This is a genomic window from Rhodococcus sp. Z13_19A (assembly GCF_058133575.1).
In genome coordinates this window covers 338,837-452,092 of sequence record NZ_JBYUNN010000003.1, presented here as the reverse complement: position 1 = coordinate 452,092, position 113,256 = coordinate 338,837, and the positions used below count along the sequence as shown (strand labels likewise).

Genomic DNA, 113,256 nt, shown 5'->3' with positions numbered 1-113,256 from the left:
GTACCGCGTTTTCTCGTGAACCTGCAGGTCAGCACCCGGAGGGGGGGAGTCGCCAGCCGCGGGCCGTGCTCTGGGACATGGACGGCACCCTGCTGGACTCCGAGCGGCTGTGGGACGTGGCCCTGCACGAGCTGGCCCGCGACCTGGGCGGCGAGCTCAGCCCCACCGCCCGCCGGGCCATGATCGGCTCCAGCACGGCGATGGCCATCGAGCTGATGTTCACCGACCTGGGCCTGCCGCTGGAGCAGCCGGCGATGGACGACGCCGCCACCTGGATGCTCACCCGCACCGGCGAGCTGTTCGCCGAGGCGCTGACGTGGCGCCCCGGCGCGGAGGAGACCTTGCACCTGGTGCAGCAGGCGGGAGTGCCGATGGCGCTGGTCACCAACACCGCCCGGATGCTGGCGGACAAGGCGCTGGCCACCATGGGCCCGGAGCGCTTCACCGTCACCGTCTGCGGCGACGAGGTGGCCCACGGCAAGCCCGCCCCGGACCCGTACCTGCGCGCCGCCGAGCTGCTCGGTCTGGAGCCGGGGGAGTGCCTGGTGGTGGAGGACTCGCCCACCGGCACGGCCGCAGCCGAGGCCGCGGGCTGCCCCGTGCTGGTGGTGCCTTGCGAGATCGAGGTGTCCGAGGGTCCCGGCCGGGTGCTGCGGGAGTCGCTGGAGGGCGTGACGTGGGCCGACCTCTGCGCGGCGTGGTCGGCGGGTGTCAGCCCGGTCGAGGCCTCGTGGGAGAATCGGCGCTCGTGAAGACCTTCGACACGCTGTTCGCCGAGCTCTCCGAGCGCGCAGCCACCCGCCCCGCCGGCTCCGGCACCGTTGCGGCCCTCGACGCCGGGGTGCATGCGCAGGGCAAGAAGGTGCTCGAGGAGGCCGGCGAGGTGTGGATCGCCGCCGAGCACGAGAGTGACGAGGCGCTGGCCGAGGAGATCTCTCAGCTCCTCTACTGGGCGCAGGTGCTGATGATCGGCCGCGGGCTCACCCTGGAGGACGTCTACCGCCATCTGTGACGGCCGGTCCGCCACCACGGCGGCCGCCGTCCCTCGGCCTGTTCGTCCCCCACCGCGTAAGGAACCACCCATGCTTCGTGTTGCCGTCCCCAACAAGGGCTCGCTGTCCGAGTCCGCCGCCGAGATGCTCAGCGAGGCCGGCTACCGGCGCCGCACCGACTCCCGCGACCTCACCGTGCTCGACCCCGCCAACCAGGTGGAGTTCTTCTTCCTGCGGCCCAAGGACATCGCCATCTACGTGGCCTCGGGTGAGCTCGACCTGGGCATCACCGGCCGCGACCTGGCGCTGGACTCTGGTGCCGCCGTGCAGGAGCGGGTGGCCCTGGGCTTCGGCCGCTCCAGCTTCCGCTACGCCGCACCGGCGGGCCGGGAGTGGAAGCCGGAGGACCTGGCCGGGCTGCGCATCGCCACCTCCTACCCGACGCTGGTGCACAACGACCTGGCTGCGCGCGGGCTGGAGGCCACCGTCATCCGCCTGGACGGGGCGGTGGAGATCTCCATCCAGCTGGGCGTGGCTGACGCCATCGCCGACGTGGTGGGCTCGGGCCGCACGCTGCGCCAGCACGACCTGGTGGCCTTCGGGGACGTGCTGTGCGCCTCGGAGGCGGTGCTCATCGAGCAGGCCGGCGCCCCCGCCGGGGACCGGGCCCGCGACCAGCTGGCCGCCCGCATCCAGGGTGTGGTGTTCGCCCAGCAGTACGTGATGCTCGACTACGACTGCCCGCGGGCGGTGCTCAACGAGGCGCTGCAGATCACGCCCGGCCTGGAGTCACCCACGCTGTCGCCGATGGCCGACGAGGACTGGATGGCAGTGCGGGCGATGGTGGCGCGCACCCAGTCGAACTCCGTGATGGACGAGCTGTCCGCGCTGGGTGTCAAGGCGATCCTGGCCTCGGACATTCGCTCCTGCCGCATGTGAGCCAGCTGGGCGCCCGCCGCTGAGCTAGCGCGGGCGGACCAGCAGGATCTGCTCGGAGCGGCCCACCGGTCCGGCCTCGTCGTGCAGGGTGGCGGCGCACAGCCCCACGCCGTCCGGGCCGATGCTGGTGGTGGCGGAGACGCCGGTCCACTCGCCGACCGGCTGCCGGTACAGGTGCACGGTGAGGTCGGTGTTGAGGAAGGTCCACTTGCGCACGTCCAGCGGCGCGGCCATGCCGTTGGCGGAGTCGACCACTGCGAACAGCGACTCCAGCGGGTCGAGCTTCTCCCCGGCCACCAGCTGCACCCGTGGCCGTCCCCAGCCCGACCCCGGACCCGCCTCGGACAGAAAGCCGCTGATCCACGACCACTCCACGGAGTCGAGGTAGCCGGGCACCCAGTAGGCGGGGGCCTGGTGCGCGCTGCCCTCGCCGGCCGGGGCGAGCGGTTCCTCGTGGCTGACCGCGACCGCGGTGGTGTCGGTGGTGGCCATCCGCCAGGCGCTGGCGCGCACCACGGTGCGCTCGTCGCCGGCGTCGTCGGTGGTGGTGAGCTCAGCAGCGAGCAGCTCGACCTGCCGGCCGGGGCGCACCACCGAGGCGCGCACGGTGAGGTCCGCACGGGGCACCGGGCCCAGCACCTCGACGGTCACGCGGGTGAGCCGGGTGCCTGGCCGGGGTGCGCACCGCTGCAGGGCCCGCACCAGCAGCGCCGACGGTGGGCTCAGGTGCTGCATCTGCGCCGACCAGGGACCCACCGTGTGCTCGGTGGAGGCGAAGCGCTCCGCGCCGTCGGCGGCCCTGGGCAGCGGCAGGTAGTAGGCGGGGCTGGCCGACGCGCTCAGGCTCATCCCACGTGCTCCAGGAGGTTGGTTTCACCCGACGCCGGATCGCTCGGCCAGCCCGGGTAGGGCGGCGGGGTACCGCCGAAGGCGGGGCAGCGGGACTTGTGGTCGCACCAGTCGCACAGCTTGCTGGGGTTGGGCCGGAAGTCACCGGTGGCACCCGCCTGCAGGATGGCCTGCCAGATGGCGGACAGCGTGCGCTCGAACCGGCGCAGCTCGTCCTCGTCGGGGCGGTACTGCAGCACCTGGCCGTCGGCGAGGTACATCAGCTTGAGCTGGGAGGGGACCACGCCGCGCAGCCGCCACAGCGCCACGGCGTAGAACTTCATCTGGAACATGGCCCGGCCCTCGCCGATCTCGCGCGGGGCGGCACCGGTCTTGTAGTCCACCACCCGCACCTGGCCGTCCGGCGCCACGTCGATCCGGTCCACGAACCCGCGCAGCAGCACCCCGTCGTCCAGCTCGATCTCCACCCGCAGCTCGCAGGACTCGGGCTCGAACCGAGTGGGGTCCTCCATGGTGAAGTACCGGGTGACCAGGGCCTGGGCGGCCTCGAGGAACTCCGGCAGCTCGTCCGCCCCGAACATCTGCGCCAGCTCGGGTGACTCCGCCACGGTACGCTCCCACGCGGGGGCCACCAGGGTGCGCGCGTTGTCCAGGTGCCGCTGGTCGGCGGGCAGGCTGTAGAGCTGCTCCAGCGCGGCGTGCACCACGGTGCCCCGCACCTGTGCGGTGCTGGCCGTCTCCGGGAGGCGGTCGACCGCGCGGAAGCGGTACAGCAGCGGGCACTGCTTGAAGTCACCCGCCCGGGACGGGGACAGCGCGGGCCGGCGCCGCTCCCGCACCGGGGCCGCCTGCCCGGCCGCGGCGTCCACTGCGGCCTCCTCCACTGCGGCCTCCTCCACGGCGACCTGGTGCACTGCCGGCGGCCCGGCCTCGCCGTGCTCCGTCCCTGCCTGGGTGGCCGTGGGCACGGTCTCCCCGACGGCGGCCGACGGGGGCACTGACCCGGTCAAATTGCTCATGCTGGCACCCTAGGCGCTGGCCCCGACAACTTCGGGCCACCCTCACTCGAGCCAGCAACCAGCAACACGCAACCAGCAGGGAGTCCTACACGATGGCGCACAGCGGGCCGTTCCGCGTCGGCGACCGAGTCCAGCTCACCGACAGCAAGGGACGCCACTACACCATCGTCCTGGCCGAGGGTGGTGAGTACCACACCCACCGCGGTGCCGTGGCCCACGACGACCTCATCGGCACCCCCGAGGGCGGCGTGGTCAAGTCGGTGGCCGGCACCGCCTACCTGGCGTTGCGGCCGCTGCTCACCGACTACGTGCTGTCGATGCCGCGCGGCGCCCAGGTGATCTATCCCAAGGACGCCTCGCAGATCATCACCGAGGGAGACATGTTCCCCGGTGCGCGGGTGCTGGAGGCCGGGGCCGGCTCCGGCGCGCTCACCTGCTCGCTGCTGCGCGCGGTCGGCCCGGAGGGCAAGGTGATCTCCTACGAGGTGCGCGACGACCACGCCGTGCACGCGGTGCGCAACGTGGAGACCTTCTTCGGCGAGCGCCCAGCCAACTGGGACCTCACCGTGGCCGACGTCAACGAGTTCGACGGCGAGGTCGACCGGGTGGTGCTGGACATGCTCTCCCCGGAGCAGGTGCTGCCCAAGGTCAAGGACGTGCTGGTGCCGGGCGGGGTGCTGGTGGTCTACGTCGCCACCGTCACCCAGCTGTCCCGGGTCGTGGAGGCACTGCGGGAGCAGGAGTGCTGGACCGAGCCGTACTCCTGGGAGACCCTGGTACGCGGCTGGCACGTGGTGGGACTGGCCGTGCGCCCGGAGCACCGCATGCAGGGCCACACCGCCTTCCTGGTGCGGGCCCGGCGCCTGGCGGAGGGCACCGTGACGCCACGCCCACAGCGCCGCCCCAGCAAGGGCTAGCGCGGCAGGTGCTCGCCACTTCCGCGTGGACCGCTCAGTAGCTGTAGTCGCACGCGCGCCAGGCGCCGTTGACCAGCTGCACCTGGAAGGTGACCTGGGTGGCGGGCGGGCCGGTGCCCATCGTGTAGGCCCACACGTCCATGGTTCCGCTGGCGCCGTCGGAGCTGACCCGGATGTTGTCCACCCGCTCGAGCACCGTGGGGTCGGGCTCGGTGGGCTGCAGGCTCAGCTCCTCGGCCAGGGGACCACAGGTCAGCCGGGTGAGGCTGGCCTGGTCGGCATCACCGATCGCCGTCACCAGGGCCGCGCCGAGGGCACTGATCTGCGCGGTCTGCGAGGGGCTCGGCGACAGGCCCGGTGCAGCGGCACCGGGGGGGATGGTGAGGGCCGTGCCCGGCGGCACCGCGGTGGTGGTCGGCGGGACGGTTCTTGGCGGACCGGTTCTCGACGGGCCGGTGCTGAAGGTCGGCGGCCGGGACGGTGGTGTCGACGGGGCGGTGCTCGGTGGGACGCTCCGGCGGGTGGTGGTGGGCAGTGGGGGAAGCACCGTCACCCCGGTCACCCCGGTCACCGTGGGCGAGGGCGTGGCACTGCTGGTGTCGTCAGTCTGGGTGCCCAGGGCGAACACCGCCACCAGAGCGCCCAGCACCGCCACGACCACCACCACGAGGGTGAACGGTGACGGCGTGCGGTGCCCTGGCGGAGGCTGGGGAGGTCCCTGGCCGGGTCCGCCAGGACCGCCACCGTAGGAGCCCGGGCCGTACGAGGGCGGTCCGTACCCGGTGTCGTCGAGGGGCAGGTACCAGGTGGGGGCGTACCCCGGTGGCTGACCGCCCGGCCCGGCTCCCGGCGTGCCGGGCTCGGGCGTGCGGTAGTCCGGTGGCGGGTAGTCCGGCGCCCCGTAGACGGGTGTGCCGTAGAGGGGTGTGCTGTAGTCCGGTGGCGGGTAGCCCATCGGCGGCTGGTCCGGACTCGGGTGAGTGGCGGTGGGATCGTCATCGCCCGCTGGCGGCTGGTCGGCGAAGGGCCAGTACGGCGTGTCGTGACGCGGCTCCTGCCCGTGGCGGCCGTCCGGGTCGTCGTCGTGCGAACCCGTCATCCGCGAACCCTCTCGTCGCCGACCGTCCTCTCCGACCTCGGACGGTACGCCGCCACCGCGCCCCTCGCGTGGGGTTTCCAGCCGGTGCTCAGCGGGTCTTGCGCTCGCACGCCTGCCAGGTGTCGCCGCTCTTGGTGAGCACGAACTTCTCCGGCTTGGCCGGCGGGCCCATGGACACCCGGTAGGCCCAGACCGTCACCGCGGCGCTCGTGCGGTCGGTGGTCAGCCCGACGTCGGAGACCCGGACGAAGGTCGTCGGGGTGGCCGGTTGGTCGACCTGCCGGTTGTGCTGCTCGGCCAGGGAACCACACAGCAGGGTGCGCATCGCGGCGAGGTCACCGTCACTGATCGCCCGCACGAACGCGGTGCTGAAGCGAGTGATCTGGTCCAGCTCGGCGGGGGTGGGCGCCTCGGTGAGCGCCGCCTCCGGCACCGTGGGGGTGGCTGCGGCCGACGACGTCGGAGTCGTGGCACGGGTGGTCGTCGTGCTGGGAGCCGTCGTGGGCGCCCGGGAGGTGCTGCTCGCGGCGGTGGAGGCGGTGGAGGTGGGCACGGTGGTGGTGGCCTGGGGCTCCGCCACGGCGGTGCCGTCCACGGTGCACGCCACCAGGCTCGTCCCGGCCGCCGCCAGGCACGCCGCGAGAGCCGCAGCGTGCCAGGACCTTCGCGCCACGTGGGCCCCCTTCGCGTGTCCCGCCGCTGACCAGGGTGGACAGTACCGCGTGGTGGCCATCACTCGACCCCTGTCGACGCATCCTTGTAGCGTAGAAGTTCCCTACGCGAGGAGACGCCGGTGAGCACATCAGATCGGCCGGACACTACCGACGAGCAAGCGGGAGCACCCGAGGCCTCTGCTCGAAAGATCGATTCCCTGACCCAGCGCAACGCCAAGCTGCTCGAGATCCTCAAGGACGCCCGCCAACAGCTGCTGGTGCTGCAGGAGGAGGTGGACCGACTCGCGCAGCCCCCCAGTGGATACGGCGTCTTCCTCGACGCCAACGACGACGACACGGTGGACGTGTTCACCTCGGGCCGGCGGATGCGGCTCGTGGTCTCCCCGGCACTGAGCATCAGCGACCTCAGCCGGGGCCAGACGGTGCGGCTGAACGAGGCCCTCACGGTGGTGCAGAGCACCGGCTTCGAGCGGGTCGGCGAGGTGTCGGCCCTGCGGGAGCTGCTCGACGGCGGCCAGCGTGCCCTGGTGGTGGGCCACGCCGACGAGGAGCGCGTGGTCTGGCTGGCCGACCCCCTGATCGCCGACCCGGACGACCCGGACCCGCTGGTCCTGCGTCCCGGTGACTCCCTGCTGGTGGACACCAAGGCCGGCTACGCCTACGAGCGGGTGCCCAAGGCCGAGGTCGAGGACCTGGTGCTGGAGGAGGTGCCCGACGTCGACTACTCCGACATCGGTGGTCTGGGCCGGCAGATCGACCAGATCCGGGACGCGGTGGAGCTGCCCTTCCTGCACGCCGAGCTGTTCAAGGAGTACGCGCTGCGCCCGCCCAAGGGGGTGCTGCTCTACGGCCCGCCCGGCTGCGGCAAGACCCTCATCGCCAAGGCGGTGGCCAACTCGTTGGCCAAGAAGATCGCCGAGGCGCGGGGCGACAACCCCCGCGAGGCCAAGTCGTTCTTCCTCAACATCAAGGGCCCCGAGCTGCTCAACAAGTTCGTCGGCGAGACCGAGCGGCACATCCGGGTGATCTTCCAGCGCGCCAGGGAGAAGGCCTCCGAGGGCACGCCGGTGATCGTGTTCTTCGACGAGATGGACTCCATCTTCCGCACCCGCGGGTCGGGGGTCTCCTCGGACGTGGAGACCACCATCGTCCCGCAGCTGCTCAGCGAGATCGACGGCGTGGAGGGCCTGGAGAACGTCATCGTCATCGGCGCCTCCAACCGCGAGGACATGATCGACCCGGCCATCCTGCGGCCCGGCCGCCTGGACGTGAAGATCAAGATCGAGCGGCCCGACGCGGAGTCGGCGGAGGACATCTTCTCCAAGTACCTCACCCCGGACCTGCCGATCAACGAGGAGGACCTCGCCGAGTTCGACGGCGACCGCCAGGCCTGCATCACCGGCATGATCCAGCGGGTGGTGGAGCGGATGTACAGCGAGACCGACGACAACCGGTTCCTCGAGGTCACCTACGCCAACGGCGACAAGGAGGTCCTGTACTTCAAGGACTTCAACTCCGGCGCGATGATCCAGAACATCGTCGACCGCTCCAAGAAGTACGCCATCAAGGAGGTGCTGGAGACCGGGGCCACCGGATTGCGGGTGCAGCACCTGCTCGACTCGATCGTGGACGAGTTCGCGGAGAACGAGGACCTGCCCAACACGACAAATCCCGACGACTGGGCGAGGATCTCGGGCAAGAAGGGCGAGCGCATCGTCTACATCCGCACGCTGGTCACCGGCAAGTCCGCCGGAGCCAGCCGGGCGATCGACACCGAGTCGAACACCGGGCAGTACCTCTAGGTCCCGGGGCGACTCCAGGCACCAGGGGGCCGCATGGGCGAGCAGGGCACACGAGCGACACCGACCAGGAACGAGGTCGGGGCCACCGCTCAGCTGCTCGCCCATGCGGTCGACGTGCTCAGCCGACCGGTGCAGGGCACGCACCGCACGATCGCCAACACCGTCTTCGCCGCGGTCGGTCCGTTCGGGCTGCCCGCGTGGCTGGTGCACAACAGCATCGCCGCCCTGACCTACGCCGGGGTGCGCGCCGGTGCGCGGGCCACGGCCGGGATCGTGACCGCGGTCAGCGACCAGCTGCCCGCGGAGCGGGTGTCCCACGTCGTCACCGGCACGGCGGCTGGCTCCGTGCTGGTGGGCGCGGTCAACGGCCTGCTGGGTGACCAGCTGTTGGCCGACGGCAACCACCTGGCCGTGGAGCTGGGTCCGCACCACCAGCGCAAGGTCGTGGGGCTGGACACCGCGCTGCTCACCGCCTCCTACACCACCGCCACCGGTCACCTCGCGGTGTTCGTGCACGGGCTGGGGGAGACCGAGCAGGCGTGGTGGTACCGGCACCAGGGCCGCGGCAGCCACGGTGAGCACCTGGCCGAGCTCGGCGTCACCCCGGTGGTGATGCGGTACAACACCGGCCGCTCGATCGCCGAGAACGGCGCGCGCCTGGCCGGGCTGCTCGGCGAGCTGCTGCAGGCGTGGCCGGTGCCGGTGGAGCGCATCGACCTGGTCGGGCACTCCATGGGCGGGCTGGTGCTGCGCGAGGCGTGCCACCACGACGAGGCGCAGACGTGGCTGGAGCGGGTGCGCACGGTCTGCTACCTGGGCACCCCGCACGAGGGAGCTCCGCTGGCCGACGGCGCACACCGGCTGGCGCGGGCGCTGAGCTGGTGGTGGGGCAGCCGCAGCTGGGGCGAGCTGATCGACGTGCGCAGCGTCGGCATCGACGACCTGCGTCGCGCCAACCGGCTGCCGCTGGTGCCGGGCGTGCGCCACGTGGGTGTCACCGCGACGCTGGCGGCGGACCCGCAGACCTGGTGGGCTGCGGCCGTGGGTGACGGGCTGGTGCCGCTGCACAGCGCCCGCGGTCCGCTGGACGAGCTGCACGTGCTGCCCAGCACCGGCCACCTGGCACTGCTCACCGCACCGGAGGTCGCCGAGGTGCTGGCCGAGCTGGTGGTGTGGGACTCCGACCCCGACGAGGTGGACCGACACACCAAGGCCGAGCAGGTCTGAGGCGCGCGAACGGACGGTCGGCAGCGGGTGTCCGAGCCGGTCACGTCCACTTGGTAGCGTCACAGACGCTTTCGCGGTGGTGGGTGCGTCTGCAAGTACCACCAACCACGAACGTCGCTGCGCGCGGTGCGGCCGTAGATTGTGCGCATGCGAAGAATCATGGGCACCGAGGTGGAGTACGGCATCTCCTCGCCGGGCAACCCCACGGCCAACCCGATCCTGACCTCCACCCAGGCAGTGCTGGCCTACGCCGCCGCCGCGGCGGTGCCGCGCACCAAGCGCACCCGCTGGGACTACGAGGTGGAGTCGCCGCTGCGCGACGCCCGCGGCTTCGACCTCACCCGTCCTGGCCAGCCCACGCCGGTGATCGACGTGGACGAGGTCGGCGCGGCCAACATGATCCTCACCAACGGCGCCCGCCTCTACGTCGACCACGCCCACCCGGAGTTCGCCGCCCCCGAGGTGACCGACCCGCTGGACGGGGTCATCTGGGACAAGGCCGGCGAGCGGGTGATGGAGCGCGCGGCGCTGCACGCCGGCAGCGTTCCCGGCGCCCCCAAGCTGCAGCTGTACAAGAACAACATCGACGGCAAGGGCGCCTCCTACGGCACCCACGAGAACTACCTGATGGCCCGCTCCACCCCGTTCGACGCCATCGTGGTGGGCCTGACCCCGTTCTTCGCCTCCCGCCAGGTGATCGTCGGCTCCGGTCGGGTGGGCATCGGCCAGGCCGGCGAGAAGGACGGCTTCCAGCTGTCCCAGCGCGCCGACTACATGGAGGTCGAGGTCGGGCTGGAGACCACCCTCAAGCGCGGCATCATCAACACCCGTGACGAGCCGCACGCCGACGCGGACAAGTACCGCCGGCTGCACGTGATCATCGGCGACGCCAACCTCGCCGAGACCGCCACCTACCTCAAGCTGGGCACCACCGCGCTGGTGCTCGACCTCATCGAGCACGGCGCCGACCTCTCCGACCTGCAGCTGGCGCACCCCGTGCAGGCGGTGCACCAGATCAGCCACGACCCCACGCTCAAGCAGCGGGTGGAGCTGGCCGACGGCCGACGCCTCACCGGGCTGCAGCTGCAGCGGATCTACCACGAGCGCGTGTCGCAGATGGTGGCGCTGGACCGCGAGCGCGACGAGCGCACCGAGGACGTGCTGGCCACCTGGGCGCGGGTGCTGGACATGCTCGAGCGCGACCCGATGGAGTGCGCGTCGCTGCTGGACTGGCCGGCCAAGCTGCGCCTGCTGCAGGGCTTCCGCGACCGCGAGGGCCTGGGCTGGGGCGCCTCCCGCCTGCACCTGGTGGACCTGCAGTACTCCGACGTGCGCCTGGACAAGGGGCTGTACAACCGGCTGGTGGCCCGGGGCTCGATGAAGCGCCTGACCACCGAGGAGCAGGTGCTGGCCGCGGTCACCAACCCGCCCACCGAGACCCGCGCCTACTTCCGCGGCGAGTGCCTGCGCCGCTTCGGCGCCGACATCACCGCCGCGAGCTGGGACTCGGTGATCTTCGACGTCGGCCGCAAGTCGCTGGTCCGCATCCCCACGCTCGAGCCGCTGCGGGGGAGCAAGGCGCACGTGGGGGCGCTGCTGGACTCGGTCGACTCGGCCGTGGAGCTGGTGGACGCGCTCACCAACGGCTGACCGGCCGCGGTCACCTCGCGTCCTGGGCAGGGGCGCGTGGGTAGTGTTTCGATAGGGACGTGCACGCGCTGGTCCCCCAGCAACGGCACCAGAGAACGAGGGAGTCGAACATGGCCCAGGAGCAGACCAAGCGCAGTGGTGGTGGCGACGACGAGGGTGCCGAGGAGCTCGGTGGCGCCGGCCAGGAGCGTCGCGAGCAGCAGAGCTCGGACACCGACGACATCCTGGACGAGATCGACGACGTGCTGGAGGAGAACGCGGAGGAGTTCGTCCGCGCCTACGTGCAGAAGGGTGGGGAATGAGAGAAGGGGCCAGTCCGGACACCTCGTCGTTCACGGACTACCTGCGCCGCACCGCCCCGGAGCTGCTCCCGGGCAACCGGCACCCCACCAGCACCCTCACCGAGAACATGGCACCGCACGGCACCACGATCGTCGCCCTCACCTTCGGTGGGGGCGTGCTGATCGCGGGTGACCGGCGCGCCACCATGGGCAACCTCATCGCCCAGCGCGACATCGAGAAGGTCTTCGTCACCGACGAGCACTCCGCGGTGGGCATCGCCGGCACGGCCGGCGTGGCCATCGAGCTGGTGCGGCTGTTCGCCGTGGAGCTGGAGCACTACGAGAAGATCGAGGGCATGCCGCTGTCGCTGGACGGCAAGGCCAACCGGCTGGCCTCGATGGTCCGCTCCAACCTGGGCGCGGCCATGCAGGGACTGGCCGTGGTGCCGCTGTTCGTCGGCTACGACGTGGACGCGACCGACTCGGTGCACGCCGGCCGGATCATCACCTACGACGTCACCGGCGGGCGCTACGAGGAGCACTCCGGCTTCCACAGCGTCGGGTCGGGCTCGCTGTTCGCGCGCTCGGCGCTGAAGAAGCGCTACGTGGCCGACAGCGACGAGGCCACCGCGGTGCGGGCCGCCGTGGAGGCGCTCTACGACGCCGCTGACGACGACACCGCCACCGGTGGGCCGGACCTGGTCCGCGGGCTGTACCCGTCGGTGGTCACCATCACCGCCGAGCACGGTGCGGTGCGGCTGCCCGAGCCCCAGGTGGCCGAGGTCGCCGAGGCCGTGGTGGCCGAGCGGCACCTCAACCCCGGCGGCTGAGCACCTCCCACCCGTCCCGACCCGAGCCGAGCACAGGAGCCCCGCCGTGACCATGCCGTACTACGCCTCCGCCGAGCAGATCATGCGCGATCGCTCGGAGCTGGCGCGCAAGGGAATCGGCCGAGGTCGCAGCGTCGTGGTGCTCACCTGCGCCGACGGCGTGCTGTTCGTGGCGGAGAACCCCTCGGCCACCCTGCACAAGGTCAGCGAGATCTACGACCGCATCGGCTTCGCCGCGGTGGGCAAGTACAACGAGTTCGAGAACCTGCGCCGCGCCGGCATCCAGCACGCCGACCTGCGTGGGTACTCCTACGACCGCCGCGACGTCACCGGGCAGTCGCTGGCCAACGCCTACGCCCAGACGCTGGGCACCATCTTCACCGAGCAGCCCAAGCCCTACGAGGTCGAGATCTGCGTGGCCGAGGTGGGCCGGCCGGAGGCGTCGGAGCCGGTGGCGCAGCTCTACCGGATCACCTACGACGGCTCCATCGCCGACGAGTCGCGGTTCATCGTGATGGGCGGCAGCACCGAGCCGCTGTCGGCCTACCTCAAGGAGCACTACCAGCCGGGGCTGCAGCTCAAGGCGGCGCTGGAGCTGGCCGTGGCCGCGCTGCAGCAGCACACCAACGGCGGCGCCCGCTCGGTGCCGGTGGACTCGCTGGAGGTCGCCGTCCTGGAGCAGGCGCGCCCACGCCGGGCGTTCCGCCGGCTGGCCGCCGCACAGCTGGCCACCCTGCTGCCGGCCCAGGCCGCCACCAGCCCCGAGCCTGCGCCGCCGGCGGGCGAGGGCACCACCAGCGCCGGGACGGACGAGACCCCGGAGCCGGGCCCCGGTCCAGTTGCCTGACAAGTCTCTTCGTCGCTGACCAGGTGATGCTGCTCGTCGTTCAGCGCCGCAGCCTCCGGGCTGAGTAGGGTCGACAAGGTGCAGCGACGAATCATGGGTATCGAGACCGAGTTCGGCGTCACGTGCACCTTCAAGGGCCAGCGCAGGCTGAGTCCGGACGAGGTTGCCCGCTACCTGTTCCGACGGGTGGTCTCCTGGGGTCGCAGCTCCAACGTCTTCCTCCGCAACGGCGCGCGGCTCTACCTCGACGTCGGTTCGCACCCCGAGTACGCCACGGCCGAGTGCGACGACCTGGTGCAGCTGGTCAGCCACGACAAGGCGGGCGAGCGGATCCTCGAGGAGCTGCTGACCGACGCCGAGCAGCGCCTGGCCGACGAGGGCATCGGTGGCGACATCTTCCTGTTCAAGAACAACACCGACTCGGCCGGCAACTCCTACGGCTGCCACGAGAACTACCTGATCGGCCGCCAGGGTGAGTTCTCCCGGCTGTCGGAGGTGCTCCTGCCGTTCCTGGTCACCCGCCAGCTGATCGCCGGCGCGGGCAAGGTGCTGCACACCCCGCGGGGCTCGCGCTTCTGCCTCAGCCAGCGCGCCGAGCACATCTGGGAGGGCGTCTCCTCCGCCACCACCCGCTCGCGGCCCATCATCAACACCCGCGACGAGCCGCACGCCGACGCCGAGAAGTACCGCCGGCTGCACGTCATCGTGGGTGACTCGAACATGGCCGAGACCACCACCATGCTCAAGGTGGGTTCCGCCGCCCTGGTGCTGGAGATGATCGAGGAGGGGGTGGTCTTCCGCGACTTCGCGCTGGACAACCCCATCCGCGCCATCCGGGAGATCAGCCACGACCTCACCGGCCGGCGCCCCGTGCGCCTGGCCGGGGGCAAGGGGGCCAGCGCCCTGGACATCCAGCGGGAGTACCACTCCAAGGCGGTCGACTACCTCACCCGCCGCGAGCCCGACCCGAGCATGGACCGCGTGGTGGAGCTGTGGGGGCGCACCCTGGACGCCGTGGAGTCCGACGACATGTCCAAGGTGGACACCGAGATCGACTGGGCCATCAAGCAGAAGCTGTTCCAGCGCTACCAGGACAAGCACGACATGGACCTGTCCAGCCCGCGGATCGCCCAGCTGGACCTCGCCTACCACGACATCCGGCGCGGCCGCGGCATCTTCGACCTGCTGCAGCGCAAGGGCCTGGTCGCTCGGGTCACCGACGACACCGCGATCAAGACCGCCGAGCAGACCCCGCCGCAGACCACCCGGGCCAAGCTGCGCGGTGAGTTCATCGCCGCCGCGCAGGACGCCGAGCGCGACTTCACCGTCGACTGGGTGCACCTCAAGCTCAACGACCAGGCGCAGCGCACCATCCTGTGCAAGGACCCGTTCCGCTCGGTCGACGAGCGGGTGGACCGCCTCATCGCCTCCATGTAGGCGCCGCGGGGCAGCTGCTCAGCGCAGCGCGCTGCCGGAGAGCACCAGCAGCACCACGTCCACCAGCGCCACCCACACCACCGCGCGGAAGAGCCCGAGCGAGGTGAGCAGGCCGACGCCCACGGCCACCACCGCGGTGACCAGCGCCGCGGCGCCCACTACCCACGGCAGGTTCTGCGGGCCCAGCACCAGCAGCACCGACGCGGCCAGCAGCAGCACCACGGTGGCCGTGACCGACCCGCGGGCGCCCAGCACGTGCGGCAGCCCACGCACCCCGGTGGCTGCGTCCGCTGCCAGGTCGGGCAGCACGTTGGCGAAGTGCGCCCCGCTGCCCAGCAGCGCGCCTGCCGCCACCAGCCACCACGGCACCGTGGCCACGGGGGCGACGACGAACGCCGGCAGCGCCCCGAAGGCCACCGCGTAGGGCAGCACCGACAGCACCGTGGACTTCACGCCCAGGTCGTAGACCCAGCCCCCACCGACCACCAGCAGGTGCAGGCCCAGCGTCACCCCGACCGCGCTCTGCCCGTTCCAGCCCGCGGCCACCGCCAGCGGCACGCTCACCGCCGCCGCGACCACCGCGGCGGCGCCGACGGTCCGCGTGCTCAGCTCACCCCGGGCCACCGGCTTGTCGGTGCGGCCCGCGGCCCGGTCCCGGGCGGCGTCCACCGCGTCGTTGAGCCACCCGATGGAGAGCTGGCCGGTGAGCACCGCGCCCAGCACCCACAGGCTCGCCGCACCCCGCCCGGCCACCACCGCGAGCAGCCCGGCCACCGCGGTGACGGCCACGGTGGGCTCGGGGTGGCAGGAGGCCAGCAGCGCACGTGTGCGAGAACCCTTGTGCTGCAGCACCTGCACCACGCCCCCGACCGCGCTTTCGCCACTGTTCGCTGCCAGCAACCTAGGGTATGCGTGTGTCCTCCGCCCGCAGTGAACGTCTGGTCAACCTGGTGCTCTGCCTGTTGTCCACGCGGCAGTACCTCAGTGCCGAGCGCATCCGCTCCACCGTGGCCGGGTACAGCGACGCCCCCAGCGACGAGGCGTTCTTCCGGATGTTCGAGCGGGACAAGTCCGAGCTGCGCGAGCTGGGCGTGCCGGTGGAGACCGGCCGCAACTCAGGGTTGGACCCCAACGAGGGCTACCGCATCGCCCGGCGCGACTACGAGCTGCCCGAGATCGAGCTGGCGCCGGACGAGGCCGCGGCGCTGGCGCTGGCCGCCCGGCTCTGGGACTCCCCGCAGATGGCCACCTCTGCGCACAACGCGGTGCTGAAGCTGCGCGCGGCCGGGGTGGAGGTGGACACCGACGCCGCGCCCGGTGTGCAGCCCCGCGTGCACGCCAGCGACCCCGCCTTCGGCCCGCTGGTGGCCGCGGTGGACGCCGGCCGGGTGGTGACCTTCCTGCACCGCCGCGGCCCGGCGTCGGAGCCCACGGCGCGCACCGTCGAGCCGTGGGGGGTGGTGTCCTACCGCGGCCGCTGGTACCTGGTCGGCCACGACCGGGCCCGGCAGGACGTGCGCTGCTTCCGGGTCTCGCGCATCGCCGACGCCAAGGCGGTCGGTCCGGCCGGCGCGGTCACCGTCCCCGACGGCGCCGACCTGCTCGCGCTGGTCGCCGCCTCCGCCGGCCCGGCCCCGCAGGCCGCGGTCGAGGCGACCCTGCTGCTCGCCCCGGACCGTGCCGTGGGGCTGCGCCGGGGCGCCGAGGTGGTGCAGCAGACCCGCGACGGGGACGTGGTGCGGGTGCAGCTGTCCGACCTCGACGTCGCCGCGCGGTCCATCGCCGGCTACGGCGCCGACGCGGTGGTGCTCGCCCCGCCCGAGCTGCGCGAGCGCGTGCTGCTGCTGCTCGCCGGAGCCCTGGCGTGAGCGGGCTGACCGACCGGCTGCCCCGGCTGCTGTCGCTGGTGCCGTACCTGCAGGCGCACCCCGGCGTGCGGGTGGAGGAGGCCGCCGCCGAGCTGGGGGTCAGTGCCACCCAGCTGCGCAAGGACCTGCAGCTGTTGTGGATGTGCGGGCTGCCCGGCTACGGCCCCGGCGAGCTGATCGACCTGTCCTTCGAGGGCGACACCGTGAGCGTGATCTTCGACGCCGGGCTGCAGCGGCCGCTGCGGCTGTCCCGGGCCGAGGCGGGCGCCCTGGCTGTGGCGCTGCGCGCGCTGGGCGACGTCGGCGGGCTGGTGGAGCGCGACGTGGTGGAGCGGGCGCTGGCCAAGGTGGAGGCCGCGGCCGGCGGCGGCAGCGGTCCCAGCGCGGTGACCGTGGGGGTCAGCGAGAGCGCGCAGGACTCGGCCACCGCCGAGACCACGGCGACGCTGAAGAACGCCCTGGCCGAGCGCCACCCGCTGCGCATCCGGTACTACACCGCGTCCCGCGACGACGTCACCGACCGGGTGGTGGAGCCGCGCCAGCTGCTGGTGGTGGACGGGCGCAGCTACCTGGAGGCGTGGTGCCGGCGGGTGGAGGACGAGCGGATGTTCCGGGTGGACCGGATTGACGACGTCACGGTGCTGCCCGAGGTGCTGCCGGCGACCACCGGTGAGCGCCAGGCCCACGAGCTCTTCGAGCTGGGCGACGACCTGCCCGAGGCGGTGCTGGAGCTGGCCCCGCAGCACGCCTGGGTGGCCGAGTACTACCCCGTGCAGGACCTCACCCAGCTGGGCGAGGGGCGGCTGCGCATCACCCTGCGCTACACCGACCTGGAGTGGGTCACCCGGCTGGTGCTGGGCCTCGGTGCGGGGGTGCGGGTGCTCGCCCCGGCCGCGCTGGAGCAGCACCGCACGGAGCGGGCCCAGGCGGCGCTGGCCGCCTACGCCCGCCACGAGGCGACCGAACCCGCCGGGTGAGCCCGCGGCGTGTCACCTGCCGGTCAGCGTCGGGTCACGCGATGGACACCTCGGCCGCGTACCCTCAACACAGGCCCAACACCGGAGGTATCTCATGGGATCTCTCAGTCCCGTTCACTGGCTGATCGTGCTCATCGTGCTGGTCGTGCTCTTCGGCGCCAAGCGGCTGCCGGACGCGTCCCGCTCGCTGGGCCGCTCGCTGCGCATCTTCAAGAGCGAGATCAAGGACCTGGGCTCCGACGGCGACAAGCCAGCTCCCACCCAGGCGGCGGCCCCGGCCCCGCAGGCGCTGCCCACCGCGCCCCCGGTGATCCCGCCCGTGCCGCAGGCCGGCACCGCGGCGCAACAGGTTCCGGTCCAGCAGGTTCCGGTCCAGCCTGCCCCGCAGGTCCAGGCCCAGCAGGCGCAGGCGCAGCAGGTCCAGGCCCAGCAGCTGCCGACCGAGCACTCTGAGAAGGCCAGCTGAGCCGAGGGTGTCCGCTCCGTCGGGGTGGCGCAAGATTCGACGGCGCCGCCCACCGAACCCTGACGGCTCGATGTCCCTCGTCGAGCACCTGTACGAGCTGCGCAGCCGGGTCACCAAGGCCGGCATCGCGGTCGTCATCACCACCATCCTGGGGTTTCTCTGGTACTCCCACGGCGTGCTGGGCACCCAGAGCCTCGGCGACCTGCTGAAGGGTCCCTACTGCTCCCTCCCGTCGACGTCGCGCGCGCAGATCGGTCCGGACGACAGCTGTCGGCTGCTGGCCACCGCGCCGTTCGACCAGTTCATGCTTCGCCTCAAGGTGGCGCTCACCGCCGGTGTGGTGCTGGCCTGCCCGGTGTGGCTGTGGCAGGTGTGGCGGTTCATCACCCCAGGTCTGCACCAGGGGGAGCGGCGCTTTGCCATCCCGTTCGTCGCCTCCGGTGCCACGCTGTTCGTCGGCGGCGCCGTGCTGGCCTACGTCGTCGTCGCGGAGGCGTTGTCGTTCCTGCTGTCGGTGGGCACCGAGGTGCAGATCACCGCGCTCAACGGCGACCAGTACTTCAGCTTCATCATCAACCTGATCATCATCTTCGGGATCAGCTTCGAGCTGCCGCTGCTGGTGGTGATGCTCAACCTGGTGGGCGTGCTCACCTACGCGCGGCTCAAGGAGTGGCGCCGCGGCTTCATCTTCGGGCTGTTCGTCTTCGCCGCCATCGCCACCCCCGGCCAGGACCCGTTCAGCATGCTCGCGCTGGCGTTCTCCCTGGTGATCCTGTTCGAGGCCGCGGTGCAGGTGGCCCGGCTGCACGACCGCCGCAAGGCCCGCAAGCGCGTCGACCAGGGCTGGGACTCCTGGAGCGACGACGAGGCCTCACCCATCCCGGAGCCCGAGCCGGTGCCACCGACCAGCGGGGTGGGGTCGACCAGCGGGGTGGGGTCGACCAGCGGGGTGGGCTCGCGCAGCTACGACGACGCCACCTGATCAGGTGCTTCGTGCGGCGGGTGTGACGGGCACGGCCACTGGGCCGAGGGCTGGGCTGCTGTGGCAGCCTGGAGCCCGTGGCCGACACGCAATCACCGGCGGACGCTTACGCGGCTGCACGACAGCGCAACCAGCACCCGCGGCTGGCTGAGTTCTCCGCTGGAATCGCGTTCGAGCTCGACCCGTTCCAGGTCACGGCCTGCGAGGCGCTGGAGGACGGGCACGGCGTGCTGGTGTGCGCGCCGACCGGCGCGGGCAAGACCATCGTCGGCGAGTTCGCCGTGCACCTGGCGCTGGCCGCCGGCACCAAGTGCTTCTACACCACGCCCATCAAGGCGCTGAGCAACCAGAAGTACGCCGACCTGGTGGAGCGCCACGGCAAGCGCAACGTCGGCCTGCTCACCGGGGACACCTCCATCAACTCCGGTGCGCCCGTGGTGGTGATGACCACCGAGGTGCTGCGCAACATGCTCTACGCCGACTCGGAGTCGGTGCGCGACCTGTCCTACGTGGTGATGGACGAGGTCCACTACCTGGCCGACCGCTTCCGCGGCGCGGTGTGGGAGGAGGTCATCCTGCACCTGCCGCCGGAGATCGCGGTGGTGGGCCTGTCGGCCACGGTGAGCAACTCCGAGGAGTTCGGCGAGTGGATCTCCACCGTGCGCGGGGACACCACGGTGGTGGTGGACGAGCACCGCCCGGTCCCGCTGTGGCAGCACGTCATGGTGGGCCGCCAGCTGTTCGACCTGTTCAACGAGCGCGACAACACGGGGGACCGCAAGCTCGTGGTCAACCCCGACCTGGTGCACCACGTCCAGCAGCGCGAGCGGCGCGAGGACGCGTTCCAGCCCCGGCACCAGCGCGGCCGTCAGGCCCAGCGCGCTCGCCAGTCCCAGCGCGGTGGGTACCGCCAGCTCACCTACCGTCCGCTGCCCCGCCCGGAGGTGATCGCCAAGCTCGACTCCGAGGGGCTGCTGCCGGCCATCACCTTCATCTTCAGCCGGGCCGGCTGCGACGCCGCCGTCACCCAGTGCGTGCGCTCCGGGATGCGCCTGACCACCGAGGCGCAGGCAACGGAGATCGCCGAGATCATCAGCCGGCACGCCGCCGAGCTGCCCGAGGCCGACCTGGCGGTGCTGGGATTCTGGGAGTGGCGCGAGGCTCTCATGCGCGGCTTCGCCGCTCACCACGCCGGGATGCTGCCCGCGTTCAAGCAAGCCGTGGAGGAGCTGTTCGTCCGCGGACTGGTCCGGGCGGTGTTCGCCACGGAGACCCTGGCGCTGGGCATCAACATGCCCGCACGCACCGTGGTGCTGGAGCGCCTGGTCAAGTACAACGGGGAGTCGCACGCCGACCTGACGCCGGGGGAGTACACCCAGCTCACCGGCCGCGCCGGCCGCCGTGGCATCGACATCGAGGGCCACGCCGTGGTGCTGTGGCAGCCCGGGGTGCAGCCGACCCAGGTCGCCGGTCTCGCCTCCAACCGCACCTTCCGGCTGCGCAGCTCCTTCCGTCCCTCCTACAACATGACGGTGAACCTGGTGGCCGCGATGGGCCCGGACTCCGCCCGCACGCTGCTGGAGCGCTCCTTCGCCCAGTTCCAGGCCGACCGGTCGGTGGTCGGCCTGTCCCGCACCATCGACCGCAACACCGAGGCGATGGCGGGCTACCGGGAGCAGATGGAGTGCCACCTGGGCGACTTCGCCTCCTACGCGGAGCTGCGGGCCAAGATCACCGACCGCGAGCGCAGGCTGGCCAAGCAGGGCAGCGCGGCCCGGCGCCACGAGGCGGAGGAAGCCCTGCAGGCGCTGCGCCGCGGCGACGTCATCGCCGTGCCGGGCGGGCGTCGTGCCGGGCTCGCGGTGGTGCTCGACACCGGGCCCGACGACGCCGACCCCCGCCCGCTGGTGCTCACCGAGGACCGCTGGGCCGGACGACTGTCGGCCGCGGACTTCCCCACCCCTGCCGAGGTGCTGGGACGGCTGACGCTGCCCCGGCGGGTGGAGCACCAGGTGCCCCGCGTGCGCCGCGACCTGGCCTCCACCCTGCGGGCCAGCGGGATCACCGCCCCCGGCCGGGTGGGCAAGCGCCGAACGTCCGCCGCCGACGACGCCGAGCTGGCCGCGCTGCGCCGGGCGCTGCGGGCCCACCCCTGTCACGGCTGCGAGGACCGGGAGAACCACGCGCGGTGGAGCGAGCGGTACGCCCGCCTCGCCGCCGAGACCGAGAAGCTGCGCCAGCAGGTGGCGGCCACCACTCACTCCCTGGCCCGCTCCTTCGACCGCATCCGGGCGCTGCTGGCCGAGCGTGGCTACCTGGAGGGCACCGGGCCCGACCAGGAGGTCAGCAAGGACGGGCGCCGGCTGGAGCGCATCTACAGCGAGTCCGACCTGCTGGTGGCGGAGTGCCTGCGCCGCGGCGTGTGGGAGTCGCTGAACCCGGCCGAGCTGGCCGCGGTGGTGTCGGCGGTGGTCTTCGAGTCCCGACGGGAGACCGAGTCGGTGCCCCGAGTGCCGGCCGGGTCCGTCAGCACCGCGCTGGCCGACACGACGTACCTCTGGGACGCGCTCACCACCGACGAGCGGCGCCACAAGCTCGCCCCCACCCGCGAGCCCGACCTCGGCTTCGCGTGGCCGGTGTACCGCTGGGCCCGCGGGGAGTCGCTGACGAACGTGCTGGCCGCGGCAGGGGAGAACGGCCAGCTGCTGTCGGCCGGTGACTTCGTGCGGTGGTGCCGCCAGGTGGTGGACCTGCTCGACCAGGTGCGGGTGGCCTCGGCGGGCACCCCGATGGGCGCGGTGGCCAGGGACGCCGTCGCCGCGGTCCGCCGCGGAGTGGTCGCGCTCGGCACCTCTTGATCCGGGGAAGCGCCAAAACTGGCATGCTGTCGGAACATTCGTACTGACACACCCCGACCTGGAGGCGTTTCGATGAGTAGCCCACATGGCCCCAACGACCCTCCGCAGCCGCCGTGGGGCGGGCCGCAGCAGCCGTACCAGGGCAGCTACGGCCAGCCGGACGGCAGCCAGCAGCAGGGTTGGGGTGGCGCTCCGCCGCGTCCGGGTGGTCCCCAGCCCGGCGGTCCCCCGCAGGGTCCGCCGCCGCAGGGTCCGCCGCCGCAGGCGCCCTACCGCGGTCAGCCGCAGCCGCCCTACGGCCCGCCGGGCCAGCCCCAGGGGCAGCCGGGCTTCCCCGGTCAGCAGCCGTACGGTGCGCCGGCCCAGCCGCCGGCCCCGCCCCATGGTCCGCCGCCCTACGGCCCGCCCACCGGCCAGCTCGGTGGTGCACCCTTCGTCACCCCGCCGCCGGCCACCACCAAGTCGCGCACGCCGCTGTACGCCGGTGCCGGGCTGGCCGTGGTCGCGCTCGCCGTGCTGGCGGTGCTGGCCTTCGTTGCGCCCGGCTTCGCCGTCACCAAGACCCTGAGCCCCACGGCCGTGCAGGACGGGGTGCAGAAGGTGCTCACCGACACCTACAAGACCGGCGAGGTCACCGGGGTGTCCTGCCCCGACGGGCAAGAGGTCAAGAGCGGCAACACCTTCACCTGCAAGGCGACGGTGGACGGCAAGGAGTCCGACATCAAGGTGAGCATCACTGACGATGACGGCACGTACCAAGTGGGCAGGCCCTGATCACGGCGCTCGCCGTGCTGATTGGATGACGGGGTGAGCACCCCCAACGACAACCCTGTCCCCACCGTGCGCGTCCTGCCGGAGACCCTGCACCGCGCGGCCGCGGAGGTGTTCGGCGGCGCGTACCTCATCGGGCCGGTCACCGACCAGATGTGGGAGCGGTCGCTGCCCATGTACCGGGCCAGCCTGGTGCAGGGCATCGTCGAGGACGACGGCGTGGTCGGTGGCGTCGCGCGCTCCTGGGAGGTGGAGCTGGACGTGCCCGGGGGGCGGGTGCCCGCCGCCGCGGTCAGCAGCGTGGGGGTGCGCGCCGACCGTCGTCGTCGCGGCTACCTGCGGGCGCTGATGCAGGCGCAGCTGCAGACCACCCGCGACAACGGTGCGCTGGTGGCGGTGCTGCGGGCCACCGAGGCCTCCATCTACTCGCGGTTCGGCTACGGCGTGGCCTCCACCTACGCCACCCTGAAGGTGACCCGACGCCGCGCGGTGCTGCGCCCGGGCGCCGCCGCCGAGCGCCGCCTGAAGATGATCACCCCCGAGGCCGCCGTGCGCGAGCTCCCCGCGGTCTACGAGCGCATCCGCACCGCCAGGCCGGGCACCGTGTCCCGGCCCAGCTGGTGGTGGGCGGGGATGGTCGATCGGCACCTGCACAAGGACCGCCCGGTGTGGGTGCTGTGCACCGTGGACGACGACGACCAGGTGGACGGCTTCCTCCTGTACACGGTCAACAACCGGGACGGCTGGGACGACCCGCAGCAGGCCGTGGTGGAGGTGCTCGACCTCCGCGCGGTGGACGAGCGCGTGGAGCTCGCGCTGTGGCAGGCCGCCTTCGGCATCGACCTCTCCGAGCACCTGCTGGCCCACGGCCGTCCGCTCGACCCGGTGCTCGACCTGGCCCTGGTGGACCCCCGTGCCGCGGTCACCACCGACGTCGAGGACGAGACCTGGCTGCGGCTGCTGGACGTGCCCGCGGCGCTGGCCGCGCGCAGCTACGGCGCTGGTGAGCCGGTGGTGATCGGGGTGGACGACCAGCTGATGCCGGACAACTCCGGCCGCTACCGGGTCAGCACCGACGGGGTGCAGCGCACCGACGCCGAGGCCGAGCTGCACTGCGAGGTAGGTGAGCTGGCCGCGGTGTACCTGGGCGGCACCTCCTTCACACAGCTGGCCGCGGCCGGGCGCGTGCGGGGCAGCAGCGAGGTCCTCGCCAGGGCCGACGCCCTCTTCGGCACGCCTCGGCTGCCCTGGAGCGGCACCTACTACTGAGTCCCTCGCGGCGGTGGCGCTCACCGGCGGCCGGCGGGCGCGGCCGCCTAGAGTGGTCCACCGCTGACGTCCGGTGCGGCGGGAACCAGTGAGGAGAACCGGTGACGCACGTCCTCGTCTACCTGCTGGTTGCGGTGGCCGTGATCGTCCTGGCCGAGGTGGTCGCCGACCGGTCCGGGCTGCCGGTGGCGGCGCTGCTCACGGTGAGCGGCCTGATCTACGCCGCACTGCCCGGGCCCAACCTCGAGCTCGATCCCGAGGTGGTCCTCACCTTCCTGCTCCCGCCGCTGCTCTACAGCGCGGCGCTGAACTCCTCGCTGTCGGCCATCCGCACCAACCTGCGGGCGGTGATCAGCCTCTCCGTGGTGCTGGTGCTGGTCACCGCGCTGCTCGTCGGGGTGGGTGTGAGCCTGGTGGTCCCCGGGCTGGGGCTGGCTGCCGCGGTGGCCCTGGGCGCCGCGGTCGCCCCACCTGACCCGGTGGCGGCGCTGTCCATCGGGCGCAAGGCCGGGCTGCCGCCGCGGTTGATCACGCTCATCGAGGGTGAGGGTCTGCTCAACGACGCCACCGCGCTGACCACCTTCGCGGTGGCGGTCACCGCCGCCACCACCGGCGGGTTCTCCTACGGCAGCGCGACGGTGGACTTCCTGGCTGCCGCGGCCGGCGGGGTCTTCGTCGGCGTGTCGGTGGCCCTGCTGGTGCGACTGCTGCGCCGCTACGTCAGCGACCCGCTGATGCTCAACGCGATCTCGCTGGCCACTCCGTTCCTGGCCTACCTGCTCGGGGAGGAGGTGCACGTCTCCGGGGTGCTGGCCGTGGTCATCGCCGGCCTGGTGGTCGGCCACGACACGCCGCGGCTGGTGTCCGGGGCGAGCCGGCTGCAGACCAGCGCGGTGTGGCGGCTGGTGGACTTCCTGCTGGAGGGGGCGGTCTTCCTGCTCATCGGCATGCAGCTGCCGCTGATCGTCCGCGACCTCAACCAGTACCCGGTGTCCACCATCGTCGGGGCGTCGGTGGTGACCGTGGCGCTGGTGCTGCTGATCCGGCCCGCCTGGCTGGTGCTCACCCAGTGGCTGCCCCGACGGCTGCGCACCCGCCTCGGGGGCAGCGGTAGCGGCGGCGAGCAGCGCCTCGGGGGCCGCGAGGTGCTGGTGCTCAGCTGGGCGGGCACCCGCGGCGTGATCACCCTGGCCGCGATCTTCTCCCTGCCGCTGCTCACCCAGGCGGGTGAGCCGTTCCCCGACCGCAGCCTGCTGCTGTTCTGCGCGTACCTGGTGGTGCTGGTGACGCTGGTCGGCCAGGGCGTCACCTTCGCCCCGCTGGTGCGGCTGACGGGGCTCCGGGCCGACGTCACCGGCGCGGCGCTGCTGCGCAACGAAGCGCGGGCCGCGGCTGCCCAGGCGGGCCTGGTCCGGCTGAACCAGCTGGACGCCGACGACCAGGTTCCCGCCGACATCATGGAGGGGTCCCGGGCGAACCTGCGGCGACGACTGGCGCGCTACCGCAAGCGGGTGGACCTGCTGGAGTCAGCCGAGGACGGTGAGCTGCCCATCTCCCCGGCCTACGAGGCGGGCCTGCGCGCCCGGCGGGCGGTGATCGACGCCCAGCGGGCCGAGATCCTGCGCTGGCGCGACGCCGGCCGGCTCTCCGACCTCGACCTGCGGGCGCTGCAGCGCGAGCTCGACCACGAGGAGGACATCCTCCCGCACCGGGACCGCTAGGCCAGGCCCTCGCCGGGCGGCGCTCCGCCCTAGCGCTGCAGCGCGGCCATCGCCTTGACCAGCCGTGCCACGCTGCTCTCCACGCCCCACTGCTCGGCCAGGGCGCTCAGCTCCTCCGGCCGCGCCGGGGTGTTGGGCAGCTCGTCGTCCTTGGACAGCTCGACTTCGGCGTCGCGCACCACCTGCACCACCGGCAGCGCGGCGTCCAGGTAGTCGGCGGCGGCGGTGATCCGCGACCGCGAGGCCCGGGCCATGCCGGAGCCCTCGTCGGCGGCCGCCGCGCGCAGGGCGTCCATGGACTTGTAGGTGAGCAGCAGCTGGGAGGCGGTCTTGGCGCCGATGCCCGCCACGCCGGGCAGCCCGTCGGAGGCGTCCCCGCGCAGCGTGGCCATCTCCGCGTAGGCGGCGCCGGCCCGCTCCACGGGCACGCCGTAGCGCTCGGCGACGTCCTCCGGTCCGACCACCTCGGCCTTGGCCAGCCCCCGGCCCACGTAGATCACGCGCACCGGCACGGGGTCGTCAGAGACCACCTGCAGCAGGTCGCGGTCACCGCTGACCACCACCACCGCGTCCCTGCTCTCCCGGGCGGCCAGGGTGCCCAGCACGTCGTCGGCCTCCAGGCCCTGCGCGCCGGCGGTGGCGATGCCCGCGGCCGAGAGCAGGTCCATGATCACCGGCACCTGGTGGGCCAGCTGGTCGGGCACCTCCTCGGCGTCCAGCTGGCCGGGTGGACGCTCCTCGGCCACCCGGTGGGCCTTGTAGGAGGGCACCGCCGCCACCCGGAACGCCGGGCGCCAGTCCAGGTCCAGGCACACCGCCAGCCGGTCGGGCTGGGTGCGGGTGATGAGGGTGGCCACCATGTCGGTGAACCCGCGCACCGCGTTCACCGGGCGCCCGTCCGGGGAGGTGAGCGACTCCGGCACGCCGTGGAAGGCCCGGAACCACAGGCTGGCGCCGTCGAGCAGCATGAGGGTGCGCGTCATGGGAGTCGATCCTGCCAGGACGGCGGCGGGTGCTGGGCGGCTACCGTGCAGGCATGAGTGCCGAACGCCTGCCCGCCTCCGTCTACGCCGACCGCCTGGAGCGCGCCGCGGTGGCCGCGGAGGCCGCCGGAGTGGACGCCCTGCTGATCACCCCCGGCCCGGACCTGCAGTACCTGCTGGGCTCGCGGGCCAGCTCCTTCGAGCGGCTGACCTGCCTGGTGGTGCCGGTGCAGGGCGAGCCCGCGGTGGTGGTGCCGCGGCTGGAGCTGGCGGCGCTGCGGCCCTCGGCGGCGGGCGAGCTGGGCCTGGCCGTGCACGACTGGGTGGACGGCGTGGACCCGTACGTGCTGGTCGCCGGGCTGCTGCCCACCCCGGCGCGGGCGGCCGTCAGCGACGCCATGCCTGCCCTGCACGCCCTGCCGCTGGCCGCCGCGTGCGGGGCGCCGCAGGTGCTGGCCACCCCGGTGCTGCGCGGCCTGCGGATGCGCAAGGACGCCGCCGAGCTGGACGCGCTGCGCCGCGCCGGCGCCGCCATCGACCGGGTGCACGCCCGGATGGGCGAGTGGCTCAAGCCCGGGCGCACCGAGGCGGACGTGGCCGCCGACATCGAGGCCGCGATCGTCGCCGAGGGGCACACCGGGGCGGAGTTCATCATCGTCGGCTCCGGCCCGCACGGCGCGGACCCGCACCACGAGGTGTCCGACCGGGTGCTGCAGCCCGGCGACGTGGTGGTGGTGGACATCGGCGGGCCGGTGGACCCGGGCTACTTCTCCGACTGCACCCGTACCTACAGCCTGGGTGAGCCCAGCGCGGAGGTGGCCGCGCAGTACGCGGTGCTGCAGCGGGCCCAGCAGGCCGGCCTGGACGCGGTGCGCCCGGGGGTGCGGGCGGAGGAGGTGGACGCCGCCTGCCGGGACGTGCTGGCGCAGGCGGGGCTGGCCGAGGCGTTCGTGCACCGCACCGGCCACGGCATCGGGCTCTCGGTGCACGAGGAGCCCTACATCGTGGGCGGCAACGACGTCGAGCTGGCCGAGGGGATGGCCTTCAGCGTGGAGCCGGGCATCTACTTCCCGGGCGCGTGGGGCGCACGGATCGAGGACATCGTGCTGGTGACCGCCGACGGTGGCGAGCCGGTGAACGTCCGCCCGCACGAGCTGGCCGTGCTGCCGGGCTGACCTACTCCGGGTGCAGCAGGCTGGCCGAGCCGAGCACCCGGTCCACGGCGATCTGGATGACCACCCGCTCCGGGTTGGGCCGGGGCTGGCGGTACCGCTGCGCGTAGCGGCGCTCACCCTCGGCCACCTCCTCGGCATCGGCGTGCACCGAGGTCACGCCCTCCAGGGTGATCCAGCGGGCCCAGTCGACCTGGCACAGCGAGCCGCGCCCACCCCGGGCGGCGTTGCGCGCCTTGAGCGAGCCGCCCCTGGTGATGATCCGGGCGATCGAGCGCTCGGCGTCCCAGGTGAACCCCACGGGCACCACGTGCGGGGTCCCGTCGGCGCGCAGCGTGGTCAGCGAGGCGAGGTGTCGCTCGGCCAGGAACTCGTGGGCCGCGGCGGGCAGCGCGGCGGGGGAGGTGGAGGGCACGACCTGACGGTAGCGGGGCGCGGGTCTGCCAGACTTCTCGGCGTGAGCGACGGAGCGGTTCTGGTCCTGGGTGGGCGCAGCGAGATCGGCGTGGCGGTGGCACACCGGCTGGTGGCCCAGGGTGCCCGCACCGTGGTGCTGGCCGCCCGGCGCGCCGACGACCTGGTGGCCGAGCGGGAGGCGCTGCTGGCCGCTGGCGCCACCACGGTGGAGTGCCTGGACTTCGACGCCGACGACCTGAGCAGCCACCAGCCGCTGCTGGCCGACGTCGCCGCCCGCCACCACCTGGACGTGGTGCTGGTCAGCTTCGGCCTCCTGGGTGACCAGGCCCGCGCGGAGACCGACCCGGCGCACGCCGTGGCGGTGGTGCACACCGACTACGTCGCCCAGGTGCACGTGCTCACCGTGCTGGCCACGCTGCTGCGCGCCCAGGGCGACGGGCAGCTGGTGGTGTTCTCCTCCGTGGCCGGGGTGCGGGTGCGCCGCGCCAACTACGTCTACGGCTCGGCCAAGGCGGGGCTGGACGGCTTCGCCAGCGGGCTGGCCGACTCCCTCGTCGGCTCCGGCGTGCACCTGCTGCTGGTGCGGCCGGGGTTCGTGGTGGGCCGGATGACCGAGGGCATGAGCCCTGCACCGTTGTCCAGCACTCCCGACCAGGTGGCCGACGCGGTGGTGGCCGGCCTGCGCCGGCGCAAGGACGTGGTGTGGGTGCCCGGCGTGCTGCGGGTGGCGTTCACCGCGATGAGCCTGCTGCCGCGTCCACTGTGGCGGCGGCTGCCGCGCTGATCCCAGGGGCGTTCGCGTTGACGAACCAGCCCCCGCTGCAACACACTCCGGCGGTGCCCCACCGGTGCGGCACCCCGTCGACAGGAGCGCGCTGATGTCCGAGGTCCACACCGTTCGCGGTCCGGTCGACAGCAGCAGCCTGGGCCGAGTGCTGATGCACGAGCACGTGTTCGTCCTCGACGCCGAGATGCAGCAGAACTACCCCGACTACCTCGACCGGTGGGACGAGGGCGAGCGGGTCGCCGACGCCGTGCACAAGCTGACCGAGCTCAAGGCCCGCGGCATCGACACGATCGTCGACCCCACCGTGATCGGGCTCGGGCGCTACCTGCCGCGGATCGCCGCGGTCAACGAGCAGGTGGACATCAACATCGTGGCCGCCACCGGCATCTACACCTACAACGACCTGCCGTTCCAGTTCCACTACAACGGCCCCGGCCTGCTGGTGGACACCCCGGAGCCGATGGTGGAGCTCTTTCTGCGCGACCTCCGCGAGGGCATCGCGGGCACGGCGATCCGGGCCGCCTTCCTCAAGTGCGCCATCGAGGCTCCCGGCCTCACCGCGGGCGTGGAGCGGGTGATGCGGGCGGTGGGCCAGGCCCACCAGGAGACCGGGGCACCGATCACCGTGCACACCAACCCGCACACCCAGTCCGGGCTGGTGGTGCAGAAGGTGCTGGGATCGGAGGGGGTGGACCTGAGCAAGGTGGTCCTCGGCCACTGCGGCGACACCACCGACCTGGACCACCTGTGCGCGCTGGCCGACGCCGGCTCGCTGCTGGGGATGGACCGCTTCGGCCTGGACGTGCTGCTGCCCTTCGAGGAGCGCGTGGGCACCGTGGTGGAGCTGGCCCGCCGCGGCTACGCCGAGAAGATGGTGCTCTCCCACGACGCGGCGTGCTTCATCGACTGGTTCGAGGCCGGCGCCAAGGAGCAGATGGTGCCGCACTGGAACTACAACCACATCAGCGACGACGTGATCCCCGCGCTGCTCGACCGCGGGGTCACCGAGGAGCAGCTGCACACCATGCTGGTGGACAACCCGCGCCGCTACTTCGCGAGCTGACCGCCCGCGCGGGACCCGGCTAGCTGGCCTGGCTGGGGGAGGACATGTGGAAGTCCGGGATCCGCAGCGGCGGCACCTCGGCGCGGCTGAACCAGTCCTTCCACTCCCGCGGCAGGGTGCGCTCGGTGGCGCCGGCCTCGGTTGCTCGGCGCAGCAGGTCCAGCGGGCTCTCGTTGAACCGGAAGTTGTTCACCTCGCCGGTGACCTTGCCGTCCTCCACCAGGTACACCCCGTCCCGGGTGAGCCCGGTGACCAGCAGCGACACCGGGTCGACCTCGCGGATGTACCACAGGCAGGTGAGCAGCAGACCCCGCTCCGTGCTGGCCACCATGTCCTGCAGCGACGCACCGGACCCGCCGGTGATGAGCAGGTTGTCCCCGGGCACCGCCACCGGCGCGTGGAAGCGCTCCGCCTCGGCGCGGGGGTAGGCCAGGGCGTGCACGGCGCCGTCGCGGATCCACTCCACCCGCCCGGCGTCCATCCCGTTGTCGAACACCGAGATCGAGTCGTCGGAGTGGGTGGTGGCCACGAACGGCGGGTACTCCAGGCCCGGCAGGTTGGGGTCGCAGGCCATGGTCAGGCCCAGCGTGCCCAGCTGCTCGCCCACCCGGGTGCCGCCCGGCCGCGACAGGGCGGTGTGTCCCTCCTGGGCCCCGCGGCCCTCCATCGCCCAGGCCAGCAGGATCATCAGGTCCGACACCGCCGAGGGGGGCAGCAGCGTCTCGTAGCGGCCGGCGGGCAGCTCCACCGTGCGCCGGCCCCAGCCCAGCCGGGTGGAGAGGTCGGCCAGCAGCCCGGTGAGGTCGACGTCGGTGAAGTCCCGGGTGCCGACCCCGCCCCACGCGCTGGAGCCCTCGCGCTTGGCGTTCACCTCCACGGTGCCGGCGGGCTGGCTGAAGCGCCGGCGCAGCCCGGTGGAGGAGCCCAGCCAGGTGGTGTGCACCTGGTGCTCGGCGAAGCCGTAGAGGGTGTCCTTGCCGGCAAAGCCCTGGGCCAGCTCGGTGGCCAGCCGGTCGAACACGGCGATGTCGGTCTGCGCGGCCGGAGCGTCCCAGTCGGTGGGGGTACCTGAGCCCTCCACCAGCGGGGCCGCGTCACGGGCGGGGCCGGAGGCACGGGCGGCCTCCTCGCTGGCCCGCACCACCGCGGTGACGTCGGCGCTGTCCACGCTGGAGGAGCTGACCACGCCCACCGAGGAGCCGAGCACCGAGACCACCGCCCACTCGCGGGAGGAGCTGAGCCCGTTGGTGGTCATGGTGGAGTTGGCCCAGCGCAGCGTGGCCTCGCTGGACTCGGTGACCAGGACGACGCAGCCGTCCGCCTGCGAGGCGCCCAGCACGAGCTCCACGAGGTCTGGGGCGGTGATCATGCGGACTTCCCTTCCGACTGCGTGTTGAGGATGTTCACCTGGCGGAACAGCGCCGACGGTGCACCGTGGCTGACCGCGGCCACCTGGCCGGGCTGGGCCTTGCCGCAGTTGAACGCCCCGTGCAGCTGCCACGTGGACGGCCCACCCACCGCCTCCATGGCGCCCCAGAAGTCGGTGGTGGTGGCCTGGTAGGCGACGTCGCGCAGCTGCCCGGCCAGCTTCCCGTTGCGGATGCGGTAGAAGCGCTGGCCGGTGAACTGGAAGTTGTAGCGCTGCATGTCGATGGACCACGACTTGTCGCCGACGACGTAGATGCCTTCGTCCACCGCGCTGATCAGCTCGGCGGTGCTGCGGTCGGTGTGCGGGTCCGGCTGCAGCGAGACGTTGGCCATCCGCTGGATGGGCACGTGCTGGGCGGAGTCGGCGTAGGAGCAGCCGTTGGAGCGCTCCAGGCCCATCCGCGGCGCGAACACCCGGTCGAGCTGGTAGCCCACCAGCACCCCGTCGCGCACCAGGTCCCAGCTCTGCGCAGCCACCCCCTCGTCGTCGTAGCCCACCGTGGACAGCCCGTGCGGCTGGGTGCGGTCGGCGGTGACGTGCATGACGTCGGAGCCGTAGCGCAGGGTGCCCAGCTGGTCGGGGGTGGCGAAGGAGGTGCCGGCGTAGGCGGCCTCGTAGCCGATGGCGCGGTCGTACTCGGTGGCGTGGCCGATGGACTCGTGGATGGTCAGCCACAGGTTGGACGGGTCGATCACCAGGTCGGTGGGCCCGGCCGTCACCGAGGGGGCCGCACCTTCTCCGCCAGCAGCTCGGGCAGCTGCGCCAGCTCGCCGTCCCAGTCCCAGCGCCCCTGAGCTGGGTCGCCCTGGTCCAGGTACTCCCAGCCCCGGCCGACCGGCGGCGCCAGGGTGGCCATGGACTCGAACGCGCCTGCCTGCTGGTCCACCGTGGTGGCCTCCACGTCGGGCTGCAGCCGCACCCGCTGCTGGGTGATGGTGGAGCCGTGCAGGTCGGCGTAGAACGTCTGCTCCTTGACCTGCAGGCAGCTCGCCGACACGTGGTCGACGCCGTCGGCGGCCAGCAGCCGCTGGGAGAAGTCGGTGAGGCGCTCGATCTTGTCCGCGGTGGGCACCGCGAAGGGATCCACCGCGTAGCCGGACACCCAGGTGACGTCGGCGTACACCGGCTCCGGGGCCAGCACCACCGGGTCACGGTTGAGCGCCCGCAGGGTCCGGGCCACCTGAACCGCCTGCGCTGCTGCGGTGGCCGCGGCGTCGGGGGTGAGCTCGGCTCGGGCGGCGAAGCCCCAGGTGCCGTCCACCACCACCCGCACCGCGAGCCCGACGGTGGCACCGTCGTTGGCCGACTGCACCGTCCCGTCGCGCAGCCGCAGGCTCTGCGTCTGCGTGCGGTGCACCCGCAGGTCGGCGTGCTCGGCGCCCAGCTCGCGGGCCCGGCTCAGCGCCGCGTCAGCCAGCGCGCGCAGGGGCAGGGCGAGGAAGTCAGCGTCAACGTCACGCTCTGTCGCGGGCATGGCGGCAACGCTAGCGGCTCCGTGAGCGCGCCACGACCGGCCTGCTCCCACTACCGTGAGCGCCGTGGCCGTCCAGCACGTCAACCCGGTGACCGTGCTGCTCGTCGACGACCAACAGCTGATGCGCAGCGGTCTCCGCGCCGTGCTCGGCGGACACGACGACCTCACCGTGGTGGGGGAGGCCTGCGACGGCGCCGAGGCGGTGCGGGTGGCGGAGCGGGTGCGGCCGTCGGTGGTGCTGATGGAGCTGCGCACGCCGGGGCCGGCCGGGGTGGAGGCCACCCGCCGCATCGTCGACGCCGGGCTGGCCGCGGTGCTGGTGCTGACCACCCTCGACCACGGCGACCACGGCGACCACGGCGACCACGCCCTGGCGTGCCTGCGCGCCGGTGCCGGCGGGTACCTGCTCGACGACACCCCGCCGGAGCAGCTGGTGGCCGCGGTGCGCAGCGTCGCCGGTGGTGGCTGGGTGATCACGCCGAGCGTCGCCCACCGGCTGGTGCAGCGCCTGGTCGAGGGGTCGCCCGCCGTGGTGACGGGCCGCCGCCGGACGGACGGCAGCGGAATGGGCGCCAGTGGGACGGACGGCAGTGGGATGGGCACCAGCGGGATGGACACCAGCGCCCTGCAGGTGCTCACCGACCGGGAGCGCGAGGTGCTCACCCAGGTGGCCCGGGGGCTGTCCAACGCCGAGGTGGCCACCCGGATGTTCCTCTCCGAGGCCACGGTCAAGACCCACGTGGGCCGGGTGCTGGCCAAGCTGGGGCTGCGCGACCGGGCCCAGGCGGTGGTGCTGGCCTACGAGACGGGCCTGGTGCGACCCGGCGGGCCCAGCACGACACCAGGTTCGGGGGTGACCCAGAACGCCCGGGAACTAGGGAATAATCCGGCACATGATTGAAGTGCGCAACCTTTCCAAGTCCTACGGTGCCACGAAGGCCGTCGACGACCTGACCTTCACGGTGCACCCCGGAAAGGTCACCGGCTTCCTCGGCCCCAACGGCGCCGGCAAGTCCACCACCATGCGGATGATCCTGGGCCTGGACCGGCCCACCTCGGGCACCGCGACCATCGGTGGCACGGCCTACCACCAGCTCAAGCACCCGCTGCGCGAGGTCGGCGCCCTGCTGGACGCCAAGTGGGTGCACCCCAACCGCTCGGCCCGGGCACACCTGCGCTGGATGGCCGCCTCCAACGGCATCCCCTCCTCCCGGGTGGACGAGGTGCTCGCCCTGGTGGGGCTCTCCCAGGTGGCGGGCAAGAAGGCCGGCGGCTTCTCCCTGGGCATGTCCCAGCGCCTGGGCATCGCCGCCGCCCTGCTGGGCGACCCCGGCGTGCTGCTCTTCGACGAGCCGGTCAACGGCCTCGACCCCGAGGGCATCGTGTGGATCCGGCAGTTCATGCAGGCGCTGGCCCGCGAGGGGCGCACCGTCCTGGTGTCCAGCCACCTGCTCAACGAGATGGCCATCACCGCCGAGAACCTCATCGTGATCGGCCGCGGCCGGCTCATCGCCGACTGCACCACCCAGCAGTTCGTCGACCAGGCCAGCTCCGCCACCGTGCGGGTGCGCAGCCCCCAGCTGGACGCCCTGCGGGACAGCCTCCGCCAGCACGGCATCGACCTGCAGCAGGACGGGCCGGACGCCCTGCTGGTCAACGGGGTTGGCACCGAGCAGGTGGGCGAGCTCGCCGCGGCAGGCAACATCGTGCTGCACGAGCTGAGCCTGCAGCGCGGCTCGCTGGAGCAGGCGTTCATGCAGCTGACCGGTGGTGACGTGCAGTACCAGTCATCCGTGCCCGCCCACGCGACCCCGCCGGGTCCTGGCCAGGCACCGATCGCCCCCCGCACCGAAATGAGCAAGTCATGAGTCTCCTGCAGGTCGAGCGCATCAAGCTCACGTCCACCCGCTCACCCTGGTGGTGCGCCGCCATCGCCGCGCTGATCAGCTTCGGCTTCGCGCTGCTGTTCGCGCTGACCTACCGGGGTGACGTGCCCCAGGACGTCCCCGACTACGACCTCACCCTGGTGCTCACCGGGGCATCCGGCATGGGCATGTACGTGATCATGATCATGGCCGCGCTGAGCATCACCACCGAGTACCGCTTCGGCGTCATCCGCACCACCTTCCAGGCCGCGCCCCGGCGCTGGCAGGTGCTGGCGGCCAAGGCCGGCTTCCTGGGCGTGATCGGGCTGGTCCTCGGGGAGATCTTCGCCTTCGGCTCGGTGGCCCTGGCGCGGCTGCTCAACAGCACGGCCCTGCCGGTCAGCAGCGAGGAGGACTGGCGGCTGGTGGCCGGCACCGGAGTCATCTACGGCCTGTCGGCCGTGCTCGCGGTGGCCGTGGGCGCGCTGCTGCGCCAGTCCGCCGGCGCCATCGCGCTGCTGCTGCTGTGGCCGCTGCTGGTGGAGGGCCTGGTCACCCTCATCCCCAAGGTCGGCGACGACATCGGCGAGTGGATGCCCTTCGCCAACGCCAACCACTTCCTCACCGACGGCTTCGTCACCGGCGACTACCCGCTCAGCCCGTGGGGCAGCCTGGTGTACTTCGTCCTCTTCGTGGCCCTGGTCTTCGCCGCCGCCGTCGCGGTGGTCAGCCGCCGGGACGCGTGACTGGGAGAAAATTCGGTGTCCGGCGCGTTGTACGGACAGACACCAACCACCGTCGCCCGCGCGGCGCCCGAGGAGTCCGTATGCCGGTCCTGATCTTCGCCCTGTACGCCGTAGCCGAGGTCGCTGCCCTGATCTGGGTGGGCAGCGCCCTCGGTGTGCTGCCCACCGTCGGGCTGCTGGTGCTGGGCTCACTGCTCGGCGGGTACCTGCTGCGCCGGGAGGGCCAGCGCGGGATGCAGGCCATCCGCGAGGCGCAGCGCCAGGGGCTGCCGGCGCAGCGGCACCCGCAGGCCGACTACGCCGACGTGGCGCTGCGCACGGGTGGCGCGCTGCTGCTGCTGGTCCCCGGCTTCGTCAGTGCGGTGCTCGGGCTGCTGCTGCTCCTGCCGCCCACCCGCTGGCTGCTGCGCCCGGTGCTCAAGACCGTCGTGGCCCGCCGCGTGCAGGTGATGACCACCAACGCGTTCGCTCGCTTCCCGGGCATGGGTCCGGGCCCGGCAGGTGGAGCCGGCCGCTTTCCCGGCGGCCACCGCCAGGGTGGCTACGGCGACGTGATCGACGGCGAGGTGGTGGACGTGCACGACGAGGGCCCCTCCGGACCGCCGCGCACCCCGCTGACCTCCTGACGCACCCGGCCGCCCGGCCCACTCGTCGTGGCCGGCCCCCGCTCGGGCAGACTCGCCGATCGTGAGCACGCAACTCCTGCTGGGCGGTCGTATCTACAGCCCCACTTCCCCTGACGCCACCGCCATGGCGGTCACCGACGGCACCGTGGTGTGGACCGGGATGGACGCGCCCGGCCGGGCGATGCACCCCGACGCCGAGGTGATCGACCTGCAGGGCCGGTTCGTGGCCCCGGCCTTCGTGGACTCCCACGTGCACTGCACCGCGGCCGGGCTGGCACTGAGTGGGCTGGACCTGGCCGGCACCACCTCCAAGGCGCAGTGCCTGGAGCTGGTGCGCGCCCACGCCACCGCCCACCCCGACGCGGTGGTGTGGGGCCACGGCTGGGACGAGTCGCGGTGGAGCGAGCAGCGCCCGCCGAGCCGCGCCGAGCTGGACGAGTGCGTGCCCGGCCGACAGGTGTACCTCTCCCGGGTGGACGTGCACTCCGCGTGGGTGTCCACCCCGCTGGTGGAGCAGGCCACCGGTGTCCGCCAGGCGACCGGCTGGTCCGACGAGGGCCCGCTGAGCCAGGACGCCCACCACCTGGTGCGCGAGGCCGCCCGCGTCCGGCTCACCGCCGCCCAGCGCCGGGCCGCGCTGCTCACCTTCCTCGACCACGCCGCCGCCCACGGGGTGGCCGCGGTGCACGAGTGCGGGGGCGCGGAGATCGCCGGGCTGGAGGACTTCCGCGCGACCCTGACCGCCGACCACGGGGTGCAGGTGCGCGGCTACTGGGGTGAGGCGGTGACCGACGCCGACCAGGCCCGCGACCTGCTCGAGCGCACCGGCGCCGCCGGCCTGGCCGGCGACCTGTTCGTGGACGGCTCCCTCGGCTCGCACACCGCGTGGCTGCACGAGCCCTACTGCGACCTCCCCGAGGCCGGCACCGGCGCGGCGTACCTGCAGCGCGAGGAGATCGCCGCGCACGTGCGGGCCTGCACCCTCGCCGGAACCCAGGCCGGCTTCCACGTGATCGGCGACGCCGGCATGCAGGCCGTGGTGGACGCCATCGGCGACGTGGTGGCCGAGCTCGGCGTGCCGAAGGTCGCCTCCCGGGCGCACCGCCTGGAGCACGCGGAGATGATGACCCCCGGGCAGGCCGAGGCGCTGGGCCGCTGGGGCGTGCTGGCCAGCGTGCAGCCCGGCTTCGACGCGCTCTGGGGCGGCAGCGACGGGCTGTACGCGCAGCGGCTGGGCCCCGACCGTGGCGCCCGGCTCAACCCGTACTCCGCGATGGCCTCGGCCGGGGTGGCGCTGAGCCTGGGCTCGGACGCGCCCGTCACCACCCTCGACCCGTGGCGCGCCGTGCAGGCCGCGGTGCACCACCGCACCCCGGGCAGCGCCATCTCGGCCCGCGCCGCCTTCGCCGCCGCCACTCGCGGGGCCTGGCGGGCCGGGGGAGTGCGCGACGGCATGGCCGGCACCCTCACCCCCGGCGCCCCCGCCTCCTACGCGGTGTGGGACTGCGACGAGCTGGTGGTGGCCGCGCCCAAGGACTCCGTGCAGCGCTGGTCCACCGACCCCCGCGCCGGCGTCGCCCCGCTGCCGCGGCTGGACCCGGACGCGGCCCTGCCGGAGTGCGTGCGCACCGTGCACCGCGGGCGCACCATCTACGAGCGCTGACGTGCCCGGCCTGCCCGCCACCCAGCGGCGCCGCTCCTGGCGGCCCCGGCCCCGGGTGCCCTCCCGTGCGGTGGCGCTGCGGTGCCTGGCGGCGCTGGTGGCGGGCGGGCTGCTGTACCTGAGCTTCCCCCCGCGGCCGCTGTGGTTCCTGGCGCCGGTGGGCATCGCGGTGCTGTGCGCGGTGCTGCGCGGGACCCGGCCGGGGGCGGGCTTCGGCTACGGGTACCTGGCCGGGCTGGGCTTCCTGGTGCCGCTGCTGCCGTGGGTGGGTGTGTACGTGGGGCCGCTGCCGTGGCTGGCGCTGGCCGCGGTGCAAGCACTGGCGGTCGGCCTGTTCGGGGCGGTGTCCGCCGTGCTGGTGCGGTTGCCGGGCGCTCCGCTGTGGGTGGCCAGTGCGTGGGTGGGCACCGAGTGGCTGCGCTCCTCGGTGCCGCTGAACGGCTTTCCCTGGGGCAAGCTGGCCTTCGGGCAGGCCGACGGGCCGCTGCTGCCGCTGGCGTCGGTGGCGGGCACGGCGGGGCTGAGCCTGGCGGTGGCGCTGATCGGCGCCTGCCTGGCCGCCCTGGTGCTGCACCTGCGGCCCCCACGCGCCCGCGCGTGGGCGGTGCTCGGCTGCGTGCTGGGCCTGCTGGTGCCGCTGGCGCTGGCGGCGACCCTGGCCGGCACCGCTGCCGATCCCACCGAGGGACGCACGGTGACCGTGGCGCTGGTGCAGGGCAACGTGCCGCGGGAGGGCCTGGACTTCAACTCCCAGCGCCGGGCCGTGCTGGACAACCACGTGGCCGAGACCGAGCGCCTGGCCGCCGACGTCGCCGCCGGGCGGGTGCCCCAGCCCGAGCTGGTGATCTGGCCGGAGAACGCCTCCGACATCGACCCGCTCGCCAACGCCGACGCCACCGCGCTGGTCGCCAGGGCCGCGCGGGCGGTCAAGGTGCCCATCCTGGTGGGGGCCGTGCTGGTCAACGCCGACCGCACCACCAGCAACGTCGCCATCGTCTGGGATCCCGCGGCCGGGCCGGGCCAGCAGCACGTCAAGCGGGTGCTGGTGCCCTTCGGCGAGTACCTGCCCGCCCGCGACTTCTTCCGCCACTTCTCCTCCTACGCCGACCTGGCGGGGCGCTTCGTGCCCGGGGACGGCAACGGCGTGGTGGACCTCAACGGGGTGCCGCTGGCGGTGGCCACCTGCTACGAGGTGGCCTTCGACTACCTGGTGAACGACTCGGTGCGCGCCGGGGCGCAGCTGATCACGGTGCCCACCAACAACGCCACGTTCGGGCGCACGGAGATGACCTACCAGCAGCTGGCCATGTCGCAGGTGCGGGCGGTGGAGCACGACCGGGCCGTGCTGGTGGCCGCCACCACCGGTGCCAGCGCGGCCATCGCCCCGGACGGTGCAGTGCTGTCGCAAACGTCACTCTTCACCCCAGCTACCCTGGTTGCGCAGGTTCCGCTGCGGACCACGACTACTCTGGCCACTCGGCTCGGGAACCTCCCGCCAGCAGCGATCAGCACCCTCGCGGTGCTCGCGCTCGGAGCAGCCCTCGTTCGCCCGCGCTGGTCGCGGGGCGACGAGCCGGTACACGACACGGCAACAGCCGACGAGGAGGATGTTCATGGCGGAGCACGATCGTCCGCGCGGGACTGACGGGGCTGCGGGTAGCCCAGCGAGCGCGAGCGTGCTGGTCATCATCCCCACCTTCAACGAGCTGGAGAACCTGGCGAAGATCGTGGGCCGGGTGCACGAGTCGGTGGCTCACGCGCACGTGCTCGTGGTGGACGACGGCAGCCCGGACGGCACCGGTCAGCTGGCCGACGAGCTCTCCGCCGCCGACGACCGCGTGCACGTCATGCACCGCACGGAGAAGTCCGGTCTCGGTGCCGCCTACATCGCCGGCTTCCGCTGGGCGCTGGAGCGCAGCTACGCGGTGATCGTGGAGATGGACGCCGACGGAAGCCACGCCCCCGAGCAGCTGCCGTCGCTGCTGGCCCGCGTGGACGCCGGTGCCGACCTGGTGCTGGGCTCGCGCTACGTGCCCGGCGGCAAGGTGGTCAACTGGCCGCGCCACCGCGAGTGGCTCTCCCGCGGCGGAAACCTCTACTCGCGGCTGGCGCTGGGGGTTGGCCTCAAGGACATAACCGGCGGCTACCGCGCCTACCGCAGGCAGGTGCTGTCCGACCTCGACCTGGAGACCATCGCCTCCCAGGGCTACTGCTTCCAGGTGGACCTGGCCTGGCGCACCATCCAGCAGGGCTTCACCGTGGAGGAGGTGCCCATCACCTTCACCGAGCGCGAGCTGGGGGAGTCGAAGATGAGCGGCAACATCGTCCGGGAGGCGCTGCTCATGGTCACCAAGTGGGGCGTGCGCAACCGCGTGCAGCGCCTCACCGGTCGCCGCTAGGCGCCGGCGGCTCCTCCGTCGGGGTGCGGGCTGCGGCAGCGCGAGGCCATGGCCCGGCCGGCGGTGAGATTGAGCCCGGAGACGCCGCCGGCCACCCACCCCGAGGGGTGCGCGGCCGGCGGCGTCAGTGCTGGGTCAGCGTCAGCGCTGGGTCAGGAGGAGCGACGGCGCTGCTTGAGCAGCTCCAGGCGCTCGTTGAGCAGCTCCTCGAGCTCCTCGGTGGAGCGGCGCTCCAGCAGCATGTCCCAGTGGGTGCGCGGGGGCTTGACCTTCTTGGTCTCGGCCGTCGAGCCACCGATCAGCTCGGAGGTCTGCCCGTGCAGGCGGCACTCCCAGGTGGCCGGGAACTCGGCGTCGTCGGCGAAGGGCACCTCGAAGTCGTGTCCCTTGGGGCACTGGTAGCGGGCGGCCTGCCGGGGCGCCAGGTCGTGGTCCCGGTCCGTCTCGTAGCTGACAGCTCCGAGCCTGCTGCCGCGCAACACGCGATCAGCCATGGTGTGTCCTCTCCCTGGTTTGTGGCTACGTGCGGGGGTCGGACGAACCGGTCCCGCACAAGTACTGCATGAGTCTCAACGCGCACGAGGGCATGGACGTTCCCGCCCAGGCCCAGTGCTGGCCTCCCATTGTCTCAACTAGGGCCAAGCAGAAGCAAACGCCTGTGCGGGGGAGTCGTGGTCCGTCCGTCACGGTCGCGCGACGCCGTATCGTGCACGCCCGTGGCGCGGAGACCGGAGTACTGCCTGTGGTGTGGCCGCGAGGTCGCCAACCCCCCTGTCGGCCGGCGCCGGCGCTACTGCAAGCCGTCCTGTCGCCAGCGTGCCTACGAGCAGCGAGTCGCCCTGCGCGCCACCAGCTTCCCCGAGGACGCGGTGGTGCTGACGGCGCAGGAGGTGGAGGCCCTCACCGACCGCGCGTTCCGCCTGCGCTGCGCGGCCGAGGACGTGGCCACCGCGGTGTCCGACGGAGCCGAGCGTGCCGAGCTGGAGCAGCTCTGCGGGGCGCTGGTCGAGCTGGCCGCTGAGGCCGAGCGCTGGCGCTGAACCTGGGTTGACCACGCCGCTCGGCGTGTTGCCTTGCCCCGCGCGTGGGGCACAGAGAGACTGGCGAGTTTTGGGTGCCGGTTGTTACTGGTGTGAAATCTGGTTACGGTGTGTCCATCTCGTGATGTACCCCACATCCGCGCTAGCGCGGCTACTGCACTGGAGCGGCTGTGACCACTGCACTCACCAGGACCACCTCGACGAGGCTCGGCGTTCGTCGTCTGCTCGCCGGCATGCTCACCCTGCTGTTCGCGTTCACCACCGCAGCGGTGGTCGGCGCACCCGCCGCCAGTGCTGACCCGAGCGCGGGTGCCTGGAAGGCTCTGCGCGACTGCGAGTCGAGCAACAACTACAAGATCGGTGGCACCAAGTACTACGGGGCCTACCAGTTCGACATGAGCACCTGGATCAGCGTGGGCGGCAACCCCACCATCACGCCGAACCAGGCCAGCCCCGCCGAGCAGGACTACCGGGCGCTGTACCTCTACCGCAAGCGCGGGTGGCAGCCCTGGCCGCAGTGCCGGGTCAGCAAGGGCCTGGTGGAGGACCGCGACGCGGGCAGCGGCCGCCTCCCCACCTACGCGGAGAGCGCCTACATCGGTGGGGGCGGCACCACCCCCGTCCCAGGGCCCAAGCCGACGGTGCCCGGCACGGCGACGATGGACGAGATCGAGCTGCCCTTCCTCAGCTTCCCGTCCGGCAGCTGCTCCCCGCTGCTGTTCGTGTGGCAGTGGCAGATGAACACCTTCGGCTACGGTCTGCCGCTGTCGGGCTGCAACGACGCCGCCTCGCGCGTCGCGGCCAAGGACCTGCAGCGCACCAACGGCATCACCCAGACCAGCACCATCGGCGGCCTCACCCTGATCGCCGCGTTCTTCGGCACCCCGCCCCGCTAGCGCCGGCCCGGGGTCAGCCCTCCAGCACGGCCCACCCACGGGGAGGCAGCTGGACCTGCCCGGAGGTCAGGTGCCCGGAGCCGCACACCAGGCTGCGGGCACCGGCGCTCGGCAGGGTGACCGCGGTGTCCTCGAGGCTGAGCGCGACGACGACCGACCGGGCTCCGGCGGCGGTTCGCAGCACGAGCTGCCGGTTGTCCAGGTGCACCACGTCGGTCTGGGCGCGGTGCAGCCACGGGTGGCGGCGACGCAGCGCTATCAGGGCCTGGTGTGCGTGCAGCACGTGGCGCGCGGCGGGCTCGAGCTCGTCCTCGGTCGGCGGGTGAGGCGGAAACAGCGGGCGCACGGCCTCGTCACCGCCCAGGCGCTCTTCCTTGATGCCCGTCCAGGCGAGCTCGTCGCCGGCGTACACGCTGGGGGTGCCGGCCACCGTGAACAGCACGGCCAGCGCGTGGGGCACCAGGTCGACGCCGATCGCGGAGGCGATGCGCGTGACGTCGTGGTTGCCCACGAACGTGGAGGGCACGAACGTGGCGAGCAGGTCGTTGTGCCGACGCAGCGCGTGGGCCAGCTCGAAGAGGTTGCGCTCGCCGATGCCGTGCCAGATGCCTTGCCACAGCTCGTACTGAGTCAGGGAGTCCATCGTGGAGGTCCGCACGATCTGCGCGGCGTCACCGTGGATCACCTCGCCGGAGAACCAGGCGCTCGGGTGGGAGCGGCGCACCTCGGGGAGCACCCGGGCCCAGAACGCAGGCGGCACCGCGTAGGCGGCGTCCAGCCGCCAACCGTCCGCTCCTCGGTCCAGCCAGTACGTCATGACCCGAGCGACCAGGTCGGCCACGGCCGCGGACTCGTGGTTGAGGGCGACCAGGTGCTCGTGGCCCTCGAAGACCTCTGCGCGTACCGGGTCGCCGGGGCGCCAGCCGGCCCAGTCGACGCGGAAGAGCTCCGCTGTGGCCGATGCAGGACCGTGCTGCTCGACCTGCACGAAGGCTGGGTGCGCTCGGCCGACGTGGTTGAAGACGCCGTCGAGCAGCACGCGGATGCCGCGCTGGTGGGCTGCGGCGACCAGGTGGTCGAAGTCGTGCTCGTCGCCCAGGCGCGGATCAATCCGGAAGTAGTCCACGGTGTCGTACCCGTGGGTCTGGGACGCGAAGACAGGGCCCAGCGCGATCCCGTTGAGTCCCAGCGCGAGGACGTGGTCCAGCCACGCCTCGACCCCGTGCAGCCGGTGCGTCACCGCACCTGCTGCCGGGCCGTCGTCGGGCGTGCTGGGTTCCGGGTGGATCGGGGCACCGGTGAAACCCAGTGGGTAGAGGTGCCACCACATCACGTGCTCGGGCCACGCTGTCATCGGTCGGTGCCTCCTTGTTGGTCAAGGTTGGTCAAGCATCTGTTGCATGCCGAGCAGGAACAGGCGCAGGTTCATCGCGAGCTGGGCCTCGTCACCCTGGGCATGGCCGACCTCGACCACGCGGCGCAGCGTGGGGTGGGCCGCGTCGTCGCAGTCCGCCAGGGCTCGGCGCAGGTTGGCGAGCCCGGAGTCCTGCCCGCTGCGACGGTGGCGCAGCCGTTCCTGGGCGAGGCCGACGCACAGGAAGGTCAGCGCAGTCACCCCTCGCGCAGCGCACTCCTCGTCGAAGCCAGCTGCCAGCAGTGCGGCCAGGGCCACCTCGACTGGGCGAACGACCACCGGGTCCAGGGGGTCCGCCAGGCTCACGCAACCGGCCAGCTCACCGGTGGCGACCAGGCTGTCGACGCACGCGCGGGCGAAGTCCGTGCACACCTGGCGCCAGTCCCCGTCCTGCTGCAGGCGTGCACTGTCGAAGGAGGACGTGAACAGGTCCGCGGCCACCATCTGCACGAGAGCCTCGCGGCTGCGCACGTGGTGGTGGAGCGCCTTGCGGTCCACCCCGAGCTCATCGGCCACCGCTTGCATGGTGATCGCCCTCGGCGCCAGCGCCCGCGCCGCATCGATGATGGACTGCCGGTCCAGGCCCGCCCGCTGACCCCGTTGCCGGCGTCCCGCTCGTCCCTCGCCGGGGCGACCGGGGCCGCCTGGTTCCGCCGTCACGCGTGCTCACCTCCCGGCTCTATTCCCGGCCGGGAATGTACTCCGGTGCTCGTGTAGAGGCCACAGAGGGGAACAAGCTGGCTGCTCAGGTAGTTTAATGTTGGACTAACACCTCAGGAGGGCGGCACCATGCAGTTCGGCATCTTCACCGTCGGCGACGTCACCCCGGACCCCACCACGGGCCGGACCCCCACCGAGCACGAGCGGATCAAGGCGACGGTCACCATCGCCAAGAAGGCTGAGGAGGTGGGCCTGGACGTCTTCGCCACCGGCGAGCACCACAACCCGCCGTTCATCGCCTCAGCGCCCACCACCACGCTGGCCTTCATCGCGGCGCAGACCGAGCGCATCATCCTGTCCACCTCCACCACGCTGATCACCACCACCGACCCGGTGCTGATCGCCGAGGACTACGCCAAGCTGCAGCACCTCGCCGACGGCCGGGTGGACCTGATGATGGGCCGCGGCAACACCGGCCCGGTCTACCCGTGGTTCGGCAAGGACATCCGCGACGGCGTCAACCTGGCCATCGAGAACTACGCGCTGCTGCGCAGGCTCTGGCGCGAGGACGTGGTGGACTGGCAGGGCACGTTCCGCACGCCGCTGCAGTCGTTCACCTCCACGCCGCGCCCGCTCGACGGCGTGCCGCCCTTCGTGTGGCACGGCTCCATCCGCACGCCCGAGATCGCCGAGCAGGCCGCCTACTACGGCGACGGCTTCTTCCACAACAACATCTTCTGGCCCATCGAGCACACCCGGCAGATGGTGGCGCTCTACCGCCGACGCTTCGAGCACCACGGCCACGGCAGCGCCGACCAGGCCATCGTCGGCCTCGGCGGGCAGGCGTTCATGCGCAAGAGCTCCCAGGAGGCCAAGCGGGAGTTCCGGCCGTACTTCGACAACGCGCCGGTCTACGGCCACGGCCCCAGCATGGAGGACTTCACCGCACAGACCCCGCTGGTCGTGGGCAGCCCGCAGGAGGTCATCGACCGCTACCTGACCATGCGCGAGGAGGTCGGCGACTACCAGCGCCAGCTGTTCCTGATGGACCACGCCGGCCTGCCGCTGAAGACGGTGCTGGAGCAGCTCGACCTGCTGGGCGAGGAGGTGGTGCCGGTGCTGCGCAAGGAGATGGCCCTCCGTCGGCCCGCGCACGTCCCGGACGCCCCCACGCACGCCTCGCTGGTCGCGGCGGCGGGTGGCGCGCAGGACGCCACCCCGCCCGGCGTGGACGACGTCACCGGCGCCTCCCCGGAAGCGGCGCGATGACGGCCCGCACCATCGCGGTGGTCAGCGCCGGCCCGCGCGAGCTGCGGGCGCGCGGGGTGGACCCGTTCGCTGACCCGGTGCCGTTCGACCAGCTGGTGAGGGGCGCCGCCGCAGGGTGATCCGCCGGGGTGTGGCGCAGAACGCAACGGGAATAAGTTAGGCTAACCAAATAAAGGTTAGGCAAACCTTACTCGAAGGGTCCCGATGCACGCCCGAACTTCTTCCCTGCAGCGCCGAGGCGCCGTGTCCGCCCTGCTCGCCTCCGCGCTGCTGGTGACGGCGTGCGGATCCGGCGACAACGCCTCGGACAGCGCTCTGGAGGGCCCGGCGACAGCATCGAGCCTGACCATCGCGGTGGACAAGGACTCCGGCCCGCTCAACCTCTTCGCGGGCCAGACCGACCAGCTGACCGAGCTGGTCTACGACAAGCTGCTGGCGCCGTCGCCGTACGTGGACGACCCGAAGCCGTGGCTGGCCACCTCCGTCACCCAGGTGAGCGCCTCCACCTGGGAGGTGGCGCTGCGCGACGGCGTCACCTGGCACGACGGTGCACCGTTCACCGCCGACGACGTGGTCTTCAGCTTCCACTACATGCACCAGGCCCCCACCGGGCGCTTCACCCACCACGTGAACGACACGCCGTCGATCTCGACGGTGGAGACGACGGCGGCCGGGGGAGTGCGCTTCACCTGCGACTACGCGTGCCCGGAGCTGGGCCCGGTCACGCTGGCCGACCTCCCGATCGTCCCCAAGCACGTGTGGTCCACCGTCGACCCGGCCAAGGCGAAGGAGCACGCCGCGCTGCCGATCGGCACCGGCCCGTACCAGCTGGTGGACTACAGCCCCACCTCCGGCTACCGGTTCACGGCCAACGCCAACTACTTCGCGGGCAAGCCGACGGTGGACGAGCTGGTGATGCCGGTGATCGCGGACTCCTCCGCCACGTTCACCGCGCTGCGCTCCGGGCAGATCGACGCGACCACCCGGGCGCTCACGCCGGAGCTCACCGACGAGTTCGGCCGCTCCTCCCAGGTCGGCGTGGTCAAGACCTCCCCGCTGCGCTACCCCGAGCTCAAGCTCAACTTCCTCGAGGCGCCGTTCAGCGAGGCGAAGTTCCGCACGGCCCTGAACAAGGCCGTCGACCGCGACCAGCTGCTCGAGGTGGTGGGACTGGGGCAGGGGCGCCCCGCCACGCAGGGCTACGTCCACCCGGATGCGCCGTACGCCAACCCCACCGAGTCGCCCTACGACGTCGCGGGCGCCAACACCATCCTGGACGAGCTCGGGTACGTGGACGACGACGGCGACGGTTTCCGGGAGGACGCCGCGGGGGAGAAGCTGACCTACCGGATCCATGCCAACGGGGGGCTGGCTCCCGACGTGCGCGCAGCGCAGCTGCTCACCGAGGACTTCCGCAAGATCGGTCTGGACGTGTCGGTCGTCGCGGTGGACACCGGCTCGCTGTCGGACATCGCGGCGAAGAAGACCTACGACATGTACGTCACGACCAACTCGCCGCACGCGGTGGCCGACCCCACGCAGTTCATCATGTCCCACCGCTCCGGCAACCTCTGGAAGGCGCCGTCGGTGCCGTACCCGGAGTACGACGCGCTGTACGAGAAGTGGAAGAAGACCGAGACCAACGAGGCACGGCTCGCGGTGCTCGACGAGATCCAGACCCTGTTCAACAAGCAGCCCACGGTGCTCGGCCTGTACTACCCGGACGAGTACTTCGGCGTGCGCGCCGACAGCTTCGCCGGCTGGGTGGAGACCCCGGGCTACGGCGTCGTGCACAAGTGGTCGTTCCTGCCGCGCGAGGTCAGCGAGTCCGCCGGCGCCATCGCGCCGGTGCGCTGAGCGCGATGCCCCTGCTGCGACGGGTCGGGCAGTACCTGCTGGTGCTCTGGGCCGCGGTGACGCTGAACTTCGCGCTGCCCTACCTCGCGCCGGGTGACCCGGTGCAGTACCTCTACGGCGGCGAGGAAGGCAACCTCGCACCGGAGCACGTGGCGCAGCTCCGTCAGGACTACGGGCTCGACCGGTCGGTCCTCGAGCAGTACGTGTCCTTCTGGGGCGGGCTGCTGCACGGAGACCTGGGCACGTCGGTCGCGCACAACCGCCCGGTGTCGGACGTGCTCGTGGACAAGCTGCCCTGGACGCTGGCGCTGGTGGGCACCGCGATGGTCCTCGCCGCGGTGCTGGGCACCCTGCTCGGCACCTGGGCGGCCTGGCGGCGGGGCAGCCGGCGGGAGACCGCCACCGTCACCGGGGTGCTCGCGGTGGACTCGATGCCTGGCTTCTGGGTGGGCATGATCTTGATCGCGGTCTTCTCGGTGCAGCTGGGCTGGTTCCCGTCCTACGGCGCGGCGCCGATCGAGGCCAGCGGCTGGTCCTGGTTCACCGCGGTGGCCGTCCGCATGGTCCTGCCGGTGCTCACCCTGGTGATCGCCAGCGTCGGCGGGTTCTTCCTGCTGGCCCGGGTGTCCACGGTGAGCGTGCTGGACGAGCCGTTCATCCGGCTCGCTCGGGCCAAGGGGCTCAGCGAGCGCAGCGTGGCGCTGGGGCACGCCCTGCGCAACGCCCTGCTGCCGGTGTTCACCAGCCTCACCCTCACCGCCGGCACGCTGCTCTCCGGCGCGGTGGTGGTGGAGAGCGTGTTCGCCTACCCCGGCCTGGGCAAGCTCACCTACGACGCGGTCACCACCCGGGACTACCCGCTGCTGCAGGGTGCCTTCCTGCTGGCGACCATCGGCATCATCGCCGCCAACCTGCTGGCCGACCTCGCCTACCCGCTCCTGGACCCACGGGTGCGGCGCGAGCGCGTCACCCACCACCGGAAAGAGGTCAGCGCATGACCGTCTCGGCCCGCTCCCGGCGGATGGCGGTGGCCGGCAGCGCGATCCTGGCCCTGCTGGTGCTCTGCGTGGTCGCAGCGCCGCTGCTCGCGCCGCACGATCCCACCGAGCGGGTCACCCGCCCGTTCGCCCGACCGTCGGCCGCGCACTGGCTCGGCGCCGACGACGTGGGCCACGACCTGCTCTCCCAGCTGATCCACGGCGCCCGCACCTCCCTGCTGGTCGGCCTGGTCGCGGCCCTGGCGGCGACGGTGATCGGCGCGCTGGTCGGAGTGGTGGCGGGCTACTGCCGCGGCTGGGTGGACGCGGTGCTGATGCGGATCGTGGACGTGATCCTCACCCTCCCGGTCCTGCCGCTGACCATCGTCATCGGCGTCTTCCTCGGCCCGGGCGTCAGCACCCAGATCCTGGTGATCTCCGCGGTGCTGTGGGCGGGCCTGGCCCGGGAGCTGCGCTCGCAGGTGCTGTCGCTGCGCGAGCGCGACCACGTCCAGGCGCTGCGGGCGATGGGCGCCGGGTCGGGCTACGTGCTGCGCCGGCACGTCTCTCGCGCGGTGCTTCCCCTGGTGGTCCCGCAGTTCATCCTGGCGGCCAAGACGGCGATCCTGCTGGAGGCGTCGCTGGCGTTCCTCGGCCTCGGCGACATCTCCGCGTCCAGCTGGGGCTCCATGCTCGCCATGGCCAGCTCGCGCAGCGCGTTCCTCACCGATGCCTGGCTGTGGTGGGTGATGCCGCCCGGAGTGGCCATCGCGCTCACCGTGCTGGGCTTCGCGCTGCTCGGCAACGCGCTGGAGGAGCGCTCCCGCCCGGTGCTGAGCCGACGCAGGAAGACTGCCGCTGGCCGTGGCCGGTCCGCCGGCGACGGTGCGCCCCGCAACCACGACCACAGTGCGGCGCTGCAGATCGAGAACCTCACTGTCTCCTACGGCCCGGGCGGCTCCGGAGTGCACGGGGTGTCGCTGAGCGTCGCGGCCGGTGAGGTGGTGGCGCTGGTCGGCGAGTCGGGCAGCGGCAAGTCCACGGTGGCGGCCTCGACCGTGGGGCTGCTCCCGCCGGCCGCCGAGATCGTGGGCGGGACGGTGCACGTGGCGGGGCAGGAGGTGACCACGATGTCTGCCGCGGGCCTGCGGGCGTTGCGCGGCAACCGCATCGCGCTCGTCCCGCAGGAGGCGATGTGTGCGCTCGACCCGGTGCACACCATCGGCGCCCAGCTGGTCGAAGCCGTCCTGGTGCACACCCGGTGCACCAGGGGACAGGCGCGGGAGCGGGCCACCGAGCTGCTGGGCCAGGTCGGCATCGACCCCGCCCGCATCGACGCCTACCCGCACCAGCTCTCCGGCGGGATGCGCCAACGCGTGGTGATCGCGATGGCCCTGGCCAACGACCCAGCGGTGCTGGTGGCAGACGAGCCGACCAGCGGGCTGGACGTGCTGATGGAGGTCGAGATCCTCGCGCTGCTGGCGGACCTGCGCCGACGGAGGAACCTCGGCCTGCTGATCGTCTCGCACAACCTCCGCGTGGTGGAACAGGTCGCGGACCGCATCGCGGTGATGAAGGACGGCGAGATCGTGGAGGTCGGACCGACCGCACAGATCGTCGGCGAACCCGCCCACCCGTACACCCGCAGGCTGATCGGCTCCGTCGTGCGGCTGGCACCGGTGCGGGAGCGGGTGAGCGCCTGATGAGCCTGCTGGAGATCCGTGGTCTCACGGTGTCCTTCCCCGGCCGCACCGCGGTGGAGGACGTCTGCCTGGACGTCGAGGCGGGCGAGTCCGTGGCGCTGGTCGGAGGGTCGGGGGCCGGCAAGTCCACGGTGGCCCGGGTGGTGGTGGGACTCGAGCAGCCCTCGGCCGGGCAGGTGCGCTTCCAGGGCACCGACGTGGTGGGCATGCGTCGCCGAGCCGCGCGCGCCGTGCGGCGGGACGTGCACCTGGTCTTCCAGGACCCCTACGCCTCGCTTCCCCCCACCCTCACCGTCGCCGACATCGTCGCCGAGCCCATGGTGATCCACCGGATCGGCAGCGCCACCAGCCGGCGGGACGCCGTGCGGCAGGCGCTGGCAGCGGTGAACCTCGACCCGGCCGAGCGCTACGCCAGCAGGTACGCCCACGAGCTCTCCGGTGGCGAGCGCCAGCGCGTGGCCTTCGCCCGCGCCGTGGTCACCGGGCCCAAGCTCGTCATCGCCGACGAACCGACCAGTGGGCTCGACGCGTCCCTGCGCATGCAGGTCATCGAGCTGATGGAGCGGTTGAACCGCGAGCAGGGCATCGCGATCCTGCACATCACCCACGACCTGGCGCTGGCTCAGCGCGGGTCGCAGCGCGTGGTGGTGATGCAGCACGGACGGGTGGTCGAGAGCGGCCCGGTCGCGTCGGTCCTCGGCGATCCCCAGCACCCGTACACCCAGGCGTTGGTGGCTGCCTCCAGCCACCCGCACATCGCACAGAAGGGGCTCTGACCGCAATGTTTGCACTGGTGACGATGTACCCGACCGGGGAGCTGTCCCCGTTCGCCGCAGGAGCGCTGGGGCACGACGTCTCGTCCATCGACTGCTACGACCTGTCCGACGCGACGCTGGCGCCGCACCGGGTGCTGGTGATCGGGTCGAACGTCGACCAGGAGCACCTCGCCCGCCACCGCGGGGTGGTCCGTCGGTTCCTGGACGCCGGGAAGGTGGTCATCTTCTGCGGCCACCTCAACCAGGACTGGCTGCCAGGGGCGCGGCACTTCGAGCCGGTGCTTCCGCCGCGGCGGAAGAACTACAAGGTGACCGAGGCCGCGGATCACCCGGTGTTCCGTGGCGTGGCGCTGGAGCACATGAGCGAGCGACGCGGGGTGGCCGGGTTCTTCGCCCGCGGGCACCACCCGGTGCCCGACGGCGCCGAAGTGCTGGTGCGGCTGGTCGGTGGCCAGCCGGTCACCTACGTCGACCGGGTCTCCACGGCGGGGACGATCTTCGTGCACGCCACCGGTGACCTGTTCGGGTACGCGACCGGGCTGGCGGACAACACCGCCGCCAAGATTCCCGGGCAGCTCGCCGACTGGGCCGCCGCGGAAGCCAGCCAGCTGCAGAACCAGCCCCTCCGGCCGACCCCGCCCGTCGACGAGTGGGGCCCGCTGCCCGTGAGCCCGTCCACGGCGACCGGCCGGGGACTGGCCGCGGTGTACGGCGGCAGCTCGCACCACCACCGCGCGCTGACCACGCCCAAGTACGCCCAGCACCTCACCGGCGGAATGCTCTACCTGCCCGAGCTCGCGCAGACCGACCTGACCGGCTACGACGGCGTCATCATCCCCGAGCGCATCCACCAGGGACTGCTCGACGCCGCGGCGCCTCGCATCCTGGAGCTCCTCGAGGCCGGCGGCACCGTGGTGTCGTTCAGCGGCGGCGAGCCGCTGCCCAGATTCCTGCCCGGCGTCCAGTGGGAGCACCGGCCCACCAACTACTGGTGGTGGCTGGAGCCCGGGGCGGACCTGGGCATGAGCACCCCCAACCCGCACCACTCCTTCTTCGGCCGGATGGGCGTCGAGGACTGCACCTGGCACTACCACGGGGCCGTCCAGCCGCCGCCCGGCGCGGAGGTGCTGCTCACCCTGCCCAACGGCGACGTGCTGGCCTACGTCGACCAGGTCAGCACGCCGGGAACGATGGTGATCGCGACCCTCGACCCGATGTCGCACTACGGGGCGTACTTCATGCCCGCGACGGAGCGATTCCTCGACGGATTCATGCCCTGGATCTCCGAGTTCAGCCAGACCGCCAACAATGGCGGCACGACAGTGAGGACTGCATCATGACCAACCCGCTCGAGGTGATGGACCAGGGCACCCTGCTCACCTTCGACTTCGACGACGCCCTGCGCTACCACGGGCCGCTGGCACCCGGCGGGGTTGCCCACGCCTACCAGGTGCTGGCCCGCGGGCTGCAGGCGCTGGGCAAGAACGGCCCCGTCGAGCGGCGCGACATCACGGTCACCACCTCCCACGGCGGCCCGGGCGTGCGCGACACCTTCGAGCTGGTGACCCGGGCGGTGACCGAGGGGCGCTACACCGTGGACGGTGCCCTGAAGCGGCCGGAGCGCGGTCGCACGATGGAGATCTACGTCTTCCGGCTGGACTACCGCGGCGAGAGCGTCACGCTGGTGGTCCGGGAGGGATTCGTCCGGGACGAGTACATCACCCTCTCCCGCAAGGCAGCCCGCACCGCGGAGGAGGAGGCTCGGCTGGTGGTGGTCAAGCAGGAGATGGCGGACCGGGTGATGGCCAGCCCGGCTGGAGACGTCTACGACGTGGTCTCCAGCGTGGGCGCGGCGTGAGGCCGGTCGCTGCGCGATGACCGCGAGCGGGACGGCTCACCCGGACGTCGACGTGGTGGTGGTCGGCGCCGGGCAGGCCGGGCTGGCGGCGGCGCACCACCTGAGCCGCCGGCTGCCCGCGGGTGGCTCGTTCGTGGTGCTGGACGCCAACGACGGTCCGGGGGGCGCGTGGCGGCACCGGTGGGACTCCCTCACCCTGGGCCGCGCGCACCGGGTGCACGACCTGCCCGGCCTGCCGCTGGTCGACCCCGACCCGGACCAGCCCGCCGCCCAGGTGGTCGCCGACTACTACGGCCGCTACGAGCAGCACTACGCCCTGCCGGTCCGCCGTCCCGTTCGGGTCGCCGCGGTGACGGCGCCGGAGGGTCCGCAGGGTCCGCTGGTGGTGGCCACCGACGCCGGCACCTGGACCACCCGTGCGCTGATCAGCGCCACCGGCACCTGGGACCGCCCCTACTGGCCGCGCTACCCCGGGCAGGAGCGCTTCGGTGGCCGCCAGCTGCACACCCACGACTACACCTCGGCGGAGGACTTCCGCGGGCAGCGCGTGGTGGTGGTGGGCGGTGGCACCTCGGCGGTGCAGCACCTGCTGGAGATCGCGCCCGTCGCCGCGAGCACCACGTGGGTCACCCGCCGAGCGCCTCAGTTCGTCGACCGCCCCTTCGACGCGGAGTGGGGTCGCGAGGTGGAGCGCCGGGTGGCGGAGCGGGTGCGCGCCGGGCTGCCGCCGGTGAGCGTGGTGGGCACCACCGGTCTGCCGCTCACCGAGGAGTACCGGCGGGGGATCGACTCCGGTGTGCTGGTGGCCCGGCCGATGTTCACCGAGATCACTCCGCGCGGGGTGCGCTTCGCCGACGGTGCCGAGGTGGTCGCCGACGTCATCCTCTGGGCCACCGGCTTCCGGGCGTCGCTGGATCACCTGGCGCCGCTGCACCTGCGCGAGCCCGGCGGCGGGATCCGGATGGCGGACACCACGGTGGTCCGGGATCCACGGGTCCAGCTGGTCGGGTTCGGGCCGTCGGCCTCCACGCTGGGCGCCACCCGCGCCGGTCGCCTCGCCGCGCTCGCGGCGGTGCGCAGCCTGACGACATCCGGCACCGGCCTGACCAGGGAGAATGAGCATCAACCTCAACCTCAAGTAGAGAGTTAACAGGGTTAACCGCAGAGTTGAGGTTGAGAGTTTTGCTGGTCTCGTGGACGGCGGTCAGATGAGGGTGCCGACGTCGGTGCGCACCAGGTGGTCCATCGCCCGCTCGGCCACGGCCGCGATGGTCATCGACGGGTTGCAGGCCGCGGCGCTGCCGGGCAGCAGGGCACCGTCGAGCACGTACAGCCCGGGCTGGTCGTGCACCCGGCCCTCCAGGTCGCAGACCGTGCCCATGCTCGCCCCGCCCAGCGGGTGCCAGGTGGACGGGAAGTAGTCGTTGGTGTCGGTGACGATGCTGGCGGGGCCGGCGATCCTGCGCACGATCGGGTCGATGTGGCCGGTCTGGATGGCGGTGTCGCCGTCCTTGGGCCAGTGCAGCACGGCGTTGTCGGTGGCGGAGTCGTAGCGGAAGCTGCCGCGGCTCTCGCTCACGCCGTAGCCGACCAGCATGGTGCTGCGCGCGTCGAAGCCCACGGGCGGCATGGAGGCCTGGATGACGGTGCAGGCGGTGGCCGGGTCGGCCCAGCTCTTGCTGCCGTAGACCACCGGGCCGCCCTGGGGCACCCCGAACCCGGTCGCGAGGTCGGTCCAGACGTAGATGCGGTCGGCGTTGGTGCCCCAGTTGCCGCCGAGGGCGTCGGGCAGGTCGGGGATCTGCCCGGTGGCCGCGGCCCGCACCAGCAGCTTGGTGGTGTTGAGGCTGCCGGCGGCCATCACCAGGGTCTTGGTGGTGAGGATCTTGGTCTCCAGCACCGTGCCGGCGCGGTCGATGCGCTCCACGTGCACCGTCCAGCGGCCGTCCTTCGCGCGGGCCACGTCGGTCACCTGGTGCAGGGTGCGCACGTCCACCCGTCCGGTGGCCTCGGCGGCGGCGAGGTAGGTGACGTCGATGGAGTGCTTGCCGCCGTTGTTCACCCCGAAGGCCCCGTCACCGTTGGTGTAGGACGGCTTCATCTCGCCGCGTGTCTCCGCGAGGGCGTAGCTCCAGTCGATGGGCATGGGGATCTTCTCCACGGGAAGGCCCGCGCGCTGGGCGTGCTCGGCGAACACCCGGGCCGCGCGGTAGCTGGGGGTGGCGATCAGCTCGTCGGGCGCCACGGCCAGCTTGAGCATCTGCGCCACCCGCGGGTAGTGCACCCGGTTCATGGTCTGCCAGTCGAGCTCGTTCGGGAAGTGCGCGTTGAAGACGGCCTCGTCCGGCTGCAGCGTCATCCCCTGGTACACCAGGGAGCCCCCGCCGACGCCCGCGGCGCACAGGGCGGTCATGTTCTCCCCGGGCACGATCTCCAGCAGCCCGGCGTAGGGCTCGATGATCGGTCGGCCGAAGATCTGCGGGACGGACTGGTGCCAGAGGAAGCGCTTGTCCGGCGCCGACACGCGCGGGAAGGTCTCGGCGTTCGGACCGCTGGGCCAGCGGATGCCGCGCTCGAGCACCACCACCGGCACGCCCGCCTCGGCCAGCCGCAGAGCAGCGACGCCACCACCGAAGCCGGACCCGATCACCACGGCGCGGTGGTCCTCGCGGGTGACGGGGGCCGTGGGGGAGCGGCGCGCACGGGGCCCTGCCGGGGACTGGGCGCTCGCCGACTGCGGGACGGCCAGCGAGGCGGCGACCGCGGCCGCACCGGTGAGAAACGCACGACGCTTGAGCTCAGACATGGGCGGGGCTCCCGACAGAGACGTGACGTGGGCCGGTGGGGCGCCGCGCCACGCTGGTGTCCCGAGACGAGTCGCACCGGCAACCAAGCTGTTCGCTAGGCGAACTCAAAACTAGACACTGGCCGACAATAGTGTCAAGAATTGAATTCTTGGCTACCGCTGGACGGGAGTGCCGGCCGCAGCCACCGGGACAGGAAGCGCCGCAGCGCATCGTCGTCGTGGACGGCGTCGTCGTCGAAGAGCACCACCGACAGCCCGAGGCGCAGCGTGATCTCCACCAGGTCGTCCAGGCTCGACGCCACCTCCGGGTGTCGCTCCGCGAGTGGCTCGAGCAGCTGTCGGGCGATCGGCTGGGCGCGATCCATCATGCCGGGGTCGAACACCGGGCTGCCGCGCTCGGCGTGGAACAGCGTGGCGAGCACCGGGTCGGCCCGCACCGCAGACCGGGCCACGACAACCAGCTCGACCACGTAGGCCAGTGCGCTGTTGGTGGTGGCCAGGCGCTGGCGGATGTCACCGAGCAGGTCCATGGCCAGTCCGGCGACCGCCTGCGACACCAGGTCCTCCCGGGTGCCGAAGATGCTGTAGACGGTCTGCCGCGACACTCCCGCGGCGCTGGCGACTGCGGCGATGTTCACCGCCTCGAACCCGCCGCCGGCGATCAGCCCCAGCGTGGCGTCCAAGATCTTTCGGCGAGACCGCATTCGGCCATTATCGGCCAGCGCTGCGGCCGGGGGAGACCAGCGCCGCGCTGCTGGAGGGCGGTCAGCGGGTGGCGGCGAGCTGGGCCGACGGCGTGGTTGCCTGGGACGCGCCGGCGCGCAGGAAGGAGCCGGTGCGCTCCGTGCCGAGGAGCTCCGTCGGCGTGCCGTCCTCGACCACCACGCGTCCGGCGATCAGCACGAGCGGAACGGCCGCGTCGTTGCGGTTGACCATCCGCGACAGTCCGCCGTACTGCTCGACCGGGTTCTCGTGGTACTCGTCGAGCTCGGCGCCCAGGTGCTCGGGGTCGACCACGAGCAGGTCCGCCCGGTCGCCGAGGCGGAGGTGGCCCGCGTCGATGCCGTACCAGTCGGCGAGCTCACCGGTCAGGCGGTGCACGGCGCGCTCGACGGTCATGAACGGCGCGCCGGCTAGCTGCGCGTCGTGCACGTGGCGCAGCAGCCGCAGGCCCATGTTGTAGAAGGCCATGTTCCGCAGGTGGGCACCCGCGTCGGAGAAGCCCATCTGGATGCCGTCGGTGACGGCCATCTTCTTGAGCAGCTCGGGCCGGTGGTTGCTGATGGTGGTGTGCCACCGCAGGGCCTTGCCGTGCTCGAGCACGAGGTCCAGGAACGCATCGACCGGGTGCAGTCCATCCCGCTCGATGCCGACCTGGCCGAAGGACTTGCCGACCACGCTGGCGTCTGGGCACTCCACGATCTCGGCGTCGAAGAAGTCACGGTGCCATACCCGCAGGCCCCACTTCTCGTCGTAGTCCTTGCGGAACTTGCGGCGGTAGTCCTCGTCGCGCAGCAGCGCGTCCCGCTGCACCGCGTCGGACAGGTGCAGGGCGGCCGCACCGGAGCCGAACTCCTCGAAGATCACCAGGTCGATGCCGTCGGCGTAGACCTCGAACGGGACCGGCAGGTGCTGCCACCGAAAGTCGCCGCCCAGTCGGTTGATCGTGCGCGACAGCGGCCCCATCAGGTGGATGACGGCCGGGTTGGCCTTGATGTCGGCCGCCGACAACAGGCTGGTCTTGAGGCGGGGCCGGCCGAGGCCCAGCGAGGTGACCAGCTGGGAGACGACGTTGCGGGGGTTCTTGATGTCGGGGCCGGACTGCAGGATGGCGCTGCGGCGACGGAGGATCGCCTGCAGGCGCCGCAGCTCCCGGGGCTTGGCGTACGTGGAGGGCAGCGTCCGCGAGCGGCAGGTCTGTCCGTCCAGCTTGTCGAACAGCAGCTGCTGCGACGACATGCCCACGAATCCCGCGTCCAGTGCCTCCTCGAGCATCTCCTCCAGCCGAGCCTGCTCGGTGCGGGTCGGGCGCACGTCGGGCCGGGTGGACCGGTCGAGCCCCATCACTGCGGCGCGGGCGTCGGAGTGGCCGAGGAACGCGGCGAGGTTGGGGCCGAGCGGGAGACGCTCGAGGGCGGCGACGTACTCGGCGGCGGTGCTCCAGGTCTTGGTCGTGTCGACCGCGCGGATGACGTCGCCGCGGGGGATCGCCTCCACCCGGCCGAACAGGTCGCCGGCGACCTCGCCGTCGACGTGGATGGTGGACAGGGAGCAGGACCCGATGAAGACCGTGGTGACCCCGTGGCGCACCGACTCGGGCAGGCCGGGGCCGTGGAGAACCTCCACGTCGTAGTGGGTGTGGATGTCGATCAGACCCGGCAGCACCCACTTTCCGGTCGCGTCCACGACCCGGGTGTCCGGTCCGGGCTGGAGCGCCTCGGTGGAGAGCGCCACCACGACCCCGTCGCGGATCCCGATGAACGCGGTCCGCGGTGCTGCGCCGGTGCCGTCGTACACCAGTCCGCCGGCGATGATGGTGTCGTAGCTCATGCGAACGCCCTCTCGAGGTGGGCCTCACCGCAGGGGAGAGCGGTACCGGCTGCTCGAACCGTATGTGACCTGCGTCATCAATGCCAGTGGCCGCAGCGTCACCCAGCGCTCAGGTCAAGGCGGCCGGGGTCCAGAGCGGCCAGGCGGGCGTGCCCACCGGCTGGCCGTACTCGTAGACCGCGACGCGACGAAACGGTTCGTCGAGACGGGAGTTGTCGTAGAAGTCGGCCCGGTCCACCCGGCCACGGGCCTGCGCGAGCAGCTCCCACAGGCGTTGGTAGCGCTGCCGGATCTTGCTCTCCGGCACCGCGTGGCCGCCATGGGCGACGCGATCGGTCACGCGGGCCACCGCCAGGCCCTCGGGAATCATGACGACGTGCAGCGACACCGTGTAGCCGCAGACCTGGGCGTGGTGCAGCAGGTCCAGCTTGCTCGGGTGGCTGAAGACGGTCTCCGTGATGAAGGAGGTCTGCTGGGCCATCAGCCGGTCCCGTTCCTGCGCGGCCAACCGGGAGACCTCGCCGGCACGGCGCTGCTGCTCGGCCCGGTCGTCGGGCCACAGCCGCTCGGCGATCAGGTCGGCGTTGACGAACGGCAGGTGCATCCGCGGTACGAGCACCTCCTGGGCGAGGGTGGACTTGCCCGCCCCGTTGGAGCCCGCCAGCAGGTGCAGGACTGGTGTGCCCACCCTCAGTCGGCGTCCGGGCCGCTGGCCTCACCGTGCGTCGTCTCGTGCACCACGACGTTGCCGTCCTCGTCGGCCTCCGACCACCGGGTGCGGCCCTGCTCGGCGAACCGGGCCCGCAGGTCCAGGGTTGCCAGGTCGGCCTCGACTCCTTCACGCCACCCGGTGCGCACCGCTGCCTGCTCCCGGTCGCCGACCTCGTCGTAGGACAGCTGCCCGGCGAGCACGCGGTCGATGTCGCGCTGGGAGATCCCGGCGGACGCCTCGAGCTCACGACCCAGGCGGGCCCAGTGGGCAAGCTGCTGAGCGGCGCTGCGGTGGGCCCGCGCGCCGGCGGCCTGCGCGGACTCGAAGAGTGCCGCGTCGAAGCGTGTGGGTGTGGTCGACGACGGTGCCATGGCCAGCTCCTCGGTTCTCGTCCAGTCCGCACTGCCAGCGTAGCAAGGTGCTACACCCACTCTAGGGGCAGCGCGAGGTGCCAGGGGGTGGAGCGCGGCTCGGGTGTCCGCCGGCATCGCGTGAGTCGAGCGATCGGTCCACCCTGGTACCAGCCCGCAATCTGTCACAGTGACGTATTGGGGTGTCGCAGCGGGTGTCCGGGGGCAGGGGTCTCGAGATTGAAGGCGCGGTCCGGCGATCGTCGGTGCCAGAATGTGCTGACGACCGACTCGCGGGGAGGCTGGCGCCGTGCGGAAACTGACCTTCGGCATGAACCTGAGCCTGGACGGGTACATCGCCGCACCCGGAGGCGACATCGGCTGGAGCGCGCCGAGTGATGAGCTGTTCCAGTGGTGGTCCGACCGGGTGGGCACGACAGATCTGGCGCTGTACGGGCGCAAGCTGTGGGAGACGATGAGCTCACACTGGCCGACCGCCGACCAGCAGCCTGGTGTCACCCCGGCGGAGGTCGAGTTCGCCCACCGCTGGCGGGAGATGCCCAAGGTGGTGTTCTCCTCGACGACCAGCACGATCGACGGGGACGCCCGTCTGGTCACCGGCGACGCGGTCGCCGAGATCGCCCGGCTCAAGGCCGAGGACGGCGGCCCGATGGACATCGGCGGCGCCACGCTCGCTGCGGCGGCCATGCGGGCCGGGCTGATCGACGAGTACGTGTTGGCCACCGCGCCGGTGATGGTGGGCGGCGGCACGCCGTTCTTCACGGCGCTGGACGGCTGGGTGAACCTGAACCTGGCGGAGACGCAGACGTTTCCCGGCGGCGTGGTGCTGAGCAGGTACGAGACGGTGCGCTGAGCGCCCGACGTCGGCGTTTCAGCCCCCTGGACTAGCGCCGATAACCTACATTATGACATTTACACCGGTCAGTACGCTCCCCACCCGGTGCTGCGCCCTGTCCGGTGCGTAGCCTCGAAGGCATGAGTTCCCTTGCTCCACACACCGCCCTGGTCGTCGGTGCCACTGGAATCGCCGGACAGGCCCTGTCCCGTCTCCTGGTTGACGAGGGCTGGGACGTCCTGGGTTTGTCGCGGCGTGGCGCGAGCGACGTTCCTGGCGTGGTGCCCGTCCAGGCCGACCTGACCGCCGCCGCCGGTCTGCAAGAAGCCCTCGCCGGGCACCAGCCGACGCACGTCTTCCTCGCCGCCTGGGCTCGCCAGGAGACTGAGGAGGACAACATCCGCGTCAACAGCGCCATGGTCCGCGACGTCCTGGCGGCTGTCCGGCCCGCGGCGTCGGTGCGCCACGTCGCGCTGGTGACCGGGCTCAAGCACTACCTCGGACCCTTCGAGGCGTACGGCCAGGGCAACCTCCCCGACACTCCCTTCCACGAGGATGAGGACCGGCTGCCCTACCCGAACTTCTACTACGCCCAAGAGGACGAGCTCTTCGCCGCTGCCGAGCGCGACGGCTTCACCTGGAGCGTGCACCGGGCCCACACGATCATCGGCTACGCCCTGGGCAACGCGATGAACATGGGTCAGACCCTCGCCGCGCAGGCCGCCGTGTGCCGCGAGCAGGGGCTGCCCTTCGTGTTCCCGGGGTCGGAGACCCAGTGGAACGGCGTGACCGACATGACCGACGCGGGGTTGCTGGCCGAGCAGATGCACTGGGCGGCCGTCACCCCCGCCGCCGCCGACACCGCCTTCAACACCGCCAACGGGGACGTCTTTCGGTGGCGCTGGATGTGGCCGCGCCTCGCCGAGCGCCTGGGCGTTGACCCTGTGGGGTACGAGGGCCGCCCGCGTCCCCTGGAGGAGCAGATGGCTGACGCCGCACCGGTGTGGGCCGAGCTCGCCGCACGCGAGCAGCTGCGCGAGCACGACCTGCACCGCGTCGCGTCGTGGTGGCACACCGATGCCGACCTCGGCCGCGACATGGAGTGCTTCACCGACCTGGCCCGCAGCCGGGCCGCCGGGTTCACCGGCTACCGCTCGACGCTCGCCAGCTTCCTCGAGCTATTCGACCGGCTCGAGCAGGATCGGGTCGTGCCCACGCCCCGTCGCTGAGCTCCTAGCCGCGGTCCGGGAACGCGGCGTCGCTCTGGTCGCGATCCGGCACTGCTGACACCGGGTAGGACAAGACCGTGAGCACGTCGTCGTGCAGCGCGGCGTTGGAGTAGAAACCACCGCCCTTGTCGCTCGCGTGTCCGCCGGTGGGGTCGGTGAACCGCCCGCCCGCCTCCTGGACCAGCAAGATCCACGGAGCGTGGTCCCACGTGAAGTAGCGCTCAGCGAGGAAACCATCGATCTCCCCTCGGACGAGCTCAACCAACGGCAAGGGGCTCGAAGGCGGACGAAATCCGGCAGGCAGCCGGTCTCGTCCTGGGCTGTCAAGGGCGTCCAGCGCTGCCTCGGCCACCCTCGACGTGGCGCTGACGGAGAGGCGACGGACCTCGCCACCGACTCGAGGCCAGGCTGCTTCGAAAGCCCCACCGTCCCGCACTGCCCACCAACGAGTGCCGAGCGCGGGCGAGGTCACCACTGCCAGCGCGGTGACTCCACCGATCTCGAGGGCCACATGGATCCGCCAGTTCGGATCACCTCGGCTGAAGAACCCGGTGCCGTCAATGGGGTCAAGGATCCACAGGCGCTCGGATTCACCTTCCTGACCGTGCTCCTCCCCTAGCGACGCATCGCCCGGGTATGCCGCTGAGAGGCACTCACGAAGGAGCCGCTCCACGGCGACGTCGGCTTCGGTCACAGGCGATCCGTCAGCCTTGGCGGTGGCCGTGACGCCCGACGTGAAGAACTGCAGCGCTAGATCGGCGGCTTGGTCTGCGACGTCGAAGGCGACCTGAAGGTCAGTCGAGTAATCCATCGCGGGTAAACGCTATCGGCCCAGGGCGCGGCGCACGCGAGCAGCCACCCGACCGACCACCTGAGCGTCTGCTTTGGCCCACTGCAGATACTTTCCGCCGCAACGGTGCTCATAGATGATGGTCGCCGGAACGGTGATAGAGCTCGCGTTACCTGGGACGACAAGGAGACTGCGGCATGACCGAGATCGCGAAGGGCTCGAAAACCGACCTGCGAGGGACGCAATTCACCGTCCGCATCGACAGCACGCAGCAATCCGGGCACAACGTTGATGTCGCGGCCACGTTGCTCGGACCATCGGGAAAAGTCCGAAGCGACGCGGACTTCGTGTTCTTCAACAACCCCGCTGGGGCTGGCGTAACCCTGGTTTCCGACGCGGTCGTCGAGGTGGACCTCGCCGGGGTCCCGGCAGACGTGGACAGAGTGCTGGTGACGGCCAGCACAGAAGCGATCGGCACGACGTTCGGCGCCGTTGCGGCCCCGGCGGTGCACGTCGTGAGCGACGCCGAGACCATGCAGTTTCGCCCTTCCGGACTGACCACCGAGACGGTGCTGCAGGCAGTGGCGTTCTATCGACGCGGACAGGGTTGGCGCCTCGACGCAGTGGGCCAGGGCTACAGCGGTGGACTGGCCGCGTTCGCTGCTGAGCACGGCATCGACGTCGACGACCCCGGCACTCCCCCAGCCGTCCCCGCTCCCCCGGCGCCGCCGGCCGCCGCGCCGCCGGAGCCGACATCGACGGTCAGCTTCTCCAAGGTCAAGGTCGCGCTGACCAAGGACTCGCCCGAGAAGAAGGCGACGATCGACCTCCGCAAGAGTCAGGGCGACCCGAGCTGGGTGTTGACGGTCGGGCTGGAGTGGGACGGGCGCGGGGCCACCTACGACCGCAACGGACAGGTCAAGCGCTTCGGCAAGGGTGACCTCGACGTCTACTTCTTCTGCCGCAACGAGGAGACCAACAATTACGTGGTCATCAGCGGCGAGAAGGGGCATCGGGGCAGCCTCGACGCCTGGCCGTTCCTGCACCACGACGGAGACAGCAAGGGGCCCGGAGCGAGGTCGAAGCCGGCCACCGAGCAGGTGCGGGTGCGCCCCCAGGAGAACGGCGACCTGCTGGTGAACGTGTACCAGAGCGTCGACAACGGCGGCGGAGCCATCAACACCTTCGGCAAGCCCCGGGTGGCCATTCGCTACGGACGCGCGAGCGAGGATGGACTGCCGGGCCCGGACGCGGACGAGGTCCTGGTGTTCATCGGCAACGACGAGGACTCCTACTGGGCCACCGTGGCTCACGTCGACGTGCAGGACGGAATCCTCACGGTGGACGGGGAGACCCGCTACAGCGAGCCGGGCGAGGAGTGCATGCCAGGGCTGGACACTGCGGGGGGTTGGGTGCGGGAGCCGAAGGGCGGACCTGTCGGGCGGAGCAAGAGAGCGAACAAGGGAATCGGGTTGACCCGGTACGCCGGCAAGTGCCCGCCACCCGCGAAGTAGCCCTGTCGGGCTGAGGATGCTCCGCGTTTGGGACGGGAAACCTGCGTACCGCAGCGCTTGTTGAGACTTACCGAACGATGTCTCAGTAAGATGGTCCTATGTCAGCCATTGACCCTGCAGCCGAGAGCGACAGTGGTGTGGGCGCATGGCCGGCAGTGGCCTACGAAGAGCTGCCGTGGCGCTCCTCGATCGACCCGAGCCTCGTCTCGCGACGGGTGCGGGAGCGCCACTCTGCTCCCTACTCGGCCGCCCTCGTGCCGGCGATCGCGGCGGTGGAGCTGGCGCTGCCCGCATCGACGCTGGCACTGACCGAGGAGGCTTCCGCCGAGATAGCCCGCTTCGACGCCGAGGTCGGAGCGGAGCTGGCCCCGTTCGCCGCCATCTTGCTCCGGTCGGAATCCGCTGCGTCCTCCATGATCGAGAACCTGACCTCGGGTGCTAAGGCGATCGCGCTGGCGGAGCTGGGCGGGGCGGCCAAGCGCAATGCCGCCGAGATCGTCGCCAACGTGCGCGCCATGCAGGCTGCCGTCGCGCTGGCCGACCGGCTCGACGAGCACACCGTGCTCGCCATGCACGAGGCACTGATGGGTCATCTGCACCCGGAGGTGGCCGGACGCTGGCGGGAGGAGCAGGTGTGGATCGGTGGCGATGGCTACGGACCGCACGGGGCCGACTTCGTTCCCCCGCACCACACCCACGTGCCCGCGGCGATCGCCGACCTTCTCAACTACGCCCGCCGCGACGACGTTCCCGTGCTGGCCCAGGCCGCAGTCGCCCACGCCCAGCTCGAGACCATCCACCCCTTCCCGGACGGCAACGGGCGCACCGGCCGTGCGCTGGTGCACGCCATGCTGCGCAACAAGGAGCTGACCCGCAGGGTCACCATTCCCGTGTCGGCAGGTCTGCTCACCGACACCGGCCGGTACTTCAGCGCTCTGACTGCCTACCGCGCCGGCGAGGTGGTGCCGATCGTGGAGCTGATGGCCTCGGCGTCCCTGCACGCGATCGCCAACGGTCGCCAGCTCGCCGCCGAGATCACCCGCATCCGCACCGGGTGGGACGACACGGTGGTCGCCCGCCGCGACGCCGCCGCCTGGCGCCTGGCCGACCTGGTGCTGCGCCAGCCGGTCGTGAACTCAGAGACCGTGGCCCGCGAGCTCGCTATCCCGCCGACCAGCGCGCTCGCCGCCATCGGTGTGCTCGTCTCCAGCGGAGTCCTGGTGGAGATCACGGGCGGCAAGCGCAACCGGCTGTGGCAGTCACCGGAGATCCTGGGTGCCCTGGACGACTTCGCCGCGCGGGCAGGCAGGCGTCGCCTGGACGACTCCTAGCCACTCAGGGGAGATCTGGCCGCCGGCGGTGAGGAACCGCGTCCGAACGCGGACCTCACGCCATTGTCGAGAGGCAACCAGTGGTCATCTCCGCCACGTAGCGGTTTTGGCTGGCCGGTCGGATCGCATGGTTGTATTGCCCCATGCGTTCCCAGCCTTCGGCCGCAGTGTGGCCAGCCGTTCACCACGAACGCCACATCCTTGTTGGAGAACTTGAATCGCTCACCTCAGAGCAATGGGCCCAGCCCTCGCTCTGCCCCGGCTGGGACGTTCACGACGTCGTGGCTCATCTCGTGGATTCCGCGAAGACGACTCGCCTCGGCTTTCTCCGTCGAATGGTGACCGCGAGGCTCGATTTTGACAAGGCCACGGCACGCGGGGTCGTCCGGGAACGTGCCGCGACTCCAGGCGCGACCTTGGCTGAGCTCCGCCGCGTGCGCGAAGCAACCACGACGCCGCCCGCTGCCCTGGCAACCCGACTCGTCGAGATCATCGTGCATGGTGAGGACATCCGGCGTCCCCTGGGTCTGGTGCACTCCTACCCGAGCGAGTCGGTCAACGCGGCCTTGTCCTATCAGCTCAGGACCTCCGTCTCCATGGGCGGTGGCAAGGAACGCGCAGCTGGATTCCGGCTGCACGCTTCCGACGCACGGTTCGAGCACGGTTCTGGATCAGAGGTCACAGGAACCTCCTTGGCACTTCTCATGGCCATCTCGGGCCGCCCCGCCGACAAGGAAGATTTCTCCGGTGACGGTGCCGCCACGTTCCTGCACAAGCTAGAACAAGGGTCGTGATGAGCAGCCTCGTCCCGTGCTGATGCACAACAGCACCCCACCCCAAACCGGGGTGAGGTGCCGTCGTAGCGCGGAGGCGACTGTTACCCGGTCACGCCGTAGTCCTGTGTGATGCCCGCGAGGCCGGCCGCGTAACCCTGACCCACGGCGCGGAACTTCCACTCCGTCCCGTTGCGGTAGAGCTCGCCGAAGACCATCGCGGTCTCCACGGAGGCGTCCTCGGACAGGTCGTAGCGGGCCAGCTCGGTCTGGTCGGCCTTGTTGACCACGCGGATGAACGCGTTGCGGACCTGGCCGAAGGACTGCTTGCGGGCCTCGCCGTCGTAGACGGAGACGGGGAAGACGACCTTCTCGGCCTCGGCCGGAATGGTGCCCAGGTCCACGGTGATCTGCTCGTCGTCACCGGCGCCCGCGCCAGTGAGGTTGTCGCCGCTGTGCACGACAGCGTTCTCCGGCGAAGCCAGGTTGTTGTAGTAGACGAAGTGCTTCGGGGTGACCACCTTGCCGTCGGCTCCACAGACGATGGCGCACGCGTCGAGGTCGAAGTCCTCGCCGGTGGTGGTGCGGGCGTCCCAGCCCAGGCCGACCGTGACGGCGGTGAGCCCCGCTGCGCCAGCCTGCTTGGTCAGCGAGATGTTGCCGCCCTTGGTGAGAGAAACTCCCATGTGGTGCACGCTCCTTTGTGGTGCTGCCCCGGCGCAGGAGTGCGGACCGGGGTGTGGTGCTGTTCCTACCCTGCTTGTGCTGCGGCGGTTTCCGCCAGCCTCTCACCGATTGGTGAGGGTTTGGGTCAGCGCGCGCCCTGTGCCGGTGCATTTCTGCGGAACGACACCGGCGGCGCAGTGTCTAGGATCTGCCTCCAGTGGTGATCCGCCGGATTACCGCCCCCACCAGCCCGGGAAGGTCCGCCGTGCCCCTGCTCAGCGCGTTGTCCGGGGAGCTCGACGACTCGGCGGCCGCGGTCACCGTCGGCGACAGGTCCGTGTCCCGCGAGCAGCTGCTCGCCGCGGCGACGGCGGTGGCCACCGAGGTCGCCGGGGCCAGCAGCGTGGCCATCGACGCCCGTGCCGAGCTCGAGACGGTGGTGGCGGTGACCGGGTGCCTGCTCGCCGGTGTTCCCGCGGTCCCGGTCCCGCCGGACTCCGGTGAGCGCGAGCGGCAGCACCTCCTGGCCGACTCCGGTGCGCAGCTGTGGCTGGGCGCGCCGCGGGACGACGTGCAGGTCCCGGTGGTGCCGGTGGACGCCCGGGCCAGGTCCGCGGCGTCGCTGCCTGCTGTCGACGAGGACGCGCCCGCCCTGATCGTCTACACCTCGGGCACCACGGGCGCCCCCAAGGGCGTGGTCCACTCCGGACGATCCGTCGCCGCCTGCCTGGACGGTCTGGCGTCGGCGTGGCAGTGGACCGCCGAGGACACCCTTGTCCACGGCCTGCCGCTGTTCCACGTGCACGGACTGGTCCTCGGCGTGCTCGGTGCGCTGCGGGTCGGCTCTCCCCTGGTGCACACCGTCCGGCCCACCGCCCAGGGCTACGCCGCCGCGCCGGGAACGCTGTACTTCGGGGTGCCGACCGTGTGGTCGCGCGTGTGCGACGATGCCACGGCGCTCCAGGGCCTCGCCCACGCGCGGCTCCTCGTCTCCGGCAGCGCAACCCTGCCGGTGTCGGTGTTCCAGACCCTCGCCGCCGCAACGGGAAAGGCCCCGATCGAGCGGTACGGGATGACCGAGACCCTGATCACCGTGAGCACCAGGTTCGACGGAGAGCGCCGGCCCGGCTGGGTGGGCACCCGGCTCGACGGTGTGCGAACGCGCCTGCGCGCGGAGTCCGGTGCGCTCGCCCCGCACGACGGAACCTCCATGGGCCAGCTCGAGGTGCACGGCCCCACCCTGTTCGACGGCTACCTCAACGCCCCCGAGCGCACCACCGAGGTGATGGGCGACGACGGCTGGTTCGCCACCGGAGACATCGCGGTGATCGACCCGGGCGGGTTCCACCGCATCGTCGGGCGTGAGTCGGTCGACCTGATCAAGTCCGGCGGTTACCGCATCGGCGCCGGTGAGGTGGAGCACGCCCTGCTCGACCACCCCACCGTGCGTGAGGTTGCCGTGGTCGGCGTGCCCGACCCTGACCTCGGCCAGCGCATCGTCGCCTACGTGGTGGGTGAGGGGTGCGACGAGAAGACCCTCATCGACTTCGTCGCCACCACGCTGTCCGTGCACAAGCGCCCCAGGGCGGTCCGGGTGGTGAGCGCACTCCCCCGCAACGAGATGGGCAAGGTGCAGAAGAAGGCACTGATGTCCGAGGGCGGCAGCAGCTGACCCCGAAAACCCGGTGCGCTCCGCGCCCTGCCGTCCCTACCCTGTGGTGAACGCGCAGCAACGGAGGTGAAGGGATGGGCACGGAGCACGTGAGCGCCGAGCACGCCCCGTTGCTCCGGGCCCTGCAGGACGTCAGCTCCTCCACCAGGCTGCGCGCGGCGCTGGCGGCCGGTACCCGGCCCGACCCGCGGCTGGTGGACCCGCTCGTCGCCCGGTGCGCGACCGAGCCGGACTTCTTCGTCCGCGACATGCTCACCTGGGCGCTGACCCGCCACGAGCCCGCGACCACGGTTCCCCGGCTGGTCGCGGAGCTGGGCTCGGACACCGACCAGGCCCGCAGCCAGGCCCTGCACACGCTGTCCAAGATCGGTGACCGCAGCGCCTGGCCCGCCGTCACCCGAGCACTGCTGACCGACGCTGACGACGAGGTGGCCCGCACCGCGTGGCGAGCCGCCGTCGTGCTGGCGCCTGAGGACGAGACGCCGGAGCTGGCACGGGTGCTGGGCAGCCAGCTCGGGCGTGGGAGCCGCGAGGTGCGGCGGAGCCTGAGCCGCGCCCTGGTGGCCCTCGGGGACGTCGCCTCGCCGGTGCTCGAGGGTGCGACCACCAGCTCCCGTCCAGCAGTGCGCGTGCACGCGATCGCCACCCAGCACCTGCTGCGCGACCCGGACGCAGGGTTCGACCACGCGCTGGCGCACGCAGAAGACGTCGCTGCGCTCGGTCCTGCCCAGCCCGGAGAGGCTGGGTGAACCTGCAGGACCTGGCGCGGCTGCGCCGAGTGACGCCAGCGGCGCACCGTGGCCGAGGTGATGGCCAAGGGCACCTACGCGGCCAGCCTCAGGCGGGTGCCAGGGCGACGGCGTCATCCTCGGTGGTCGGGGTGGTCCGCGACCTCTCCGGTGCCCGATCGTGGCTGGGCGTCGCGCGCCAGGCCGAGGCGATCGGCATCCGCCGGTCGCGGCCGAACGCCAACCGGGTCAGCTTGATGCGCGGGCCGGCCTGGCGACGCTTCCACTCGCTGGTCTCGATCAGCCGCAGCACCCGCCGCACCAGCGCGTCGGCGGCACCGGCGTCCATGCCGCCCTCGACCAGCAGCTGCACGCACGCATCGGGGGTGGCGTGCTCCTCCAGGAACGCCGCGAGCACCGGGTCCAGCACCTCGTACGGCGGCAGGCTGTCGGAGTCCAGCTGTCCCTCGGCGAGCTCTGCCGAGGGCGCCTTGGTCAGGGTGGACTCCGGGATCGGTGGGGTCTGGCCCAGGCTGGTCGCGTGGGCGTTGCGCCAGCGGGCCAGGGCGTACACCCCGGGCATCACCGTGCCGTCGGAGTAGGTGACGGTGGACTTCCAGGCGTCCCCGACGGGGTTGGGCGCGGTGCCCAGGGCGTCGCCGCCGACGGTCATGTAGCCCACCGCCGACTCGGACTTGTTGCCGGTGGTCAGCAGCAGCATGTCGTGGGTGTTGGCCAGCGCCATCAGGGTCACCGCCCGCATCCGGGCCTGCAGGTTCTCCTGCGCGACGGCGAAGCCTGCCGGGCGCTGCCCGTCAGGGGCCTGCAGCAGCGCGTCCAGGGTGTCCAGGCGCTCGCTGACCGCGCCGCCGATCGGCACGACGTCGAAGCGCAGCCCGAGGTTGTCCGCCAGCGCCTGGGCGTCGTCGACGCTGCCTCGTGAGGAGTACGGGCCGGGCAGGCCCACGCCCCACACGTTGTCCGGGCCCAGGGCGTCGCAGGCGATGGTCGCGACCAGGGCGGAGTCGATGCCGCCGGACAGGCCCAGCACCGCGCGGGTGAAGCCGGTCTTGGCGAAGTACTCGCGCAGCCCGAGGACAGCGGCGGAGTACACCGCCTCCTCCCCCGTCAGCGCCGGGGCGCAACCCGGCGCCGGCAGCGGCGGACGGGCCCCGGGCTGCGCCGGCACCGCCGCGGCAGGAGTGACGTGCAGCGGGCGGGGCGCACCCACGGGCACGTCGAGGATGAGCAGGTCCGGGGTGAACGCGGCAGCGCGGGCGAGCAGGGCGCCGTCCGGGCCGGCGACCAGGCTGGCACCGTCGAAGACGATCTCGTCCTGGGCGCCGACGGTGTTGACGTAGGCGACCGCGCAGCCGGTGCGAGCCGCGGCGTCGCCGACCAGCTGCTCGCGTAGCACGGCCTTGCCCACGTGGAACGGGCTGGCGTTGAGCACGGCGATCACCTGGGCGCCGTCGGCGGCGGCAGCGTCCACGAGGGCGTCGTCCCACAGGTCCTCACAGATCAGCACGGCCACCTGTACGCCGGCGACGGTGATCAGGGTGGTCTGCTGCGGGCCGGGGGCGACGTGGCGGGCGTCGTCGAAGATCGCGTACGTCGGCAGGCGGCGCTTGGCCACGGCGGCCAGAACCGCGCCACCGTGCACGGCCACGGCGACGTTGCGGATCGGGCGGGCCAGGGCGTCCAGACGTCCGGGCGTCGCGGCGGCCTCCCCGGCGGCGGGCAGGTCCGCGGTGTGCATCGGCGCGCCCAGCAGCGTCAGGCACGACCCGGACGTGGTGGCGAGCTGGTTGACGGTGGCGGCGGTGGCGGTGAGCAGGTCCGGCATGGTCAGCAGGTCCTCCAGCGGGTAGCCGCTCAGGTGCATCTCCGGGGTCAGGCACAGGTCGGCGCCGGCGCGCTCGGCGGCGGCCATCGCCGCGCTGGCGGTGGCGGCGTTGGCGGCCAGCGCACCGACCTGCACCGGCAGCTGGGCCAGCGCGATCCGCAGGGTCGTCGGGGTGCTCATCGGGTCTACTCCTGCTCGGTGGGGGGACGGTTGTGGGTGCGCATCAGCGGGGGCATCAGCGCGGTGGCGGTCCCGGCGGAGTACAGGGCGGCGGGGCGGCCCGCGGTGGTGCGCTTCGGGGCGTCGACAGGGGTGAGGAAGCCGTCGATGCTCAGCACCTTGCGGCGGAAGTTCGCCGGGTGCAGGGGGTAGCCCCACACGGTCTCGTAGACCTTGCGCAGCTGGGCGATGGTGAACGTAGGCTCGCAGAACGCCGTCGCGATGGTGGTGTACTCCAGCTTGGCCGCGGCACGCTCGACGGCGTCGGTGAGGATCTGGTCGTGGTCGAAGGCCAGGTGCACCCCGGTCTCGGCCAGCGCCCGCAGCGGCACGAAGCGGGCGGTGGTGGCGTCGGTGCCGGCGACGGGGTCGGCGGCGTTGGGCACCAGAGCCAGGTAGGCCAGCGACAGCACCCGGGTGCGTGGGTCGCGCCCCGGCGCGGTGTAGGTGCGCAGCTGCTCCAGGTGGGCGTAGGTGCCGGTCTCCTCGGCCAGCTCGCGGGCGGCGGCGGTGTCGGCGTCCTCGTCGGGCTCCAGGAAGCCGCCGGGCAGGGCGAGGTGGCCCTTGAACGGGTGGTCGCCGCGGGTGATGAGCAGCGCGCACAGCTCGTCGTTGCGGATGGTCAGCACGACGACGTCCACCGTCACCGACGGGCGGTCGTAGGCGGAGGGGTCGTAGCGAGCGAGGAACGCCTCCTCGGTGTCGGTCTCCCCCACCGGGCGGGCGGGCCGCTTCGGGGTGCTCATGCCGGCACCGGAAACGCGGCGGTGCTGGGCAGGTAGGTGGCGCCGGCGCCCAGCATCGTGTGGCGGGCGGCGTGACCCATATCGAAGGTCACCGGCACCGTCAGGTCCGACAGCACGCGCACCCGGAAGCCGTGGCGCAGCGCGGCCAGCACCGTCGCGAACACGCAGTGGCTCTCGGCGATGCCGAAGACGTCCACGTCGGTGACGCCGGCGGCGCGCAGCACGTCCACCGCTGCGGTGCCGTCGGTGGTCGCCCCGTCGAACAGCGAGTAGGCGGCCTCGTACTGGCCCTTGAGGATGCGCACGTCGATGCGGGCGTTCGCCAGCGCCGGGTGCAGCTCGGCGTTGGGTGTGCCGGCCACGCCGTGCGGCGGCCAGGAGTCGACGAAGTCCGGGGTCGCCGAGAAGTGGTCGCCCGGGTCGACGTGGTAGTCCTGGCTGGTCATCACCAGGTCGTAGTCACCGTCGTGGGCGGCGAGAAACGTCGCGCCGCGGGTGCAGACGTCGTTGCCGCCGGCGACGGGCAGCTCACCGTCCTCGCAGAAGGTCGGCTGGCAGTCCACGACCAGGCAGGCCCGCCCGACCGTGGTGGCCTCGCTGGGGGTGTCGGTGGTGTCGGTGGTCATGACGGTGTCCTTTCCGGTGGTCGTGGTGCTCGGGGGCGGGGCGGTGATCACTGCTCGCCGCCGATCAGTCGGGGCGCGCCGGGAGCCAGGTCCAGGTCGTCGGTGGTGAGCTCGGCCATCGCCCCGCGGTGGTGGGCGCGGATGTCGTCGATGCTCGGGTTGTGCACCCGGACCCCGTCGCGCACCACGGGGACCTGCAGGGCGCGACCGGTCGGCACCGCGGCGGTGACGTCGCTGATCAGGTAGCGGGTGGTGACGTGCTCAGCCACGGCGACGCCGTCGTCGTCGAGGATGCGGCGGGCTCGCTTGCGGCCCCCGACGCTGGCCTTGCTGCTGCTGCGCTTGGCCACCGGGCGCAGCGCCGTGTCCAGGCCCGGCTCGTCGGCTATGGCGACCAGCTTGAACACCATTTCCGCGGTCGGTGCACCCGAGCCGGTGACCAGGCGGGTGCCTACGCCGTAGCCGTCGACCGGGACCTCGGCCAGCTCGGCGATGGTGTGCTCGTCCAGGTCGGAGCTGACCACGATGCGGGTGTTCACCGCACCGAGGGCGTCCAGCAGCTCCCGGGCCGCGGGCACCTCCACCCGCGGGTCCCCGGAGTCCAGGCGCACCCCGCCGAGGTCGGTGCCGGCGACCTCCACAGCGGTGCGAATACCGGTGGGGATGTCGTAGGTGTCCACCAGCAGCGTGGTGGCAGTGCCCAGGGCGGCGACCTGGCTGGCGAACGCCGCCCGCTCGTCGCGGTGGGCCAGGGTGAAGGCGTGCGCGGCCGTGCCGGTGGTGGGCACGCCGTAGACGTCGCCGGCCTGCAGGTTGGAGGTGGCGGTGAAGCCGGTGAGGTAGGCGGCGCGGGCGGCGGCGACCGCGGCCTGCTCCCCGGTGCGGCGCGAGCCCATCTCGATCAGGGTGCGTCCACCGGCGGCGTGCACCATGCGGGCAGCGGCGGAGGCGATCGCGCTGTCGTGGTTGAGGATCGACAGGGCCAGGGTCTCCAGCAGCACGCACTCGCCGAAGGTGCCCTCGATGGTCAGCACCGGCGAGTGAGGGAAGTACACCTCGCCCTCCTGGTAGGCGTCGATGTTGCCGCTGAAGCGGTAGGCGCGCAGGTAGTCCGCAGTGGCGTCGTCGACCACGCCCCGCGCCGCGAGCTTGTCCACCTGGGCGTCGGTGAAGCGGAAGTGCGCCAGGGCGTCGAGGAAGCGGCCCAGTCCCGCGACGACGCCGTAGCGGCGCCCGGTGGGCAGCCGGCGGGCGAAGAGCTCGAAGACCGCGCGGTGCTCGGCGACGCCGTCGGCGATGGCGGCCTGCAGCATCGTCAGCTCGTACTGGTCGGTCAGCAGTGCGGTGGACGGGGCCTGGGTGACCCCGGCCTGGGCGACAGGGGTCTGCTCGGTGGTGGTCAGCGTGCCTGTGTTCATGTCCCACTCCTTCGTCTCACGGTGATTCCCACTTTAATCTCATAGTGAGTCAAAGGGGAAGGAGGAACCTCTGCGGCCGGGCGGCCGGCCGTCGGCCCGCGCGCCGGCTGGCCCCGCGCTCCACCCGCTCGACCTGCGTCGCGACACGGCCTGAATCTGCAGGTCAGGGCACTGGTGGCGGCGGGCGCCATCCGGCCTGGTCGTGGCGGGCAAGGCTTCTCGCCTCGCGGATGGAAGTGATGCACATCACGACGTGGGCGTCGGCCGGGCAAGGCAGGGAGGCCGGATCAGCCGCCCTCCGGCGCGCGAGTACAACTGAGCGGACACGGTCGCACGCGCTTCAGGAGTGGTATGGCATCGACGGAGACGACGGTCGCGCGGACCCCCACGCTGTCGATGCTGACGCTGACGGCACTGGTCGTCGGGTCCATGGTCGGGGCGGGGGTGTTCTCCCTGCCCGGTCGCTTCGCCTCCGAGACGGGGGTGGCCGGTGCGTTGATCGTGTGGGGCATCGCCGGCTCCGGGACGCTCATGCTCGCGCTGGTCTTCCAGAACCTGGCGATGCGCAAGCCGGAGCTCGATGCCGGGGTGTACGCCTACGCGAAGGCTGGCTTCGGCGAGTACCTGGGCTTCTTCTCCGCGTTCGGCTACTGGGCCAGCGCGTGCGTGGGCAACGTGACCTACTGGGTGCTCATGACGTCCACCGCGGGGGCGGTCTTCCCGGGCCTCGGGTCCGGCGACACGCCCTTGGCGGTGGCGGTCAGCTCCGCCGGCGTGTGGGTGTTCTACCTGCTGGTGCGGCGCGGTGTCCGGGAGGCCGCGGCCATCAACCGCGCGGTGACCGTGGCCAAGCTGGTACCGATCGTGGTCTTCGTCTTGCTGGCCCTGTTCGTGCTAGACCCCCAGGTGTTCGTCGACAACTGGTCCGGGTCGGGCGGGCTGGGCACGCTCCCGGAGCAGGTCCGCGCCACCATGCTGGTCACGGTGTTCGTCTTCCTCGGGGTGGAGGGGGCCAGCGTCTACTCCCGCCACGCCCGCCGCCGCAAGGACGTCGGACGCGCCACCGTGCTGGGGTTCCTGGTGGTGCTGTCGATCTTCGCCTCGGTCACCATCGTCTCCTACGGGGTCCTGCCCGCCGCGGAGATCGCCGCCCTGCGGCAGCCGACGATGGCGGGCATCCTCGAGGAGGCGACCGGCGAGTGGGGCGCCGTGTTCATCAGCGTGGGCCTGCTCGTCGCCGTCCTGGGCGCCTACCTCGCCTGGACGCTGATGGCGGCGGAGGTCCTCTACGTGGCCGCGGCCGACCACGACATGCCCCGCTTCCTGGGGCGGGCGAACGCCGCGGGCGTGCCCGGTCCGGCACTGCTGATGTCCACCCTCCTCGCCCAGGTGGTGCTGCTCCTCACGATGTTCTCCGAGGACGCCTTCACCTTCGCCCTCAACCTCACCAGCGCCCTGGTCCTCGTCCCGCTCCTGCTCGCGGCCGCCTACGCGCTCAAGCTCGCCGTCACCCGGGAGACCTACACGGAGCGACCCCAGGGTCACGCCCGCGAGTACGCCGTGTCGGCGCTCGCCACGCTGTACGTCACGTTCCTGCTCTCGGCGGCCGGCGTGGACCTCCTGCTGCTCTCCTTCATCGTCTACGCGTGCTCCACGCTGCTGTTCGTGATGGTGCGCCGCGAACAGGGCCGCAGGGTGTTCTCGCCCCGCGAGCTGGTCATCTTCGGCATCTCGCTGCTCGGTGCCGCCGCCGGCGTCGCGGGACTGGTGATGGGATGGATCGACCTCTGACGCACCCCACAGCGGTGCTGCCACCGCTAGCGTGACGCCATGAACCTCCCCACCCCCGACACGCACGTGGCCGACACCCACGACGTGATCCGGGTGCACGGTGCCCGGGAGAACAACCTCAAGAACGTCGACGTCGAGATCCCCAAGCGCCGGCTCACGGTGTTCACCGGCGTCTCCGGCTCGGGCAAGAGCTCGTTGGTGTTCCACACCATCGCCGCGGAGTCGCAGCGGATGATCAACGAGACCTACAGCTCCTTCGTGCAGGGCTTCATGCCCACGCTGGCCCGGCCCGACGTGGACCTGCTGGACGGGCTGACCACCGCGATCATCGTGGACCAGCAGCGCATGGGAGCTGACCCCCGCTCCACGGTGGGCACCGCCACCGACGCTAACGCCATGCTCCGCATCCTCTTCAGCCGGCTCGGCCAGCCGCACATCGGCTCCGCCCAGGCGTACTCCTTCAACGTCGCCTCCCTCTCCGGTGCCGGCGCGGTGACCGTGGAGCGTGGCGGGAAGCAGACCAAGGAGCGGCGCAGCTTCAGCATCACCGGCGGCATGTGCCCGCGCTGCGAGGGCCGTGGCTCCGTCACCGACGTCAACCTCTCGGCGCTCTACGACGACAGCTTGTCGCTCAACGAGGGTGCTCTCACCATTCCTGGCTACAGCATGGACGGTTGGTACGGCCGCATCTTCCGCGGCTGCGGCTGGTTCGACCCGGACAAGCCGATCCGCGACTACACCACCAAGGAGCTCGATGCCCTCCTGCACAAGGAGGCCACCAAGATCAAGGTCGAGGGCATCAACCTGACCTACCTGGGCCTGATCCCGCAGATCCAGAAGTCCATGCTGGCCAAGGACGTCGACTCCATGCAGCCGCACATCCGCGCCTTCGTGGAGCGGGCCATCACCTTCACCACCTGCCCGGACTGCGACGGCACCCGGCTCAACGAGGGTGCCCGCTCGTCCACCATCAACGGCAAGAGCATCGCCGACCTGTGCGCGATGCAGATCAGCGACCTCGCCGCCTGGGTGGGGGCGCTGGACGAGCCGTCGGTGGCGCCGCTGCTCACCGGGCTGCGCCACCTGCTCAGCTCCTTCGACGAGATCGGGCTGGGCTACCTGTCCCTGGACCGGCCCTCGGGCACGCTCTCCGGCGGCGAGGCGCAGCGCACCAAGATGATCCGCCACCTCGGCTCCTCCCTCACCGACGTCACCTACGTCTTCGACGAGCCGACCACGGGCCTGCACCCGCACGACATCGAGCGGATGAACAACCTGCTGCTGCGCCTGCGGGACAAGGGCAACACGGTGCTCGTGGTGGAGCACAAGCCGGAGACCATCGTCATCGCCGACCACGTGGTCGACCTCGGCCCCGGTGCCGGCACGGCCGGCGGCAGCGTCTGCTTCGAGGGCACCGTCGAGCAGCTGCGCAGCAGCGCCACCACCACCGGCCGCCACCTCGACGACCGGGTGTCGCTGAAGCAGGAGGTGCGCTCCCCCACCGGTGCCGCGTCGATCCGAGGCGCGAGCGCGCACAACCTGCGCGACGTCGACGTCGACGTGCCCCTGGGCGTGCTGGTGGTGGTGACCGGGGTGGCCGGGTCGGGCAAGAGCTCGCTGATCCACGGCTCCCTGGCCGCCCGCGAGGCGGTGGTGGCGGTGGATCAGGGGGCCATTCGCGGCTCTCGCCGGAGCAACCCGGCCACCTACACCGGCCTGCTCGACCCCATTCGCAAGGCCTTCGCCAAGGCCAACGGCGTCAAGCCCGCCCTGTTCAGCGCCAACTCCGAGGGCGCCTGCCCCACCTGCAACGGGGCCGGCGTCATCTACACCGACCTGGCGATGATGGCCGGCGTGGCCACCACCTGCGAGAGCTGCGAGGGCAAGCGGTTCCAGGCCGACGTGCTGGAGCACCACCTGGGCGAGCGCGACATCAGCGAGGTGCTGGCCATGCCGGTGGCCGAGGCCGAGGAGCTCTTCAGCACGGACGGTGCCGCCAGCGTGCCTGCCGCCCACCGGATCCTGGTGCGCCTGCGGGACGTGGGGCTCGGCTACCTCACCCTGGGTCAGCCGCTGACCACGCTGTCCGGCGGCGAGCGGCAGCGGCTCAAGCTGGCCACCCACCTGTCCGAGAAGGGCGGGGTCTACATCCTGGACGAGCCGACCGCCGGCCTGCACCTCGCCGACGTGGACCAGCTGCTCGGTCTGCTCGACCGGCTCGTGGACTCTGGCAAGTCGGTGATCGTCATCGAGCACCACCAGGCAGTGATGGCGCACGCCGACTGGATCATCGACCTCGGCCCGGGTGCCGGCCACGACGGCGGGCGGGTCGTCTTCGAGGGCACCCCGGCTGACCTGGTCGCCGCCCGCAGCACCCGCACCGGAGAGCACCTCGCCGCCTACGTCTCCGGCTGACCGAGGCTCGCCGGGGCGCCGACCGATGAGTTGCTCCTGCCCCAGGCGTCTCAGGGAGGACGGAGCACCACCGCCCCCTTCCTGAGGAGCCCGGATGACGACTGACCGGAAACCACCGCCAGCCTCGGACGAGCTGGCCATCGAGACCCACGACCTGCTCAAGCTGTTCGGCACCAACCGTGCGGTCGACGGCATCGACCTGGCCATCCCGCGGGGCGGGGTGCACGGCTTCCTCGGGCCCAACGGCGCCGGCAAGACCACCACCATCCGGATGCTGGCCACCCTCACCCGGCCCGACGGCGGCACCGCCAGGGTGCTCGGGCGCGACGTGGTCGCCGAGGCCACCGCGGTGCGCAGCCGGGTGAGCCTCACCGGGCAGTTCGCGTCGGTGGACGAGGACCTCACCGGCTGCGAGAACCTGCGGCTCATCGCGCGGCTGTTCGGCTACTCCCGGGCGGGCGCGGTTCGGCGGGCCAACGAGCTGCTCGAGGCGTTCGGCCTCGGCGAGGCGGCCAACCGGCAGGTGAAGAAGTACTCCGGCGGCATGCGGCGACGGATCGACGTGGCGGCCAGCATCGTGGTCACTCCGGAGCTGCTGTTCCTGGACGAGCCGACCACCGGTCTCGACCCGCGCAGCCGCAACGAGGTGTGGGACATCATCCGGGCGATGGTGGACACCGGCACCACGGTGCTGCTGACCACGCAGTACCTGGACGAGGCCGACCAGCTCGCCGACCGCATCAGCGTCATCGACCACGGCACGGTGATCGCCGAGGGCACGCCGGGTGAGCTCAAGGCCTCCGTGGGGTCCGGCTCGCTGCAGGTTCGCGTGCTCGACCGTGACGACCGTCCCGCCGCCCGGCAGGTGCTCGAGCGCGAGCTGGGCGTGGCGGTGCGGGAGGAGACCGACCCCACTGCGCTCGGGGTGCAGGTGGACAGCACCGCGCCGGTGCCGCGCGCGCTCGGTGCCCTGCAGGAGGCGGGCATCGAGCTCGCCCAGTTCGCGCTGGGCCAACCCACCCTCGACGAGGTGTTCCTGTCGCTCACCGGCCACGCCGCCGTCGAGGCAGGTACCGACGACGCCGACCAGGAGGACGCGGCATGACCGTCCAGGCGGGCACCACCGCACACGGAGACCCCACGCAGGACCCAGCGCGGCAGCCGCAGAGGTCCACCATCGTCGCGGCGCTGGCCAGCAGCGAGCGGCCCACTCCCCCCGGGCCGCTGGCCACCTCGCTCACCTTCGGCTGGCGGGCGCTGCTCAAGATCAAGCACATCCCCGAGCAGCTCTTCGACGTGACCGCGTTCCCCATCATGTTCACGCTGCTGTTCACGTTCCTCTTCGGTGGCGCGCTGGCCGGCAGCACCGAGGACTACATCCAGTTCCTGCTGCCCGGCATCCTGGTGCAGGGCGTCATCATGATCACGATGTACACCGGCAGCACCCTGCGCACCGACATCGACCGGGGGGTCTTCGACCGTTTCCGGTCGCTGCCCATCTGGCGGCCCTCGGCACTGGTCGGGATGCTGCTGGGGGACGCGGTGCGCTTCACCATCTCCTGCGTGGTCACCATCACGCTGGGTCTCATCCTCGGGTGGCGCCCGGACAGCGCCGTCGGCGTGGTGCTCGGCGTGCTGCTGATCCTGGTGTTCGCCTTCGGCCTCAGCTGGGTCTGGACGTTCCTGGGCCTGCTGCTGCGCACGCCGGGGGCGGTGATGGGCGTGAGCATGTTCGTCATCACTCCGCTCACCTTCGGCAGCAACATCTTCGTCGACCCTGCCACCATGCCGGGCTGGCTGCAGGCCTTTGTGGACGTCAACCCGGTGACGCACCTGGTGACCGCCGTGCGCGCGCTGATGGGCGGCACGCCGGTGGGCTCCAGCGTGTTCTGGACGCTGTTCGCGGCTGCGGTGTGGACGGCGTTCTTCGGCTCGCTGACCATGTGGCGCTACCGCGACGCCAGCTAGCGCCGTCGAGACTGGGCTCAGAGGCGCTCGAGCACCAGGCAGGTGGTCGCCGCGGAGGCACAGATCGCCACCAGCGCGGTCTGCTGGTTGGTGCGCTCCAGCTCCTCCAGCGCCGTGGCGATCACCCGCACGCCGGTGGCGCCCGCGGGGTGGCCCAGCGCGATGGCACCGCCGTTGACGTTGAGCTGCTCGGCGTCCAGCCCGTGCGCCCGGGCGAAGGACATCGGCACCGAGGCGAAGGCCTCGTTCACCTCGAACACGTCGATGTCGCCGATGGACATGCCGAGGCGGCCCAGGACCGTGCGGGAGGCGGCGATGGGCCCGTCGAGCATCAGCTCGGTGTCGCCGCCCACCACGCACTGGCCGAGGATCCGCGCCCGCGGGGTGACGCCCAGCGCGCTCGCCCGCTCGCGGGACATCAGCAGGGCGGCACTGGCACCGTCGGAGACCTGCGAGGACGTGCCCGCGGTGTGCATCCCGCCGTCCTTCACCGGCCGCAGCCGCCCGAGCAGCTCCATGCTGGTCTCCCGCAGCCCCTGGTCCCGGCTGACCGTCTCCCCGTCCGGCCGTGTCACCGGGATGATCTGCCGGGCAAAGCGATCGGCGTCCCACGCGGCCCGGCCGCGCTCCTGGGAGCGGAGACCGAAGGCGTCCAGGTCCTCGCGGGTGAAGCCGTTCTTGGCCGCGATGCGGTCGGCGGCGGTGTACTGGTCGGGCGTGACCAGCGACCAGCTCTCCGGGCGGGGGGTGCCCAGGCCCTTGCCGGACTTGGCGGTGAGCGGCACTCGCGACATCAGCTCGACGCCGCAGGAGACGCCGACCTCCACCGCGCCCACCGCGATCTGACCGGCCATCAGCTGCACGGCCTGCTGGGCGGTGCCGCACTGGGCGTCGATGGTGGTGCAGCCGGCGCCGTGCGGCAGCCCGGCGTGCATCCACGAGGTGCGGGTGACGTTGCCGAACTGCTCGCCGATCGGCGTGACGCACCCGCCGATCACCTGGTCGACCGTCTCCGGGTCCACCCCGGTGCGCTCCAGGACGCCGCGCTGCGCCAGGCCGAGCAGCTCGGCGGCGTGCATCGACGACAGCCAGCCCTCTCGCCGCCCGAACGGGGTGCGGGCCAGGTCGACGATCACGGGTTCCATCACGGGGCTCCTTCAGCGGGGCGGGTCTCGAGGGGCCGGGCATCCAGCCCGTGCACGGTCAGCTGCCACTCCCGCAGCAGGTCCAGGCTCACGCCCGTGCGGCCGGTGACGTCCTCTGGGCAGGCACAGAGCGCGGTGACCGCCTCCACCACCTGCTCCATGGACTCCACCTGGTCGGGGCGGATGGTGTCGCCGACCAGCGCGGCCGCACCCTCGCTGAGCACCGCCGCTCGGGGTTGCACGGTGTTCACCCGGATGCCGGTGCCGTGCACCTCCGCGGCCATGCCGTTGGTGATCCGGTTCAGGGCCGCCTTGGACGCCGCGTACACGGCCAGCGCCGTGCCGGGCTCGACGAGGGTGAACGGTGGACCTTCCTGCAGCCGGGCACTGGCGCTGGAGAGGTTGACGATCCAGCCCTGCCCGCCCGCGCGCATGCCGGGCAGCGCCTGCTGCATGAGGTCCAGCGGTGCGTGCACGTTCACCTCGAACACCAGTCGGCTCCGCCGCAGCGGGAAGTCGGCCAGTGGCTGGTAGATGGCTGCCGCCGCGTTGTTCACCAGCACGTCCACCGGGCCACCGAGCTTCTCCGACGCCTGCGCAACCAGGGTGGCACGGGCGTCGGCGTCGGTGAGGTCGGCGGCCAGCACCGCGACCGTGGTGCCGTACCGCGCGAGTCGCTGCACCGTCTCGGAGAGGCTGCCGCTGAGGTGGTCGTGCTCGTGCAGGGTGCGGGCGGTGATCACCACGTCGGCGCCCTCGGCGGCGAGGCGCTCGGCCACCGCCGCGCCGATGCCGCGGCTGGCTCCGGTGACCAGGGCGCGGCGGCCGGTGAAGCGTCGCTGGGTCGTCACCGTCACTGCATCTCCTCGTCGGGCGGGCCACGGTGGTGCGCAGCCAACCACCAGAGCAGTTGAGCGGGCGCTTGGTCAACGTAGCAGCGCCGGCCCGTCCCCTCGCACCCCGTCCACGCAGCGGCCGGGTCAGCCGTCGTTCAGCCCTGGGCTGCGCGCACGACGGCCGTTGCGGATGCCGCCATCCCGGCGTGGTTGGGGTGCAGCGCGACGCCCTCGTGCACGAGGGCCGGACCCTCCATCCACTTGATCCCCGGCTGCTGGCACGCGTCGTGACCCACGCTCGGGGTGTAGGTGTCCACGAAGGTCGCCGCATTGGCGGCGGCCCGCGCCCGGAGCATGGTGTTCAGCTCGCGAACCACCCCGGACAAGTACGGCATGTCGCCGGGCCCGTAGGGGCCGTCGGGGCAGGCCGACGGCTGGTCGGGCACGATCGCCGGCACCCCCACCACCAGCACCTTGGCCCGGGGGGAGCGCTGGTGGATCGCCTGCAGGGTCTGGTCGAGGGACCCGGCCTGTGCGTGCAGGTGGCTGCCGACCAGGTTGAAGCCGAGCGGGTTGAGCAGCACGGTGCAGGGCGCCCCGCCGGGGGCCAGCCACTGCAGGTAGGCGCAGACCTGGATGGTCCAGAGCACGTAGGAGTCGTTGAGCCCCAGGTTCAGCGTGACCAGGTCGGTGTCTGGCCGCAGGGCGTCGAGCTGGGGCCCGCGGCTGCCTGGCTGGACGCCGGCCATGTGCTCAACCCGCGCCCCCGAGCAGGTGGCGTTGGTGAACGTGGTGGCGCCCAGGGCGCGGGCCGCGATCTCGGGATAGCCCTGACCGCGGCCGCAGGCGCCGTCGGTGATCGGTGCCAGGCCCGGCCCGGCGGCGAAGGAGTCGCCCAGGGCGACGTAGCGCAGCGTGCCGGCTGCCTCCGCGTGCAGCGGCGCACCCAGCCCCAGGACCAGTGCGACCACAGCAGAAATGACAAGACGGATCATCAGGTGCCCCCCGGCATCCCCCCAGCGAGGTCCCCACCTCGCTTCCCCATGCGTACACAGTGGACCGTACGGGGGCGGTGCGTGATGCTGCAGGGTTTTTGCCGGTCAGGCCGGACTTTTAGACGCTCCGTAGCGGAACATCACCACTCCGTTGCAGAAGGTCGTGGTCGCCAGCGGTGTGCCTCGGGCACCCGGGCGCTACCGGCCCAGCGCCTCGCGCGTCATCGTCCAGATCTCCTGCCGCGCCGGCTCGGTGAACGACAGCGCGGAGAAGGTCAGGAAGCCGTGGAACAAGCCGTCGAAGCGGCGGTGGAGCACCCGCACCCCGTCGGTGTCCAGCCGCTGCGCGTAGGCGTCACCGGAGGAGCACGGCGGGTCGAGCTCAGCGGTGACCACGACGGCGGGCGGCAGCCCGGCAAGAGTCTGTGCCCGAGTGGGCACGACCCGGGCGTCGGCGGTGCCGTGCGGGGCGTACTGCTGCCAGTACCACCGCATCGCCGACTCGGTGTTGTAGTAGCCGGTACCGAACCGCTGGTAGGAGTCGGTCTCGAAGTCGTCGTCGATCACCGGGTACAGCAGCACCTGGGCGGCCACCGCCGGGCCGCCGCGGTCGCGGGCGGCGATGGCCACCGTGGCCGCCAGGTTGCCGCCGGCGCTGTCGCCGGCGAGCACCAGGCGCGTGGGGTCGCCGCCGTGCGCGTCGGCGTGCTTGGCCGCCCACTCCAGCGCCGCGTAGACGTCGTCGTGGGCCGCGGGCGCGACGTGCTCGGGCGCGAGCCGGTAGTCCACCGACACCACGACCGCGCCCACCCCCTGCGCCATGGAGCGGCAGAGCTCGTCGTGGCTGTCGAGGTCGCAGAACACGAACCCCCCGCCGTGGGCGAACACGACCACCGGCAGATCCGGCTGGTCCAGGTGCGGCCGGTACACGCGCAGCGCCAGGTCGCCACCGGGCCCGTCGATGGACACCTCGTGCACCGCGCGCATGTCCGGCTGGCGGGCCAGTGGTGCCCGCCGGGCCTGGATGGCCGCGCGCAGCTCGGTCGGCGGCACCGTGGTGACGTCGGGAAAGCCCGCGTTGAGCGTGGCGAGCATCGCCGCCACCTCGGGGTGCAGGGTGGGCTGGTCGGTCATCGCAGATCTCCTCGCTTCACTTGATGCAGTGCCCTGCGTCGACGGGCAGGGTGACGCCGGTGATGTAGCGCGCCTCGTCGGAAGCCAGGAACAGGCTGGCGTTGGCGATGTCCACCGGCTCGAGCATGGCCACGGGCAGCAGGTGCATCGACTGCACCCCGACCTCGAACTCCTCCTGCGTGGGCGAGGCCAGGTCGGGCCGGAAGGTGCGCATGGTGCCGGGGTTCTGGATCATCGGCGTGCGGGTGTTGGCTGGGTGCACGGTGTTCACCCGCACCTGGTGCGGAGCCAGCTCCTGGGCCAGCGAGCGCATCAGCCCCACCACCCCGTGCTTGGCCGCTGTGTAGTGGCCCACGCTGACCAGGCCGCGCAGCCCGGCGATGGAGCTGACCAGCACGATCGAGCCGCCGCGTCCGCCGTCGATCACGTGCGGGATGCCGGCCTTGCAGGTGCGCCACACACCGGTGAGGTTGACGTCGAGCATCGTCTGCCACTGCTCGGCCCCCATCTCCACCGCCGGGCCCGAGGAGCTGATCCCGGCGGTGGCGCAGATGACGTCCAGGCGGCCCAGCCGGGCGACGCCGTCGTCGACCGCGGCGGAGAGCGCCTGCTGGTCGCGAACGTCGGCCTGGCCGGCGCAGATGGTGCGGCCGAGGGACTCCACCAGGCGGACGGTCTCCGCCAGGTCCGCGGGCGTGGCGGGCGGGGTGGTGGCGTGCTCGACGGGTGCACACACGTCCACGGCGATGACGTCGGCACCCTCCTCCGCGAACCGCACCGCCTGGGCGCGCCCGATCCCCCGCGCCGCGCCGGTGACCAGCGCGACCTTGCCCGCCAGCCGCCCACTCATCAGGCCACCTTCTGGGTGAGTCCGGCGTCGACCACGAGCTGGAGCCCGGTGACGTAGCGCGACTCGTCCGAGGCGAGGAAGAGCACCGCGTTGCTGACGTCCTCCGCCTCCACCCACGGCACCGGCAGCAGGTTCTTGGCCGCGAGCACCGGGGCCACGTCCTCGACGGTCGGGCTCGCCAGGTCGGGGCGCAGCCGGGCGAAGGTGGCCGGGTTGAGCGTCATCGCGGTGGCGACAGCCCCGGGGTGCACGGTGTTCACCCGGATCGACCGCGGCCCCAGCTCGTTGGCCAGGGTCTTGGCCAGCCCGGTGACCGCGTGCTTGGCCGCCGAGTAGGGGGACGCGCCCCGCACGGCCTTGATGCCGGCGGTGGAGCTGACGATGACGACGGACCCGCCCGCGGGGCTCAGCGCGGCCACCCCGGCCTTGACCGTGTGCCAGGTGCCCGTGAGGTTGACGTCGAGGGACCGGTGCCACGCCGCGTCGTCGACCGTCCACGACGGCCCCGGGTTGTCGGTGATCCCCGCGTTGGCCACCACCACGTCGAGTGGCCCCAGCTCGCGAACCCCAGCGCTCACGGCGGCGGTGAGCGCGTCGAGGTCGCGGATGTCGGCGGTGCCGGTGACCACCCGGCGGCCAGTCGCGGCCACCAGGTCGGCCGTCGCCGCCAGGTTGGCCACCGACGCCGTGCCGGGCAGGTCCAGGGCGAGCACGTCGGCCCCCTCCTGGGCCAGGCGCACGGCGTGCACCCGTCCCATCCCGGTGCCGGCGCCCGTGACGAGCACCGTCTTGCCGGCCATGCGACTCATGTGGCTCCGTTCGTGGAGGACGGCACGCAGCGGTACCCGGGGGTCGGCCACCCCGACCGACTGACAGTTAGCAGTATTTCTAATCGAAACATGGGTGTCAACGGACACGTGGTCGTGTGACCGACTGCACGGTGCGCATGTTTGCAGTCACTGCAAGTAGGTGGCAAGACTCGTTCGCATGGGCAACGAACAGTCAGCTCCCCCGGGTCTGCGCGAGCGCACGAAGGAGGCCACCCGCGCGGGGCTGCAGGCTGCTGCGGTGCGGCTGGTGCTGGCGCACGGGGTGTCGGCGGTGACGGTCGAGGACATCGCCGCGGCCGCCAACGTCTCCGCGCGCACGTTCTTCAACTACTTCGCCAGCAAGGAGGAGGCGCTGCTCGGTCGAACCGTCGGCGTGTGCCAGTCAGCCGTGCAGGCGCTGCGCGAGCGCCCGGGCGAGGAGAGCCCCCTCGGCGCGGTTCGAGCACTGCTGCCCAGCCTGGTGGACGCCGTGGGCAGTGACCGCGCCACCTGGCGCGACCGCGAGGAGGTGGTGCGTGCCAACCCCCAGCTGCTGCCGCACCTGCTGCAGTGCTTCGTGGACGAGGAGCGCGGGCTGGCCGATGCCGTCGCAGCACGCACGGGGCTGCCGGCCGACCACGAGTACCCGGCCCTGGTGGCGGCGCACGTGATGGCCGCCTTCCGGGTCACCGTGTCCCGGTGGGCGCAGCCGGAGTCCACGGACTCGCTGCTCGACGCCCTCGGCCGCGCGCTCGCGAGCCTGGCCGCCGGGCTGCCGGCGCCGGAAGCGGCCGGTCGGTGACCACCGCGCCCACGCTCCGGTGGGGCCTCCGCGCGCCCCGTGCTGCACCGGCTGCTCCGCGAGACGCTGCTGGTGGTGGGCCCGCCGCCAGCGCCGCGCCGCCCTGAGCGGCGCGGCCCTGAGCGATCGGCCCTGAGCGGTTAGCTCTTGCGGGCGCGGCCGGTGATGAGGTGCTGCACCTGCACCTCGTGGTTGGGCGCCACGCCGTAGCGCTGGTCCAGCTCGAGCATCCGGGTGAGCGGCGTGGCCGTCACCTGGTCGAAGCCGGCGGCCTCCACCGCAGCCACGGTGGCGTCGATGGAGGTGGCCTCGGCCAGCGGCAGCGACTGGCGGACCTGCTCGTCGTAGAGCCGCGCGAACTCGGGGCTGGCGCCGGTGTGCAGGCCCTGCGGGAACCAGGTGCTGTCCACCACGGCGAGCACTCCCCCGTCGCGCAGCAGCTCGTGCCAGCGGGTCAGCGCCTGGGCGGGGTCACGCAGCGTCCACATCACGTACCGGTTGACCACCGCGTCGAAGGAGCCGGCCGGGAAGTCCGGGGCCACCGCGTCGCCGCGCTCGAAGCGGGGCGGGTTGGTCATCCGCTCGGCGTGCTGGCGGGCGCGCTCCAGCATCCCCTCGGCCAGGTCGGTGCCCACCACCCGGTGGCCCAGCTCGGCGATGACGCGGGCGACGTAGCCACTGCCGGTGCCCACGTCGAGCACGTCCGCCGGAGCGGCCGGCAGTGCGTCGCGCCAGATGTCGGTCCACGCCGCGCGGTCGGCATCACGGCGCTCCGGGCGCTCCTGGTACTCGTCGTAGGGGGTGGAACGGGCGGTCCAGTACTCGTTCAGGTTGGCCTGGACGGTGCTCGGGTCGGTGCTGGTCATGCGGTCTGCTTCTCCTGGTGTGGGGACGGGTGCGGGCGGAACGCGAGCTGGAACTGCTCGCCCAGCGGGATGCGGCGAACGCCGACCTCGTAGACGGGCTCGAGGATCTCGGGGGTGAGCACCTCGTGGGGAGTGCCGGCGGCCACCACCTGGCCGTCGTGCAGCAGCGCCACCTGGTCGCAGTACAGCGCCGCGAGGTTCAGGTCGTGCAGCACCACCACGCTGGTGCTCTCCAGGCCACGGACCAGGTCCAGGATCTCGTGCTGGTAGCGGATGTCGAGGTGGTTGGTGGGCTCGTCCAGCAGCAGGTGGGTGGCCTGCTGGGTGAGGGCGCGGGCGATGAGCACCCGCTGCTTCTCCCCGCCGGAGAGCTCGGCGTACTGGCGGCCGGCCAGGTGCGCCACACCCACCCGGGCCAGCGCGTCGGCGGCGATGCGGTGGTCCTCGGCGCGGTGGCGCTCGAAGGTCCCGCGGTGCGGGGTGCGGCCGAGCAGCACCATGTCCGCCACCCGCAGGGGCAGGTCGCTGCTGTGCTCCTGCACCACCACCGCCACCTCGCGGGCGATCTGCCGCGCACCGAGGGCGGCGACGTCGCGGCCGTCCAGGTGCACGGCGCCGGCCGAGGGGCGCAGCGAGGCGTAGAGGGTGCGCAGCAGGGTGGTCTTGCCGCTGCCGTTGGGGCCCAGCAGCCCCACCACCTGCCCCTGCTGCGCGGTGAGGTCGATGCCGGCCAGCACCTGCTTGCGCCCGTAGGCGAAGGCGACGTCGTGGGCGGTGATCACTGGCCGAACCGCTCGCGGATCTTCTGCAGCCCGTCCAGCGACAGCGGGGTGGGCGGCTCGGTGAAGTTGAACAGCTGCACGTGGATCTGGTTGTTGCGCACCGCGCTCAGGTCCTGCGCGCCCGGCATGGAGGTGATCGCCTGGGCCACCGCGGCGGGGCTGCCGTCGGTGTGCAGCAGCACCAGCACGTCAGGGTTGCGCCCGATCAGCTCCTCCCGGGTCACCTCGAAGGTGCGCTCGTCGACGTCGGCGAAGACGTTGCGCAGCCCGGCCGCCGCCAGCTGCGGCTGGGCCATGCTGCGGGAGCCGTAGGCGTAGGTGGTGCCGCCCCCCACCGTCGGGTACAGCACCGCCGCGGTGCGCTGGGTGCTGGCGTCCACCGACGCGGTGAGGGTGCGCACTCGCTCCGCCAGCCCGGCGGCAGCAGCGGCCCCGCGGTCGGGCACGTCGAAGACGTCGGCGTAGAAGGTCATCTGGCGGTAGACCTCGTCGAAGGAGGGGTTGCGCACCCCCTCGGCGCACATGGACGGCTCCTCCAGCAGCGGGATGCCGGCGGCAGCCAGGGTGTCGCGGTTGAGGTTGTCAATCTCGCCGAGCACCAGGTCGGGCTCCTGGGCGATGACCACCTCCTTGGAGATCTGCAGGTGCCCGGCGGTGTCCGTCTTGTCGGTGAGCAGCGGGATCTTGTCCAGCTCGGCACGGGTGGCCTCGTCGTAGTACTCCGCCGGGTAGGCGCCGGCCCGGGCGACCACCTTGTCCAGCAGGCCGAGGGCGTGCAGGTACGGAACCGCCGAGCTCTTCAGCATCACCACTCGCTCGGGGGGTGCGTCGAGCGTGACCTCGGCGCCGCAGTTGCGCACCGTCAGGGGGTAGCCCTCGACAGCGCTGGCGGACTCGCCGCCCACTCCGGCGCCGCACCCGGCGAGCAGCAGCAGCCCCGCCGAGAGGGCAGCCACCAGCGAACCTCGGGTGCGGGACGGGGACATGGCAGGGCTCCTCACGAGGCGGCGTGCAGGTTGCGGACGAGGTAGAGCAGGAACGGTGCGCCCACCAGGGCGGTGACGATGCCGATGGGCAGCTCTTGCGGCTGCAGCACCACGCGGGCGAACAGGTCGGCCCACACCAGGAAGATGGCGCCCATCAGCGCCGAGACCGGGATGGACCAGCTGTGCGCGGCGCCCACCACTCGCCGGGCCAGGTGGGGCACCACCAGCCCGACGAAGCCGATGCTGCCGGAGGCGGCCACGAGCACCCCGACGCACAGCGACACCAGCACCAGGAGCTGGGTGCGAAACGCCGTGGGCGAGATCCCCAGGGTGCGGGCGGTCTCGTCGCCGATGGCCAGCGCGTCCAGCCGCGAGCCCCACAGGGTGAGCAGGCCCACGGTCAGCGCGGCCACGGCCAGCACCACCGCGAGCGTCGCCCCCCACTGCGCCAGCCCGAGCGAGCCCAGCAGCCAGAACAGCACCGACCGGGCTCCCTCGGCCGAGCCGGAGGCGAAGATCAGGAACGCCGTGGTGGCGTAGAGGACGTAGCCCACCGCGACGCCGGCGAGCAGCAGCCGCACCGAGGTGACCTGCCCCGACGTGCGGGCGACGAGGAAGACCAGCAGCGACGCGGCCAGGGCGCCCAGGAAGGCGCTGGTGGTGAGGGCGTGCTCACCGAAGCCGGCCCCGAAGCCGAACAGGATGGCGGCCGCGGCACCGCTGGAGGCCCCGGAGTTGATGCCCAGCAGGTACGGGTCGGCCAGCATGTTGCGCACCATGGCCTGCAGCGCGGCGCCGCACACCGCCAGCCCGGCGCCCACCGCCACCCCGAGGAGCACCCGCGGCAGGCGGACCCGCCAGACGATCGCCTCCTCGGTACCGCGCCAGGTCACCTCCCCCGGCAGCCCGAACACCTGGTGGCCCACGATCTTGAGCACGGTGAGCGGGGAGATGGAGACGGCGCCGATGCCCACCCCAGCCAGCACGCTGACCACCAGCAGGCCGGCGAGGCCGGCGACCCACCACAGGTTCCGGGTGCGTCGCGCGTCCAGGCCGAGCGGGTCCGAGCCGAGCTGGCCGGCGTGGCGCTGCTCGGGGCCGAGCTGGGCCGGGTCGACCGGAGCCGGGCCGTGTGCGGCAGCCGCCAGTGGCATGAAGACCCCAGTTGCTTGGTATCAGTTGTTGCAAAGTCTATGCGATAAGCGACCCTGGTCTGTACCGGCCCGGGGTGGGGACGGCTGGGATCATGCCGGGACGGGAACACCGGCACGGTCGAGGAACAGGGGCAGCAGATGGCACACGAGGTCAGCACCAGCGCGGGCACGCTGCGGGGCACCCCCGAGCGCGGGTGCGTGCTCTTCCGGGGGGTCCCCTACGCCGCCGCCGAGCGGTTCGGCCGGCCCCAGCCGGTGCCCCCGTGGAGCGGAGTGCAGGAGCCCACCGGCGGCCCGGTGCCACCCCAGCTGCCCTCCAGCCTGGAGGTCGTCATCGGCTCTCCCGAGCCCCGGCCGCAGGCCGAGGACTGCCTGAACCTCACCGTGACGGTGCCCGACCGCGAGGGATCCGGTCGTCCGGTGCTGGTGTGGGTTCCCGGTGGTGGCTACGACGTGGGCGCCGGCACCTGGGACATGTACGACGGGGTGCGGCTGAGCACGGCCGCGGACGCCGTGGTGGTCTCGGTGACCTACCGGCTGGGTGCGCTGGGGTTCCTGCGCTCACCGGGGCTCAGCGAGGGCAACCTGGCGGTCTGGGACGTGGTGGCCGCGCTGCAGTGGGTGCAGGCCAACGCGGCCGCCTTCGGTGGGGCCCCGGAGCGGGTGACGGTGGCGGGCCAGTCGGCCGGGGCGCACCTGATCGCCGTGCTGCTGGGCATGGCGGAGACCGAGGGCCTGTTCACGTCGGCCATCCTGCAGAGCCCACCGCTGGGGCTGGGGCTGGACCGGGCGGAGCACGCCGCAGAGACCGGAGCCCGCTTCCTCGAGGCACTGGCGACCGACCCCCGCACAGCCCCGGTGAGCGCGGTGCTCGAGGCGCAGGAGCAGGTGATCGACGCCGCTGGCTCCGAGGGGCTGCTCTTCCTGCCCATCGCCGGCGCCGGTGGAGTGCCCGACGAGGAGCAGCTGCGGCGCCAGGTGCAGGCTCGCGCGGCCGGCCTGCGGGTGCTCACCGGGCTGGTCGCCGAGGAGCTGAACCAGCCGGCGTACGCGCAGCCGCTGCAGAGCTTCGTGGAGCTGCTCACCGGAGCCGGTGCGCAGGTGTACCGCTACCTCAGCCGCACCAGCGCACCCGCCTCCCCCTACGGCGCGGTGCACTGCAGCGAGCTGCCGTTCCTGGTGGGCACCGAGCGCGCGTGGGCCGGGGCGGCCATGCTCGCGGGGTGGTCCTGGGCAGACGTGCAGCGGGTGGGGGCGCCGTACCTGGCCGCCTGGGCGGCCTTCGTCCGCGGCGAGCAACCCGAGGTGGGTGGTGCGCCGTGGGCACCGCTGAGCGCGGAGGGCGACGGGGTGGCAGAGCTCTAGCCCGTCGGCCCGGGCACCATGACCACCCCCTAGCGCCATGGTGCCCGGCCGGCAGGGCTCGGCTGGCCGGGGTCACCGGAACGGGTTCTCCAGCGGCACAACACGTTGATCCTGCGGCAACGCTGCCGGGCTGTACGGCCCGACGAGCACAGACGATATGCGATGTCACAAACGCTGTACAGCCGAAATGGGGGTCGCGTGGGAAAGGATTCTCAGAAATCGGATCAACCGACCGCGAACGGCCTCACCTTCCGTAGCAATGTGAGCTACAGACTGTTACTCAAAATGTGGCGGCGCCAATGTGTCGAGCAAATTAACAAGCGTGGCAATTGGTTTCGGATGAAAGTCGGGGACGGGCACGCACTCCAGGTAGCTGTCGAAGACGGCCCGGAAGGACCAGGCGGCGAGCGACCACGCCCGCGGCTGCCCGCGGAAGGGCGGCCCGGGCGTCCGCGCCTCCAGCTCCGCAGCCCCGGCTCCCTCCCACGGCCGCTCACGGGCCGGAACCCGGGCGGGATCAGCGGCGCGCACGGCGAACTGGTAGCGCAGGCTGAGTCCCTCGAGCACCGCGGCGCCGGCGGTGGCCAGCCCGGAGTAGCCACGGGCGGGGTCCGTCAGACGGAGCCCGGCGACCTCGGCCAGCTGCGCGTAGAAGTGGGCGAGGGTGGAGGTGAGCGTCCACTCGGCCTGCTCCAGCGCCGCACTGACGCTGTGCCGGGTGTGGGGGTCGGGAATGGAGCGGACCGTGGCGGTGAGCACGATGTACATCCGCCACGACTCGTCGGTGCGCATGAACTCGAAGTTGGTCTCGGTGCCCACGCGCAGGGCCTCGTGGGCGACCGACAGTCGTTCGGCAGCCGAGCGGTTGGCCGAGATGAGGTCGTAGTTCTCCAGCAGCACCTGCCCGGTAGCGCGCAGCGTCTGTCGGTCGAGGGAGCCCGAGCGGAACCAGTCCGGCGTCGCCAGGTGGATGAGCAGGTCGTGCACGAAGTCCTTGCGGTAGGGCCAGATCCGGTACACCGACCCGCGGGGGACGTCAGCCCGGACGATGACCTCCTCCATTCCCAGCCCTTCCAGCCCGGCAGCGAGCAGCTCGTCCTCGGCGACCATGCGCCGGGCGGTGTCCATCATCGTCGCGCGCACGCTGTCCGGGTCCTGCCGGGGGCGACGGCGGCGTGGCGCCACCGCAGAGATGTGGGTCATGGCCCGACGGCGCTCCTCACGAGTTCAGCGACAGATCCGCGCCAGACGGCGGAGACGGTCCTTGCTGGTCAACCTAGGTGACCGAACCAGCCTCCGCCCCAGGGTTTCCGGTCGGTGGAACCGGGAAAGCGCCGGCAACCGCCGGCTCGAGCACCAGGAACAGCTGGGCTGGGGCAGCCTGAGAGCAGCACCAACATCGACACGAGGAGAACCGATGAGCACCACCGTGACGGAGAGCACCGAGCGGTCCCGCTACGAGATCTACGAGGGTGCGGACCTCGCCGGCTTCGTCGCGTACCGCCGGAGTGGCAACACCCTCGACCTCCTGCACACCGAGACGGAGAGCGGGTTCGAGGGCAAGGGCGTGGCCAAGCGGCTGGTGACCGAGACGCTCGACGACGCGCGCCGCCGCGGGCTCACCGTGCTGCCGTCCTGCACCTACGTGCGCAAGGTCGTCGCCGAGCACCGGGAGGACTACCTCGACCTCGTCCCGCCGGAGCAGCGGGCACGCTTCGACCTGGCGTGAGGCAGGCGCCCAGGCCGCTCTGCTCAGGTCTTGGGCTGATCAGGTCACTGGGTTGTCAGGCCACTGGGCTGTTCAGGTCACTGGGGCAGCCCGCCACGCCGGGTCGCGGCCGGTGAGGCCGATGAGCTGGTCGAGCAGCGGGGCGGAGCTCGGCACCGACACCGGCGGGCCGAACAGGCCGGGGATGCCCTCGGGGTGCTCCGCGACCGCGGACGCGACGAAGTGCAGGGCGGCCGCAGTCAGCTGCGGGTCGCTGTGGAACGGCTGGCTGCTGGCCACGGCCACGTCCCACCCGTGCACCAGCACCTCGTTGGCCGCGACCGCAGCGGCGACGTCCCCGGGCATCTGCTGCCCACCGGCCTCGGTCACCCCGGCCAGCGCCTCGTCGTCGGACCAGGCGTGCGCCAGCGCAGCCAGTCGTTGCGGGATGCGCACCCGCCAGTCGGGGCCCAGCTCGGCCTGGCTCGCGCCCGGAGCGAGGGGCGACTTGGTGGCGGCGGCGGTGAAGGCGAGCGCCAGGCCGTCGACGTGCTGCAGCAGCGCGGCGAGGGAGGTGTCCGCGCAAGGGGTCTGGGCGCTCAGCTGCTCGTCGCGCACACCGCGGACGAGGTCGGCGAGGGCGGTGGTGGCAGGGGCGAGGTCGAACACGGTGAGTCCTCTCGTCGATGGGTCCTGCCCCTAGGACGGCGCCCACCGGCGCAAAGTCATCGTCGCAGACTCACCGGCGCAGACACCTCGGGCGCAGACACCTCGGAGCAACCGGCCCTGGGAGGTGCTGCGCTGGGTGCTCACCTCGAGGGCGGCCCCTGCCACGCACCGCGGGCCCGCTCGTACGCCGCGCCCGCGCGCAGCACCGTCGCGTCGTCGAAGTGGCGGCCCACGAACATGGCGCCCACCGGCAGGCCGTCGGCCAGTCCGCACGGCACGCTGATCGCCGGGTTGCCGGTCACGTCGAACGGCGCGGTGTTGTGCAGGTTGCCCAGCGCCGCGGCGACCGTCTCCCCCACCGACGCGTCCACCGGCGGCACCGCCTGTGCCGTCATCGCGGTGGTCGGCAGCAGCAGCACGTCCACGTCCTGCAGTGCCTCCTCGTAGCGGCGGGCCAGTGCGCGGCCGAGGTTCTGCGCCTTGGCGTAGTAGTGGTGCCCGTGGCGCTCGGCGAGCCAGTCCCCGGTGAGCACCGTGACGGCGACGGTGGGCGGGTAGTCGGCGGCGCGGGCTCGGCGAGCCGCCCCGTAGGCGTCCACCAGCGCGGTCGGGTAGGCGCCGCGCCAACCGGTGCCCACGGCGTCCCCGCGCACCATCTGGTCGGTGGCGCCCTGGGTGGCGATGGCGTTCCAGATGGCCAACCCGTGCCGGTGCATCGGCACCGACACCTCCTGCACGGTCGCCCCTGCCTCGCGCAGCGCCTCGGCCGCGGCCCGCACCGTGGCGTCCACCGCTGGGTCGGACACCCCGGGCCAGTCGAAGCCCTCCGCCAGCACACCCACCCGCAGCCCTGCCGCACCCAGCTCGAGCGCGGCCACGTAGTCCTGCAGCTGCACCCCCACCTGCCGGGGGTCCAGCCCGTCCGCGCCGGCGAGCACCGCCAGCGCACGGGCGCACGTGGCCACGTCCCGCGCCATCGGCCCGAGGTGGTCCAGCGTGGTCTCGATGGGAAACGCGCCCGTGTAGGGCACCAGGCCGTGGGTGGGCTTGTGCCCCACGCAGCCGCTCCACGAGGCGGGCATGCGCACCGAGCCGCCCTGGTCGCCGCCGAGGGCCAGGTCCACCTGGCCGGTGACCACCACCACCGCGCTGCCGTTGGAGGAGGAGCCGGCCATCCGCGTGGGGTCCCACGGGTTGACCGGCTGCGGGTCGGGATACCCGGTGATCCCACCACCGTCGAAGCAGTAGCCGGGCACCGCGGTCTTGCCGACCACCTCCGCCCCTGCGTCGAGCAGCCGGGTGACCACGGTGGCGTCCTCCCGCGGCACGTAGCCCTCCATCATCTGGCTGCCGTTGAGCAGCGGCACCCCGGCCACCGCGATGTTGTCCTTGACGCCGACTCGCATCCCCTGCAGCGGACCGCTCGGCGCCCCCGGCACCGAGCAGCGCCACGCCCACCCGCCGAAGGGGTTGTCCTCGACCACAGGACGCCGGCCGAGGTCAGCGCGGGGCCACCGCACGGGCGCGGTCTCCTCCACCAGCTCGTCCAGGCCCTGGTAGCCGGCCAGCCCGGCACCCACCAGCTCCTGGTAGGCATCGACGTTGTCCTCGCTGACCGGCAGTCCGTGCACGGCGGCCAGGCGCAGGACGTCGGCACGGGACGGGGGCTGAACAGGCACGGCAACCTCCGCGGGCTCGAGCTGGCAGGGCCGGCCTGGGACAGGCACGACCTGTGGCAGGGACTCTGTCAGGAACGGTCGAAGTCGGCCTTGCGAATGAGCCCGTGGATGCCGGTGGTGCGGTCCACGGCCTGGGAGACCACGAAGTCCGACGCCGCGCTGAGGTAGGCGTAGGCCACCGGGCCGGCCATGCCCAGGTCCTGGGTGAGGAACGCCAGCGCCTTGCGGACCGCGGTCTGCATCGCCGCGTCCAGGGTGGTCACCTGCGCACCGCCCTCGGAGCCGTCCGGGTCGCTGAGGCCGATGGGGATCCAGTGCTCGCTGGTCTCGGCGAACGGGTAGTCGAAGGCCACCGACGGAGCCCGGCCGCCGCGCTTGATCACGCTGAGCCGGAACGTCGCCCGCAGCGACCCCTCCATCGCGGTGAGGGCGACCTCGCCGTCGCCCTGAGCCATGTGCGGGTCGCCGGAGTAGAACATCGCACCCGGCACGCGCACGGGCAGGTAGAGCGTGCTGCCCACGCCCAGGGCGGCGATGTCCAGGTTGCCGCCGACGTCGGTGGGGGGCACCGAGTCCACCATCGTGGCGGTGTCGCGGGCGATGCCCATGATGCCCATGAACGGGTTCAGCGGGTAGCTCACCGGGACCGCGCCGGGCAGGGTGCCCCGCTGCTGGCCACGCCGTTGCTCCACGGTGGCGAACACCGAGATGTTGCCGCCGGCGTTGAAGTACGGCGCGTTCGCGGGGTTGTCCCGGAAGCCCTCCGGGTACTCCCCGGGCAGCACCCCCTTGGCGTGGCGGTTGGAGATCACGCCATAGGGCACTCGCAGCGCCAGGTCGAGCGTCTCGATCTTGAGCACGTCGCCGCGCTCCGCGCCACGGACGGCGACGGGGCCGGTGACCACGTGCGGGCCCGGCCCGGTGTGCGCCTTGTTGCGGGCGATGTCCACCGCGTCGTCGAGCACCCGGTTGCGCGGCACTCCCTTGCTGCCGAAGTACGCCACCGGGTCCTTGCCCTGGTCCTCCAGCACCCCCTCGTGGGAGACGCCGTCGAGGGTGAGCACGTCGCCGGAGGAGATCACCGCGGCCGGGGTGCTGGTGCGGTTGGGCAGCTCACCCCACAGCACGGTGCGCGGGGTGGAGCGCAGGTAGGTGCCGCGGACCTTGCCGACCCCGGGCTGCAGCACGGGGAAGTCACGTCCGGCGGGGACGGGCCGACCCGGCGTGGCGCTCGCGGTACCCGCGAGCGCCGCCGGGGCCACCACCCCGGCTGCGGCCAGCGCGGTCGCGGCCCGGAACAGGGACCGGCGCCCGATCCCGCTGGCCAGGGTCTCCGCCTTCAGCTCACCGTCGTCGGTCATGCGTACCTGCTCTCGTCGTCGGGTGACCCGCGCACGAGGTGTGCCGAGCGCCGGTCCCCTGAGCACAGTGCCCCCGCGTTTCGCGCCGGTGACGTCGTCGCTTCGTGCTGGTAACGATCAGCTGAGGCACCCTGGACCCATGACGACGACGTGGACGGACTTTGCCGTGGCGAACACCGAGCTGGCCGCCACCGTGCGGCGGTGCTTCGGGGTGCGCAAGCACGCCACCATGGCCACGCTGCGCCGCGACGGTGCCCCCCGGATCAGCGGCACCGAGCTGGTGTGGGACGACGCCGGCCTCAGGGTGGGCATGATGCCGGGCACCCGACGGGCGGCGGACCTGCGGCGCGACCCCCGCGTGGCGATCCACTCCCCCACGCACGACACCGACGAGGACAACCCGGGGTCGTGGCTGGGCGAGGCCAAGGTGTCCGGTCGGGCCAGGGACGTCACCGACAGCAGCAGTGCTGACCCGGTGGACTGGTTCGTGATCGATCCGGAGGAAGTGGTGCACACCTGCGTCGACCCGGCCGGCCAGCACCTGGTGGTGACCACCTGGCACCCGGTTCGCGGTGTGCAGCAGCACCGGCGGGGCTGACACCGTCCGCGGGGAGACGACGATGGTGCGACGCATGGCCGACCCGCAGTTCCGGGCGCAGCAGCAGCGCGACCGCTACGCACCGCACGTCCGGGCGGTCAACGAGCTGGTGGACGCCCTGCACGGCGCCGACGGGCGGGGCTGGCTGCCGCACGTGGCGCCCTGGCACGGTGGCGTGCACGCCCGGGTGCTGAGCGTGCTGCGCGATCCGGGCCCCAAGACGCAGGTCGAGGGCGGCTCCGGGTTCCTGTGCACCGAGAACGACGACGCCAGCGCGGAGCGGCAGGCCCGGCTGTTCGACCAGGTCGGTGTCTGCCCGCGCGAGCTGCTGCCCTGGAACGCCTACCCCTGGTACATCAACAAGGCCCCCACCCCGCGCCAGCTGCAGGCCGGCGTCGACCCCGTGCTGCGGCTGGTCCAGCTGCTGCCCGGCCTGCGGGCGGTGCTGCTGCAGGGCAGGGACGCCCAGGCGTGCTGGGCGCGAGTGGAGCACCAGTGCCCGCAGCTGGTGGAGGAGCGGGGCTTGACCGTGGTTGCCACCTACCACCCGAGCAGGCAGGCGTTGTTCCACGCCGACCGCGCCGTCCGGGCGTTGCGCGAGCAGGACCGGGTGCAGGCCTACCAGCGGGTGGCCGAGCTGCTCACCTGATCAGCGGCTGGTGCGCTCGGCCACCTGGCGCCACTGCGCATCCGTGACCGGCTGCGGCTCGTGGTGCATCCAGCGGCGGCAGTCGGCGATCGAGCGACGCAGCAGGTCCACCAGCACTGCGTCGGCGTCGATCTTCTTGGCGCCGGCGATCCCCACCACGCAGGAGTGGATGATGGCTGGTGCACTGCGCCGGTCGAAGCGGTCCTGGCGTCCCCAGCCCAGGCTGCAGAAGCGCAGCGCCCAGTCCTGGGCGTCCGGGTAGGCGGCCATGGCGGCGGTCACCTCCGGCGAGAGGTAGTCCAGGGGGCGCCCCTCGATGGTGTCCAGCACCCGCTCGCAGTGCAGCAGGCCGACCACGGCCACGCACTGGCGCTCCGCGGAGACCAGCGGCAGCGCGGTGAGCGAGACCTCCCGGGCCAGCCAGGCGTCGATCCGCGGATCCGTGTCGTTGAGGCCGATGACGTCGGGAATCATCGTGGACAGCTGTTGCCGGGCCTCGTCACGCACCTGGTCGTTCACGTCGCGGGCCAGCGCCGCGAGCAGAGGGTGGGTGCATCCCGGGTGGTCGGACCAGCGCTCGCCGGCCAGGAACGACGCCAGCTCCATGAAGCACGCGCCCTTGCTGGGCTTGCGATGCCTGCCCCGCGACAGGACGGGTACGTAGTCCGGCAAAGGGCTGTTGGGCATGCGACCAGCTCCCCGAAATCGTCATCGGCAACGACCCACCCCTGAGTGGCGGCTAACCCAGCATGCGCCCCCAAGTCGCCGCGCACCACCATTGCGGCGGGTTCGGACAATTCCTTCGGACAAAGCCCCCAGAATGGTGAATTCCCTTTCCGTGCGGCCAAGGGAGTGCGTTGTTCGCAAAGTCGACAGCACCCACCTGGTGGGAAGAGCACGTCGAGGTGGGGGCCGGGCGACCTAGGCTCGGCCGCGCCCACCACCCCTGCCACTCCTGGAGCCAGAGATGACCGATGCTGTTGCGGCAGAGGAGATCCGGTCGCTCATCGCGCGCCTGGCGCACCTGGCTGACGGTGGGGACCTCGACGACTACCTCGCGCTGTTCACCGACGACGCCGTCTGGGACATGCCGGCGCACTCGCTGAGCCGGGCGCCCGCGGGCCGCAGGCAGGGCCGCGCGGAGATCGCTGAGGCCGCCCGCACGCGGCGGGCCGCGGGCACCGTCGGGCCGGGCAGCGCCACCCGGCACGTCACCGGCTGTGTGGACGTCCAGGTCGAGGACGCGGACAACGCACGCGCAGTGGCGATCTGGCAGTTCTACGCCCAGACCGCCACCCGGCCCACGCTGGTGTCCATGGGCCGCTACGACGACCGCTTCCGTCGCGAGGGCGGCCGCTGGCTGCTGGCCTCGCGGAAGATCACCGTCGGCTGAGCCGGCGGGCAGGTGCGTCCGCTATCCGGCCGTCACCCCGTCGGCGGCGGCCCGCATTGCGGCCACGTCCAGCTTGGTCATGCCGAGCATGGCCTGCATCGCCCGCTGGCCCCGTTCTGCGTCGGGATCGCCAAGCACCTCCTCCATGCCCTCCGGAACCACCTGCCAGGAGAGGCCGTAGCGGTCCTTCAGCCACCCGCACTGGCTCTCCTCGCCGCCGGCGACGAGCGTGTCCCAGTAGTGGTCAACCTCGGCCTGGTCGGCGCAGGTGATCTGGAACGAGACCGCCTCGCTGAACGGGAACTGCGGTCCGCCGTTGATGCCGACGAACCGCTGGCCGTTGATCTCGAACTCCACCGTCATCACCTCGCCGGCAGGACCGGGTGAGTTCTCCGGGTACCGGCTGACGCTGACGATGCGCGAGTCGGGAAACACCGAGGTGTAGAACTCGGCCGCCTCCTCGGCCTGGGTGTCGAACCAGAGGTTGGGGATGATCGAGTGCTCCATGGCGGACCCTCCTCCACGGTGGAACGACGGGTCGTCGCTCCGGTGCTCCGGTAGACGGGTCGAGCGGACGGAAGTCATCGCGGAGTGGGCAGGCGCGGCCGGCTCAGAGCGGCTCGGCCGTCGACTGCTGGTGGACGGCGATCTGCCAGTCCCCGTCCGGCGCACGGAGGTGCTGTGGCCGGTCAGCGCACCTGTGGTGCGCACCACAAACGCGCAGTGGCGTGATCAATGCGAGGCGTCACAGAACGTAACGTCGGAGTAATGCCCGACTCTCCTTCTCGTCGGGCTCGTCCCGTTGGCCGCCTTGACTGAAGGAGCACCATCCATGCCCTCGTACCTCCGCCTCGCTGGCGTGGTGGCCGTCGCCGCCGCGCTCACCACTGCCTGCGCCAACTCCGAGGAGGCGTCCACGGAGACGGGCACGACGCCCCCCACCACGGTGTCCGCGCCGGCCAGCAGCTCGTCGGCGCCCGCCTCATCCAGCGCCCCGACCTCCAGCGCTGCCACCTCGAGCGCGCCCACGTCGAGCGCTGCGGCCTCTGCCCACGGCGACAATGCCTTCTGCGACACCCTGGAGAAGCAGGACGCGAGCTTCCGGACGTTCGGCATCCTGCAGCTCTACGCCCCGGCCACGGCCCGCAAGGAGGCGCAGGACGCGCGCAAGCAGATGGGCAGCGCGACTCCGCCCGCAGAGATCGCGCAGGACTGGACCACCTGGACGGGCTACCTCGACTTCGTCATCGCGCAGACTGAGACGTCCACCGCCGCCAGCTCTGCGGCCTTCGAGACGCTGAACACCGCGCAGAAGAAGGCGGAGCCCAGCGCGCAGAAGCTGCGCACCTACTACGGCGACACCTGCCAGTAGGCACTGACGGTTGCGCTGAGCGCCCGCACCAGGGCTCTGGGGCGGGCGCTCAGCGCTGTTCGGACACTGCGCCGGCGCGGTGACGACCGGCCGTGGCCGGTGGCTGCTGCGGGCCGAGCACGGCGGCGATCTCGGCGATCTGCTTGGCGTTGAGCTGCGCCCGTTGGCCGCGCAGCCACTCGATGAGGTGGTCGCCGTGGACGTAGGTCATCCGGTCGCCGCCAGCGACCTCCTGCGGGAACTCGCCCCACAGCACGACCATGCCGGTGACCCAGGTGCGAAGGCCGCAGCGCTCGCGGAGCAGCTGGCTCAGGTAGAGGCCTTGTCCGCGGGACTGCGCCGCCGGAGCCGCACTGGAGTAGGCGGGTCGATCGGTGCCGGGGCGGGTGAGGGTGAGCTCGTCGCCGGTTGCGGAAATGGTGCCGTGCAGGTTCTTGGTGTCCAGCGCGAAGACGCCACCGGGACCGATGAGTGCGTGGTCGATGTTCGATCCGCCGCGGTCGAGGTCGTGCACCACGCGCCAACCCTCCCCCATCAGCTGGGCGACGACCTTGGCGGTGCGCTCCTCGCCCCAGCTGCCCATCCGGTACTGCTCGATCCAGGCGGGCGGCGAGTTCCACATCATGAGGAAGGCGAACAGCGCGCCACCACTGAGCATGCCCGCGTAGTAGTGCCACCTGTGCTCGTGCGTTGCTGTTGCCGTGCCGAGGCAGATGGTGGCGACCACGAGTCCCGCGACGATGAACATCGTGCGGTTGCGGGCTCGCCACGCGCGGGCGTGCTCGCTGTAGAGATTCGCCGCCGACTTTCCTGCTTGGCGCGTGATCCGTCGACGCGCGACATCCCTGCCATTCGTCCCCCGCTGATTCAGCCGAGTTCTTTGGCGCACAACGCCTTGATGCGCCAAGGGGCGATGATGCCCGTGGCTACTTCTCGTTGTCTAGCGTGACTATCGGTGGCATTTGGCGTTGTCCCACAATTGTCGGCACACGGTTCTATGATTCGAACATGAGTTCGAATGGTGCAGTGGAGGACCTCCCCGACGAGGTCGCCTCGCTGCTGGCTGAGCATGCCGCAGTGATGGCCCGGTTGCAGCGGCTGCCGGTGTCCGGCTGTCCGATGCTGGGGTGTTGACGGTGTGCCGTGTGGTGGAGCGAGTGCACCGGATGAAGCCCACCGTCGATCACCGGTTGATCGTGGAAATGGAGTGCCGATCCCTGGCCACGGTGTTACTGGCCCGCGGGACGGCGGGGTTGTTGTCGGAGCTGCTGCACCTGGACATCCAGGAGGCCCGGGCTCGGGTGCGAGCCGCCTTGGTGCGGGGTCCTCGGACGTCCTTCACCGGGGAGGATCTCGGGCCGGCGCATCCTGCGTGCGCGGCCGCCGAAGCGGAAGGATCCCTCTCCCCGCGCCACGCCGAGATCGTCGCCAAGACGCTGCACGACCTGCCCGCATCCCTGGAGACCGAGACTGTCGGTCTGGCCGAGCAAACTCTGGCCGCGCAGGCGTGTGCACTACGGCCCTCCGAATTGGCCAAGGCGGCGGAGCGACTGACTACCTACTTGGACCCCGACGGGCGGGAGACGTCTGAGGTGGATCGGGCGCGGCGACGGGGCTTCACCATCGGCCGGCAACGCCCGGACGGGATGAGCCGAATCAGCGGTGAGCTGGATCCCATGACCCGGGCGCTGGTGGACGCTGCGTTCTCCGCGGCAGCGCGGCCAGTGAACGAGGATGGCGTGGCGGATCCGCGGAGCGCCGCCCAGCGCAACCACGACGCGCTAGCCACGCTGTGCCGCAACGCATTGGCGGGCGGTGAGCTGCCCAGCAACCGCGGATTGCCGGCGACGGTCGTAGTGACGATGGGACTGGCCGATCTGGAGCGCCGAGCGGGCACGGCCAGTACCGCCTCCGGCGGGACCGTGCCGGTGCGCGACGTGCTCCGCATGGCCGCTGATGCGAAGTGGCTCCCCTGCGTGCTCGACTCCACCGGACAAGTGCTCCATCTCGGTCAGGGTCAGCGCCTGGCCTCACCGGCCCAACGGTTGGCGTTGTACGCCCGTGACCGCGGCTGCACCCGACCCGGCTGCGAGATACCCGCCCAGTGGACCCAGGTGCACCACCTGACCGAGTGGCAACACGGCGGACCCACCGACCTGCACAACTTGGCGCTGGTGTGCCCGTTCGACCACCGGCTCATCACCCACGAAGGCTTCACCGTCCGCATGGGCACCAGCGGCCGCAACGAGTGGATCGCACCCAGACATGTTGACCCACATCAAGTTTCACGCACCAACCCGATCCACCACCCACCCGACCTCACCGATGCCAGCCCGCCGTGACGCAGCGTGAGTGCGCGATGAGCAGCAACCGGGCGGGCGGCCGCCTACCCGTTACTCTTGGCGACGACGAGCGGCGTCTCGATCTCGTCCATGCCGTCGAGCTCGCGGCCCTTGGTCTCCGGGGCGCCGACGATCATCCACAGCACCGCGATGAGCACCGCGATGCCGGAGATGGCGAAGGTCAGCGGGAGCCCGAACACCGGCCACAGCAGCGAGCCGAACAGCAGCGGGGCGAACCCGGTGGCCACCCGGCTCACCGAGGAGGCCCAGCCGAAGCCCGAGGCCCGGATCTCGGTGGGGTACAGCTCGGACACGTAGGCGTAGAGCACCGGGATGGTCAGCTGGATCAGGAAGCCGAACACGGCCAGCCAGATCAGGGCCACGTTGCCGACGTCGAGCATCATCGCGAACAGCACCAGCGCGACCGCCGCGACGGGACCGGACAGGCCGATCACCCACTTGCGCCCGTAGGCCTCGCAGAGCCAGGCCGAGGTGAGCACGCCGATGATGCCCACACCGGTCATCAGCGTGGTGCCGGCGAAGGCCGCCTGGTCGCCGTAGCCCTGCTCGCGCAGGATGGTCGGCATCCAGGTCAGCGCGGCGTAGTACAGCAGCATGATGGTGACGAACAGCAGCCAGGCGGTGGCCGTGATGCGCGGGCTGAAGCGCCAGATGTCGCGCAGCTGGGTGAACGCAGCCTTCACGCTCATCTTCTCGGCCGGCGGCTGCGGGGCGAACTCGTAGGGCTCGGGGGTGACGCCGGTGTTGGTGACCAGGGTGTCGATGACCTGACGAGCCTCAGCCTCGCGGCCAATCTTGGCCAGGAACATCGGTGACTCCGGGACACCGCGACGCACCCAGAACAGCAGCAGCGCCGGCAGCACCATGAACATCAGCATCCAGCGCCAGCGCTCGTCGCCGTCGATGGGCACCAGCGCCGTCGCCACCAGGCCACACACCGTGCCGCCGATCGGCCACCACACGTCCATGGCGGCCAGCACCCGTCCGCGCAGCTTGCTCGGGGAGAACTCGCTGACGATGGCGTAGTCCACCGGGATGCAGCCACCCAGGCCGAACCCGGCGAGGAACCGCAGCGCGATGAACACCTCGTAGCTGGGCGAGAACGCCCCGAGCACCGAGAACAGCGCGAAGATCAGCATGGTGATGCTGAAGGCCTTCTTGCGGCCCATCTTGTCGGCCACCGTGCCCCACACCACGGCGCCGACGGCCATGCCGATGAGGTTCGCCGTGGCGACCAGGCCGCGTTCAGGGGTGGACAGGTTCCAGAAGTCGCCCACCAGTGGGGTGAGGAAGCCGTTGAGCACGACGTCCCAGGCGTCGAACATGTACCCGAGGCCACCGATGACGAAGATGCGACCCTGCACGTTCCATCTCCAGGGCAGCCCCTGGACGATCTGTTCGCCGGTCTTCATGGTCCTGCTTCCTGCTGAGTCAGAGGGTCGACGGTGCGGGGTGGCCCCGCAGGGATGGTGCTTGAGCGCCGTCTGGGCCACCACTGCACCACTGGCTGTCTGAGCGCGGACTAAGGTTTCCCGCGCCGGAGCCGCAGCGTCGCGGGCCAGCCCGTCCCCACGACGTCGTCGGAAAGCAGTCGCTGCAGTGCCCTCTCTCCCTCCCGCGCCCGCTCTCCCTCCGCTGCCCGCGCTCACGCTCACCCGCCCGGCCTGGTTCACCCCGCGGGTGCTGCGCACCGAGGTGCTGGCCGGGCTGGTGGTGGCCCTGGCGCTGATCCCTGAGGCCATCTCCTTCTCCATCATCGCCGGGGTGGATCCGCGCGTCGGCCTGTTCGCCTCCTTCACGATGGCGGTGACCATCGCCATCGTGGGTGGTCGGCCGGCGATGATCTCCGCCGCCACCGGGGCGGTGGCCCTGGTGGTGGCTCCGCTGGCCCGTGAGCACGGGGTGGAGCACCTCTTCGCCGCGGTGATCCTCGGCGGGGTGCTGCAGGTGGTGCTCGCCGGCCTGGGCGTGGCTCGGCTGATGCGCTTCCTGCCCCGCAGCGTGATGGTGGGCTTCGTCAACGCGCTGGCCATCCTCATCTTCACCGCCCAGCTGCCCTACCTGCGCGACGTGCCGTGGACGGTGTACGCGCTGCTCGCGGTGGGCCTGGTGGTGATGGTGGGCCTGCCCCGGCTCACCCAGGCGGTGCCCGCGCCGCTGGTGGCCATCGTGGCGCTCACCGCGTTCACCGTGGCCGCGCACGTGGCGGTGCCCACCGTGGGCGACCAGGGCGAGCTGCCGGACAGCCTGCCCGTGCTCGGGGTGCCCGGCGTGCCGCTCACCCTGGAGACGCTGCAGGTGATCGCCCCGTACGCCCTGGCCATCGCCATGGTCGGGCTGCTGGAGTCGCTGATGACCGCCAAGCTGGTGGACGGCATCACCGACACCCACTCGAACAAGACCCGCGAGTCGTGGGGCCAGGGCGTGGCCAACATCGTCACCGGCTTCTTCGGCGGCATGGGCGGCTGCGCCATGATCGGGCAGACGATGATCAACGTGCGCAACGGCGCGCGCACCCGGCTGTCCACCTTCCTGGCCGGGGTGCTGCTGCTGGTGCTGGTGGTGGTCCTCGGCGACGTGGTGGCCCGGATCCCGATGGCCGCGCTGGTCGGCGTGATGGTGATGGTGTGCGTCGGCACCTTCGACTGGCACAGCATCCACCCGCGCACCCTGGTGCGGATGCCCCGCAGCGAGACGCTGGTGATGCTCTCCACCGTGGTGGTCACCGTGACGACCCACAACCTGGCCTACGGGGTGGGGGTCGGCGTGCTCGTGGCAATGGTGGCCTTCGCCCGCCGGGTGGCCCACCTGGTGGAGGTCGACCGCGAGCTCTCCCCCGACGGTGCCACGGTGCACTACCGGGTGCACGGCAACCTGTTCTTCGCCTCCAGCAACGACCTGGTGTTCGCCTTCCGCTACGCCGACGACCCGGCGCAGGTGGTGATCGACCTGGCCCAGGCGCACGTCTGGGACGCCTCGACCGTCGCCTCGCTGGACGCCGTGACCGAGAAGTACCGCGCCCGGGGGACGAGCGTGCGCATCACCGGCATGAACGTCGACAGCGAGCGGCGTCACCTGCGCCTGGCGGGGACACTGAACCAGTAAGGTGGTGATCGGTGTGCCGGGAAGTCTGGTCGGCGATTCTGCTGGCGACCCCTGACGGAGGCACGAACGTGACCACTGCACCCCCCAACAACACCCTCTTCAGCCGCGGCTCCTGGCCGGAGGCCAGCCGTGTCGCACACCTGTTGCGGGGCGAGACGCTGGGTGGGGCGCTGCTGCTGTTGGCCACCGTGGCGGCGCTGGTCTGGGCGAACACCCCGGCGTCCGGGGCGTACGAGGCTCTCCGCGACTTCACCTTCGGGCCGCACGCGCTGCACCTGGACCTCAGCGTCGGCCAGTGGGCCGCCGACGGGCTGCTCGCCATCTTCTTCTTCGTGGCCGGGCTGGAGGTCAAGCGCGAGTTCGTCGCCGGTGACCTGCGTGACCCGCGCCGGGCGGCCCTGCCGGTGATGGCGGCGCTGGGCGGGATGGCCGTCCCGGCGCTGGTCTACGTGCTGGTGAACCTGAACACCGGCGACGGAGCCCTGCAGGGCTGGGCCATTCCCACCGCCACCGACATCGCGTTCGCGCTGGCCGTGCTCGCCGTCATCAGCACCCACCTGCCCATCGCGCTGCGCACCTTCCTGCTCACCCTGGCAGTGGTGGACGACCTGTTCGCCATCGCCATCATCGCCGTGTTCTTCACCAGCGGGCTGGCCATCACCCCCCTGCTGCTGGCTCTGCTGCCACTGGCCGCGTTCGGGTGGCTGGTGCAGCGCCGGGTGCGCACCTGGTGGCTGCTGGTCCCGCTGGCGCTGGCCACCTGGGCGCTGGTGCACGCCTCCGGGGTGCACGCCACGGTGGCCGGGGTGCTGCTCGCCTTCACCGTGCCGGTGGTGCGCAGCCAGGCCGCCGGTGGACCGGACGCCGGCCCCGGGCTGGCCGAGCACTTCGAGCACCGGCTGCGCCCCCTGTCCTCCGGGTTCGCGGTGCCGGTGTTCGCCTTCTTCGCCGCCGGGGTCACCGTGGGCGGGCTCAGCGGCTTCGGCGACGCGCTCACCGACAAGGTGGCCATCGGCATCGTGCTGGGCCTGGTGGTGGGCAAGACAGTGGGCGTGTTTGGCGCCACCTGGTTGGTGTCGCGGTTCACCAGGGCCGGTCTGGACCCGTCGCTGCGCTGGGTGGACGTCTTCGGCGTCTCGGTGCTGGCCGGCATCGGGTTCACCGTGTCGCTGCTCATCGGCGAGCTGGCGTTCGGACTGGGCAGCCTGCGTGACGAGCACGTCAAGGTGGGGGTGCTCACCGGATCGGTGGTCGCCGCGCTGCTGGCTGCGGTGATCCTGCGGCTGCGCAACGCGCACTACCGACGGGTGGCCAAGACCGAGGAGCTCGACCTCGACCGCGACGGCGTCCCGGACATCTACCAGCAGAGCGACTGATCCCGTGCGGGTCACCGTCTCGGCCACCGGTGCGGCCACCCCCGACGTGGTGTGGGACCGCTACGTGCGCCCGGCCCGGTGGCCGACGTGGTCGCCCTACATCCGCCGGGTGGACTGCACCGACGAGGTGCTGCAGGCCGGCACCACCGGGCAGGTGCACGGGCCCACGGGTCTGGTCGGCGACTTCCGGGTGCTCGTCGTGGAGCCGGCCGAGCGCACGTGGTCGTGGCGCGTGCGCATCCGGCACCTGAAGATGCAGCTGGACCTGCTGCACGACGTGCAGCAGGTCCCCGAGGGGGGTACGAGCAGCACGCTGCGCATCGACGGGCTGGTTCCCGTCGCACTGTCCTACGCTCCGATCGCGCAGTGGTCGCTCACCCAGCTGGTGCGGCCCTGACGCCCGAGCTGGGACGGGGGCTGCGGTGACCGGCAGCGGCACGATCGTGGTGGGCGTGGACGGATCGGCCGGCTCTGCGCACGCGCTGCGGTGGGCGGTGCGCCACGCTGGGCTGACCGGCGCGCAGGTGCGGGCAGTGGCTGCCTGGGAGCACCCCGCGGCCTACGGATGGGCGCCGGTGTACCCCCCGAACGATCCCGTGCCCGCGCTCACCGCGGCGATGCTGGACCGCACGGTGCGGGCCACGCTCGGCGAGCACGACGCCGCACGGGTGCAGCAGACCGCCACCGAGGGCCACGCCGCGCAGGTCCTGGTGGACGCCGCCGACGGCGCCGAGCTGCTGGTGGTGGGCACCCGAGGTCACCGCGGGCTGGCGGCTGCGCTGCTGGGGTCGGTGAGCCAGCAGTGCGTGCAGCACGCGCCCTGCCCCGTGGTCGTGGTGCCGGAACCGCGGCTGCACCGCTAGCGCGTTTCTCGGGTCGCGGCACCCCTGCAGGTGCGAGGATGTGAGGTCAGTGTCACCACGGGGGGCCGTCACGAGCTGTGGCGGAGTCGTGGCGGCGCACCGTCATTCCGGGGGGAACACGCGTGCACCCAGCTTCGTCGCCCAGCAGCACCCACGTCTGGTCGGTCCGCGAACGGGCCCAGCACCTCGGGGTGCTGGACGCGCTGGTGTTCCGGCGGCTCTCCGGCGCGGCCTGGGCGCACCTGGGCGGACTCGGCGGCGGCCGGGACTGGGTGGGCGTGGTGGACGCCGACACCGACGGCGAGCTCAGCATCGCCCACCTGCCTTCCCGCGTGCACGGCGTCCACCGCTTCCGCCACGCCCAACGCAGCCAGGTGCTGGGCTCCTACGCGGCCCGCTCCGGCGCGGTGGTGCGCACCAGCCCGGACGTGGTGGTGATCCTGGCGAGCCCTACCGGCGTGCTGGCCCCCGAGGCTGACGACCAGGCGCTCTGCGCGCTCGCCATGACGGTCAGCTCGGTGGTCGACGACATCACCCCCGCCAAGCGGCTGGCGGACGAGCTGGAGGTGCTGCACGCAGTCCGCGCGGTCACCACGGGTGCGCCGCAGGACCTCGCGGGAACTCTGCGCCACGTGCTCACGGTCGCCCTGGACGCGCTGGGCTGCGACGTCGGGGCGCTCTGCTACGCCAGCTCCGGGCCCACGGTGCTGAGCAGCTGGCCAGGCGTCGACCCAGCCGACCCGGCGGTGGCCCGAGCGGTGCTGCGGCTGCGCCAGCGGGCGGGCGCCACGACGCTGTGCGTGCAGGACACCACCGGCCACGACCTGCCCGGGGCGCTGTCGCTGGCGGCCGGGGTGCGCTCCCTGCTGGTGGTGCCGGTCCCGGACGAGGCCGGTGGCGTGCTGGTGGCCGCGCACACCGACGCCGACCCCCGGGGGTTCACCGCGCTGCGCCAGGAGCTGGCCCGGCAGGTGGCCGACGCGGCCGGGGTGGTGCTGCACACCGCCGCGCTGCGCGAGGAGCTGCGGGCCAGCGCCGCCGAGCACGCCTCGACGGCCCGGCGCGACCCGCTGACCCGGCTGGGCAACCGCCTGGCCTTCGACGAGGCGCTGGTCGCCGCGCAGCAGCAGGTGGACGACGGCCGCCACGTCACGGTGCTCACGGTGGACCTGGACGGACTGAAGCAGGTGAACGACACCTATGGCCACGCCGCCGGGGACCAGCTGCTGCGCCGGTGCGCGGACGTGCTGCGTCAGCACTCCCGGGCCGAGGACGTGTGTGTGCGACTCGGTGGTGACGAGTTCGCGGTGCTGATGCCCCACGCCGGGGACATGGCCCAGCACCGGCTGGTCACGCTCTCCGAGCTGCTGGGCGGCGGGGACGCCGGGAGCGGTCGGGTGTCGGGCAGCGTGGGGATGGCCACGGCGGCCCCGGGCACCAGCGTGGCCGACGCCGTGCGCGAGGCCGACAGCGCGATGTACGCGGCCAAGCGGGCCCGCCGCGCGCGCAGCTGGTCGTCGTCCTGACGGGCGGAAAAGGTCACGAAAATGGAGCCGGGAACACAGGTGTGCACTGCTGACAGAGTTGTCCCGAACCCGGGATAACACCTAATGGCGCGCAGCCGGCCGCCATTCTTGACGGCGGCCCCTGACCTGATCTTGCGCACATTCCGCGCCGGATTCTGCCGCTGGTGTGGTTACTCAAAGTAACCGCCCGGCCCTGCCGAGCACCCCGCACTGACTGTGGGCCGACTAATCACACTTCGGCCCTCCCCGCTCGGCGCGAGGGCCCGCAGTCCCACTGAGTGGGACGGCAGAGGTACTCGGGCGCAACCGAACCCGCCTGAGGGGCACCAACCTCACCCGGGGTTCACGCCGCTGTGCACCTGCGGTTCACCCCGGTTCCCCACCACCGAGCGCCACTCGGCGTGCCGCGCTCGCTGCGGAAGAAGACCCCAAGGTCAGGACGGGTGCATTGACACTGAGTGATGAATAGTTCAACTTATGCACACGCAGTGTGTAACGCTTACGCACGCTCCGTAGATATGTAGTCGATCGTTCAGTGCAGAGGGCGGATTCGCTGCTCCGGGGGCCTTGTTTCTCCGGTGGAGCGCAGCTGTGTCGGTACTGAGTTCCCTGAGCAGAAGTGGGTACCGATGTCAGACAACGCGCACGCCACCTCGGTGGTGGCCGACGCCCCTCGCCGGGCGCGGCGTCCCCGTTCCGTCCGCAGTGCCGTGGACCTGCTGGTCGAGGAGAACCTGCCGCTGGTGGGACACATCGTCCGCCAGATCGCGGTGCGGCTGCCTGACCACGTGGCCCGCGAGGACCTGATCTCCGCCGGGATGGCCGCCCTGGTGGCCAGTGCCCGCAGCTTCGACACCGGCCGCGGCATCCCCTTCACCGGGTTCGCGACCTTCCGCATCCGCGGTGCGGTGCTCGACGAGCTGCGCGGGATGGACTGGGCGAGCCGGTCGGTGCGCGGCAAGGCCCGCCGGCTGGAGACCGTCCGCGGTGAGCTCACCGCAGCGCTGGGCCGAGCGCCCCGTCCGGAAGAGCTCGCCAACGCCATGGGCGTCACCCTGGCCGAGATGGGCAGCAACGAGGCCGACGTGCAGCGGGCCAGCGTGCTCAGCCTGCAGGGCTTCGCTCCGGAGACCGGCGCGCTGCTGGTGCAGGACCGGGGCACCGGCCCCGAGCAGACGCTGCTCAACCGCGAGCAGCTCGGCCTGCTGCACGACGCCATCGACGTGCTGCCCGAGCGGCTGGCGCACGTGGTGCGCTCCTACTTCTTCGACCAGCGCCCGATGGCCGAGATCGCCGCCGAGCTGGGCGTGACGGCCTCGCGGGTGTCGCAGATCCGCGCCGAGGCGCTCACCATGTTGCGTGCTGGTCTGGCCGCCAACGAGCGCAGCAGCGCCACGGCCAAGCAGTCCACCCGCACCAAGGCCAAGGAGGCCGCCTACGCCGCTGCCGTCGCCTCGCGCGGGACGCTGGCCACCCGGCTGCAGAAGTCCACGGTGCTCGGCGACATCATCGCCGAGACCTACCGCACCGCCGCCGCGGCGCCGCGCGGCTGCACCGCTTGAGCGCCGTGGTGCGGGACAGCCTGGCGGGGAAGGTCGCTCGATGACCCTGCTGAGTGACGTTCGGGGCCCGGAGAGCGTGGCGGTGGGTGTCGCCGACGAGTCGTGGCGAGGGCTGTTCCACCGCACCGCCATCCAGTCGATCAGCCTCCGGCCCGGTCAGCAGTGCCTGTCCACGCGCATCCACGGTGCCGACGGCCGGCTCTTCGGCGGCATCAGCGGTGTCCGCGACGGCACGGTCGTCGAGGCCGGGCTGGACCTGGTGTCCTCCCGGGCCACGCCGGCGGTGGTGGCCACGGTGCTGCGCCGCTCGCTGGAGAAGCTGGGCGCGCAGGGCGTGCGCGAGGTGGAGCTGCACCTGCCGCCGGCCTGCCACAGCGACAACGAGCCACTGGTGCAGTTCACCGTGCTCAACGAGGGATTCACCGTCCGCAGCTGCGAGCTCAACCAGCACCTGGACCTGAGCCACCTGCGGTCGCCGCGGCAGTGGGTGGACGAGCTCCGCCGTCCGGCCCGCTCCGCGCTGGACCGACTGCGCGCCAAGGACCTGCAGGTGCGCGAGGCGCGGGGCCGCGCGGAGTGGGAGGCCGGTCGCCGGCTGCTGCACGGCGGTGCGGACCTGGTGCTGTCCTGGGACGACCTGGCCGGTGCTCGTGCACCGCTGGCCCCGCACGTGCGCATGGTGTGCGTGTTCCGTCGGAGCGCCCCGATCGCCGCGGCGCTGGTCTACCGGGTGCGCCCGGCGGTGGAGCTGGTGGCCGCGTGGGGCGAGAGCGACCACCGCTTGGCGCACTCCCCGCTGGTGCTGCTCGCCGCCGAGCTGGTGGAGCAGGCGCTGCGCCAGGGAGTGCAGACCATCGACCTCGGGCAGGTGTCCGATGTCGCCGCTGTCGCGGGTGAGGCGGCGGAGCGCGGGCACGGCTCGGCCCAGCTGGCACGGAGCCTGTCCGCTCGCGAGCAGCCGCGGCTCACCGTCGCCACCACGCTCGCCGCCTAGCTGGCCGCGCTGACCGGGCGATGTGTCGGCTGCGCGAGTCCTGCAGCGGCACAGTGAAAATTCCTGGTCAGGACTGCTCAACATCCTCGGAGCAGCGCCGATAGGTAAGGCATGTTGGTCCACGGATGGACCGGCAGGCCCGCTCGTCGGGTCACGTCTTGACTCTGTCCAGGAGGACACCCCATGAGTCTTCGCATCAACACCAACACCGCCGCGCTCAACGCCTACGGCAACCTGCAGGCCAACCAGGCCAAGCAGCAGAACGCCTTCGAGAAGCTCTCCAGCGGCCTGCGGATCAACCGGGCGGCGGACGACGCGGCCGGCCTGTCCATCAGCCAGGGACTGACCAGCCAGATCAACGGCCTCACCCAGGCCACCCGCAACGCCCAGGACGGCATCAACGTCGCCCAGATCGCTGACGGCGCGCTGGCCACCGTGCAGACGATCCTGCAGCGCCAGCGCGACCTGACCGTCCAGGCTTCCAACGGTGGCTCCATGGACGACAACGCCCGTGACGCCATCTCCGCCGAGATCGGCAAGCTCAACAAGCAGCTGGACAACATCAACCAGACCACCGCCTTTGGTGGTAAGCAACTGTTCGACGACGCCACCAACACGTACGACGGCACCTTCCAGGTCGGCGCCAACGGCACCGCGAACGAGCGGATCACCCTGAAGCTGGGTTCCTTCGACGCCGAGACGCTCAAGACGGCCCCGGCGGCCGGCGGCACCACCGGCGGAATTGACGTGAGCTCGACC

At 72.0% G+C, this 113,256-nt stretch carries 107 protein-coding genes and 2 pseudogenes (1 of these 109 running past the window's edge); 68 read left to right on the top strand and 41 right to left on the bottom strand.

What is annotated here, in order from left to right:
• The first annotated feature begins 65 nt into the window (after positions 1–65).
• The 3 genes from AC3YNX_RS13260 to hisG all read left to right on the top strand — a co-directional run bounded on the left by AC3YNX_RS13260 (position 66) and on the right by hisG (position 1,931).
• Entirely contained in the window at positions 66–752 is a 687-nt protein-coding gene (locus AC3YNX_RS13260) for an HAD family hydrolase (RefSeq protein ID WP_277601722.1), read from the top strand.
• The gene (locus AC3YNX_RS13255) at positions 749–1,012 is read left to right on the top strand and encodes a phosphoribosyl-ATP diphosphatase (protein ID WP_127782909.1); all 264 of its coding nucleotides are present in this window, start codon (positions 749–751) and stop codon (positions 1,010–1,012) included. The genes AC3YNX_RS13260 and AC3YNX_RS13255 overlap by 4 nt, the downstream gene beginning before the upstream one ends.
• Positions 1,013–1,082: 70 nt before the next feature.
• Positions 1,083–1,931: an ATP phosphoribosyltransferase gene (gene hisG / locus AC3YNX_RS13250; RefSeq protein ID WP_489995748.1), complete on the top strand. Its 849-nt coding sequence runs from the start codon at positions 1,083–1,085 to the stop codon at positions 1,929–1,931.
• 24 nt (positions 1,932–1,955) lie between these two features.
• Here the strand turns inward: hisG and AC3YNX_RS13245 are convergent, their stop codons facing one another.
• Together AC3YNX_RS13245 and AC3YNX_RS13240 are read right to left on the bottom strand one after the other, a co-directional pair.
• The gene (locus tag AC3YNX_RS13245; protein WP_489995747.1) at positions 1,956–2,780 is read right to left on the bottom strand and encodes a thioesterase family protein; all 825 of its coding nucleotides are present in this window, start codon (positions 2,778–2,780) and stop codon (positions 1,956–1,958) included.
• Entirely contained in the window at positions 2,777–3,799 is a 1,023-nt protein-coding gene (locus tag AC3YNX_RS13240) for a RecB family exonuclease (RefSeq protein ID WP_489995746.1), read from the bottom strand. Before AC3YNX_RS13240 ends, AC3YNX_RS13245 begins: the two co-directional genes overlap by 4 nt.
• A 92-nt stretch (positions 3,800–3,891) precedes the next feature.
• On the opposite strand from AC3YNX_RS13240, the gene AC3YNX_RS13235 reads away from it, so the two are divergent.
• On the top strand, positions 3,892–4,716 hold the full coding sequence (locus tag AC3YNX_RS13235) for a tRNA (adenine-N1)-methyltransferase (RefSeq protein ID WP_489995745.1): 825 nt from the start codon (positions 3,892–3,894) through the stop codon (positions 4,714–4,716).
• Between the two features lie 34 nt (positions 4,717–4,750).
• Here the strand turns inward: AC3YNX_RS13235 and AC3YNX_RS13230 are convergent, their stop codons facing one another.
• A complete protein-coding gene (locus AC3YNX_RS13230) occupies positions 4,751–5,815 on the bottom strand; it encodes a hypothetical protein (RefSeq protein ID WP_489995744.1) in 1,065 nt (354 codons plus the stop codon).
• 88 nt (positions 5,816–5,903) lie between these two features.
• Entirely contained in the window at positions 5,904–6,488 is a 585-nt protein-coding gene (locus AC3YNX_RS13225) for a hypothetical protein (protein WP_489995743.1), read from the bottom strand.
• Between the two features lie 120 nt (positions 6,489–6,608).
• Between AC3YNX_RS13225 and arc the strand changes: the two genes are divergently transcribed.
• The 7 genes from arc to pafA all read left to right on the top strand — a co-directional run bounded on the left by arc (position 6,609) and on the right by pafA (position 14,563).
• Positions 6,609–8,291 carry a proteasome ATPase gene (gene arc / locus AC3YNX_RS13220; RefSeq protein WP_127782916.1) on the top strand — a complete coding sequence of 561 codons (1,683 nt, stop codon included), beginning with the start codon at positions 6,609–6,611 and terminating at the stop codon, positions 8,289–8,291.
• Between the two features lie 33 nt (positions 8,292–8,324).
• On the top strand, positions 8,325–9,518 hold the full coding sequence (locus tag AC3YNX_RS13215) for a PGAP1-like alpha/beta domain-containing protein (RefSeq protein WP_489995742.1): 1,194 nt from the start codon (positions 8,325–8,327) through the stop codon (positions 9,516–9,518).
• Between the two features lie 147 nt (positions 9,519–9,665).
• Positions 9,666–11,168: a depupylase/deamidase Dop gene (gene dop / locus AC3YNX_RS13210; protein ID WP_127782918.1), complete on the top strand. Its 1,503-nt coding sequence runs from the start codon at positions 9,666–9,668 to the stop codon at positions 11,166–11,168.
• Positions 11,169–11,278: 110 nt separating this feature from the next.
• Entirely contained in the window at positions 11,279–11,470 is a 192-nt protein-coding gene (locus AC3YNX_RS13205; RefSeq protein WP_127782919.1) for a ubiquitin-like protein Pup, read from the top strand.
• The gene (gene prcB, locus AC3YNX_RS13200; RefSeq protein WP_127782920.1) at positions 11,467–12,279 is read left to right on the top strand and encodes a proteasome subunit beta; all 813 of its coding nucleotides are present in this window, start codon (positions 11,467–11,469) and stop codon (positions 12,277–12,279) included. Before AC3YNX_RS13205 ends, prcB begins: the two co-directional genes overlap by 4 nt.
• A 46-nt stretch (positions 12,280–12,325) precedes the next feature.
• Positions 12,326–13,126, top strand: a complete 801-nt coding sequence (gene prcA, locus AC3YNX_RS13195; RefSeq protein ID WP_489983216.1) for a proteasome subunit alpha — start codon at positions 12,326–12,328, stop codon at positions 13,124–13,126.
• Between the two features lie 78 nt (positions 13,127–13,204).
• The gene (gene pafA / locus AC3YNX_RS13190) at positions 13,205–14,563 is read left to right on the top strand and encodes a Pup--protein ligase (protein WP_489995741.1); all 1,359 of its coding nucleotides are present in this window, start codon (positions 13,205–13,207) and stop codon (positions 14,561–14,563) included.
• A gap of 18 nt (positions 14,564–14,581) precedes the next feature.
• Here pafA and AC3YNX_RS13185 read toward each other — a convergent pair whose 3' ends face one another.
• Complete coding sequence (locus tag AC3YNX_RS13185; protein WP_489995740.1) at positions 14,582–15,424, bottom strand: UbiA family prenyltransferase; 843 nt, start codon at positions 15,422–15,424, stop codon at positions 14,582–14,584.
• A gap of 53 nt (positions 15,425–15,477) precedes the next feature.
• On the opposite strand from AC3YNX_RS13185, the gene AC3YNX_RS13180 reads away from it, so the two are divergent.
• From AC3YNX_RS13180 to AC3YNX_RS13145, 8 genes are all read left to right on the top strand, one after another.
• Positions 15,478–16,431 (top strand): helix-turn-helix transcriptional regulator, encoded by a 954-nt coding sequence (locus AC3YNX_RS13180; protein ID WP_489983214.1) that lies wholly within the window; start codon positions 15,478–15,480, stop codon positions 16,429–16,431.
• Positions 16,428–17,408 carry a helix-turn-helix transcriptional regulator gene (locus AC3YNX_RS13175; RefSeq protein WP_489995739.1) on the top strand — a complete coding sequence of 327 codons (981 nt, stop codon included), beginning with the start codon at positions 16,428–16,430 and terminating at the stop codon, positions 17,406–17,408. The genes AC3YNX_RS13180 and AC3YNX_RS13175 overlap by 4 nt, the downstream gene beginning before the upstream one ends.
• 94 nt (positions 17,409–17,502) lie before the next feature.
• Entirely contained in the window at positions 17,503–17,874 is a 372-nt protein-coding gene (gene tatA, locus AC3YNX_RS13170; protein WP_127782925.1) for a Sec-independent protein translocase subunit TatA, read from the top strand.
• Positions 17,858–18,856 carry a twin-arginine translocase subunit TatC gene (tatC, locus tag AC3YNX_RS13165; protein WP_489995945.1) on the top strand — a complete coding sequence of 333 codons (999 nt, stop codon included), beginning with the start codon at positions 17,858–17,860 and terminating at the stop codon, positions 18,854–18,856. The genes tatA and tatC overlap by 17 nt, the downstream gene beginning before the upstream one ends.
• A gap of 143 nt (positions 18,857–18,999) precedes the next feature.
• Entirely contained in the window at positions 19,000–21,714 is a 2,715-nt protein-coding gene (locus AC3YNX_RS13160; protein ID WP_489995944.1) for a DEAD/DEAH box helicase, read from the top strand.
• Positions 21,715–21,786: 72 nt separating this feature from the next.
• Positions 21,787–22,488 (top strand): DUF4333 domain-containing protein, encoded by a 702-nt coding sequence (locus AC3YNX_RS13155; protein ID WP_489983211.1) that lies wholly within the window; start codon positions 21,787–21,789, stop codon positions 22,486–22,488.
• 33 nt (positions 22,489–22,521) lie between these two features.
• The gene (locus AC3YNX_RS13150; protein WP_489995738.1) at positions 22,522–23,754 is read left to right on the top strand and encodes a GNAT family N-acetyltransferase; all 1,233 of its coding nucleotides are present in this window, start codon (positions 22,522–22,524) and stop codon (positions 23,752–23,754) included.
• 101 nt (positions 23,755–23,855) lie between these two features.
• Positions 23,856–25,475 carry a Na+/H+ antiporter gene (locus AC3YNX_RS13145; RefSeq protein WP_127782930.1) on the top strand — a complete coding sequence of 540 codons (1,620 nt, stop codon included), beginning with the start codon at positions 23,856–23,858 and terminating at the stop codon, positions 25,473–25,475.
• A 29-nt stretch (positions 25,476–25,504) separates the two neighbouring features.
• Here AC3YNX_RS13145 and AC3YNX_RS13140 read toward each other — a convergent pair whose 3' ends face one another.
• Positions 25,505–26,458, bottom strand: a complete 954-nt coding sequence (locus AC3YNX_RS13140; protein WP_489995737.1) for a 5'-3' exonuclease — start codon at positions 26,456–26,458, stop codon at positions 25,505–25,507.
• Positions 26,459–26,511: 53 nt separating this feature from the next.
• Here AC3YNX_RS13140 and AC3YNX_RS13135 point away from each other — a divergent pair, with 53 nt between their 5' ends.
• Entirely contained in the window at positions 26,512–27,633 is a 1,122-nt protein-coding gene (locus AC3YNX_RS13135) for a M24 family metallopeptidase (RefSeq protein ID WP_489995736.1), read from the top strand.
• A 1-nt stretch (position 27,634) separates the two neighbouring features.
• On the opposite strand, the gene AC3YNX_RS13130 is transcribed toward AC3YNX_RS13135, so the two are convergent.
• Positions 27,635–28,045, bottom strand: coding sequence for a PPOX class F420-dependent oxidoreductase (locus AC3YNX_RS13130; protein WP_489995735.1), 411 nt, complete (start codon positions 28,043–28,045; stop codon positions 27,635–27,637).
• A 42-nt stretch (positions 28,046–28,087) separates the two neighbouring features.
• Here AC3YNX_RS13130 and dprE2 point away from each other — a divergent pair, with 42 nt between their 5' ends.
• Positions 28,088–28,831 (top strand): decaprenylphospho-beta-D-erythro-pentofuranosid-2-ulose 2-reductase, encoded by a 744-nt coding sequence (gene dprE2, locus AC3YNX_RS13125; RefSeq protein ID WP_489995734.1) that lies wholly within the window; start codon positions 28,088–28,090, stop codon positions 28,829–28,831.
• Positions 28,832–28,925: 94 nt separating this feature from the next.
• Positions 28,926–29,897, top strand: a complete 972-nt coding sequence (locus AC3YNX_RS13120; protein WP_489995733.1) for a phosphotriesterase family protein — start codon at positions 28,926–28,928, stop codon at positions 29,895–29,897.
• Between the two features lie 19 nt (positions 29,898–29,916).
• Here the strand turns inward: AC3YNX_RS13120 and AC3YNX_RS13115 are convergent, their stop codons facing one another.
• Together AC3YNX_RS13115 and AC3YNX_RS13110 are read right to left on the bottom strand one after the other, a co-directional pair.
• On the bottom strand, positions 29,917–31,266 hold the full coding sequence (locus tag AC3YNX_RS13115) for a metallopeptidase TldD-related protein (protein WP_489995732.1): 1,350 nt from the start codon (positions 31,264–31,266) through the stop codon (positions 29,917–29,919).
• Positions 31,263–32,800: pseudogene (locus tag AC3YNX_RS13110) on the bottom strand (TldD/PmbA family protein). The gene AC3YNX_RS13115 and the pseudogene AC3YNX_RS13110 overlap by 4 nt, the downstream one beginning before the upstream one ends.
• 64 nt (positions 32,801–32,864) lie before the next feature.
• Here AC3YNX_RS13110 and AC3YNX_RS13105 point away from each other — a divergent pair.
• The 7 genes from AC3YNX_RS13105 to AC3YNX_RS13075 all read left to right on the top strand — a co-directional run bounded on the left by AC3YNX_RS13105 (position 32,865) and on the right by AC3YNX_RS13075 (position 40,099).
• Entirely contained in the window at positions 32,865–33,701 is an 837-nt protein-coding gene (locus tag AC3YNX_RS13105) for a LuxR C-terminal-related transcriptional regulator (RefSeq protein ID WP_489995731.1), read from the top strand.
• Positions 33,694–34,668 (top strand): ABC transporter ATP-binding protein, encoded by a 975-nt coding sequence (locus AC3YNX_RS13100; RefSeq protein WP_489995730.1) that lies wholly within the window; start codon positions 33,694–33,696, stop codon positions 34,666–34,668. Before AC3YNX_RS13105 ends, AC3YNX_RS13100 begins: the two co-directional genes overlap by 8 nt.
• Entirely contained in the window at positions 34,665–35,411 is a 747-nt protein-coding gene (locus AC3YNX_RS13095) for an ABC transporter permease (protein WP_489995729.1), read from the top strand. Before AC3YNX_RS13100 ends, AC3YNX_RS13095 begins: the two co-directional genes overlap by 4 nt.
• Before the next feature lie 80 nt (positions 35,412–35,491).
• Positions 35,492–36,037 (top strand): FxsA family protein, encoded by a 546-nt coding sequence (locus AC3YNX_RS13090; RefSeq protein ID WP_489995728.1) that lies wholly within the window; start codon positions 35,492–35,494, stop codon positions 36,035–36,037.
• 61 nt (positions 36,038–36,098) lie between these two features.
• The gene (locus AC3YNX_RS13085; RefSeq protein ID WP_489995727.1) at positions 36,099–37,700 is read left to right on the top strand and encodes an amidohydrolase; all 1,602 of its coding nucleotides are present in this window, start codon (positions 36,099–36,101) and stop codon (positions 37,698–37,700) included.
• Positions 37,701–37,710: 10 nt separating this feature from the next.
• Positions 37,711–39,345: an apolipoprotein N-acyltransferase gene (lnt, locus tag AC3YNX_RS13080; protein WP_489995943.1), complete on the top strand. Its 1,635-nt coding sequence runs from the start codon at positions 37,711–37,713 to the stop codon at positions 39,343–39,345.
• The gene (locus tag AC3YNX_RS13075) at positions 39,314–40,099 is read left to right on the top strand and encodes a polyprenol monophosphomannose synthase (RefSeq protein ID WP_127782940.1); all 786 of its coding nucleotides are present in this window, start codon (positions 39,314–39,316) and stop codon (positions 40,097–40,099) included. Before lnt ends, AC3YNX_RS13075 begins: the two co-directional genes overlap by 32 nt.
• Positions 40,100–40,251: 152 nt before the next feature.
• On the opposite strand, the gene AC3YNX_RS13070 is transcribed toward AC3YNX_RS13075, so the two are convergent.
• Positions 40,252–40,593, bottom strand: a complete 342-nt coding sequence (locus AC3YNX_RS13070; protein ID WP_127782941.1) for an RNA polymerase-binding protein RbpA — start codon at positions 40,591–40,593, stop codon at positions 40,252–40,254.
• Between the two features lie 222 nt (positions 40,594–40,815).
• Here AC3YNX_RS13070 and AC3YNX_RS13065 point away from each other — a divergent pair, with 222 nt between their 5' ends.
• A complete protein-coding gene (locus AC3YNX_RS13065) occupies positions 40,816–41,139 on the top strand; it encodes a hypothetical protein (protein WP_489983197.1) in 324 nt (107 codons plus the stop codon).
• A 170-nt stretch (positions 41,140–41,309) separates the two neighbouring features.
• Complete coding sequence (locus AC3YNX_RS13060) at positions 41,310–42,035, top strand: transglycosylase family protein (protein WP_489995726.1); 726 nt, start codon at positions 41,310–41,312, stop codon at positions 42,033–42,035.
• Positions 42,036–42,048: 13 nt separating this feature from the next.
• Here the strand turns inward: AC3YNX_RS13060 and AC3YNX_RS13055 are convergent, their stop codons facing one another.
• On the bottom strand, positions 42,049–43,389 hold the full coding sequence (locus tag AC3YNX_RS13055; RefSeq protein WP_489995725.1) for an alpha-amylase family glycosyl hydrolase: 1,341 nt from the start codon (positions 43,387–43,389) through the stop codon (positions 42,049–42,051).
• A gap of 21 nt (positions 43,390–43,410) precedes the next feature.
• Positions 43,411–44,109 (bottom strand): TetR/AcrR family transcriptional regulator, encoded by a 699-nt coding sequence (locus AC3YNX_RS13050; RefSeq protein ID WP_489995724.1) that lies wholly within the window; start codon positions 44,107–44,109, stop codon positions 43,411–43,413.
• Positions 44,110–44,238: 129 nt separating this feature from the next.
• On the opposite strand from AC3YNX_RS13050, the gene AC3YNX_RS13045 reads away from it, so the two are divergent.
• From AC3YNX_RS13045 to AC3YNX_RS13005, 9 genes are all read left to right on the top strand, one after another.
• Positions 44,239–45,378 (top strand): LLM class flavin-dependent oxidoreductase, encoded by a 1,140-nt coding sequence (locus AC3YNX_RS13045; RefSeq protein WP_489995723.1) that lies wholly within the window; start codon positions 44,239–44,241, stop codon positions 45,376–45,378.
• On the top strand, positions 45,375–45,497 hold the full coding sequence (locus AC3YNX_RS13040; protein ID WP_489995722.1) for a hypothetical protein: 123 nt from the start codon (positions 45,375–45,377) through the stop codon (positions 45,495–45,497). Before AC3YNX_RS13045 ends, AC3YNX_RS13040 begins: the two co-directional genes overlap by 4 nt.
• A 124-nt stretch (positions 45,498–45,621) precedes the next feature.
• The gene (locus tag AC3YNX_RS13035) at positions 45,622–47,235 is read left to right on the top strand and encodes an ABC transporter substrate-binding protein (RefSeq protein WP_489995721.1); all 1,614 of its coding nucleotides are present in this window, start codon (positions 45,622–45,624) and stop codon (positions 47,233–47,235) included.
• A gap of 5 nt (positions 47,236–47,240) precedes the next feature.
• On the top strand, positions 47,241–48,233 hold the full coding sequence (locus AC3YNX_RS13030; protein WP_489995720.1) for an ABC transporter permease: 993 nt from the start codon (positions 47,241–47,243) through the stop codon (positions 48,231–48,233).
• Positions 48,230–49,915 (top strand): dipeptide/oligopeptide/nickel ABC transporter permease/ATP-binding protein, encoded by a 1,686-nt coding sequence (locus tag AC3YNX_RS13025; protein ID WP_489995719.1) that lies wholly within the window; start codon positions 48,230–48,232, stop codon positions 49,913–49,915. Before AC3YNX_RS13030 ends, AC3YNX_RS13025 begins: the two co-directional genes overlap by 4 nt.
• Positions 49,915–50,691, top strand: coding sequence for an ABC transporter ATP-binding protein (locus AC3YNX_RS13020; protein ID WP_489995718.1), 777 nt, complete (start codon positions 49,915–49,917; stop codon positions 50,689–50,691). The genes AC3YNX_RS13025 and AC3YNX_RS13020 overlap by 1 nt, the downstream gene beginning before the upstream one ends.
• A gap of 17 nt (positions 50,692–50,708) precedes the next feature.
• A complete protein-coding gene (locus AC3YNX_RS13015) occupies positions 50,709–52,031 on the top strand; it encodes a hypothetical protein (protein WP_489995717.1) in 1,323 nt (440 codons plus the stop codon).
• Entirely contained in the window at positions 52,028–52,549 is a 522-nt protein-coding gene (locus AC3YNX_RS13010; RefSeq protein WP_489983186.1) for a hypothetical protein, read from the top strand. Before AC3YNX_RS13015 ends, AC3YNX_RS13010 begins: the two co-directional genes overlap by 4 nt.
• 16 nt (positions 52,550–52,565) lie before the next feature.
• Complete coding sequence (locus AC3YNX_RS13005; RefSeq protein ID WP_489995716.1) at positions 52,566–53,699, top strand: FAD-dependent oxidoreductase; 1,134 nt, start codon at positions 52,566–52,568, stop codon at positions 53,697–53,699.
• 54 nt (positions 53,700–53,753) lie between these two features.
• On the opposite strand, the gene AC3YNX_RS13000 is transcribed toward AC3YNX_RS13005, so the two are convergent.
• From AC3YNX_RS13000 to AC3YNX_RS12980, 5 genes are all read right to left on the bottom strand, one after another.
• The gene (locus AC3YNX_RS13000) at positions 53,754–55,355 is read right to left on the bottom strand and encodes a GMC oxidoreductase (protein ID WP_127782953.1); all 1,602 of its coding nucleotides are present in this window, start codon (positions 55,353–55,355) and stop codon (positions 53,754–53,756) included.
• Between the two features lie 134 nt (positions 55,356–55,489).
• On the bottom strand, positions 55,490–56,059 hold the full coding sequence (locus AC3YNX_RS12995; RefSeq protein ID WP_489995715.1) for a TetR/AcrR family transcriptional regulator: 570 nt from the start codon (positions 56,057–56,059) through the stop codon (positions 55,490–55,492).
• Between the two features lie 61 nt (positions 56,060–56,120).
• The gene (locus AC3YNX_RS12990; RefSeq protein ID WP_489995714.1) at positions 56,121–57,905 is read right to left on the bottom strand and encodes an N-acyl-D-amino-acid deacylase family protein; all 1,785 of its coding nucleotides are present in this window, start codon (positions 57,903–57,905) and stop codon (positions 56,121–56,123) included.
• Positions 57,906–58,014: 109 nt separating this feature from the next.
• A complete protein-coding gene (locus AC3YNX_RS12985; protein ID WP_127782956.1) occupies positions 58,015–58,593 on the bottom strand; it encodes an ATPase in 579 nt (192 codons plus the stop codon).
• Positions 58,594–58,595: 2 nt separating this feature from the next.
• Positions 58,596–58,988, bottom strand: a complete 393-nt coding sequence (locus AC3YNX_RS12980) for a TA system antitoxin ParD family protein (RefSeq protein ID WP_489995713.1) — start codon at positions 58,986–58,988, stop codon at positions 58,596–58,598.
• A gap of 289 nt (positions 58,989–59,277) precedes the next feature.
• On the opposite strand from AC3YNX_RS12980, the gene AC3YNX_RS12975 reads away from it, so the two are divergent.
• Positions 59,278–59,841 (top strand): dihydrofolate reductase family protein, encoded by a 564-nt coding sequence (locus tag AC3YNX_RS12975; RefSeq protein WP_489995712.1) that lies wholly within the window; start codon positions 59,278–59,280, stop codon positions 59,839–59,841.
• A 122-nt stretch (positions 59,842–59,963) separates the two neighbouring features.
• The gene (locus AC3YNX_RS12970; protein WP_489995711.1) at positions 59,964–61,052 is read left to right on the top strand and encodes an SDR family oxidoreductase; all 1,089 of its coding nucleotides are present in this window, start codon (positions 59,964–59,966) and stop codon (positions 61,050–61,052) included.
• Between the two features lie 4 nt (positions 61,053–61,056).
• Here AC3YNX_RS12970 and AC3YNX_RS12965 read toward each other — a convergent pair whose 3' ends face one another.
• On the bottom strand, positions 61,057–61,863 hold the full coding sequence (locus AC3YNX_RS12965) for an inositol monophosphatase family protein (protein ID WP_489995710.1): 807 nt from the start codon (positions 61,861–61,863) through the stop codon (positions 61,057–61,059).
• Between the two features lie 176 nt (positions 61,864–62,039).
• On the opposite strand from AC3YNX_RS12965, the gene AC3YNX_RS12960 reads away from it, so the two are divergent.
• The 3 genes from AC3YNX_RS12960 to AC3YNX_RS12950 all read left to right on the top strand — a co-directional run bounded on the left by AC3YNX_RS12960 (position 62,040) and on the right by AC3YNX_RS12950 (position 65,481).
• Positions 62,040–63,356 carry a TerD family protein gene (locus AC3YNX_RS12960; protein WP_489995709.1) on the top strand — a complete coding sequence of 439 codons (1,317 nt, stop codon included), beginning with the start codon at positions 62,040–62,042 and terminating at the stop codon, positions 63,354–63,356.
• Between the two features lie 98 nt (positions 63,357–63,454).
• The gene (locus tag AC3YNX_RS12955) at positions 63,455–64,687 is read left to right on the top strand and encodes a Fic family protein (RefSeq protein WP_489995708.1); all 1,233 of its coding nucleotides are present in this window, start codon (positions 63,455–63,457) and stop codon (positions 64,685–64,687) included.
• 143 nt (positions 64,688–64,830) lie between these two features.
• Positions 64,831–65,481 carry a maleylpyruvate isomerase family mycothiol-dependent enzyme gene (locus tag AC3YNX_RS12950; protein ID WP_489995707.1) on the top strand — a complete coding sequence of 217 codons (651 nt, stop codon included), beginning with the start codon at positions 64,831–64,833 and terminating at the stop codon, positions 65,479–65,481.
• A gap of 83 nt (positions 65,482–65,564) precedes the next feature.
• Here AC3YNX_RS12950 and AC3YNX_RS12945 read toward each other — a convergent pair whose 3' ends face one another.
• Entirely contained in the window at positions 65,565–66,146 is a 582-nt protein-coding gene (locus AC3YNX_RS12945) for a TerD family protein (RefSeq protein WP_489983173.1), read from the bottom strand.
• Positions 66,147–66,391: 245 nt separating this feature from the next.
• On the opposite strand from AC3YNX_RS12945, the gene AC3YNX_RS12940 reads away from it, so the two are divergent.
• Together AC3YNX_RS12940 and AC3YNX_RS12935 are read left to right on the top strand one after the other, a co-directional pair.
• Complete coding sequence (locus AC3YNX_RS12940; RefSeq protein WP_489995706.1) at positions 66,392–67,798, top strand: acyl-CoA synthetase; 1,407 nt, start codon at positions 66,392–66,394, stop codon at positions 67,796–67,798.
• 74 nt (positions 67,799–67,872) lie between these two features.
• Positions 67,873–68,547 (top strand): HEAT repeat domain-containing protein, encoded by a 675-nt coding sequence (locus tag AC3YNX_RS12935; protein ID WP_489995705.1) that lies wholly within the window; start codon positions 67,873–67,875, stop codon positions 68,545–68,547.
• An 88-nt stretch (positions 68,548–68,635) separates the two neighbouring features.
• Here the strand turns inward: AC3YNX_RS12935 and AC3YNX_RS12930 are convergent, their stop codons facing one another.
• Genes AC3YNX_RS12930 through AC3YNX_RS12915 form a run of 4 tightly spaced genes read right to left on the bottom strand, consistent with a single transcriptional unit; the run spans position 68,636 to position 73,381 of the window.
• Positions 68,636–70,552 (bottom strand): NAD+ synthase, encoded by a 1,917-nt coding sequence (locus tag AC3YNX_RS12930; protein ID WP_489995704.1) that lies wholly within the window; start codon positions 70,550–70,552, stop codon positions 68,636–68,638.
• 5 nt (positions 70,553–70,557) lie between these two features.
• Positions 70,558–71,337: an NUDIX hydrolase gene (locus AC3YNX_RS12925; protein ID WP_489995703.1), complete on the bottom strand. Its 780-nt coding sequence runs from the start codon at positions 71,335–71,337 to the stop codon at positions 70,558–70,560.
• Positions 71,334–71,963: an isochorismatase family protein gene (locus AC3YNX_RS12920; RefSeq protein ID WP_489995702.1), complete on the bottom strand. Its 630-nt coding sequence runs from the start codon at positions 71,961–71,963 to the stop codon at positions 71,334–71,336. The genes AC3YNX_RS12925 and AC3YNX_RS12920 overlap by 4 nt, the downstream gene beginning before the upstream one ends.
• A gap of 47 nt (positions 71,964–72,010) precedes the next feature.
• Complete coding sequence (locus AC3YNX_RS12915; RefSeq protein WP_489995701.1) at positions 72,011–73,381, bottom strand: nicotinate phosphoribosyltransferase; 1,371 nt, start codon at positions 73,379–73,381, stop codon at positions 72,011–72,013.
• Positions 73,382–73,732: 351 nt separating this feature from the next.
• On the opposite strand from AC3YNX_RS12915, the gene AC3YNX_RS12910 reads away from it, so the two are divergent.
• The 4 genes from AC3YNX_RS12910 (at position 73,733) to AC3YNX_RS12895 (ending at position 79,555) form a co-directional block, all read left to right on the top strand.
• Entirely contained in the window at positions 73,733–75,172 is a 1,440-nt protein-coding gene (locus AC3YNX_RS12910) for a basic amino acid/polyamine antiporter (RefSeq protein WP_489983166.1), read from the top strand.
• Between the two features lie 39 nt (positions 75,173–75,211).
• Positions 75,212–77,587 (top strand): ATP-binding cassette domain-containing protein, encoded by a 2,376-nt coding sequence (locus tag AC3YNX_RS12905; RefSeq protein ID WP_489995700.1) that lies wholly within the window; start codon positions 75,212–75,214, stop codon positions 77,585–77,587.
• 94 nt (positions 77,588–77,681) lie between these two features.
• A complete protein-coding gene (locus AC3YNX_RS12900; RefSeq protein WP_489983164.1) occupies positions 77,682–78,692 on the top strand; it encodes an ATP-binding cassette domain-containing protein in 1,011 nt (336 codons plus the stop codon).
• On the top strand, positions 78,689–79,555 hold the full coding sequence (locus AC3YNX_RS12895; RefSeq protein WP_489995699.1) for an ABC transporter permease: 867 nt from the start codon (positions 78,689–78,691) through the stop codon (positions 79,553–79,555). The genes AC3YNX_RS12900 and AC3YNX_RS12895 overlap by 4 nt, the downstream gene beginning before the upstream one ends.
• Before the next feature lie 17 nt (positions 79,556–79,572).
• On the opposite strand, the gene AC3YNX_RS12890 is transcribed toward AC3YNX_RS12895, so the two are convergent.
• The 6 genes and pseudogenes from AC3YNX_RS12890 to AC3YNX_RS12865 form a co-directional block, all read right to left on the bottom strand.
• Complete coding sequence (locus AC3YNX_RS12890) at positions 79,573–80,703, bottom strand: steroid 3-ketoacyl-CoA thiolase (RefSeq protein WP_164860617.1); 1,131 nt, start codon at positions 80,701–80,703, stop codon at positions 79,573–79,575.
• Complete coding sequence (locus AC3YNX_RS12885) at positions 80,700–81,557, bottom strand: SDR family NAD(P)-dependent oxidoreductase (protein ID WP_489995698.1); 858 nt, start codon at positions 81,555–81,557, stop codon at positions 80,700–80,702. The genes AC3YNX_RS12890 and AC3YNX_RS12885 overlap by 4 nt, the downstream gene beginning before the upstream one ends.
• Before the next feature lie 134 nt (positions 81,558–81,691).
• Complete coding sequence (locus AC3YNX_RS12880) at positions 81,692–82,507, bottom strand: SGNH/GDSL hydrolase family protein (protein ID WP_489995697.1); 816 nt, start codon at positions 82,505–82,507, stop codon at positions 81,692–81,694.
• 222 nt (positions 82,508–82,729) lie between these two features.
• Positions 82,730–83,725 (bottom strand): annotated as a pseudogene (locus tag AC3YNX_RS12875) (alpha/beta hydrolase); the annotation flags it as partial.
• On the bottom strand, positions 83,682–84,515 hold the full coding sequence (locus AC3YNX_RS12870) for a mycofactocin-coupled SDR family oxidoreductase (protein ID WP_127782979.1): 834 nt from the start codon (positions 84,513–84,515) through the stop codon (positions 83,682–83,684). The gene AC3YNX_RS12870 and the pseudogene AC3YNX_RS12875, both read right to left, overlap by 44 nt.
• Positions 84,515–85,324 (bottom strand): mycofactocin-coupled SDR family oxidoreductase, encoded by an 810-nt coding sequence (locus tag AC3YNX_RS12865; protein WP_489983160.1) that lies wholly within the window; start codon positions 85,322–85,324, stop codon positions 84,515–84,517. The genes AC3YNX_RS12870 and AC3YNX_RS12865 overlap by 1 nt, the downstream gene beginning before the upstream one ends.
• A 178-nt stretch (positions 85,325–85,502) precedes the next feature.
• Between AC3YNX_RS12865 and AC3YNX_RS12860 the strand changes: the two genes are divergently transcribed.
• Positions 85,503–86,126, top strand: coding sequence for a TetR/AcrR family transcriptional regulator (locus AC3YNX_RS12860; protein WP_489995696.1), 624 nt, complete (start codon positions 85,503–85,505; stop codon positions 86,124–86,126).
• A gap of 140 nt (positions 86,127–86,266) precedes the next feature.
• Here the strand turns inward: AC3YNX_RS12860 and AC3YNX_RS12855 are convergent, their stop codons facing one another.
• Genes AC3YNX_RS12855 through AC3YNX_RS12840 form a run of 4 tightly spaced genes read right to left on the bottom strand, consistent with a single transcriptional unit; the run spans position 86,267 to position 89,914 of the window.
• A complete protein-coding gene (locus tag AC3YNX_RS12855) occupies positions 86,267–86,992 on the bottom strand; it encodes a class I SAM-dependent methyltransferase (RefSeq protein WP_489995695.1) in 726 nt (241 codons plus the stop codon).
• Positions 86,989–87,774 (bottom strand): ABC transporter ATP-binding protein, encoded by a 786-nt coding sequence (locus AC3YNX_RS12850; RefSeq protein ID WP_127782983.1) that lies wholly within the window; start codon positions 87,772–87,774, stop codon positions 86,989–86,991. The genes AC3YNX_RS12855 and AC3YNX_RS12850 overlap by 4 nt, the downstream gene beginning before the upstream one ends.
• A complete protein-coding gene (locus AC3YNX_RS12845) occupies positions 87,771–88,760 on the bottom strand; it encodes an ABC transporter substrate-binding protein (RefSeq protein ID WP_489995694.1) in 990 nt (329 codons plus the stop codon). The genes AC3YNX_RS12850 and AC3YNX_RS12845 overlap by 4 nt, the downstream gene beginning before the upstream one ends.
• 11 nt (positions 88,761–88,771) lie before the next feature.
• A complete protein-coding gene (locus AC3YNX_RS12840; RefSeq protein ID WP_489983156.1) occupies positions 88,772–89,914 on the bottom strand; it encodes a FecCD family ABC transporter permease in 1,143 nt (380 codons plus the stop codon).
• Between the two features lie 138 nt (positions 89,915–90,052).
• On the opposite strand from AC3YNX_RS12840, the gene AC3YNX_RS12835 reads away from it, so the two are divergent.
• Positions 90,053–91,279, top strand: a complete 1,227-nt coding sequence (locus AC3YNX_RS12835) for a carboxylesterase family protein (protein ID WP_489995693.1) — start codon at positions 90,053–90,055, stop codon at positions 91,277–91,279.
• A gap of 276 nt (positions 91,280–91,555) precedes the next feature.
• On the opposite strand, the gene AC3YNX_RS12830 is transcribed toward AC3YNX_RS12835, so the two are convergent.
• The gene (locus AC3YNX_RS12830) at positions 91,556–92,482 is read right to left on the bottom strand and encodes a hypothetical protein (RefSeq protein ID WP_489995692.1); all 927 of its coding nucleotides are present in this window, start codon (positions 92,480–92,482) and stop codon (positions 91,556–91,558) included.
• A 214-nt stretch (positions 92,483–92,696) separates the two neighbouring features.
• On the opposite strand from AC3YNX_RS12830, the gene AC3YNX_RS12825 reads away from it, so the two are divergent.
• Positions 92,697–93,008 carry a GNAT family N-acetyltransferase gene (locus AC3YNX_RS12825; protein ID WP_489995691.1) on the top strand — a complete coding sequence of 104 codons (312 nt, stop codon included), beginning with the start codon at positions 92,697–92,699 and terminating at the stop codon, positions 93,006–93,008.
• Between the two features lie 72 nt (positions 93,009–93,080).
• On the opposite strand, the gene AC3YNX_RS12820 is transcribed toward AC3YNX_RS12825, so the two are convergent.
• The 3 genes from AC3YNX_RS12820 to AC3YNX_RS12810 form a co-directional block, all read right to left on the bottom strand.
• Positions 93,081–93,656, bottom strand: coding sequence for a TIGR03086 family metal-binding protein (locus AC3YNX_RS12820; RefSeq protein WP_127782988.1), 576 nt, complete (start codon positions 93,654–93,656; stop codon positions 93,081–93,083).
• Positions 93,657–93,796: 140 nt separating this feature from the next.
• Complete coding sequence (locus AC3YNX_RS12815) at positions 93,797–95,335, bottom strand: amidase (RefSeq protein WP_489995690.1); 1,539 nt, start codon at positions 95,333–95,335, stop codon at positions 93,797–93,799.
• Between the two features lie 68 nt (positions 95,336–95,403).
• Positions 95,404–96,696: an acetamidase/formamidase family protein gene (locus AC3YNX_RS12810; RefSeq protein WP_127782990.1), complete on the bottom strand. Its 1,293-nt coding sequence runs from the start codon at positions 96,694–96,696 to the stop codon at positions 95,404–95,406.
• Between the two features lie 139 nt (positions 96,697–96,835).
• Here AC3YNX_RS12810 and AC3YNX_RS12805 point away from each other — a divergent pair, with 139 nt between their 5' ends.
• Positions 96,836–97,294 (top strand): pyridoxamine 5'-phosphate oxidase family protein, encoded by a 459-nt coding sequence (locus tag AC3YNX_RS12805; RefSeq protein WP_489995689.1) that lies wholly within the window; start codon positions 96,836–96,838, stop codon positions 97,292–97,294.
• Between the two features lie 22 nt (positions 97,295–97,316).
• Entirely contained in the window at positions 97,317–97,943 is a 627-nt protein-coding gene (locus tag AC3YNX_RS12800) for a uracil-DNA glycosylase (RefSeq protein WP_489995688.1), read from the top strand.
• Here AC3YNX_RS12800 and AC3YNX_RS12795 read toward each other — a convergent pair whose 3' ends face one another.
• On the bottom strand, positions 97,944–98,630 hold the full coding sequence (locus AC3YNX_RS12795; RefSeq protein WP_127782993.1) for a hypothetical protein: 687 nt from the start codon (positions 98,628–98,630) through the stop codon (positions 97,944–97,946).
• 280 nt (positions 98,631–98,910) lie between these two features.
• Here AC3YNX_RS12795 and AC3YNX_RS12790 point away from each other — a divergent pair, with 280 nt between their 5' ends.
• Positions 98,911–99,336: a nuclear transport factor 2 family protein gene (locus AC3YNX_RS12790; RefSeq protein WP_489995687.1), complete on the top strand. Its 426-nt coding sequence runs from the start codon at positions 98,911–98,913 to the stop codon at positions 99,334–99,336.
• Between the two features lie 21 nt (positions 99,337–99,357).
• Here the strand turns inward: AC3YNX_RS12790 and AC3YNX_RS12785 are convergent, their stop codons facing one another.
• Positions 99,358–99,843: a VOC family protein gene (locus AC3YNX_RS12785; protein ID WP_127782995.1), complete on the bottom strand. Its 486-nt coding sequence runs from the start codon at positions 99,841–99,843 to the stop codon at positions 99,358–99,360.
• A gap of 325 nt (positions 99,844–100,168) precedes the next feature.
• On the opposite strand from AC3YNX_RS12785, the gene AC3YNX_RS12780 reads away from it, so the two are divergent.
• Positions 100,169–100,708, top strand: a complete 540-nt coding sequence (locus AC3YNX_RS12780) for a hypothetical protein (protein WP_489995686.1) — start codon at positions 100,169–100,171, stop codon at positions 100,706–100,708.
• Between the two features lie 49 nt (positions 100,709–100,757).
• On the opposite strand, the gene AC3YNX_RS12775 is transcribed toward AC3YNX_RS12780, so the two are convergent.
• Positions 100,758–101,456, bottom strand: a complete 699-nt coding sequence (locus tag AC3YNX_RS12775) for a nuclease-related domain-containing protein (RefSeq protein WP_489995685.1) — start codon at positions 101,454–101,456, stop codon at positions 100,758–100,760.
• A 260-nt stretch (positions 101,457–101,716) separates the two neighbouring features.
• Here AC3YNX_RS12775 and AC3YNX_RS12770 point away from each other — a divergent pair, with 260 nt between their 5' ends.
• Complete coding sequence (locus AC3YNX_RS12770; RefSeq protein WP_489995684.1) at positions 101,717–101,842, top strand: hypothetical protein; 126 nt, start codon at positions 101,717–101,719, stop codon at positions 101,840–101,842.
• Entirely contained in the window at positions 101,836–103,050 is a 1,215-nt protein-coding gene (locus tag AC3YNX_RS12765; protein WP_489995683.1) for an HNH endonuclease signature motif containing protein, read from the top strand. The genes AC3YNX_RS12770 and AC3YNX_RS12765 overlap by 7 nt, the downstream gene beginning before the upstream one ends.
• 44 nt (positions 103,051–103,094) lie before the next feature.
• Here the strand turns inward: AC3YNX_RS12765 and AC3YNX_RS12760 are convergent, their stop codons facing one another.
• Positions 103,095–104,483, bottom strand: coding sequence for an MFS transporter (locus AC3YNX_RS12760; protein WP_489995682.1), 1,389 nt, complete (start codon positions 104,481–104,483; stop codon positions 103,095–103,097).
• 223 nt (positions 104,484–104,706) lie between these two features.
• Between AC3YNX_RS12760 and AC3YNX_RS12755 the strand changes: the two genes are divergently transcribed.
• From AC3YNX_RS12755 to AC3YNX_RS12720, 8 genes are all read left to right on the top strand, one after another.
• The gene (locus AC3YNX_RS12755) at positions 104,707–106,176 is read left to right on the top strand and encodes a SulP family inorganic anion transporter (RefSeq protein WP_489995942.1); all 1,470 of its coding nucleotides are present in this window, start codon (positions 104,707–104,709) and stop codon (positions 106,174–106,176) included.
• Between the two features lie 35 nt (positions 106,177–106,211).
• Positions 106,212–107,552: a Na+/H+ antiporter NhaA gene (nhaA, locus tag AC3YNX_RS12750; RefSeq protein WP_489995941.1), complete on the top strand. Its 1,341-nt coding sequence runs from the start codon at positions 106,212–106,214 to the stop codon at positions 107,550–107,552.
• 4 nt (positions 107,553–107,556) lie between these two features.
• A complete protein-coding gene (locus AC3YNX_RS12745) occupies positions 107,557–107,949 on the top strand; it encodes an SRPBCC family protein (RefSeq protein ID WP_127783011.1) in 393 nt (130 codons plus the stop codon).
• A gap of 25 nt (positions 107,950–107,974) precedes the next feature.
• Complete coding sequence (locus AC3YNX_RS12740; protein WP_241249835.1) at positions 107,975–108,415, top strand: universal stress protein; 441 nt, start codon at positions 107,975–107,977, stop codon at positions 108,413–108,415.
• Positions 108,416–108,537: 122 nt separating this feature from the next.
• On the top strand, positions 108,538–109,941 hold the full coding sequence (locus tag AC3YNX_RS12735; protein ID WP_489995681.1) for a GGDEF domain-containing protein: 1,404 nt from the start codon (positions 108,538–108,540) through the stop codon (positions 109,939–109,941).
• A 629-nt stretch (positions 109,942–110,570) separates the two neighbouring features.
• The gene (locus AC3YNX_RS12730) at positions 110,571–111,503 is read left to right on the top strand and encodes a sigma-70 family RNA polymerase sigma factor (protein ID WP_127783013.1); all 933 of its coding nucleotides are present in this window, start codon (positions 110,571–110,573) and stop codon (positions 111,501–111,503) included.
• 40 nt (positions 111,504–111,543) lie between these two features.
• Positions 111,544–112,497: a hypothetical protein gene (locus AC3YNX_RS12725; protein ID WP_489995680.1), complete on the top strand. Its 954-nt coding sequence runs from the start codon at positions 111,544–111,546 to the stop codon at positions 112,495–112,497.
• A 183-nt stretch (positions 112,498–112,680) separates the two neighbouring features.
• A protein-coding gene (locus AC3YNX_RS12720) for a flagellin N-terminal helical domain-containing protein (protein ID WP_489995679.1) crosses the window boundary here: on the top strand, positions 112,681–113,256 show its 5' portion. The gene runs 282 nt beyond the window's last position; only the first 576 of its 858 coding nucleotides appear in the window; its start codon is at positions 112,681–112,683; its stop codon lies beyond the right edge, outside the window.

Coding starts and splice junctions, on each gene's coding strand:
- hisG (WP_489995748.1), top strand. CDS start 1,083: ATGCTTCGTGTTGCCGTCCCCAACAAGGGCTCGCTGTCCGAGTCCGCC.
- AC3YNX_RS13245 (WP_489995747.1), bottom strand. CDS start 2,780: ATGAGCCTGAGCGCGTCGGCCAGCCCCGCCTACTACCTGCCGCTGCCC.
- AC3YNX_RS13240 (WP_489995746.1), bottom strand. CDS start 3,799: ATGAGCAATTTGACCGGGTCAGTGCCCCCGTCGGCCGCCGTCGGGGAG.
- AC3YNX_RS13235 (WP_489995745.1), top strand. CDS start 3,892: ATGGCGCACAGCGGGCCGTTCCGCGTCGGCGACCGAGTCCAGCTCACC.
- AC3YNX_RS13230 (WP_489995744.1), bottom strand. CDS start 5,815: ATGACGGGTTCGCACGACGACGACCCGGACGGCCGCCACGGGCAGGAG.
- AC3YNX_RS13215 (WP_489995742.1), top strand. CDS start 8,325: ATGGGCGAGCAGGGCACACGAGCGACACCGACCAGGAACGAGGTCGGG.
- dop (WP_127782918.1), top strand. CDS start 9,666: ATGCGAAGAATCATGGGCACCGAGGTGGAGTACGGCATCTCCTCGCCG.
- AC3YNX_RS13205 (WP_127782919.1), top strand. CDS start 11,279: ATGGCCCAGGAGCAGACCAAGCGCAGTGGTGGTGGCGACGACGAGGGT.
- prcB (WP_127782920.1), top strand. CDS start 11,467: ATGAGAGAAGGGGCCAGTCCGGACACCTCGTCGTTCACGGACTACCTG.
- tatA (WP_127782925.1), top strand. CDS start 17,503: ATGGGATCTCTCAGTCCCGTTCACTGGCTGATCGTGCTCATCGTGCTG.
- AC3YNX_RS13155 (WP_489983211.1), top strand. CDS start 21,787: ATGAGTAGCCCACATGGCCCCAACGACCCTCCGCAGCCGCCGTGGGGC.
- AC3YNX_RS13140 (WP_489995737.1), bottom strand. CDS start 26,458: ATGACGCGCACCCTCATGCTGCTCGACGGCGCCAGCCTGTGGTTCCGG.
- AC3YNX_RS13135 (WP_489995736.1), top strand. CDS start 26,512: ATGAGTGCCGAACGCCTGCCCGCCTCCGTCTACGCCGACCGCCTGGAG.
- AC3YNX_RS13120 (WP_489995733.1), top strand. CDS start 28,926: ATGTCCGAGGTCCACACCGTTCGCGGTCCGGTCGACAGCAGCAGCCTG.
- AC3YNX_RS13115 (WP_489995732.1), bottom strand. CDS start 31,266: ATGATCACCGCCCCAGACCTCGTGGAGCTCGTGCTGGGCGCCTCGCAG.
- AC3YNX_RS13100 (WP_489995730.1), top strand. CDS start 33,694: ATGATTGAAGTGCGCAACCTTTCCAAGTCCTACGGTGCCACGAAGGCC.
- AC3YNX_RS13095 (WP_489995729.1), top strand. CDS start 34,665: ATGAGTCTCCTGCAGGTCGAGCGCATCAAGCTCACGTCCACCCGCTCA.
- AC3YNX_RS13090 (WP_489995728.1), top strand. CDS start 35,492: ATGCCGGTCCTGATCTTCGCCCTGTACGCCGTAGCCGAGGTCGCTGCC.
- AC3YNX_RS13075 (WP_127782940.1), top strand. CDS start 39,314: ATGGCGGAGCACGATCGTCCGCGCGGGACTGACGGGGCTGCGGGTAGC.
- AC3YNX_RS13070 (WP_127782941.1), bottom strand. CDS start 40,593: ATGGCTGATCGCGTGTTGCGCGGCAGCAGGCTCGGAGCTGTCAGCTAC.
- AC3YNX_RS13055 (WP_489995725.1), bottom strand. CDS start 43,389: ATGACAGCGTGGCCCGAGCACGTGATGTGGTGGCACCTCTACCCACTG.
- AC3YNX_RS13045 (WP_489995723.1), top strand. CDS start 44,239: ATGCAGTTCGGCATCTTCACCGTCGGCGACGTCACCCCGGACCCCACC.
- AC3YNX_RS13040 (WP_489995722.1), top strand. CDS start 45,375: ATGACGGCCCGCACCATCGCGGTGGTCAGCGCCGGCCCGCGCGAGCTG.
- AC3YNX_RS13030 (WP_489995720.1), top strand. CDS start 47,241: ATGCCCCTGCTGCGACGGGTCGGGCAGTACCTGCTGGTGCTCTGGGCC.
- AC3YNX_RS13025 (WP_489995719.1), top strand. CDS start 48,230: ATGACCGTCTCGGCCCGCTCCCGGCGGATGGCGGTGGCCGGCAGCGCG.
- AC3YNX_RS13020 (WP_489995718.1), top strand. CDS start 49,915: ATGAGCCTGCTGGAGATCCGTGGTCTCACGGTGTCCTTCCCCGGCCGC.
- AC3YNX_RS13010 (WP_489983186.1), top strand. CDS start 52,028: ATGACCAACCCGCTCGAGGTGATGGACCAGGGCACCCTGCTCACCTTC.
- AC3YNX_RS13005 (WP_489995716.1), top strand. CDS start 52,566: ATGACCGCGAGCGGGACGGCTCACCCGGACGTCGACGTGGTGGTGGTC.
- AC3YNX_RS13000 (WP_127782953.1), bottom strand. CDS start 55,355: ATGTCTGAGCTCAAGCGTCGTGCGTTTCTCACCGGTGCGGCCGCGGTC.
- AC3YNX_RS12995 (WP_489995715.1), bottom strand. CDS start 56,059: ATGCGGTCTCGCCGAAAGATCTTGGACGCCACGCTGGGGCTGATCGCC.
- AC3YNX_RS12990 (WP_489995714.1), bottom strand. CDS start 57,905: ATGAGCTACGACACCATCATCGCCGGCGGACTGGTGTACGACGGCACC.
- AC3YNX_RS12980 (WP_489995713.1), bottom strand. CDS start 58,988: ATGGCACCGTCGTCGACCACACCCACACGCTTCGACGCGGCACTCTTC.
- AC3YNX_RS12970 (WP_489995711.1), top strand. CDS start 59,964: ATGAGTTCCCTTGCTCCACACACCGCCCTGGTCGTCGGTGCCACTGGA.
- AC3YNX_RS12965 (WP_489995710.1), bottom strand. CDS start 61,863: ATGGATTACTCGACTGACCTTCAGGTCGCCTTCGACGTCGCAGACCAA.
- AC3YNX_RS12960 (WP_489995709.1), top strand. CDS start 62,040: ATGACCGAGATCGCGAAGGGCTCGAAAACCGACCTGCGAGGGACGCAA.
- AC3YNX_RS12955 (WP_489995708.1), top strand. CDS start 63,455: ATGTCAGCCATTGACCCTGCAGCCGAGAGCGACAGTGGTGTGGGCGCA.
- AC3YNX_RS12950 (WP_489995707.1), top strand. CDS start 64,831: ATGCGTTCCCAGCCTTCGGCCGCAGTGTGGCCAGCCGTTCACCACGAA.
- AC3YNX_RS12945 (WP_489983173.1), bottom strand. CDS start 66,146: ATGGGAGTTTCTCTCACCAAGGGCGGCAACATCTCGCTGACCAAGCAG.
- AC3YNX_RS12935 (WP_489995705.1), top strand. CDS start 67,873: ATGGGCACGGAGCACGTGAGCGCCGAGCACGCCCCGTTGCTCCGGGCC.
- AC3YNX_RS12930 (WP_489995704.1), bottom strand. CDS start 70,552: ATGAGCACCCCGACGACCCTGCGGATCGCGCTGGCCCAGCTGCCGGTG.
- AC3YNX_RS12925 (WP_489995703.1), bottom strand. CDS start 71,337: ATGAGCACCCCGAAGCGGCCCGCCCGCCCGGTGGGGGAGACCGACACC.
- AC3YNX_RS12920 (WP_489995702.1), bottom strand. CDS start 71,963: ATGACCACCGACACCACCGACACCCCCAGCGAGGCCACCACGGTCGGG.
- AC3YNX_RS12915 (WP_489995701.1), bottom strand. CDS start 73,381: ATGAACACAGGCACGCTGACCACCACCGAGCAGACCCCTGTCGCCCAG.
- AC3YNX_RS12910 (WP_489983166.1), top strand. CDS start 73,733: ATGGCATCGACGGAGACGACGGTCGCGCGGACCCCCACGCTGTCGATG.
- AC3YNX_RS12905 (WP_489995700.1), top strand. CDS start 75,212: ATGAACCTCCCCACCCCCGACACGCACGTGGCCGACACCCACGACGTG.
- AC3YNX_RS12900 (WP_489983164.1), top strand. CDS start 77,682: ATGACGACTGACCGGAAACCACCGCCAGCCTCGGACGAGCTGGCCATC.
- AC3YNX_RS12895 (WP_489995699.1), top strand. CDS start 78,689: ATGACCGTCCAGGCGGGCACCACCGCACACGGAGACCCCACGCAGGAC.
- AC3YNX_RS12870 (WP_127782979.1), bottom strand. CDS start 84,515: ATGAGTGGGCGGCTGGCGGGCAAGGTCGCGCTGGTCACCGGCGCGGCG.
- AC3YNX_RS12865 (WP_489983160.1), bottom strand. CDS start 85,324: ATGAGTCGCATGGCCGGCAAGACGGTGCTCGTCACGGGCGCCGGCACC.
- AC3YNX_RS12860 (WP_489995696.1), top strand. CDS start 85,503: ATGGGCAACGAACAGTCAGCTCCCCCGGGTCTGCGCGAGCGCACGAAG.
- AC3YNX_RS12855 (WP_489995695.1), bottom strand. CDS start 86,992: ATGACCAGCACCGACCCGAGCACCGTCCAGGCCAACCTGAACGAGTAC.
- AC3YNX_RS12845 (WP_489995694.1), bottom strand. CDS start 88,760: ATGTCCCCGTCCCGCACCCGAGGTTCGCTGGTGGCTGCCCTCTCGGCG.
- AC3YNX_RS12840 (WP_489983156.1), bottom strand. CDS start 89,914: ATGCCACTGGCGGCTGCCGCACACGGCCCGGCTCCGGTCGACCCGGCC.
- AC3YNX_RS12835 (WP_489995693.1), top strand. CDS start 90,053: ATGGCACACGAGGTCAGCACCAGCGCGGGCACGCTGCGGGGCACCCCC.
- AC3YNX_RS12830 (WP_489995692.1), bottom strand. CDS start 92,482: ATGACCCACATCTCTGCGGTGGCGCCACGCCGCCGTCGCCCCCGGCAG.
- AC3YNX_RS12825 (WP_489995691.1), top strand. CDS start 92,697: ATGAGCACCACCGTGACGGAGAGCACCGAGCGGTCCCGCTACGAGATC.
- AC3YNX_RS12810 (WP_127782990.1), bottom strand. CDS start 96,696: ATGACCGACGACGGTGAGCTGAAGGCGGAGACCCTGGCCAGCGGGATC.
- AC3YNX_RS12805 (WP_489995689.1), top strand. CDS start 96,836: ATGACGACGACGTGGACGGACTTTGCCGTGGCGAACACCGAGCTGGCC.
- AC3YNX_RS12800 (WP_489995688.1), top strand. CDS start 97,317: ATGGTGCGACGCATGGCCGACCCGCAGTTCCGGGCGCAGCAGCAGCGC.
- AC3YNX_RS12795 (WP_127782993.1), bottom strand. CDS start 98,630: ATGCCCAACAGCCCTTTGCCGGACTACGTACCCGTCCTGTCGCGGGGC.
- AC3YNX_RS12790 (WP_489995687.1), top strand. CDS start 98,911: ATGACCGATGCTGTTGCGGCAGAGGAGATCCGGTCGCTCATCGCGCGC.
- AC3YNX_RS12785 (WP_127782995.1), bottom strand. CDS start 99,843: ATGGAGCACTCGATCATCCCCAACCTCTGGTTCGACACCCAGGCCGAG.
- AC3YNX_RS12780 (WP_489995686.1), top strand. CDS start 100,169: ATGCCCTCGTACCTCCGCCTCGCTGGCGTGGTGGCCGTCGCCGCCGCG.
- AC3YNX_RS12775 (WP_489995685.1), bottom strand. CDS start 101,456: ATGTTCATCGTCGCGGGACTCGTGGTCGCCACCATCTGCCTCGGCACG.
- AC3YNX_RS12770 (WP_489995684.1), top strand. CDS start 101,717: ATGAGTTCGAATGGTGCAGTGGAGGACCTCCCCGACGAGGTCGCCTCG.
- AC3YNX_RS12760 (WP_489995682.1), bottom strand. CDS start 104,483: ATGAAGACCGGCGAACAGATCGTCCAGGGGCTGCCCTGGAGATGGAAC.
- AC3YNX_RS12730 (WP_127783013.1), top strand. CDS start 110,571: ATGTCAGACAACGCGCACGCCACCTCGGTGGTGGCCGACGCCCCTCGC.
- AC3YNX_RS12725 (WP_489995680.1), top strand. CDS start 111,544: ATGACCCTGCTGAGTGACGTTCGGGGCCCGGAGAGCGTGGCGGTGGGT.